Origin of the sequence: Pseudomonas paralactis (genome assembly GCF_001439735.1) — a bacterium.
GTDB classification, from domain to species: Bacteria; Pseudomonadota; Gammaproteobacteria; order Pseudomonadales; family Pseudomonadaceae; genus Aquipseudomonas; species Aquipseudomonas paralactis.
In genome coordinates this window covers 1-112,977 of sequence record NZ_JYLN01000008.1, presented here as the reverse complement: position 1 = coordinate 112,977, position 112,977 = coordinate 1, and the positions used below count along the sequence as shown (strand labels likewise).

General features: G+C 59.6%; 99 protein-coding genes, 8 tRNA genes and 5 pseudogenes. 57 read left to right on the top strand and 55 right to left on the bottom strand.

Annotated elements, in window-relative coordinates; genetic code table 11:
- Positions 1-36: 36 nt before the first annotated feature.
- Complete coding sequence (locus TX23_RS20090) at positions 37-777, top strand: DUF599 domain-containing protein (RefSeq protein ID WP_057703715.1); 741 nt, start codon at positions 37-39, stop codon at positions 775-777.
- 80 nt (positions 778-857) lie between these two features.
- Here TX23_RS20090 and TX23_RS20085 read toward each other — a convergent pair whose 3' ends face one another.
- The gene (locus TX23_RS20085; protein WP_057703714.1) at positions 858-4,619 is read right to left on the bottom strand and encodes a dermonecrotic toxin domain-containing protein; all 3,762 of its coding nucleotides are present in this window, start codon (positions 4,617-4,619) and stop codon (positions 858-860) included.
- Between the two features lie 221 nt (positions 4,620-4,840).
- Here TX23_RS20085 and TX23_RS27865 point away from each other — a divergent pair.
- A pseudogene (locus TX23_RS27865) lies at positions 4,841-5,015 on the top strand (DUF599 domain-containing protein); the annotation flags it as partial.
- Between the two features lie 83 nt (positions 5,016-5,098).
- Here TX23_RS27865 and TX23_RS20080 read toward each other — a convergent pair.
- Entirely contained in the window at positions 5,099-5,356 is a 258-nt protein-coding gene (locus TX23_RS20080; RefSeq protein ID WP_005786587.1) for a hypothetical protein, read from the bottom strand.
- A gap of 156 nt (positions 5,357-5,512) precedes the next feature.
- On the opposite strand from TX23_RS20080, the gene TX23_RS20075 reads away from it, so the two are divergent.
- The 4 genes from TX23_RS20075 to TX23_RS20060 all read left to right on the top strand — a co-directional run bounded on the left by TX23_RS20075 (position 5,513) and on the right by TX23_RS20060 (position 9,361).
- Positions 5,513-5,989: a PaaI family thioesterase gene (locus TX23_RS20075; RefSeq protein ID WP_057703713.1), complete on the top strand. Its 477-nt coding sequence runs from the start codon at positions 5,513-5,515 to the stop codon at positions 5,987-5,989.
- Complete coding sequence (locus TX23_RS20070; protein ID WP_057703712.1) at positions 5,986-6,438, top strand: PaaI family thioesterase; 453 nt, start codon at positions 5,986-5,988, stop codon at positions 6,436-6,438. The genes TX23_RS20075 and TX23_RS20070 overlap by 4 nt, the downstream gene beginning before the upstream one ends.
- Positions 6,439-6,527: 89 nt before the next feature.
- The gene (gene htpG, locus TX23_RS20065; RefSeq protein ID WP_057703846.1) at positions 6,528-8,432 is read left to right on the top strand and encodes a molecular chaperone HtpG; all 1,905 of its coding nucleotides are present in this window, start codon (positions 6,528-6,530) and stop codon (positions 8,430-8,432) included.
- Between the two features lie 200 nt (positions 8,433-8,632).
- Positions 8,633-9,361, top strand: coding sequence for a dienelactone hydrolase family protein (locus TX23_RS20060; RefSeq protein WP_057703711.1), 729 nt, complete (start codon positions 8,633-8,635; stop codon positions 9,359-9,361).
- A 66-nt stretch (positions 9,362-9,427) separates the two neighbouring features.
- Here TX23_RS20060 and TX23_RS20055 read toward each other — a convergent pair whose 3' ends face one another.
- Complete coding sequence (locus TX23_RS20055) at positions 9,428-10,294, bottom strand: pirin family protein (protein ID WP_057703710.1); 867 nt, start codon at positions 10,292-10,294, stop codon at positions 9,428-9,430.
- A gap of 62 nt (positions 10,295-10,356) precedes the next feature.
- Entirely contained in the window at positions 10,357-10,773 is a 417-nt protein-coding gene (locus TX23_RS20050) for an OsmC family protein (protein WP_057703709.1), read from the bottom strand.
- Between the two features lie 139 nt (positions 10,774-10,912).
- On the opposite strand from TX23_RS20050, the gene TX23_RS20045 reads away from it, so the two are divergent.
- From TX23_RS20045 to TX23_RS28820, 3 genes and pseudogenes are all read left to right on the top strand, one after another.
- Positions 10,913-11,935: an amidohydrolase family protein gene (locus tag TX23_RS20045; RefSeq protein WP_057703708.1), complete on the top strand. Its 1,023-nt coding sequence runs from the start codon at positions 10,913-10,915 to the stop codon at positions 11,933-11,935.
- Between the two features lie 96 nt (positions 11,936-12,031).
- A pseudogene (locus TX23_RS28825) lies at positions 12,032-12,802 on the top strand (MCP four helix bundle domain-containing protein); the annotation flags it as partial.
- Positions 12,794-13,657, top strand: a complete 864-nt coding sequence (locus tag TX23_RS28820; protein WP_407071390.1) for a methyl-accepting chemotaxis protein — start codon at positions 12,794-12,796, stop codon at positions 13,655-13,657. The pseudogene TX23_RS28825 and the gene TX23_RS28820, both read left to right, overlap by 9 nt.
- Positions 13,658-13,845: 188 nt before the next feature.
- Here the strand turns inward: TX23_RS28820 and TX23_RS20035 are convergent.
- The 6 genes and pseudogenes from TX23_RS20035 to TX23_RS20010 form a co-directional block, all read right to left on the bottom strand.
- Positions 13,846-14,034: pseudogene (locus tag TX23_RS20035) on the bottom strand (beta-ketoacyl-ACP synthase I); the annotation flags it as partial.
- A gap of 144 nt (positions 14,035-14,178) precedes the next feature.
- Positions 14,179-15,399, bottom strand: a complete 1,221-nt coding sequence (gene fabB / locus TX23_RS20030) for a beta-ketoacyl-ACP synthase I (protein ID WP_012723103.1) — start codon at positions 15,397-15,399, stop codon at positions 14,179-14,181.
- 11 nt (positions 15,400-15,410) lie between these two features.
- Positions 15,411-15,926: a 3-hydroxyacyl-[acyl-carrier-protein] dehydratase FabA gene (fabA, locus tag TX23_RS20025; RefSeq protein ID WP_003210552.1), complete on the bottom strand. Its 516-nt coding sequence runs from the start codon at positions 15,924-15,926 to the stop codon at positions 15,411-15,413.
- A 249-nt stretch (positions 15,927-16,175) separates the two neighbouring features.
- A pseudogene (locus TX23_RS20020) lies at positions 16,176-18,076 on the bottom strand (ATP-binding protein).
- Positions 18,073-19,002 (bottom strand): ABC transporter substrate-binding protein, encoded by a 930-nt coding sequence (locus TX23_RS20015; protein ID WP_057703705.1) that lies wholly within the window; start codon positions 19,000-19,002, stop codon positions 18,073-18,075. The pseudogene TX23_RS20020 and the gene TX23_RS20015 overlap by 4 nt, the downstream one beginning before the upstream one ends.
- Position 19,003: 1 nt before the next feature.
- Positions 19,004-21,127 carry a TonB-dependent receptor plug domain-containing protein gene (locus TX23_RS20010; RefSeq protein ID WP_332873424.1) on the bottom strand — a complete coding sequence of 708 codons (2,124 nt, stop codon included), beginning with the start codon at positions 21,125-21,127 and terminating at the stop codon, positions 19,004-19,006.
- Between the two features lie 195 nt (positions 21,128-21,322).
- Between TX23_RS20010 and TX23_RS20005 the strand changes: the two genes are divergently transcribed.
- From TX23_RS20005 to TX23_RS19965, 9 genes are all read left to right on the top strand, one after another.
- Entirely contained in the window at positions 21,323-22,348 is a 1,026-nt protein-coding gene (locus TX23_RS20005) for an NAD(P)H-dependent glycerol-3-phosphate dehydrogenase (RefSeq protein ID WP_057703703.1), read from the top strand.
- A gap of 10 nt (positions 22,349-22,358) precedes the next feature.
- A complete protein-coding gene (locus TX23_RS20000; RefSeq protein ID WP_057703702.1) occupies positions 22,359-22,706 on the top strand; it encodes a DUF4389 domain-containing protein in 348 nt (115 codons plus the stop codon).
- Entirely contained in the window at positions 22,703-23,158 is a 456-nt protein-coding gene (gene sixA / locus TX23_RS19995; protein ID WP_057703701.1) for a phosphohistidine phosphatase SixA, read from the top strand. The genes TX23_RS20000 and sixA overlap by 4 nt, the downstream gene beginning before the upstream one ends.
- 870 nt (positions 23,159-24,028) lie before the next feature.
- A complete protein-coding gene (locus tag TX23_RS19990) occupies positions 24,029-25,678 on the top strand; it encodes an AMP-binding protein (protein WP_057703700.1) in 1,650 nt (549 codons plus the stop codon).
- A 30-nt stretch (positions 25,679-25,708) separates the two neighbouring features.
- Entirely contained in the window at positions 25,709-26,152 is a 444-nt protein-coding gene (locus tag TX23_RS19985) for a hotdog fold thioesterase (RefSeq protein ID WP_057703699.1), read from the top strand.
- Positions 26,153-26,249: 97 nt separating this feature from the next.
- The gene (locus tag TX23_RS19980) at positions 26,250-27,053 is read left to right on the top strand and encodes an alpha/beta fold hydrolase (protein ID WP_057703698.1); all 804 of its coding nucleotides are present in this window, start codon (positions 26,250-26,252) and stop codon (positions 27,051-27,053) included.
- A complete protein-coding gene (locus TX23_RS19975; protein ID WP_057703697.1) occupies positions 27,050-27,904 on the top strand; it encodes an alpha/beta hydrolase in 855 nt (284 codons plus the stop codon). Before TX23_RS19980 ends, TX23_RS19975 begins: the two co-directional genes overlap by 4 nt.
- A 102-nt stretch (positions 27,905-28,006) precedes the next feature.
- Positions 28,007-28,825 carry a DUF4892 domain-containing protein gene (locus TX23_RS19970; RefSeq protein ID WP_057703696.1) on the top strand — a complete coding sequence of 273 codons (819 nt, stop codon included), beginning with the start codon at positions 28,007-28,009 and terminating at the stop codon, positions 28,823-28,825.
- Positions 28,826-28,897: 72 nt separating this feature from the next.
- Positions 28,898-29,962 carry an AI-2E family transporter gene (locus TX23_RS19965; RefSeq protein WP_005786630.1) on the top strand — a complete coding sequence of 355 codons (1,065 nt, stop codon included), beginning with the start codon at positions 28,898-28,900 and terminating at the stop codon, positions 29,960-29,962.
- Between the two features lie 440 nt (positions 29,963-30,402).
- Here the strand turns inward: TX23_RS19965 and TX23_RS19960 are convergent, their stop codons facing one another.
- The gene (locus TX23_RS19960; protein WP_057703695.1) at positions 30,403-31,437 is read right to left on the bottom strand and encodes a sensor histidine kinase; all 1,035 of its coding nucleotides are present in this window, start codon (positions 31,435-31,437) and stop codon (positions 30,403-30,405) included.
- The gene (locus tag TX23_RS19955) at positions 31,437-32,201 is read right to left on the bottom strand and encodes a response regulator (protein WP_032877075.1); all 765 of its coding nucleotides are present in this window, start codon (positions 32,199-32,201) and stop codon (positions 31,437-31,439) included. Before TX23_RS19955 ends, TX23_RS19960 begins: the two co-directional genes overlap by 1 nt.
- A gap of 259 nt (positions 32,202-32,460) precedes the next feature.
- Here TX23_RS19955 and pyrF point away from each other — a divergent pair, with 259 nt between their 5' ends.
- On the top strand, positions 32,461-33,159 hold the full coding sequence (gene pyrF / locus TX23_RS19950; RefSeq protein WP_057703694.1) for an orotidine-5'-phosphate decarboxylase: 699 nt from the start codon (positions 32,461-32,463) through the stop codon (positions 33,157-33,159).
- A gap of 145 nt (positions 33,160-33,304) precedes the next feature.
- Here the strand turns inward: pyrF and TX23_RS19945 are convergent, their stop codons facing one another.
- Positions 33,305-34,312 (bottom strand): NADP-dependent oxidoreductase, encoded by a 1,008-nt coding sequence (locus TX23_RS19945; RefSeq protein WP_057703693.1) that lies wholly within the window; start codon positions 34,310-34,312, stop codon positions 33,305-33,307.
- A 228-nt stretch (positions 34,313-34,540) separates the two neighbouring features.
- Here TX23_RS19945 and TX23_RS19940 point away from each other — a divergent pair, with 228 nt between their 5' ends.
- The 4 genes and pseudogenes from TX23_RS19940 to TX23_RS28810 all read left to right on the top strand — a co-directional run bounded on the left by TX23_RS19940 (position 34,541) and on the right by TX23_RS28810 (position 38,995).
- Positions 34,541-35,302, top strand: coding sequence for an SDR family oxidoreductase (locus TX23_RS19940; RefSeq protein ID WP_057703692.1), 762 nt, complete (start codon positions 34,541-34,543; stop codon positions 35,300-35,302).
- A 199-nt stretch (positions 35,303-35,501) separates the two neighbouring features.
- Positions 35,502-36,914, top strand: a complete 1,413-nt coding sequence (locus TX23_RS19935) for an aminotransferase-like domain-containing protein (RefSeq protein WP_057703691.1) — start codon at positions 35,502-35,504, stop codon at positions 36,912-36,914.
- Positions 36,915-36,994: 80 nt separating this feature from the next.
- Positions 36,995-38,137: pseudogene (locus tag TX23_RS28815) on the top strand (HAMP domain-containing protein); the annotation flags it as partial.
- Entirely contained in the window at positions 38,114-38,995 is an 882-nt protein-coding gene (locus TX23_RS28810) for a methyl-accepting chemotaxis protein (protein ID WP_407071389.1), read from the top strand. The pseudogene TX23_RS28815 and the gene TX23_RS28810, both read left to right, overlap by 24 nt.
- A 36-nt stretch (positions 38,996-39,031) precedes the next feature.
- On the opposite strand, the gene TX23_RS19925 is transcribed toward TX23_RS28810, so the two are convergent.
- Positions 39,032-39,844 (bottom strand): alpha/beta fold hydrolase, encoded by an 813-nt coding sequence (locus TX23_RS19925; RefSeq protein ID WP_057703689.1) that lies wholly within the window; start codon positions 39,842-39,844, stop codon positions 39,032-39,034.
- Between the two features lie 135 nt (positions 39,845-39,979).
- Complete coding sequence (locus tag TX23_RS19920; protein WP_032803393.1) at positions 39,980-40,750, bottom strand: hypothetical protein; 771 nt, start codon at positions 40,748-40,750, stop codon at positions 39,980-39,982.
- A gap of 360 nt (positions 40,751-41,110) precedes the next feature.
- On the opposite strand from TX23_RS19920, the gene TX23_RS19915 reads away from it, so the two are divergent.
- From TX23_RS19915 to TX23_RS19900, 4 genes are all read left to right on the top strand, one after another.
- Positions 41,111-41,186 (top strand) — tRNA-Glu (locus TX23_RS19915).
- 3 nt (positions 41,187-41,189) lie between these two features.
- Positions 41,190-41,265: transfer RNA gene (locus TX23_RS19910), tRNA-Gly, on the top strand.
- 105 nt (positions 41,266-41,370) lie between these two features.
- Positions 41,371-41,446: transfer RNA gene (locus tag TX23_RS19905), tRNA-Glu, on the top strand.
- A gap of 3 nt (positions 41,447-41,449) precedes the next feature.
- Positions 41,450-41,525: transfer RNA gene (locus tag TX23_RS19900), tRNA-Gly, on the top strand.
- A 77-nt stretch (positions 41,526-41,602) separates the two neighbouring features.
- Here TX23_RS19900 and TX23_RS19895 read toward each other — a convergent pair.
- The gene (locus tag TX23_RS19895; RefSeq protein ID WP_057703688.1) at positions 41,603-42,394 is read right to left on the bottom strand and encodes a helix-turn-helix transcriptional regulator; all 792 of its coding nucleotides are present in this window, start codon (positions 42,392-42,394) and stop codon (positions 41,603-41,605) included.
- Positions 42,395-42,531: 137 nt separating this feature from the next.
- Here TX23_RS19895 and TX23_RS19890 point away from each other — a divergent pair, with 137 nt between their 5' ends.
- Positions 42,532-43,635: a polyamine ABC transporter substrate-binding protein gene (locus TX23_RS19890; protein ID WP_057703687.1), complete on the top strand. Its 1,104-nt coding sequence runs from the start codon at positions 42,532-42,534 to the stop codon at positions 43,633-43,635.
- 48 nt (positions 43,636-43,683) lie between these two features.
- A complete protein-coding gene (locus TX23_RS19885) occupies positions 43,684-43,971 on the top strand; it encodes a hypothetical protein (protein ID WP_057703686.1) in 288 nt (95 codons plus the stop codon).
- Positions 43,972-44,218: 247 nt separating this feature from the next.
- Here the strand turns inward: TX23_RS19885 and pdxR are convergent, their stop codons facing one another.
- A complete protein-coding gene (gene pdxR / locus TX23_RS19880) occupies positions 44,219-45,709 on the bottom strand; it encodes a MocR-like pyridoxine biosynthesis transcription factor PdxR (RefSeq protein WP_057703685.1) in 1,491 nt (496 codons plus the stop codon).
- A 77-nt stretch (positions 45,710-45,786) separates the two neighbouring features.
- Between pdxR and TX23_RS19875 the strand changes: the two genes are divergently transcribed.
- Positions 45,787-47,448 (top strand): M24 family metallopeptidase, encoded by a 1,662-nt coding sequence (locus tag TX23_RS19875; RefSeq protein ID WP_057703684.1) that lies wholly within the window; start codon positions 45,787-45,789, stop codon positions 47,446-47,448.
- A 1,090-nt stretch (positions 47,449-48,538) separates the two neighbouring features.
- Here the strand turns inward: TX23_RS19875 and TX23_RS19870 are convergent.
- The 6 genes from TX23_RS19870 to TX23_RS19845 form a co-directional block, all read right to left on the bottom strand.
- Positions 48,539-50,278, bottom strand: a complete 1,740-nt coding sequence (locus TX23_RS19870; RefSeq protein WP_057703683.1) for a dipeptidase — start codon at positions 50,276-50,278, stop codon at positions 48,539-48,541.
- 95 nt (positions 50,279-50,373) lie between these two features.
- Positions 50,374-51,591 carry a phospholipase D-like domain-containing protein gene (locus tag TX23_RS19865; protein WP_057703682.1) on the bottom strand — a complete coding sequence of 406 codons (1,218 nt, stop codon included), beginning with the start codon at positions 51,589-51,591 and terminating at the stop codon, positions 50,374-50,376.
- Positions 51,592-51,647: 56 nt separating this feature from the next.
- Positions 51,648-52,295, bottom strand: a complete 648-nt coding sequence (locus TX23_RS19860) for a MotA/TolQ/ExbB proton channel family protein (protein ID WP_057703681.1) — start codon at positions 52,293-52,295, stop codon at positions 51,648-51,650.
- A gap of 24 nt (positions 52,296-52,319) precedes the next feature.
- The gene (locus tag TX23_RS19855) at positions 52,320-54,605 is read right to left on the bottom strand and encodes a TonB-dependent receptor (protein ID WP_057703680.1); all 2,286 of its coding nucleotides are present in this window, start codon (positions 54,603-54,605) and stop codon (positions 52,320-52,322) included.
- Between the two features lie 24 nt (positions 54,606-54,629).
- The gene (locus TX23_RS19850; protein WP_057703679.1) at positions 54,630-55,373 is read right to left on the bottom strand and encodes an energy transducer TonB family protein; all 744 of its coding nucleotides are present in this window, start codon (positions 55,371-55,373) and stop codon (positions 54,630-54,632) included.
- Positions 55,374-55,375: 2 nt separating this feature from the next.
- Positions 55,376-55,783, bottom strand: a complete 408-nt coding sequence (locus TX23_RS19845; protein WP_005786670.1) for an ExbD/TolR family protein — start codon at positions 55,781-55,783, stop codon at positions 55,376-55,378.
- 190 nt (positions 55,784-55,973) lie between these two features.
- Between TX23_RS19845 and TX23_RS19840 the strand changes: the two genes are divergently transcribed.
- Both TX23_RS19840 and TX23_RS19835 read left to right on the top strand, forming a co-directional pair.
- Positions 55,974-56,528 carry a GNAT family N-acetyltransferase gene (locus TX23_RS19840; RefSeq protein ID WP_057703678.1) on the top strand — a complete coding sequence of 185 codons (555 nt, stop codon included), beginning with the start codon at positions 55,974-55,976 and terminating at the stop codon, positions 56,526-56,528.
- Positions 56,525-58,096 carry an alkaline phosphatase D family protein gene (locus tag TX23_RS19835; RefSeq protein ID WP_057703677.1) on the top strand — a complete coding sequence of 524 codons (1,572 nt, stop codon included), beginning with the start codon at positions 56,525-56,527 and terminating at the stop codon, positions 58,094-58,096. The genes TX23_RS19840 and TX23_RS19835 overlap by 4 nt, the downstream gene beginning before the upstream one ends.
- A gap of 90 nt (positions 58,097-58,186) precedes the next feature.
- Here the strand turns inward: TX23_RS19835 and TX23_RS19830 are convergent, their stop codons facing one another.
- A complete protein-coding gene (locus TX23_RS19830; RefSeq protein WP_057703676.1) occupies positions 58,187-58,828 on the bottom strand; it encodes an alanyl-tRNA editing protein in 642 nt (213 codons plus the stop codon).
- Positions 58,829-58,918: 90 nt separating this feature from the next.
- On the opposite strand from TX23_RS19830, the gene TX23_RS19825 reads away from it, so the two are divergent.
- Positions 58,919-59,851, top strand: coding sequence for a LysR family transcriptional regulator (locus tag TX23_RS19825; protein ID WP_057703675.1), 933 nt, complete (start codon positions 58,919-58,921; stop codon positions 59,849-59,851).
- A gap of 149 nt (positions 59,852-60,000) precedes the next feature.
- Here the strand turns inward: TX23_RS19825 and TX23_RS19820 are convergent, their stop codons facing one another.
- Both TX23_RS19820 and TX23_RS19815 read right to left on the bottom strand, forming a co-directional pair.
- Complete coding sequence (locus tag TX23_RS19820; protein WP_003190109.1) at positions 60,001-60,408, bottom strand: PA2817 family protein; 408 nt, start codon at positions 60,406-60,408, stop codon at positions 60,001-60,003.
- Positions 60,409-60,483: 75 nt separating this feature from the next.
- Positions 60,484-62,931, bottom strand: a complete 2,448-nt coding sequence (locus tag TX23_RS19815) for an acyl-CoA dehydrogenase (protein WP_057703674.1) — start codon at positions 62,929-62,931, stop codon at positions 60,484-60,486.
- Positions 62,932-63,122: 191 nt separating this feature from the next.
- On the opposite strand from TX23_RS19815, the gene TX23_RS19810 reads away from it, so the two are divergent.
- The 4 genes from TX23_RS19810 (at position 63,123) to TX23_RS19795 (ending at position 66,300) form a co-directional block, all read left to right on the top strand.
- Positions 63,123-63,782, top strand: a complete 660-nt coding sequence (locus TX23_RS19810) for a transglutaminase-like domain-containing protein (RefSeq protein WP_057703673.1) — start codon at positions 63,123-63,125, stop codon at positions 63,780-63,782.
- 56 nt (positions 63,783-63,838) lie between these two features.
- Positions 63,839-64,456, top strand: a complete 618-nt coding sequence (locus TX23_RS19805; RefSeq protein WP_057703672.1) for a glutathione S-transferase family protein — start codon at positions 63,839-63,841, stop codon at positions 64,454-64,456.
- A gap of 135 nt (positions 64,457-64,591) precedes the next feature.
- Positions 64,592-65,524, top strand: a complete 933-nt coding sequence (locus TX23_RS19800; RefSeq protein ID WP_032877040.1) for an ABC transporter ATP-binding protein — start codon at positions 64,592-64,594, stop codon at positions 65,522-65,524.
- Positions 65,521-66,300 carry an ABC transporter permease gene (locus TX23_RS19795; protein ID WP_005786689.1) on the top strand — a complete coding sequence of 260 codons (780 nt, stop codon included), beginning with the start codon at positions 65,521-65,523 and terminating at the stop codon, positions 66,298-66,300. Before TX23_RS19800 ends, TX23_RS19795 begins: the two co-directional genes overlap by 4 nt.
- 174 nt (positions 66,301-66,474) lie before the next feature.
- Here TX23_RS19795 and TX23_RS19790 read toward each other — a convergent pair whose 3' ends face one another.
- Positions 66,475-67,014, bottom strand: coding sequence for a TetR/AcrR family transcriptional regulator (locus tag TX23_RS19790; protein ID WP_057703671.1), 540 nt, complete (start codon positions 67,012-67,014; stop codon positions 66,475-66,477).
- 91 nt (positions 67,015-67,105) lie between these two features.
- Here TX23_RS19790 and TX23_RS19785 point away from each other — a divergent pair, with 91 nt between their 5' ends.
- From TX23_RS19785 to TX23_RS19775, 3 genes are all read left to right on the top strand, one after another.
- A complete protein-coding gene (locus TX23_RS19785) occupies positions 67,106-68,293 on the top strand; it encodes an MFS transporter (RefSeq protein WP_057703670.1) in 1,188 nt (395 codons plus the stop codon).
- A 110-nt stretch (positions 68,294-68,403) separates the two neighbouring features.
- Positions 68,404-69,552, top strand: a complete 1,149-nt coding sequence (locus TX23_RS19780; RefSeq protein ID WP_057703669.1) for a TDT family transporter — start codon at positions 68,404-68,406, stop codon at positions 69,550-69,552.
- A 59-nt stretch (positions 69,553-69,611) separates the two neighbouring features.
- Complete coding sequence (locus TX23_RS19775) at positions 69,612-71,486, top strand: MFS transporter (RefSeq protein ID WP_057703668.1); 1,875 nt, start codon at positions 69,612-69,614, stop codon at positions 71,484-71,486.
- 108 nt (positions 71,487-71,594) lie between these two features.
- Here TX23_RS19775 and sugE read toward each other — a convergent pair whose 3' ends face one another.
- The 3 genes from sugE to rdgC all read right to left on the bottom strand — a co-directional run bounded on the left by sugE (position 71,595) and on the right by rdgC (position 74,066).
- Positions 71,595-71,909, bottom strand: coding sequence for a quaternary ammonium compound efflux SMR transporter SugE (gene sugE / locus TX23_RS19770; RefSeq protein ID WP_010211634.1), 315 nt, complete (start codon positions 71,907-71,909; stop codon positions 71,595-71,597).
- A 113-nt stretch (positions 71,910-72,022) separates the two neighbouring features.
- The gene (locus tag TX23_RS19765; protein ID WP_057703667.1) at positions 72,023-72,982 is read right to left on the bottom strand and encodes a bile acid:sodium symporter family protein; all 960 of its coding nucleotides are present in this window, start codon (positions 72,980-72,982) and stop codon (positions 72,023-72,025) included.
- Between the two features lie 163 nt (positions 72,983-73,145).
- Positions 73,146-74,066, bottom strand: a complete 921-nt coding sequence (rdgC, locus tag TX23_RS19760) for a recombination-associated protein RdgC (RefSeq protein ID WP_005786703.1) — start codon at positions 74,064-74,066, stop codon at positions 73,146-73,148.
- 159 nt (positions 74,067-74,225) lie between these two features.
- Here rdgC and TX23_RS19755 point away from each other — a divergent pair.
- The 4 genes from TX23_RS19755 to TX23_RS19740 all read left to right on the top strand — a co-directional run bounded on the left by TX23_RS19755 (position 74,226) and on the right by TX23_RS19740 (position 74,746).
- A tRNA-Val gene (locus tag TX23_RS19755) sits at positions 74,226-74,301 on the top strand.
- A 19-nt stretch (positions 74,302-74,320) separates the two neighbouring features.
- A tRNA-Asp gene (locus TX23_RS19750) sits at positions 74,321-74,397 on the top strand.
- Positions 74,398-74,574: 177 nt separating this feature from the next.
- A tRNA-Val gene (locus TX23_RS19745) sits at positions 74,575-74,650 on the top strand.
- 19 nt (positions 74,651-74,669) lie between these two features.
- A tRNA-Asp gene (locus TX23_RS19740) sits at positions 74,670-74,746 on the top strand.
- Positions 74,747-74,835: 89 nt separating this feature from the next.
- On the opposite strand, the gene TX23_RS19735 is transcribed toward TX23_RS19740, so the two are convergent.
- Together TX23_RS19735 and TX23_RS19730 are read right to left on the bottom strand one after the other, a co-directional pair.
- Positions 74,836-75,969, bottom strand: a complete 1,134-nt coding sequence (locus TX23_RS19735; RefSeq protein WP_057703845.1) for a catalase family protein — start codon at positions 75,967-75,969, stop codon at positions 74,836-74,838.
- 29 nt (positions 75,970-75,998) lie between these two features.
- On the bottom strand, positions 75,999-77,807 hold the full coding sequence (locus TX23_RS19730) for a di-heme-cytochrome C peroxidase (protein WP_057703666.1): 1,809 nt from the start codon (positions 77,805-77,807) through the stop codon (positions 75,999-76,001).
- A gap of 247 nt (positions 77,808-78,054) precedes the next feature.
- Between TX23_RS19730 and TX23_RS19725 the strand changes: the two genes are divergently transcribed.
- The 4 genes from TX23_RS19725 to TX23_RS19710 all read left to right on the top strand — a co-directional run bounded on the left by TX23_RS19725 (position 78,055) and on the right by TX23_RS19710 (position 80,884).
- Complete coding sequence (locus tag TX23_RS19725) at positions 78,055-78,795, top strand: FKBP-type peptidyl-prolyl cis-trans isomerase (protein WP_005786709.1); 741 nt, start codon at positions 78,055-78,057, stop codon at positions 78,793-78,795.
- 829 nt (positions 78,796-79,624) lie between these two features.
- Positions 79,625-80,080 (top strand): YkvA family protein, encoded by a 456-nt coding sequence (locus TX23_RS19720; RefSeq protein WP_057703665.1) that lies wholly within the window; start codon positions 79,625-79,627, stop codon positions 80,078-80,080.
- 97 nt (positions 80,081-80,177) lie between these two features.
- Positions 80,178-80,516, top strand: coding sequence for a helix-turn-helix domain-containing protein (locus TX23_RS19715; RefSeq protein ID WP_057703664.1), 339 nt, complete (start codon positions 80,178-80,180; stop codon positions 80,514-80,516).
- Positions 80,513-80,884, top strand: a complete 372-nt coding sequence (locus TX23_RS19710) for a hypothetical protein (protein ID WP_005786715.1) — start codon at positions 80,513-80,515, stop codon at positions 80,882-80,884. The genes TX23_RS19715 and TX23_RS19710 overlap by 4 nt, the downstream gene beginning before the upstream one ends.
- Here TX23_RS19710 and TX23_RS19705 read toward each other — a convergent pair.
- From TX23_RS19705 to TX23_RS19670, 8 genes are all read right to left on the bottom strand, one after another.
- A complete protein-coding gene (locus TX23_RS19705; protein WP_057703663.1) occupies positions 80,881-82,650 on the bottom strand; it encodes a bifunctional diguanylate cyclase/phosphodiesterase in 1,770 nt (589 codons plus the stop codon). The two genes, TX23_RS19710 and TX23_RS19705, sit on opposite strands and share 4 nt — an antisense overlap.
- A 119-nt stretch (positions 82,651-82,769) precedes the next feature.
- Complete coding sequence (locus TX23_RS19700; protein ID WP_224796967.1) at positions 82,770-84,851, bottom strand: carboxy terminal-processing peptidase; 2,082 nt, start codon at positions 84,849-84,851, stop codon at positions 82,770-82,772.
- 361 nt (positions 84,852-85,212) lie between these two features.
- Positions 85,213-85,866, bottom strand: coding sequence for an HAD family hydrolase (locus TX23_RS19695; RefSeq protein ID WP_057703662.1), 654 nt, complete (start codon positions 85,864-85,866; stop codon positions 85,213-85,215).
- Positions 85,867-85,899: 33 nt separating this feature from the next.
- The gene (locus TX23_RS19690; protein WP_057703661.1) at positions 85,900-86,889 is read right to left on the bottom strand and encodes an ABC transporter ATP-binding protein; all 990 of its coding nucleotides are present in this window, start codon (positions 86,887-86,889) and stop codon (positions 85,900-85,902) included.
- Positions 86,886-87,686: an ABC transporter permease gene (locus TX23_RS19685; protein WP_032876990.1), complete on the bottom strand. Its 801-nt coding sequence runs from the start codon at positions 87,684-87,686 to the stop codon at positions 86,886-86,888. The genes TX23_RS19690 and TX23_RS19685 overlap by 4 nt, the downstream gene beginning before the upstream one ends.
- Positions 87,673-88,509 (bottom strand): ABC transporter permease, encoded by an 837-nt coding sequence (locus tag TX23_RS19680; RefSeq protein WP_167346946.1) that lies wholly within the window; start codon positions 88,507-88,509, stop codon positions 87,673-87,675. The genes TX23_RS19685 and TX23_RS19680 overlap by 14 nt, the downstream gene beginning before the upstream one ends.
- A 5-nt stretch (positions 88,510-88,514) precedes the next feature.
- Positions 88,515-89,321, bottom strand: coding sequence for an alkaline phosphatase family protein (locus tag TX23_RS19675; protein ID WP_057703659.1), 807 nt, complete (start codon positions 89,319-89,321; stop codon positions 88,515-88,517).
- Positions 89,322-89,538: 217 nt separating this feature from the next.
- Positions 89,539-90,615, bottom strand: coding sequence for an ABC transporter substrate-binding protein (locus TX23_RS19670; RefSeq protein ID WP_057703658.1), 1,077 nt, complete (start codon positions 90,613-90,615; stop codon positions 89,539-89,541).
- A 351-nt stretch (positions 90,616-90,966) separates the two neighbouring features.
- Here TX23_RS19670 and TX23_RS19665 point away from each other — a divergent pair, with 351 nt between their 5' ends.
- Positions 90,967-91,680, top strand: a complete 714-nt coding sequence (locus TX23_RS19665) for a UTRA domain-containing protein (RefSeq protein ID WP_057703657.1) — start codon at positions 90,967-90,969, stop codon at positions 91,678-91,680.
- A gap of 146 nt (positions 91,681-91,826) precedes the next feature.
- On the opposite strand, the gene TX23_RS19660 is transcribed toward TX23_RS19665, so the two are convergent.
- Genes TX23_RS19660 through TX23_RS19625 form a run of 8 tightly spaced genes read right to left on the bottom strand, consistent with a single transcriptional unit; the run spans position 91,827 to position 97,980 of the window.
- Positions 91,827-92,789: a metal ABC transporter solute-binding protein, Zn/Mn family gene (locus tag TX23_RS19660; RefSeq protein WP_057703656.1), complete on the bottom strand. Its 963-nt coding sequence runs from the start codon at positions 92,787-92,789 to the stop codon at positions 91,827-91,829.
- Positions 92,789-93,688, bottom strand: coding sequence for a metal ABC transporter permease (locus TX23_RS19655; RefSeq protein ID WP_005786732.1), 900 nt, complete (start codon positions 93,686-93,688; stop codon positions 92,789-92,791). The genes TX23_RS19660 and TX23_RS19655 overlap by 1 nt, the downstream gene beginning before the upstream one ends.
- A complete protein-coding gene (locus TX23_RS19650; protein ID WP_057703655.1) occupies positions 93,685-94,431 on the bottom strand; it encodes a metal ABC transporter ATP-binding protein in 747 nt (248 codons plus the stop codon). The genes TX23_RS19655 and TX23_RS19650 overlap by 4 nt, the downstream gene beginning before the upstream one ends.
- Positions 94,428-95,348, bottom strand: a complete 921-nt coding sequence (locus TX23_RS19645) for a metal ABC transporter substrate-binding protein (protein WP_057703654.1) — start codon at positions 95,346-95,348, stop codon at positions 94,428-94,430. The genes TX23_RS19650 and TX23_RS19645 overlap by 4 nt, the downstream gene beginning before the upstream one ends.
- A 19-nt stretch (positions 95,349-95,367) precedes the next feature.
- Positions 95,368-95,928 carry a DUF6162 family protein gene (locus TX23_RS19640; RefSeq protein ID WP_057703653.1) on the bottom strand — a complete coding sequence of 187 codons (561 nt, stop codon included), beginning with the start codon at positions 95,926-95,928 and terminating at the stop codon, positions 95,368-95,370.
- The gene (locus TX23_RS19635) at positions 95,925-96,248 is read right to left on the bottom strand and encodes a hypothetical protein (protein WP_057703652.1); all 324 of its coding nucleotides are present in this window, start codon (positions 96,246-96,248) and stop codon (positions 95,925-95,927) included. The genes TX23_RS19640 and TX23_RS19635 overlap by 4 nt, the downstream gene beginning before the upstream one ends.
- The gene (locus tag TX23_RS19630) at positions 96,245-96,781 is read right to left on the bottom strand and encodes a hypothetical protein (protein WP_057703651.1); all 537 of its coding nucleotides are present in this window, start codon (positions 96,779-96,781) and stop codon (positions 96,245-96,247) included. The genes TX23_RS19635 and TX23_RS19630 overlap by 4 nt, the downstream gene beginning before the upstream one ends.
- Positions 96,778-97,980, bottom strand: a complete 1,203-nt coding sequence (locus TX23_RS19625; RefSeq protein WP_057703650.1) for a PepSY-associated TM helix domain-containing protein — start codon at positions 97,978-97,980, stop codon at positions 96,778-96,780. Before TX23_RS19625 ends, TX23_RS19630 begins: the two co-directional genes overlap by 4 nt.
- A gap of 734 nt (positions 97,981-98,714) precedes the next feature.
- On the opposite strand from TX23_RS19625, the gene TX23_RS19620 reads away from it, so the two are divergent.
- Genes TX23_RS19620 through TX23_RS19605 form a run of 4 tightly spaced genes read left to right on the top strand, consistent with a single transcriptional unit; the run spans position 98,715 to position 103,186 of the window.
- Positions 98,715-99,872: a KamA family radical SAM protein gene (locus tag TX23_RS19620; protein WP_057703649.1), complete on the top strand. Its 1,158-nt coding sequence runs from the start codon at positions 98,715-98,717 to the stop codon at positions 99,870-99,872.
- Positions 99,869-101,236, top strand: coding sequence for an ATP-grasp domain-containing protein (locus TX23_RS19615; RefSeq protein ID WP_057703648.1), 1,368 nt, complete (start codon positions 99,869-99,871; stop codon positions 101,234-101,236). Before TX23_RS19620 ends, TX23_RS19615 begins: the two co-directional genes overlap by 4 nt.
- A 4-nt stretch (positions 101,237-101,240) precedes the next feature.
- On the top strand, positions 101,241-101,957 hold the full coding sequence (locus TX23_RS19610; RefSeq protein WP_057703647.1) for a 2OG-Fe dioxygenase family protein: 717 nt from the start codon (positions 101,241-101,243) through the stop codon (positions 101,955-101,957).
- Positions 101,954-103,186, top strand: a complete 1,233-nt coding sequence (locus TX23_RS19605) for an MFS transporter (RefSeq protein ID WP_057703646.1) — start codon at positions 101,954-101,956, stop codon at positions 103,184-103,186. The genes TX23_RS19610 and TX23_RS19605 overlap by 4 nt, the downstream gene beginning before the upstream one ends.
- Positions 103,187-103,292: 106 nt before the next feature.
- Here the strand turns inward: TX23_RS19605 and TX23_RS19600 are convergent, their stop codons facing one another.
- Positions 103,293-103,751 carry a VOC family protein gene (locus tag TX23_RS19600; protein WP_032901927.1) on the bottom strand — a complete coding sequence of 153 codons (459 nt, stop codon included), beginning with the start codon at positions 103,749-103,751 and terminating at the stop codon, positions 103,293-103,295.
- A 74-nt stretch (positions 103,752-103,825) separates the two neighbouring features.
- Positions 103,826-104,281, bottom strand: a complete 456-nt coding sequence (gene soxR / locus TX23_RS19595) for a redox-sensitive transcriptional activator SoxR (protein WP_057703645.1) — start codon at positions 104,279-104,281, stop codon at positions 103,826-103,828.
- A 100-nt stretch (positions 104,282-104,381) separates the two neighbouring features.
- Here soxR and TX23_RS19590 point away from each other — a divergent pair, with 100 nt between their 5' ends.
- The gene (locus tag TX23_RS19590) at positions 104,382-104,747 is read left to right on the top strand and encodes an antibiotic biosynthesis monooxygenase (RefSeq protein ID WP_057703644.1); all 366 of its coding nucleotides are present in this window, start codon (positions 104,382-104,384) and stop codon (positions 104,745-104,747) included.
- Here TX23_RS19590 and TX23_RS19585 read toward each other — a convergent pair.
- Positions 104,736-105,839, bottom strand: a complete 1,104-nt coding sequence (locus TX23_RS19585; protein ID WP_057703643.1) for a sigma-54 interaction domain-containing protein — start codon at positions 105,837-105,839, stop codon at positions 104,736-104,738. The two genes, TX23_RS19590 and TX23_RS19585, sit on opposite strands and share 12 nt — an antisense overlap.
- Before the next feature lie 267 nt (positions 105,840-106,106).
- Here TX23_RS19585 and TX23_RS19580 point away from each other — a divergent pair, with 267 nt between their 5' ends.
- From TX23_RS19580 to TX23_RS19570, 3 genes are all read left to right on the top strand, one after another.
- Entirely contained in the window at positions 106,107-106,376 is a 270-nt protein-coding gene (locus TX23_RS19580; protein ID WP_057703642.1) for a hypothetical protein, read from the top strand.
- Between the two features lie 232 nt (positions 106,377-106,608).
- Complete coding sequence (locus TX23_RS19575) at positions 106,609-107,769, top strand: cysteine desulfurase family protein (protein ID WP_057703641.1); 1,161 nt, start codon at positions 106,609-106,611, stop codon at positions 107,767-107,769.
- 48 nt (positions 107,770-107,817) lie between these two features.
- A complete protein-coding gene (locus tag TX23_RS19570) occupies positions 107,818-109,626 on the top strand; it encodes an aminopeptidase P family protein (protein WP_057703640.1) in 1,809 nt (602 codons plus the stop codon).
- A 37-nt stretch (positions 109,627-109,663) separates the two neighbouring features.
- Here TX23_RS19570 and TX23_RS19565 read toward each other — a convergent pair whose 3' ends face one another.
- From TX23_RS19565 to rhtA, 4 genes are all read right to left on the bottom strand, one after another.
- Positions 109,664-110,254: a 2-hydroxychromene-2-carboxylate isomerase gene (locus TX23_RS19565; protein ID WP_057703639.1), complete on the bottom strand. Its 591-nt coding sequence runs from the start codon at positions 110,252-110,254 to the stop codon at positions 109,664-109,666.
- Positions 110,255-110,288: 34 nt separating this feature from the next.
- A complete protein-coding gene (locus tag TX23_RS19560) occupies positions 110,289-111,020 on the bottom strand; it encodes an SDR family oxidoreductase (protein WP_014717823.1) in 732 nt (243 codons plus the stop codon).
- Positions 111,021-111,117: 97 nt separating this feature from the next.
- Positions 111,118-111,399 (bottom strand): hypothetical protein, encoded by a 282-nt coding sequence (locus TX23_RS19555; RefSeq protein WP_003190182.1) that lies wholly within the window; start codon positions 111,397-111,399, stop codon positions 111,118-111,120.
- Between the two features lie 163 nt (positions 111,400-111,562).
- Positions 111,563-112,450, bottom strand: coding sequence for a threonine/homoserine exporter RhtA (gene rhtA, locus TX23_RS19550; protein WP_057703638.1), 888 nt, complete (start codon positions 112,448-112,450; stop codon positions 111,563-111,565).
- Between the last annotated feature and the right edge of the window lie 527 nt (positions 112,451-112,977).

Below are 112,977 nucleotides of genomic sequence, written 5' to 3'. Positions count from 1 at the left end.
CGTGTCGGCCCTATCATCCTGTGTACAAGGACCCGCATGTCGTTCGTCGAAACCAATCAAGTCCATCTGCTTGCCGCGCTCTGGTTCATCTTGTGCTGGGGTGGCTACACCCGTTACGCAACGTGGAAGGCCCGGGACACGGCGTGCCTGGCCAGTGTGTTGCACCTGTACCGGGAAGACTGGATGCGCCGCATGTTGTTGCGCGATAACCGCATCGCCGATGCCAGCGTGATCGGCAACCTGGAGCGTAATGCCTCGTTCTTTGCCTCCAGTACTTTGATCATCCTCGCCGGTATTCTCACTGTGCTCGGTGCTTCCGAGCGGGCGGTATCGTTGCTGGCGGACATTCCCATGGTGCAGCAGGCGTCCCAGGGCATGTCGGAGGTCAAGTTGCTGTGCCTGGCCCTGGTATTTGTTTATGCGTTTTTTACTTTCAGCTGGTGCATGCGTCAGTACAACTTCGCGGCGGTGCTGGTGGGCTCGGCGCCGATGATTGGTGAACGACATGTGTCGGAGCAGGAGCGCAATGCATTTGCCTTGCGGGCGGCGCGGGTGATTTCGATGGCGGCCAACCAGTTCAACTTCGGCCTGCGTGCTTATTACTTCGGCATGACCATGCTGGCCTGGTTTGTCAGCCCCTGGTTGTTCATGTTGATGAGCAGCGGGGTGGTGTTGGTGCTTTATCGCCGCGAGTTTCACTCCGACGTCTTGCAGGTGATGGTGTATACCCCGACCAATATGCTGGCAGTCGACGCTGTAAAAGAGGGCGCATCGTAGCGCTGGCAGCAAATTCCAGACAAAGAAAAGCCCGCTTAATCAGCGGGCTTTCTTTTTGCTGCCAAGCCAGGTTGGCTGTTTCAGGGTATCGGGAACTTGCTCTTTGTCGAATCCACTCCCATGTTCTTCAAATATTCCTGGGCGGGCCTCAAATCGCTTTTTTTGGGTAGATAGTGTCCAGAGACATTGGAAAGGTGGAATTTCCCGAAGGCGTCTTTCCTTATGTAGCCTGCGCTGACTACCTTTTCTGATTGGCCACTGCCGGCGCCGATTTCCGCGATGGCAGGATGTGATAACCATTTTGGCGGTGCATTTTTGTCGATAGTACCGATGATCAGTTGGTTGTCTTGAGTGAAGACGAACTTGCTGACTGTATCGGGTTTCAACACAACCTTCAGGTCGTCCGGCTTTGTGATGCGAACCAGTTCCGCTCGGGCCGCTCGGGGGTTCAATGCCGCTCCGGCCAGATGCATCTCGGCGTTCAGGTCACGAGCCCTGGTATTGACCAGCACTGCAAGTGGTTTTCGAATGGGCGGCTCTATTCGCCAACTGCCGGAGGTGGAAGAGCTGCTTGCAGGCACTAGGTTTTCCGCGGAGGAGGCAGAATGAGGCTGCGGTAGAGGTTCTAGCGTTTGAGGTAGTTTGGCGCCTCCCGGCAAACCGGTTAGCACCCATTCGCCGTTCCCTTTGTTCAAAAGCGTAGCCACCCGACGCTTTGTCTCGGGGTTTATAACGTTTACAAATCCTGATTCGAATTTGAACGCTGGGCTTATTTGGTAGACCCTGCTCACGTCTGAGTTATCGGTGTAACGGATCAACCATTTGTCACCGACTTGTTGTGGCCCGGTGGCGCTGAGCGGTTTTCCTGCCAGTAGCTGATTATCCAGTGCGTGCGCGGCGAGGTCGCCACGGTTCTGTACAGGGTGGGCCGGGTTTGGCAATTGGGTCGGGGTGCTTGAGGGGCGGCCCGCCGATATCGACGTACCCGGAACCGGTACGACGTGACCGCTTGGCGTACCCGTTGTACCTGCCGTGATTGCCAGTCGCTGTTGGAGCGTGCGCCCAGGGGTTCTGAACACCGGGCGCAACGGGGGCCTTTTGAGTAAAGGGATACCCGACGCAGCCATGGCGAAGTCGCTGTACACCGCCCCCCATTGTCCCGGTCGGGTGAGGAGCTTGGGCAGGCTTCGTCCGGATGTACGCAACGTTCTTAGCGCAGCCTTGGAGAGCCTTTGGGTGGCTGACATACCAGCGTTGACCGGGATGAGGCTTAGAACGAATTGGGCTATATCTGCGGCGAACATTAATTTGTTGGCTGTGGATCGGGCCGATACGTCTGCGCTGGGTGTCATCCCAACCAATGCTCTCCCTCTGAGTAACCCCACCTCCTGCATATACAGGTTTTCAGTGATGCTATCTTTGAACGGCTTCAGCCGGATGCCCGCTTCATGGTCGGCCGCGAATTTCTTGAGCCACGTGCCGAGCCCAGGCAAAAACAGGGTGTCGTGAATATTATCTCGATCAACAGGTGATACCCGCTGATCCATGTAGGTCATCCACTCGGGCGTGTTCAGCAGCGTGTTAAGTTGATCCTCGTCCACAATTTCTCTGAAGGGACGTCCGTCGGGAGCATCCGGACTGTACAGCACCAGCGAGGGATGGTTGGTCGGTTTGATGACCATCATGCCCTGGACGGGTTTGCCGTTCAGGACCACGCTATGCGAGACGATGGAGGCACCATTCACGATTGGCCAGGTGGTGGAGTCGCTATGCTCAAGTGTCGCTTCGATCCACTGCTCGGCGATTTTTTGCCTGTTCAGATAGGCATCGGGGTCCAGGCTGGTGATGAACGCGTCCTTGGCCATCCTTGCCTTCAGATGGTTTTTCCACGCGTCGGGCAGCACCCTGGCTTCGTCGGAGGTGGCAGTGGGGCTGAGTTTGTCATCCAGTAGTTTGAGGTATTTGCCGCCCACATCGGTTTGGCTGATCAGGTCCTCGAGAAACGGCTTATCCAGGGTAAGCAGGTATTGTCCGTTGGCACTTACGACGCGAGCGGCCCAGGTGCTGGTCGGCGAGTTTTCATGCCATGGCGTTGTGTTCATGAGCGCCAGGTCGGTCAGCGACCGGGTGTGGATCTGCGGCTTTGGTGCGTTTGCGGTACCTAAAAGGCCGCGATTGCTCGACTGCTGTGTGGTCATCTGAACCATCACGTGGTCAAGGTCTATTTCCTCGTGCCGGTAGCGGTCCGGCAGCTTGGCTTTCAACGCCTGGGCCAGCAACTGTTTGGCGAAAATGTTCGGGTCCGGGATGTTTGCCAATAGCCCTTGTAAGTGCGTAAGGCTTGTATCCTGTGCTTCCTCCAGCTCCCTATAGCTCGTTTCTTGTTGGGGAGTCAGTTCTTTAAGCCATTGGGGTTGCAGTTTGTTGTGCAGTTGTTCATTGCGTGCGAGCAGGGCATTACTGCCATCGAAATGCAGTGAAAGATCCGCTGCATCATTGATGGTTTCGACAGTTTGGGCGCAGAGCAACGACGGTGTGCGAGAGGAGCCAGTTTCGGCTTGCGCCTGGGCGAACCCGGCCTGCATGGTTTCATTGACCTCGTCAGCCTGTCGCTGCAACAACTGGGGAAAGGTTTGTGCCACGACGTCGCCGCAGACGGGGGCGAATCCCAGCATTAAATCATCACCCCACGGAGGGTTTCGACTGTGCTCTACCGACACCGGCAGACTTTTGAGTAGCAGGTTGGCCTTCTCGTCATCATTATCGATCCTCTGCATCAATGCCTCGCGGGCTTCGCCAGGGCTCGCGAATTCCTCGAAACCGTCCCCGGGGGTATAAAGCACTACAGGCCCGGTGGTGTCATCCAGCCCGATATTACGGGTGTCACTTGCGCTGTAAGGTGCCTCGGGTGACGAGCCGTCGCTGCGAGTGATAAGAAAACAACCGGCTAAAATTGCGCCATTGGCGGAGCTGTCATCTACCCGGACCGGATACACCCCCGGACGATCCCCAGCGGGAAGTTCGCGCTCGCGTGCTTCAAGGGTGGGGTACTGAAAGGCGGTGTCGATCAGCTTTTTGCCAGCCTCGCTGAGGGTTCCGTCTTCAACCCGCAGGGCTGCCTCGGTGGAAAGCATCTGCCGGTGCAGGGCAAGCAGTTGGGCTGAACGTGATGGCTGCTTGGGGGAGCCTCCGGGTGATCTTTTCCAGTAGCTACTGAGCGCCTCTGGAAAGCGGGTTGCGATATCGTGTGCAAGCGTCAGCAGGGACCCCTGATGCTCCAACCTGGTTTGGGGAGCACCCGCAGGCCCGTCAATGTAAAAGCCCGTTTGCATATCGGCACTGTGCTCTTGCGTGTTGGGCGTGCCAGTGACGGCGTTTATGTGGACTTGCGCGACCTTTTCGAGCAATGCCTGCGATAAGGTTTGCGTGGAAATCAACACGGGCTCTGCCGGCGGCTGTTTTCGATAGGTGTTGACGTGGATAATGTTCGGGTCGATTGATGTGAGCTGGGGAAAGGCTTTTTTCAACTGAGCCTGGGTAAAGCGTTGGAATGTCATCTGCTGACTGAGCAAATCAATAATTTTCTGGTTGTACGCCTGGTGCTGTTCAATCAATTGGGATTGCGCGGCGACTGCGTTCGGCCCTGTATCAGTGGCAACAACTGGTTTTATGCCAGCTACTTGGATTTTGATCCGATCATCCGGGTCTAGTCCCAACGGCTTGGGCTGAGGGTGGTGCGATAAAGGTGGCTGTTGCGTGGTCGATTCAGAGGCTGTGCCCACGGACAGTTGGATCGCTTGCGGCGCAGGTGTTTGGCTGACAGAGAGAGAAGTTGAGCGCATTTAACATCCTAAGGATAGATATGCAGTTCCTTCCGCCTGAGAAATGATCAAGGCTTCGTGCCTTGGGGCCAACTAAGTGAGTGGAGGCGTCCTATTGGTTCCAGGGCCGAACTTATGTACATCTGGAAACAGGAATTCTCATAAAAGACAGGTAGTACGGCCGGGGTTTTGATATTTGTTGCGCAACTCACCGGGCTCACATTTAGAAGGACCCGTATGTCGCGGCGGTGCTGGTGGGCTCGGCGACGATGATTGGTGAACGGCATGTGTCGGAGCAGGAGCGCAATGCATTTGCCCTGCGGGCGCCGCGAGTTTCACTCCGACGTCTTGCAGGTGATGGTGTATACCCCGACCAATATGCAAGCCTCGGAGGCTGCAAAAGAGAGTGTTTCTTGATCGCCGGATAAAACAGCAGGCAAAGAAAAGCCCGCTTTATAAGCGGGCTATCTTTTGCAGCACTACAGCTTCACACCCGGCAATTACTGCTTGGCAGGTTCTGCAGGGGCGGCAGGTGCAGCTTCTTTTGCAGCTTCGGCGTTCGATTCAGCCTGAGCTTTGGCAGCTTCGGCGTTTTCTTTCGCAGCGTCGTTCACTTTATCCTGTGCTTTAGCCATGTCTTGCTGTGCTTGCTCAGAGTGTGCAGCGGCATCTTGGGCTTTGTCTTCGGATTTCTTGTCGCAGGCAGCCAGACCGAGTGCAGCGGCCAGCATCATGGAAATAGCTAATGTCTTGCGCATGGGTGTTTCTCCTTATTGAAGATATCTACTGGCCTTTCGAACCCAAGGGGCCAGCATTAGTTCCTTATGTCCCACAGATATATAGCATGTTTCGTACAGATTTTTTTCCCGGTAGTTCGCATCCATCCGATTCCCACTAATAAGAGTCTAAAAACAATGACCGAAAACCCCTTGTTAGAGCGTGCCGCACGCTTTGTTTCGGCGCTGCGCCATTGCCAGGTGCTGGGTGTGGCCGTCCACGCCGCAAGCGAGGAGGGTATGACCCTGGTGTTGCCGTATGGGCCGCATCTAGTCGGTGATCCTTTGACGGGTGTGATTCACGGTGGCGCCTTGACCTCGTTGATGGACACCGCGTGCGGCATGGCCACCTTATGCGTATTACCCGAATTTGAAGTGTGCCCGACCCTGGACCTGCGCATCGACTACATGCGTGCGGCCGAACCGCACCAGCCGGTGTATGGCTTCGCGCAATGTTACCGGGTGACCACCGACGTGATCTTTACCCGCGGGTTCGCCTATCAGGACGACTCGCAACAACCCATCGCCCATGTGGTGGGCACGTTCATGCGGATGGGCAAACGTCTGAAAGGCACGCAAGGGCTGGGCAGCACGATCAAGGGAGAGCAGGCATGACGCATCGATTCAAGACCCGGCTGGAGCAGGCCCTCGACCGTGGCAACTACGACGCACTGCTGGGCTTGGTGCCCTATGCCAAGTTGATCGGCATCGAATGCACCCGCCTGGGGGATGAGCTGCTGTTTCGGCTGCCGGCCAACAAGGACAATATTGGTAACCCCATATTGCCGGCGCTTCACGGCGGCGTGATCGCAGGCTTCATGGAGCTGTCGGCGGCCCTGCATCTACTGGTTTTTACCGGGGCTCCAGGCCTGCCAAAAATCATCGATTTTTCCCTGGATTACCTGCGCGCCGGCCAGTTTCGCGACACTTACGCCAAATGCCAGGTGTGGCGTCAGGGCCGGCGTGTCGCCAATGTGGCGATTACCGCCTGGCAAACCACCGAGGCCGAGCCGATCGCCACTGCCCGCGCACATTTCAAGATTGAGGAATTGGCCCGCCCTTGAAATCCCGGTCTTAGCCCCCAACTTTGATGACAACCCGCCGCCAACCCTTTCGGGCGCGGCCACTGCCATCCAATTGGAGTTTGATGACCATGAGTGTGGAAACTCAAAAGGAAACCCTGGGCTTCCAGACCGAGGTGAAGCAACTGCTGCACCTCATGATCCATTCGCTGTATTCCAACAAGGAAATTTTCCTTCGCGAATTGATCTCGAACGCCTCTGACGCTGTCGACAAATTACGTTTCGAAGCACTGTCCAAGCCTGAGTTGCTGGAAGGTGGCGCGGAACTGAAAATCCGTGTGAGCTACGACAAGGACGCCAAGACCGTCACGCTCGAAGACAACGGTATCGGCATGAGCCGTGAAGACGCGATTACCCACTTGGGTACCATCGCCAAATCCGGCACCGCAGATTTCATGAAGAACCTGTCGGGCGACCAGAAAAAAGATTCTCATCTGATCGGCCAATTCGGCGTGGGCTTCTATTCGGCCTTCATCGTTGCCGACAAGGTTGAAGTATTCAGCCGCCGTGCCGGCCTCGACGCCAGCGAAGGCGTGCACTGGGCGTCCAAAGGCGAGGGCGAGTTTGAAATCGCCACTATCGACAAGGCAGATCGCGGTACCCGCATCGTGCTGCACCTGAAATCCGGTGAAGACGAATTCGCTGATGGCTGGCGCCTGCGCAACATCATCAAGAAATACTCCGACCACATCGCTTTGCCGATCGAGCTGCCGAAAGAACAGACGGCTGCCGAAGGCGAAGAGAAGCCTGCCGAGGAATGGGAAACCGTCAACCGCGCCAGCGCCCTGTGGACCCGTCCGCGTACCGAGATCAAGGACGAGGAATACCAAGAGTTCTACAAGCACATCGGCCACGACTACGAAAACCCGCTGAGCTGGAGCCACAACAAGGTTGAAGGCAAGCTGGAATACAGCTCGCTGCTCTACGTACCGGCTCGCGCTCCGTTCGACCTGTACCAGCGCGAAGCGCCGAAGGGCTTGAAGCTCTACGTGCAACGCGTATTCGTGATGGACCAGGCGGAATCCTTCCTGCCGCTGTACCTGCGCTTTATCAAGGGCGTGGTCGACTCCAACGATCTGTCGCTGAACGTGTCGCGGGAAATCCTGCAGAAAGACCCGATCATCGACTCGATGAAGTCGGCGCTGACCAAGCGCGTGCTCGACATGCTGGAAAAACTGGCGAAGAACGAGCCTGAGCAATACAAGAGTTTCTGGAAAAACTTCGGTCAGGTGATGAAGGAAGGCCCGGCCGAAGACTTCGCCAACAAGGAAAAAATCGCCGGCTTGCTGCGTTTTGCTTCGACTCAGGGCGAAGACGGCGAGCAGGTTGTGTCCCTGGCTGACTACCTGGCACGCGCCAAGGAAGGTCAGGACAAGGTCTACTACCTGACCGGCGAAACCTACGCACAGGTTAAAAACAGCCCGCACCTGGAAGTCTTCCGCAAGAAAGGCATCGAAGTGCTGCTGCTGACCGACCGTATCGATGAGTGGCTGATGAGCTACCTCACCGAGTTCGACGGCAAGTCCTTCGTTGACGTTGCTCGTGGCGACCTGGACCTGGGTAACCTGGATTCCGAGGAAGACAAGAAAGCTGCTGAAGAAGTCGCCAAGTCCAAAGAGGGCCTGGTTGAGCGGATCAAGGCATCCCTGGGCGAAGCGGTCAGCGAAGTGCGGGTTTCCCACCGCCTGACCGACTCCCCGGCGATCCTGGCCATTGGCGAGCAGGACCTGGGCATGCAGATGCGTCAGATCCTTGAAGCCAGCGGTCAGAAGGTTCCGGACTCCAAGCCGATTTTCGAATTCAACCCGGCTCACCCGCTGATCGAGAAACTCGATGGCGAGCAGAGCGAAGAGCGGTTTGGCGACCTGTCGCACATCCTCTTCGACCAGGCGGCTCTGGCCGCCGGCGACAGCCTCAAAGACCCGGCCGCCTATGTGCGCCGACTGAACAAGCTGTTGGTTGAATTGTCGGTTTAACACCGATGTAGAAAAACCCGCTTCGGCGGGTTTTTTCGTTCTGGCTCTACTGTAGGAGCGAGCTTGCTCGCGAAAAACGTCAACGATAACGCGCAAATGCTGAATGAACGCGGTGATCTCACGTTTTTCGCGAGCAAGAACTAGGCGTCCCCCTCGCTCCTACAGGGAGCATCGTCAATCCATCAGAATTGGAGAAAATGATGAGCCAAGTCACTGTACGTTCCGTGGTCTATCAGATTGATGGCCAGTCTTATGAAAGCCGTCTGGCATTCGATGCCAGCCACAAGGGCCCATTGCCGGGACTGCTGATGGCGCCGAACTGGATGGGCGTGAGTTCGGGGGCCGAAGAGATCGCGAAGGCCGTTGCCGGCAAAGGCTACGTGGTGTTGATTGCCGACCTCTACGGGCAAAACGTACGACCTTCAAATGGCGATGAAGCCGGCGCGGCGATGATGCCATTGAAGAATGATCGCCCGTTGCTGAACAAGCGTATGCAGGCGGCCTTCGAGCAACTGCAAGGCCAGACTGAAGCAGCAGTGGATACCTCGAAACTGGCCACCTTCGGCTTTTGCTTTGGCGGTTGCTGCTCCCTGGAACTGGCCCGTACTGGCGCGCCGGTAAAGGCTGCCGTGTCGTTCCACGGCACCCTGGATACACCGAACCCGGCGGATGCGAAGAACATCAAGGGGTCAGTGCTGGTGCTGCATGGCGCCTCGGACCCGTTGGTGCCCAAAGAGCAACTGCCGGCGTTCGAAGAGGAAATGAACGCGGCGGGTGTGGATTGGCAGTTGCTGAGCTACGGTGGTGCGGTGCATTCCTTCACCGATCCCCATGCCAATGTGCCAGGCAAGATGATGTACGACGCGAAGACTGCTGCGCGGGCTTTTCAGTCGATGCATAACTTGCTGGATGAAGTGTTCAAGGGCTGATGCCTCAGCTCCCACATTTGATAGGTATGCACCTTTAAAATGTGGGAGCCGGCTTGCCTGCGATAGCTATTTCACAGGCAACTCGATTCTTTCTGATTCCCCCGGCACAGTCGGCCAATCCCCAGCCGCCCAACGCTGTCTCGCCTGCTCGATCACCGCCGGATCACTCGCCACAAAATTCCAGTTGATCCGCCGTGGCCCATCCAGCGGCGCCCCGCCAAATACCATCAGGTGGCAATCACTCTCGGCATACAGGGTCATCTCCTGCCCAGTCGGCAATACTACCAAGCTGTTGACCTCCAGGCCTTCGCCGTCCAACTGCACCTCACCCTCCAGCACATACACCGCACGTTCCTCATGTTCATCAGGAATCAACAGGGTGGTGGCGGTTTGCATCTGTACCTCGGCATACAGCGTCGGCGACAGTACCGGCACCGGTGACCTGAGGCAAAAACCATCACCGGCGATCAAACGCACCTGCACGCCGAGGTTATCGCTTATCGGCAAGCTCGCCGCTGGGTGATGGCTGTAGTGTCCCGGCCCGGTCTCGTGGTCCTTGGGCGAGGCCAGCCATACCTGCAGGCCATGCAGGTTGAAGCCACTGGCCTTGACCGCTTCAGGTGTGCGCTCGACGTGTGCAATCGCGGTGCCGGCGGTCATCCAGCTGACATCGCCGGCTTGCACCACCTGGTCCGAGCCAAGGCTGTCCTTATGCTGCAAGACGCCTTCAAACAGGTAAGTAAGGGTGGACAGGCCGATGTGGGGATGCTGGCGGATATTCATGCCGTTACCCGGTGCGTAGCGGGTCGGCAGCATATGGTCGAAAAACACAAAGGGCCCGACGCTGCGGCATTCACGCGAGGGCAGGGGCCGCAGGATAGGCTGACCTTCTACATCTTCGGGGCGAGGGCGAATCACGGTGAGAGTGGTCATGGGCATCCCAGTCTGAGCGGGTTAGATGCTTTGAGCATAACCCGCTCGATGGGAAGGTGGGGCTATTGGCTGAAGGCACCTTCCGATAATTTCGTCTCGATAGTGACTTCGGCAGTGGTCATCAGCTTATGTACCGGGCATTTATCGGCGACGCGGTGCAGTTCATCGCGCTGGGCGTCGGTGAGTACGCCCTTGAGGGTGAGCTTGACGTTGAGCTTGTATTTACCCTTCTGCTCTTCGGCGCTGTCGTGAGTGACCTCCACGGTCACGCCGGTCAACGGGATATCTTTTTTCTGCGCGTAGAGTCTCACGGTCAAAGCTTTGCACGACGCCAGCGCAGCATCGAAATAATCGTGGGGGGAGGGCGCCGAATCGTCACCGCCCAGGCTCTTGGGCAGGTCGGTAAACAGCTCGTGATTATTGATATTCACGCTGTGACGAAAGTTTTCAGCGTTCAGCGTATTGACGGTAACAGGCATGGCAAACCTCGTAAGGGCGCAGGATGAAGGTCATGCAGTTATAGAGCATGCTGGCACTCCAGTGTTCCGGTTTTTTCCATGCTGAACCCTGAAGGCTGGCGCAAGGTCTACCCGTATCAACCCTTATTGAGGTTTTACCGTGTCTGGAACCCGCCTGAGTCTTGCCTTGTTGCTCGCCATCAGCAGCCTTGCCGCGCAGGCCCGTGACTATGCCTACAGCGACGCGCACCTGCATTACGTGGACTTCTTTCAGGAGAGCGCCGGCATGGACAAGCTGCTCAAGGCCATGGCGGACAACCGCATTGAGCACGTCATGATTTCCGGGATTCCCGTGGCCAAGAAATGGCACGAAGACGAGCCCAAGCGCCCGCGCTATTACGCCGGTGACGACGCCGATGCTTATTGGTACAGCGCCACGGATGTGATCGTCGCGGCGGCAGTGAATAAACTTTCTCCTGCGCAACGCCAGCACTTTCACCCGTTCCTCGCCGGTTTCAATCCCAACGACAAGAACTCCGCCGCCCACATCCAGCGTATGCTCGACCTCAACCCAGGGCTGTGGCAGGGCATCGGTGAAGTGTTTACCCGCCATGATGACCTCACCGCGCTGACTTCCGGCGACACGCCGCGTGCCAATAACGAAGCCATGACGCGCATCTACCACCTGGCGGCCGAAAACGACCTGCCGGTGATGCTGCATTCCAACATCACCTCCAAACGTGAGCGCAACCCACTGTATCTGGCGGAAGTCGAGCAGCCGTTACGCAATCACCCGCACACGCGTTTTATCTGGGCCCATGCCGGTACCAGCAAGGAAATTCACCGTCATCAGGTGCAGATGGACTTTTTGTTGCCTACCCTGACGCGCCTGCTTGAGGCGTACCCCAACCTGTATATCGACCTGTCCTGGAGCATGCTCACGCCGTATCTGCTGGACGACGCCGGTAAGCCACGGCCGCAATGGGTTGCGCTGGTGGAGCGCTTCCCGGATCGCTTCATGCTCGGCTCCGATGTTGTGGGGCGCTTCAATAAGTTGGGCAAAGAGATGCGCCGCTTCGATCCTTTCCTTGATGCGTTGCCCGAAGACGTTGCCCACAAGGTCGCGCGCGACAATTTCCTGGCCATCCTGCCCAAGCCGCCTCGCGATGGCGACGCGCGTTGATATCGCGTTTTGATCTTATGCCAATGACCTGAGGTGCCGATAACGTCCAAGAGACCCGCTGCAGGTGGATGCAGTACTTTTGGAAGGAACCCTGGCATGAATATCCGCAGTTTGAATATCGCCCCTCGCGCCGGCCTGGGCTTTGGTGTGCTGGCGTTGATGGTGTTCGTCTTGGGCGGCTTTGCCCTGTTGCAGATGGCTAATATGCGTCAGCAGTCGGACCAGGTGGAGACCAACTGGCTGCCCAGCGTAATGGCGGTGGGGGAGATGAATCAGGATGTGTTGCGCATTCGGGCGCTGACGTTGCGCTTGCTGGTCAACCGCGACCCCCAGGCGGTGGCGCAGAACGAGCAGAAAATCGCCGAGATCAAAACCGGCTTGCATCACGCTGAAGGCGTGTACGAGGCATTGATCGTCTTGCCTGAGGAGCGCGTGCTGTTTGATCGCTTCAAGCTCGAGGAGCAGCAGTACCTGCAACGCCAGGAGCAGGTGGTGGGCTTATCCAAGGCTAATCGGCTGGAGGACGCCATTGCGGTGGTCAATGGCGAAATGAATCAGATGGCCGACCAGATGGCCGTGACGCTGCGTGAGTTGGTCAATCTGAACAAGTCCAGCGCCAACGAGGCCGCCCGGCTGGCACAACACGTGTTCAGCCAGTCGCGGGTCTGGGTGATGGTCATGATTGGCGTCACGGCGTTGATCACGATCGGCCTGGCCGTGTGGCTGACGCGTAGCATCGTGCTACCGCTGGCGCAATCGTTGAAAGTCGCCCAGGGCGTTGCCAGCGGCGATTTAACTGGCGAGATCAAGCTCAGTGGCAGCGACGAGCCGGCGCGCTTGCAGCAGGCGCTCAAGCGCATGCAGGAGAGCTTGCGCGACACTATCCGGCGCATATCAGAATCGTCGCACCAATTGGCGTCGGCTTCCGAAGAGCTCAGTTGCGTCACCGAGGATGCGACCCGTGGTTTGCACCAGCAGAACCAGGAAATCGAACAGGCGGCCACGGCAGTCAATCAGATGACGGCGGCGGTGGAGGAGGTGGCGAGCAATGCCGTGGCCACGTCCCAGGCGTCTCGCGAATCCGACCGCATTGCCCAGCAAGGGCGTGAACAGGTGCAGCAGACGGTGGTGTCGATTGAAGCCCTCGCGACCGATGTGACCGCCAATGTGACCCAGGTCGAAGCGCTGGCGCAAAAGGTCTATGGCATCAGCACAGTGCTGGATGTGATTCGCTCGATTGCCGAGCAAACCAACTTGCTGGCATTGAACGCGGCGATTGAAGCAGCGCGAGCGGGTGACGCCGGGCGCGGGTTTGCGGTGGTCGCCGATGAAGTGCGTGCCCTGGCCCATCGCACGCAGCAATCGACCCAGGAAATCGAGCAGATGATCAGCGGGATTCAGCAGGGCACCGACCAGGCTGTCAGCTCGATGCAGCAGAGCAATACACGGGCGCGCTCTACACTGGAGATCGCCAAATCGGCGGGCATGGCCCTGGAAGAGATTGCCTCGGCGTTTACCTTGATCAACGAACGCAATCTTGTGATCGCCAGTGCCTCGGAGCAGCAGGCGGCGGTGGCGCGGGAGGTGGATCGTAACTTGATGAATATCCGCGACCTGGCGCATCAGACCTCTACCGGCGCTAATCAGACCAGCGCAGCGAGCCATGAGTTATCGCGGTTGGCGGTGGATCTGAATTCGATGGTGGCGCGGTTTTCGGTGTAGGGCGGGGAACCGGGTTGGCCCAATCGCAGGCAAGCCAGCTCCCACACTGGACCGTATTCCTTCAGGATGAACGCGGTCGAAGGTGGGAGCTGGCTTGCCTGCGATGAAGGCGACGCGGTCTCAAATCAAATCGCCACAAAAAAGCCCCGAACCAGTCGGGGCTTTTTCATGTGATCAACCTGCGGGGCTTACTTGCCCTGCCAGCGTTTCAGTACCAGGGTGGCATTGGTGCCGCCGAAGCCGAAGCTGTTGCTCATCACGGTGTCGATCTTGGCGTTTTCAACGGTCTTGGTCAGGATCGGCATATCGACCACAACCGGATCAATTTCGTCGATGTTGGCCGAGCCGTCCATCATCAGCAGGCAGTAGATCGCTCCCACACTGGACCGTATTCCTTCAGGATGAACGCGGTCGAAGGTGGGAGCTGGCTTGCCTGCGATGAAGGCGACGCGGTTTCAAATCAAACGCAAAAAAAAGCCCCGAACCAGTCGGGGCTTTTTCATGTGATCAACCTGCGGGGCTTACTTGCCCTGCCAGCGTTTCAGTACCAGGGTGGCATTGGTGCCACCGAAGCCGAAGCTGTTGCTCATCACGGTGTCGATCTTGGCGTTTTCAACGGTCTTGGTCAGGATCGGCATATCGGCCACAACCGGATCAATTTCGTCGATGTTGGCCGAGCCGGCCATGAAGTTGCCTTCCATCATCAGCAGGCAGTAGATCGCTTCGTGAACGCCGGCGGCGCCCAGGGAGTGACCCGACAGGCTCTTGGTCGAGCTGATGGCCGGCGCCTTGTCGCCGAATACCGCACGCACGCCTTCCATTTCCTTGGCGTCGCCGACCGGAGTCGAGGTGCCGTGGGTGTTCAGGTAGTCGATTGGGGTATCAACGGTGGACATGGCCATCTGCATGCAGCGGATCGCGCCTTCGCCGCTTGGGGCCACCATGTCGTAGCCGTCGGACGTCGCGCCGTAGCCGACGATTTCTGCGTAGATCTTGGCGCCACGGGCCAGAGCGTGTTCCAGCTCTTCAACCACGACCATGCCGCCACCGCCGGCGATGACGAAACCGTCACGCTTGGCGTCGTAGGCACGGGAGGCTTTTTCCGGGGTTTCGTTGTACTGAGTAGACAGTGCGCCCATGGCGTCGAACAGGAACGACTGGCTCCAATGCTCTTCTTCACCGCCGCCGGCGAAGACGATGTCCTGCTTGCCCAGCTGGATCTGCTCAACGGCAGTCCCGATGCAGTGGGCGCTGGTGGCGCACGCGGAAGAGATCGAGTAGTTCACGCCCTTGATGGCGAACGGCGTCGCCAGGCAGGCGGAAACGGTGCTGCCCATGGTCCGTGTTACACGGTACGGGCCAACGCGCTTCACGCCTTTTTCGCGCAGGATATCCAGCGCTTCCATCTGGTTGAGGGTCGATGCGCCGCCGGAGCCGGCAATCAGGCCGGTGCGTACGTTCGAAACCTGGTCTTCGCTCAGGCCCGAATCGGCGATCGCGTCTTTCATGGCCAGGTAGGCGTAGGCGGCAGCGTGGCCGACGAAGCGATAGATCTTGCGATCGATCAGTTCTTCGAGGGGCAGGTCGATGGAGCCGGAAACCTGGCTACGCAGACCCATTTCGGCATATTCCGGGTTGAAGCGGATGCCAGGGCGACTTGCACGCAGGTTAGCGGTGACGGTCTCTTTGTCATTGCCCAGGCAAGAAACGATGCCCAGACCAGTGATAACGACGCGGCGCATGCGGATAACCCTTAAAAGTTGTCAGTGGAAGTGAATACGCCGACCCGGAGGCCTTCGGCAGTATAGATCTCGCGACCGTCGACAGTTACCGAACCGTCGGCAATGGCCAGGTTCAGCTTGCCCTTGAGGACGCGCTTGATTTGAATGTTGTAGGTGACTTTCTTGGCGGTCGGCAGGACCTGGCCAAAGAACTTCACTTCGCCCGAACCCAGGGCGCGACCGCGGCCCGGCAGGCCTTGCCAGCCCAGGTAGAAGCCGACCAGTTGCCACATGGCGTCGAGGCCCAGGCAGCCTGGCATCACAGGATCGCCTTCGAAGTGGCAGGCGAAGAACCACAGGTCCGGGGTGATATCCAGCTCGGCGACCAATTCACCTTTGCCGTACTTGCCACCTTCTTCGCTGATATGGGTGATGCGATCCACCATCAGCATGTTCGGGGCGGGCAGTTGCGCGTTACCTGGGCCGAACAGCTCACCGCGACTGCAGCGCAGCAGGTCTTCCCGAGTAAAGGCGTTTTGTTTGGTCATGCGAGCTCCTCAATAATCCCATGCGGCTGGGTTGGGCAAATCTTCCCGAACCGAATGAAGCGTTCATGCCTCATAGCGGCAGCCTACACATAGACTATTGCGTTGTAGTGAAAGTCACAGCGGCAAGGCACTGAATGTACACTTGTTCACTGAAAATTTAAACCGGACCTGTTTATCGGCCCGTTCGGGTGCCTAAGACTGCCGCACTTTCGTCTTTCACGCCAGTCGCAGTTGGCTGATGGCGCGGCGCTATTGCACCCAGCGTTGCAGGATTTGCTGCAAATCCGTGCGTTTGAACGGCTTGGCCAGGTAATCGTTCATTCCGGCTGCCAGGCAGGCTTCGCGGTCGCCCTGCAAGGCATTGGCCGTCAGGGCGATGATCGGCAGATCGGCGCAGCCAGGCAGTTGGCGAATCTGGCGAGTGGCTTCGTAGCCGTCGATCAATGGCAGCCGGCAATCCATCAGGATAGCGGTAAAAATCAGGCTTTCGGCGCTGCGGATCGCCTCGGCGCCGTCGGTGGCCAGGCTGACTTCAAAGCCCAGGCTGCGCAGCATTGCTTCGACCACGGTGCGGTTGACCGGGTTGTCTTCGACCAGCAACACGTGGCGTCCATCGCCGGCACTGGCCTTGCCGAGGGCGTCGGGCGCAATGGCTTGTACTTGCTGCTGATCGATGGCCAGCGGAATTTCCAGGGTAAACACCGAGCCCCGGCCTTCTTCGCTTTGGGCCCGCAAGGTACCCCCCATGCGTTCGGCCAGCGTGCGGGCGATGGGCAGGCCCAGGCCAGTACCGCCGTAGCGCCTGGAAATGGAGCTGTCGGCCTGCTGAAACGCATCGAACATCATCTCCAGGCGCTCGGCGCAAATACCGATACCGCTGTCGCGCACGGTGCAGGTGAACCACACCAGTTCATGGTCCAGGGTTTGCCAATGGGGCTCGACGGTCACGCTGCCGCGTTCGGTAAATTTCAACGCATTGCCGATCAGGTTGACCAGGATCTGCCGGATCCGCGTCGGATCGCCTCGCACCCGCAGGGCCTCCATACCTGCCGGAATCGGCAGTTCCAGGCTCAGCCCGCGTTGCTGGGCACTGTGCTGGAAGGCTTGGGCGCAACTGTTGATCAGGTCCGCCAGATTGAACGCAATATGTTCAAGTTCCAGGGCGGCGCGCTCAATGCGTGAGAAGTCGAGAATATCGTTGATCACCTTGAGCAGGTGCTCGGTGGACTCGGAAGCCAGCGCCGCGTACTCGGTCTGTTCGGCAGTCATGTCGGTGGTTTCCAGCAGTTGCAGCATACCCAGCCACCATTCATGGGCGTGCGCAGTTCATGGCTCATCATCGCCAGGAAATCCGACTTGGCGTTGTTTGCGCGCTCGGCTTCTTCGCGGGTCTGGATCAACTGGGCCATGGCCTGTTGCTGCTCGCGACTGGCCTGGTTCAGGCCCTCGGCCAGGTTGTTGATATGCCGCGAGAGGTCTCCCAACTCCGAGTCATCGACAATCGGCAGCGGGGTTTTGTAATCGCCTTGCTGGATAGCCTTGACCGCATGGCCCATGGCACTGATCGGCTGCGACAGGCTTGCCGCCAGGCGGCGTGCCAGCAGGAAGGTAAACAGCAAGGCGAACAGTGCCAGGATCCCGGCCTTGAACAGGATTTCTTGCTGGCGCTGGCTGAACGCGTCGTTGGACATGCCGACAATCACCCGCCCCAGGTAGTCGGCTCGGGGAGCCTTGGGTTCGTTGAGGTTGTCCTGGAAAAAGTCATTGTTGAGCTGGATGTGTTGCAGGCGAATTGGCGCCTGAAACACCTTCACAGACAGCGAACGGTCGTGTCTTTCCGACGGCTGCTCGACATACACCAGGATGTTCTCGGCGCTGTTCTGAATCTCCAGGAAGCGCACGTGGGGCGTGGCCAAGGTCGCACGCAGCAGCGCTTCAAGCACATCGTTGTTGCCGGAAATCACGCCGTATTCAGTAGCGGGCGCCAGTTGGTTGGCGATCAATTGGCCGGTGTGGTCCAGTTCCTGGCGCAAGTCCTGGATCCGCACGAAAGTAAAGAAGCTGATCAACAGCAGGGTCAACAATAACGCAGGGCCCAAAGTAATGAGCTGGGTGCGAGTGTTGATATCCCAACGGCGACGCAAGGTCATGGGCGTTTCTCTCCTTGGGCCAAGCGGGCGGCGACGGCGCTTTCATCAACCTGTTCGATGCCCAGTGAGCGCGCGACTTGCGGGTTGCCCACGACTTTGAAGTGTTGCGGGTACAACGTATGCGGCCAATTGGCAGGCGGGTGATCCAGCAGGCGGTCGAGCACGGCGAGCCAATCGGGCTGATCGCTGTAGGTGCTGGCCAGGCTGCCGGCCCGGACAAACCCGGCATTGGGCCCGATCAGTGGCAGCTGTTGGGCGTAGCTGCTCAGCAACAGGTTTTTTACCGTTTTGGGGTTGTACAGTTGCGGATCGTCAAGGCCGAGCAGCACGTCGCTGTTCTTGAACAGGGTTTGCAGCGGGCGGCTGTCACTGGTGTTGTCCCAGAGCTGAGGCACGATTTCCAGGCCCAGGGGGGTGGCTAGCTCAATCAGCTCGTGCAGCAGGAATTCACTGTCGGCACCGTAAAGCACACCAATACGTCGTGCCTGCGGGAGGATGTTGGCGACCAGGCGCAGTTGACGCTCCAGCGGCGGATCGCTCCACAACAGGCTGATTTTGGACGGGTGCGTATTGCCCAGGCGTTGCTGCGCCTGCAGGCGGCTGATGCGCAGCACCAGGGTCGGCGGGCCCTGGGTGTCCAGCAGGCGCCAATCGAGGCTGGGCAGATCCAAGAGAATCAAGCGAGTGCCGGCGGGCAATTGGCTCGGTGCCGGCAAGTCCTTGAGTGGGGTGAAGCTGACCTGGTCGTCGGGGCGCTGCTGGGCAAGGGCCTGGGTGAAGGCTTGCACCCCGGCGCCGTCTTCGGCAGCTGTCAGCAGAATATCGGCACTCCACGCCGGCACCGCCAGCAGCAGGCACGCGAGCAGCACGCCACGGCGCCACAATCGTGAAGGCAGCAAGAGGGTCATCCGTGACTGATCGGCCATGTCAGAAGTCCAGCTCCGCGCTGAAGTAAAGAACGTGACGATGGTCGTAATTGTTTTCGGCCCAGGTGGTGGGCTGGTCGTCAAGGCGTTGCTGCAACATGCCGGCCAGCTCCACATTGGTTTTGCCCACGGCAATGCGCTTGGCTACGCGCAGGTCGACCCGTTGGAAGCGATACTGATTAAGGGCGTCGTCGCCATAGTAGAACACTGCGCTGGACCACCCCTGGCCCCACTCGCGCAGCCAACCGGCCGAGCCGCTGTTACGCGCAGTTTGCACCTTGTCCCGGGGGTTGCTGGAGGCCGCATCGACGTAAGCGTAGGTCAGGCGCAGGCGATCGGCGTTGCTCATGCGCCAGTCGAATTGTGATTCGGCACCGGTAAAACGCGAGCTGTTGGCGTTGCTGGCGATGTATTGGTTGTTGCGCAGCGGTGAGCTGATCATGTCGGTGATTTCGTCATAGAACAGCTTCACGTCGACATTCAGCCCCAGGTCGGCAAAGAACCCGTTGTAGCCCAGTTCCCGGGAGCGCATCAACTCTTTATCGAGGTCGCCAGGGCCGCGCGTCACGACAAAATATTGCCCGGAGTTTTGCCCATAGGCCGGGGAGCTGAGGTTGTTGACGCGGTAGCTCCAATTGACGTTGTTCTCGAACATGTCCGGCGAGCGGATCGCCTCGGAGTAAACCGCCCGCAACCCGTGACGCGGGTTGATCAGGTAATTGACCGCCACACGCGGCGTCAGAGAGTCGCCGCTCAGGTGACTGTCTTCGTACATGGCGCCGCCCTGCAGCAGCCAGTGTTCGCTGGCCCGCCATTCCAGGTGCCCGAACAGGCGCCAGGTGGTGTCGTCCAGGGTTCCATTGAAGTAGGTGTCCGAGTCGGCGCGGTCATAGCGATAATTCGCGCCGCTGACCAGGCGCAGGCTGTCGGAGAGGCTGAAGGTGTCCTGGATCTCCAGGTCGTAGCGGCTTTCGCGGGTGCTTTGGTCGATATCACCGCAGACGGTGTCCTTGCCGCCGTGGTTTTTCCATTGATCCAGCACCTGGTTGGCCAACGCCTGCTCGGCGGCGCTTCCGGGAGGCGGGGAACCCTGGCTGTAGCTATCCATGTGCCGCGCCAACAGTTCGGCATAGTTGGGGTTGAGTTGCCACAACTGGGTCAACTGCGGGCTGAACGAAACCTTGGCATCACAGGCTTTCCAGACCTGTCGGCGGTCCCATTGCTGGGCTGAACCCTGGATATACAGACTGTGATCGGGGTTGAAATCGAAATTCCAGCGCAAAGAGCCCGCGTAGTCCTTGGCCACGACATCGGAATTGCTGCCGCCTTCACTAATTCCGTCGAACACCGGAGTGTAGGTATAAGGGCGCTGATTGGTGCCTTCCTTGGCATTGAGTTGCCAGTCGATACTTTGTTGCGCGTTCAGCGTCTGGCTCACCGCCAGGCTGAAACGGTTGAGACGCCGACCGTCACGGCGGTCGGCGCCGACCGCGTCGCTGTCAAAACCATCGTCCTGCTGCCCGGACAGGGACAGGCGCAAATCGCCGGTTTCCCAACCCACGCCCTGGCTGGCATAGAAGTCGTTGATCCCACGTTCGCCGCGGGTGACCTTCACCCGTGAGCCCTGGCTGTTGGCGGGGGAACGGGTGAGGATGTTGACCACCGCCATCAGTGCGTTGGCGCCATAGCTGACGGTGTTGGGGCCGCGAAATACCTCGATGCGTTCGATATCTTCCATGGCTACCGGGATATCGCTCCAGTCCACCGTGGCCAGGCCGGCGCGGTACACCGAGCGGCCGTCGATCAGCACCTGCATCCGCCGCGCATCACTGGCGCTGGTGCCGTGGTAGTTCACCGACGCCTGGTTGCCGGTGGTGTAGCCGACCATCATCCCGGGCACCAGCCGCAGCAATTCCGCGATGTCTCGGGCGCCGCTGGCCTTGATCAGCTCACTGTCGATCACCGTCATGCTGCCGGGCACGGCGGCGGCCGATTGCTTGAGGCGCGTGGCGGTCAACACCTGCGGCAGCGGCTGGCTGTCGAGAAACAGATCGTCAGCCAGTGCAGGTACGCTGCACAACAGCATCAACCATAGAGATGAGCGAGGAGGAGGGCCCAGGTACACGGCACGGCCTTGTTAATGACGGATAGCCGCCCATGTTAACTGAGGTGGGGCTATTTGCCAGTCGTCGGACTTGCAATTACTTCGTACAAACGTGGCATTTTCCGACAAGTGCCCGAATTGATACGGGGGCTGGCCGCAAGCCGGGCGCCCCGTATAATGCCGCCATCGCCATTGGTATGGATTAACGGATTGCATATGACTCAACAGCGCCCTATTGCGGTCCTGGGAGGCGGAAGTTTTGGCACCGCCGTGGCTAACCTGCTGGCCGAGAACGGCCATGCCGTACGTCAGTGGATGCGTGACCCCGAGCAGGCTGAAGCCATCCGCGTGCACCGGGAAAACCCCCGTTACCTTAAAGGCATCAAGATTCATCCGGCCGTCGAGCCGGTCACCGACCTGCTGGAAACCCTCACCGCCTGCGACCTGTGCTTTGTCGCGCTGCCCTCCAGCGCCTTGCGCTCAGTGTTGGCGCCGCACGCCGAGCGCCTGGCCGGCAAGTTGCTGGTCAGCTTGACCAAAGGCATCGAGGCTCAGACGTTCAAGTTGATGAGTGAAATCCTCACCGAGATTGCCCCACGGGCGCGCATTGGCGTGCTGTCCGGGCCGAACCTGGCGCGGGAGGTGGCCGAACACGCCTTGACCGCCACGGTGGTCGCCAGTGAAGACGAAGCCTTGTGTGAGCGGGTACAGGCCGTGCTGCATGGCCGTACCTTCCGGGTTTACGCCAGCGCCGATCGCTTTGGCGTCGAGTTGGGCGGGGCGCTGAAAAACGTCTACGCCATCATTGCCGGCATGGCCGTTGCCCTGGGCATGGGGGAAAACACCAAAAGTATGCTGATCACCCGCGCGCTGGCCGAGATGACCCGCTTTGCGGTGAACCAGGGCGCCAACCCGATGACGTTCCTGGGCCTTGCGGGTGTGGGCGACTTGATCGTCACCTGCTCATCGCCCAAAAGCCGCAACTATCAGGTAGGTTTTGCCCTGGGCCAAGGGCTGAGCCTGGAAGACGCCGTGACCCGCCTTGGCGAAGTGGCCGAAGGGGTCAACACCCTCAAGGTACTGAAAGCCAAGGCCCAGGAAGTGGGCGTGTATATGCCGCTGGTCGCCGGTTTGCACGCGATCCTGTTCGAAGGGCGCACCTTGGAACAGGTCATCGAGTTGTTGATGCGGGCCGAACCCAAGACCGATGTCGACTTTATTTCCACCAGTGGTTTCAACTGAGGAACGCGCCATGAACGATCCGAAAGCAGCCCCCAAATATGAGTCGATTGCCTTGCGTATCCTGTGGATGCTGGTGTTTGCGCTGGTGTGGCAGGTGGCGCAATTCCTGCTCGGCGCGTTGGTGGTGGTGCAACTGATTTACCGGCTTGTCTACGGTGCGCCGAACCTGGGCCTGATGAATTTTGGCGACAGCCTCAGTCAGTTCCTGGCGCAGATCGGTCGCTTTGGCAGCTTCCACACCGACCAAAAGCCTTGGCCGTTTGCCGATTGGCCAACTCCGCGCGCACCCGAAGGCGAGGTCGCCCACAGCGTACCGCCGGCACCGCATCCGGTGCGTGATGAAGAGCCGAAGCTATGAAGTTGTGGGTTTTGCGCCACGGCGAGGCCCAAGGGCACGCTCGTACGGATGCCGAACGCAACCTCACCGAGCATGGCCGTGCCGAAGTATTGCGCAGTGCAGCGCACCTGATCGGGCAGCCGCTCAGTGCCATCATCGCCAGCCCTTACGTACGGGCGCAGCAGACGGCTCAATTGGTGCGCGAAGCGTTGGGGTTCGAGCCGGCCATTCGCACGGTGCCGTGGTTGACGCCCGATGGTGATGTTCAGCAGGTGCTGAGGGAACTTGATACTGATGACAACGTGTTGCTGGTCAGCCATCAGCCTTTGGTGGGCAGCTTGATCAGTTTTTTGCAGCATGGGCATCAGCGTCAGCCGCAGCCGATGTATACGGCGAGCCTGGCGGAGCTTGAGGGGGACTTTCCGTTGGCGGGGTTGATGAGCCTTGTGGGGGTGAAGAATCCCACGGCATAAGGGGCGAGGCTGAGCCTGTGGCGAGGGAGCTTGCTCCCATGACGGCGTGTAAGTCGCCGAATCTATATCTGATGTGCTGGGGTCCAAATGTGGGAGGGGGGCCCCCGATGGCCATGGGTATCTACACAACTTTTGTAGCCGCTGCCGACGCTAACCACGATGCGAAGCGAGCCGCTCTTGCTCTTGCTCTGCTTTTGATCTTGATCTTAGGCGCCCCGTCAAACCACGCTGGCCGGAATTCGACAGGGATTTGGGGGGTAAACCGGCAGGGATGCCGGTTTAGCCGCCCCGCGCCATGGATGGCGCGTGGCGGCGGCCCCCCAAATCACTGTCGGATTACGGGCACACCGAGCCTAAGCGAGGTGCCGAGTGGTGGGGCAAGAGCGTTTTGCTTACTTTTGCGCTTTTCAAAAGTGAGCCGCCGTAAGGGCGGAACCCATAGCAGCCGTTACCCAAATAACGGATATGTACTCGATTTGATCCAACATCCTGACCGGCTGCCAGGCCGCCATCGGGGGCAAGCCCCCTCCCACAAGTCCGGCGTCGCACCAAAGAGTTGTGTAGATACCTATGCCCCGATGGCGGCCTTAGGACCGGCCAGCATGTTGGATCAAATCGAGTACATATCCGTTATTTAGGCAAAGGCCACTTAGGGCTCTGCCCTGTCGGATTCTGGCCAGCGTGGTTTGACGGGGCGCCTAAGATCAAGATCAAAAGCAGATCAAGAGCAAGAGCGGCTCGCTTCGCATCGTGGTTACGGTTGGTCGCTGCTTTACTTCGCTTAGCAGGCCTTTGGCTTTGTGTGTGCTATACAGTCAACCAAGCAAGTGCTTGGTTGGCTGTATCTCGGATCACAAAGGAGCGCGTCCCATGCCTGTCGCTTTTCGTTTGCCGTTGCAGGTCTTCTTCGAGCGTGAAGCGCGGCATCCGCGTAAGGTTTTTCTGGTGCAGCCCATGGACGGTGGCGAGGTGCAGACGCTTACCTGGGGGGACGTCGGCCATCAGGCCCGTTGTGCCGCTCACTGGTTGCGCGCTCGGGAGTTGCCGCCGGGTTCGCACATTGCTCTGATTTCGAAAAACTGCGCGCACTGGATAATTGCCGATCTGGCGATCTGGATGGCCGGGCATGTGTCGGTGCCGCTTTATCCCAACCTTACCGCCGATTCTGTTGCTCATGTGCTGACCCATTCCGAGGCGGCGCTGGCGTTGATCGGCAAGCTGGATGACTGGCCGGCCATGGCGCCGGGCATTCCGGCGGGTGTGGCGACCATCAGCCTGCCGCTGTGCCCGGCAGGGCGTTTCGATTTTAGTTGGGCTGATCTGCAAGGCTGCTCACCGATCCAGGACAACCCCGAGTGCGTTGCCTCGACACTGGCCACCATCGTCTATACCTCCGGAACGACCGGCTTGCCGAAGGGTGTGATGCAAACGTTCGGGGCACTGGGCTTCGCCGCCACTCGCGGGACCGAGTTGTTTGGCTTGGGGGAGGGTGATCGGCTGCTGTCTTACCTGCCGCTGTGCCATGTGGCCGAACGCATGTTTGTGGAAATGGCGTCGATCTATACCGGACAAACCGTATTTTTCGCTGAAAGCCTGGAAACCTTCCTGACAGATTTGCGCAGGGCACGGCCGACGGCCTTGTTTGGCGTGCCGCGTATCTGGACCCGGTTTCAGTTGGGTGTCTACGCCAAGCTGCCGGAAAAACGCCTCGACACCCTGTTACGCCTGCCTTTTATCGGCAAGCGTGTCGGTCATAAGGTGCTGGCGGGCCTGGGGCTGGATGCGCTGCGTATTGCCCTGTCCGGCGCGGCACCGGTGCCCGAGGCCTTGCTGCGTTGGTATCAGCGCCTGGGCCTGGACGTGCTGGAAGTGTATGGCATGAGTGAAAACTGCGGCTATTCCCATGTGTGCCGCCCCGGCGCCCAGAAGCTGGGTTGGATCGGCCTGCCATGCCCAGGCGTGGAAGTGCGCATCGACCCATCAGGCGAAGTGCAGGTGCGCAGCGGCGCGACCATGCTGGGCTACTTCAAGGACCCGCAAAAAACCGCCGAGACGCTCACCGAAGATGGCTTCCTGCGTACCGGCGACAAGGGTGAGCAGGACGCAGAGGGCCGTCTGCGCTTGACCGGGCGCCTCAAGGAAATTTTCAAGACCAGCAAAGGCAAATACGTGGCTCCGGCGCCGATTGAAAATCGCCTGGCCGAACACGCAAGCATCGAACAGGTCTGTGTGGTCGGCGAAGGGCTTGGCGCACCGATCGGGCTATGCGTGTTATCCGCTCAGGGCCAGGACCGGCAAACGCTTGAAACCCACCTTGAACACTGGCTGGCACAGGTCAACGCCGGGTTGGATAAGCATGAGCGCTTGCGCCAATTAGTGGTGGTGAAAGACAGTTGGGCGGTGGAAAACGGCTTTCTCACGCCGACTTTGAAGATCAAGCGCAACGTGATCGAGTCGACGTACGGGGCACAATTGCACAGTTGGAGCGAGCGCGCCGAAGCCGTTCTGTGGCAGGATTAGGGCCGTAATAAAACCAACAAGGACAACCCTATGAGCCTGTGGCGCACCCAACCGAATATCGATCAACTCAACGCGATCCAGAAAAACACCATTGGTGAGTTGCTGGATATTCGTTTCGAAAGCTTCGACGAGCACTCCCTCACTGCCAGCATGGTGGTTGATCACCGCACTCATCAGCCCTACGGCCTGCTGCACGGTGGCGCCTCGGTGGTGCTGGCCGAGAGCGTCGGCTCCATGGCTGCTTACCTGTGCATCGATGCCAGCAAATTCTATTGCGTGGGCCTTGAGGTCAATGCCAATCATCTGCGTGGCGTGCGCAGCGGGCGGGTGACGGCGGTGGCCAAGGCTATCCATATCGGGCGCACAACCCAGGTATGGGACATCCGCCTGAGCAGCGATGATGGCAAGGCCAGTTGCGTCTCGCGCCTGACCATGGCCGTGGTGCCGCTGGGCGAAAATCCGCCGGCGCGATAGGCGTGGCGTGAGTGTCATCATTCCTGGCAGTTACAGTCATTGCTGTAGAGGACTGGCATGGTGACAATCAACCTCTGTTTTTATCGATGGAACCTGTATGTCGCAGCACGTGTTTTTTACCCACGCCAATGGCTTCCCTTCGGCCACTTACGGCAAGCTGTTCGCCGCGCTGGCCCCGGAATATGCGGTGGCGCATTTGCCGCAGCACGGTCACGACCCCAGGTTCCCGGTGGATGATAACTGGCAGAACCTGGTGGACGAGTTGATCCACCACCTTGAGCAACAGCCGGAGCCCGTGTGGGGCGTCGGCCATTCCCTCGGTGGCGTGCTGCACCTGCACGCGGCCATGCGTTGCCCGCAGTTGTACCGTGGCGTGGTGATGCTCGATTCGCCAGTGCTCACCCGTGCCGACCGCTGGGTGATCCGCGCCGCCAAGCGCTTTGGTTTTATCGATCGACTGACACCGGCCGGGCGCACCCTTGGCCGACGTGAAGAATTCACCGACCTGGACACCGCGCGCAGTTACTTCGCCGGCAAGACCCTGTTTCGTGGCTTCGACCCCGAATGTTTTGACGCGTATTTGCAGCATGGCCTGCAGCAAGTCGGCGACCGTCTGCGCCTGCGCTTCGACCCCGCTACTGAAATCAGCATCTACCGCGGCGTGCCGCACACCAGCCCGGGCCAGGTACGCCAGCTTAAAGTGCCGCTGGCCGTGGTACGTGGTCGTCAGAGCCGAGTGGTCATGCGTCACCATGCCAGCGGCGTCGACCGCTTGCCCATGGGCGAAATACTCACCATGCCGGGTGGTCATATGTTCCCTCTGGAACGCCCCCAGGACACGGCGGCCTTGATCAAGAACCTGTTCGCCCGCTGGCAAGCCCGCGAGCGCAATTGCGCATGAGTACGCCGGTCGAAGAAGTCCGCCTGAGCCTTGCGCATATCGAATTGGCCGCGCACCTGTTCGGGCCCGAGGACGGCCTGCCGGTGATTGCCCTGCATGGCTGGCTGGACAACGCCAACAGCTTTGCGCGCCTGGCGCCGAAGCTGCACGGGTTGCGCATTATCGCTCTGGATATGGCGGGGCACGGGCATTCGGCTCATCGTCCGGCAGGGGCCGGTTATGCCTTGTGGGATTACGTCTACGACGTACTGCAGGTGGCCGAACAACTGGAATTGAAACGTTTTGCATTACTTGGCCACTCCCTGGGCGCTATCGTCTCGCTGGTGTTGGCCGGGGCGCTGCCGGAGCGAGTGACGCACCTGGGTTTGATCGATGGTGTGATCCCTCCGACCGCCAGTGGCGAGAATGCAGCCGAGCGTCTGGGCATGGCCTTGCAGGCGCAACTGAACCTGCAGGACAAGCGCAAGCCGGTTTACAACACCCTCGAAAAAGCGGTTGAAGCACGCATGAAAGGCGTGGTGGCGGTCAGTCGTGAGGCGGCGCAACTGCTGGCCCAGCGCGGTTTGATGCCGGTGCCGGGTGGTTACACCTGGCGCAGCGACAGTCGCCTGACCCTGGCATCGCCGGTGCGTCTGACCGATGAACAGGCCATGGCTTTCGTGCGGCGCGTAAGTTGCCCAGCGCAGTTGGTGGTGGCGGCTGATGGTATGTTGGCGAAACATCCCGAATTGCTTTCTCAGCTACCCTTCAGCGTTACCACGCTGCCAGGTGGCCATCATTTGCACCTGAATGATGAGTCCGGCGCCGCTCTTGTTGCAGACTGTTTCAATCGGTTCTTCTCCACGCCTTGACTTGGCGGGGTCAACTGCCGAGGCTGGGCGGATTGAAAGGGAGTCAACCATGAACACACTCAATACTGCTGTGACCACCATTGGCCAGGGCTCATCAATCCGATGAGCCTGGGTAAAGGATGTATCCGTGCCCTTGGCCTTTGTTGTTTCAGCCCCCTGGTGTTTGCCGCCGATGTGCCGGGCAGCCAGGATTTACCTGCCGTGTCCCGCCAGGTAGACGCGCAAATCGTCGATTATCGCCCCGCTGAAGAAAAGGAACGCATCTACCCCATGGGCGCAATCCGCAAGATCAGCGGCCAGTTGCGTTATGAAGGCCAGGCCATCGCGCGTGGCCAAGCCACTGCCATCACCTATGAATTGCCCGCGGAGCACAGCTCCAGCGCCGCCTTTACCGCAACGCGCGAAGCCTTGCAGGCCAAGGGCGCGCAGCTGTTGTTCTGGTGCCAGGCCCGCGATTGCGGCGAGAGCAGCCTGTGGGCCAATGAAGTGTTCGGCAACGCCAAGTTAGTGGGGGCCGACGGCCAGCAGGAATACCTGCTGCTGCGCCTGGCCGCCCCGCAGGACAACTCGCTGGTCGCGCTGTACGGCATCACCCGCGGCAACCGACGCGCCTACCTGCATGTGGAACAACTCGACGCCAACGCGCCCTTGGGTCATTTGCTGCCCACCTCGGCCACCCTGTTGCGAGAGCTTAAAAGTACGGGCGAGCTGGACTTGCCTGCGTTGGCCGCCGAGCCTGATGATACGTGGCTGACCTTGATTTCCCGGGGATTGAACCTGGATACCACCCTGCGTGTAAGCCTGACCGGCCCGAAAGCCGAGGCCTGGCGCCAGGCCCTGGTCGACAGGGGCGTGCGCGCCGCACGCCTGGAAACCGGCAGCGGTGACGCTAAGGGTTTGCACCTGCATCTGATACGCTGACCGTTACAAGGCGAACGGACCCGTGCCGTTCGCCTAAGCTCTCTTCCTACAGCCTTATTCTCGAGATACCCGATGCTCAATAACGATCGCCTGCTGGTGCAAATCCTGCTGCTGGTGCTGTTCGGTGCCAGCTTCTGGGTCATGGCGCCGTTCTGGTCGGCGCTGTTCTGGGGCGCGGTGCTGGCATTTGCCAGTTGGCCGCTGATGCGTTTGCTCACTCGCTGGCTGGGCGGGCGGGAATCCCTGGCCGCCGGCATCCTGACGTTGGGCTGGATGTTATTGGTGGCGGTGCCGCTGGTGTGGCTGGGGTTCAACCTGGCCGACCATGTGCGTGATGCGGTGGCGCTGATCAAGGATATCCAGGTCGACGGCTTGCCCGAGGCGCCGACATGGTTGGGCTCGATCCCGTTTGTCGGCGAGCGCCTGGTGGCGATGTGGGACAGCATTGATCAACAGGGCGCAGCGTTGATGGTCAGCATCAAGCCGTACCTCGGCCAGGTCGGCAACTGGTTGCTGGCACGCAGTGCGCAAATTGGCGGCGGTATTCTTGAGCTGACCCTGAGCCTGGTCTTCGTGTTCTTTTTCTACCGCGATGGTCCGCGCCTGGCGATGTTTGTGCACCGTTTGCTGGAACGGCTGATCGGCGAACGTGCCGGCTATTACATTGAGCTGGTGGCCGGTACGGTGCAGCGGGTGGTCAACGGTGTGATCGGTACTGCGGCGGCCCAGGCCTTGCTGGCGTTGATCGGCTTCCTGATCGCCGGCGTGCCGGGCGCGCTGGTGCTGGGTATTGTTACTTTCCTGCTCAGCCTGATTCCCATGGGGCCGCCGTTGGTGTGGATTCCGGCCACGGCGTGGCTGGCGTGGAAGGGGGATTACACGTATGCGGTGTTCCTGGGGGTGTGGGGGACGTTTGTGATCAGCGGGGTAGACAACGTGCTCAAGCCATACCTGATCAGTCGTGGCGGTAATCTGCCGTTGGTGATTGTGTTGTTGGGGGTGTTTGGGGGGTTGATTGCCTTTGGCTTTATCGGGTTGTTTATTGGGCCGACTTTGTTGGCGGTGGCCTATAGCCTGCTGACGGACTGGAGTGCTACTCAGGCGCAAGTGCGTCGTGATGACAAGCCGTGTAATTGAGGGGTTGGGCATCATGTGGGAGGGGGCTTGCCCCCGATGGCGGCCTTGGGGCTGGCCAGGATGTTGGGCTTTGATCGAGTGCATATCCGTTATTTGGGTCACGGCTGCTATGGGTTCCGCCCTTACGGCGGCTCACTTTTGAAAAGCGCAAAAGTAAGCAAAACGCTCTTGCCCCACCACTCGGCACCTCGCTTAGGCTCGGTGTGCCCGTAATCCGCCAGTGATTTGGGGGGCCGCCGCCACGCGCCATCCATGGCGCGGGGCGGCTAAACCGGCATCCCTGCCGGTTTACCCCCCAAATCCCTGTCGAATTCCGGCCAGCGTGGTTTGACGGGGCGCCTGAGATCAAAAGCAGATCAAGAGCAAGATCAAGAGCGGCTCGCTTCGCATCGTGGTTACCGTTGAGCGGCATGCTACAGAGTCGTATAGAAGAGAGAAGCTCAGCCCCTCGGCAACCACATCACCGCAGTCAATCCACCCCCCGGTGTGTCCTCCAGGCTCAGGTGCCCGCCAAGCCGTTCGACTGCCTCTTTGGCTATGGTCATCCCCAAACCGACCCCTCCGGAATTGCGGTTGCGCGATCCCTCCAGGCGGAAGAAGGGTTCGAATACCGCTTCGCGTTTATCGGCGGCGATCCCCGGGCCGTTATCGATCACCCGGATTACCAATGCGCCACGGCTGTCGGCCAGTTCTACCCGGGCCATGCCGGCGTAGCGTAACGCGTTGTCGATCAGGTTGTTGAGGCATGAGCGCAGGGCCATGGGTTGCACTTGCAAGGGCGTGCAGGTACCTGAAAATTGTACGTCGCGGCCCTGGTCCTGGGCGTTCTCGCTGAGGGATTCCACCAGCGCCTGCACGTCGAGCCAATGCCGCGTTTCGCTGGTGCGTTGTTCGTGCAGGTAGCTCAGGGTGGCGTCGAGCATACCGATCATGTCGTCCAGGTCCTGGCGCATCTGGCCTTGCAGCTTGGTGTCTTCGATCTGTTCCAGGCGCAGTTTGAGGCGTGATAGCGGGGTGCGCAGGTCGTGAGAGACTGCGCCGAGCATACGCGCTCGCTGGCTGACTTGTTCGCGGATGCGCTTTTGCATCAGGTTGAAGGTTGAGGCCGCTTGTCTGGCCTCGCGCGGGCCCGACTCCACCAGCGGCGGGCTGTCGAGGTCGACGCTCAAGCGCTCGGCTGCGGCACTCAGGCGCTGGATCGGCCGGCTCAGCAGTTTGGCGCCGTACCAGGCAGCGATGATCAGCGAGATAAATTGAAACGTCAGCGGTACCAACGGGCCACTAAACCAGGGGCGAGGTTCCTTGTGCAGTGGTTTGAGGGTGCCGTCCGGTTGTTCGACGAACGCCTCGGGAGGCGGGGGCGGCGGCCTGCCGTAGTGGTGGAACCAGAAGATCGCTAGTACATGGGCGAGCACAATGGCGACCAGCAATAGGCCGAACAGTCGCCCGAACAGCGTATTGAAGGTGGCGCGCATCAACCGATATCCCGGGCGTCGAACAGGTAGCCTTCGCCGCGTACGGTCTTGATCAACTGCGGGGCCTTGGGGTCATCCCCCAGTTTCTGGCGCAGGCGTGATACCAGCAAATCGATGCTGCGATCAAAGGCTTCGATGGAGCGACCACGGGCCGCATCCAGCAGTTGCTCGCGGCTCAATACGCGGCGCGGGCGTTCGATGAACACCCACAGCAAGCGAAACTCGGCGTTGGACAGCGGCACCACCAGGCCGTCATCGGCCACCAACTGACGCAGTACGCTGTTGAGGCGCCAGGTGTCGAAGCGGATGTTGGCCCGTTGCTCGGTGCGGTCATCGCGCACCCGGCGCAGGATGGTCTGGATACGGGCCACCAGCTCTCGCGGTTCGAAGGGTTTGGACATGTAGTCATCGGCGCCCAGTTCCAGGCCGATGATGCGGTCGGTGGGTTCGCAGCGGGCGGTGAGCATCAGGATCGGAATGTCCGACTCGGCACGCAGCCAGCGGCACAGCGACAGCCCGTCCTCGCCCGGCAGCATCAGGTCCAGTACCACCACGTCAAAGGTTTCGGCCTGCATGGCTTGGCGCATGGCGGTGCCGTCGGTGACGCCCGAGGCCAGGATATTGAAGCGCGCCAGGTAGTCGATCAGCAGTTCGCGGATCGGCACGTCGTCGTCGACGATCAGCGCACGGGTGGTCCAGCGTTTGTCTTCGGCGATCGTCGTGCCTTTAGGCTCTTCGTTTACGGGGACGGAAGGGGTCTGCATAGTGCGATCATCTGCCTGAGTAGTGCTGTCAGCATAGGCGCCCAGCACCATGGCTGGAAATGCTGGGCGGGCGATTGTGTACGCGAGGCTAGCCGGGCGGCGTGTTGAGGGCGTGTCGTGAATGTATCGGCATTGAAACAAATGCTCCAAACAACGTGGATCGGGCACTTGATCAGTATTTACCGATCATCGGATCCCGCAACGGCGCTGCTTGCGCTACAATCCGCGCCGATTTCGACTTGCCTGAGAGCCTATTCCAATGTCCGTCTGCCAGACTCCTATCATCGTCGCCCTGGATTACCCCACTCGTGACGCCGCACTGAAGCTGGCTGACCAGTTGGACCCCAAGCTTTGCCGGGTCAAGGTCGGCAAGGAACTGTTCACCAGCTGCGCGGCGGAAATCGTCGGCACCCTGCGGGACAAAGGTTTTGAAGTGTTCCTGGACCTGAAATTCCATGACATCCCCAACACCACGGCAATGGCGGTGAAGGCTGCCGCCGAAATGGGCGTGTGGATGGTCAATGTGCATTGCTCCGGTGGCCTGCGCATGATGAGCGCGTGCCGCGAAGTGCTGGAACAGCGCAGCGGCCCCAAACCACTGCTGATCGGCGTGACTGTGCTGACCAGCATGGAGCGTGAAGATCTGGCCGGCATCGGCCTGGATATCGAGCCTCAGACGCAGGTGCTGCGCCTGGCGGCGCTGGCGCAGAAAGCCGGCCTCGACGGCCTGGTGTGCTCGGCCCTCGAAGCCCGGGCCCTGAAAAACGCCCACCCGACATTGCAATTGGTGACGCCGGGCATTCGCCCTGCCGGCAGCGCGCAGGATGACCAACGCCGTATCCTGACTCCGCGCCAGGCTCTGGATGCCGGTTCAGATTACCTCGTGATCGGCCGTCCGATCAGCCAGGCGGCGGATCCGGCCAAAGCACTGGCTGCAGTCGTTTCAGAAATCGCCTGATACCTGTAGGAGCGAGCTTGCTCGCGAAAAACGTCAACGATAACGCGTATTCCCTGAATGAGCGCGGCGTCTGTGAGCTTTTCGCGAGCAAGCTCGCTCCTACGCTGGCCCTGGGCTTGCCCCCTACATTTGGGGCTATGGCGTGTCAGCTGACTTTTAGCACCAGCTTTCCAAAGTTCTCACCGCTGAACAGCTTCATCAGTGTCTCCGGGAATGTCTCCAGCCCCTCGACAATATCTTCCTTGCTCTTGAGCTTGCCCTGGGCCATCCAGCCGGCCATTTCCTGCCCGGCCGCCGCGAAGTTTGCCGCGTGGTCCATCACCACAAACCCCTCCATGCGCGCGCGGTTGACCAGCAACGACAAGTAGTTGGCCGGGCCTTTGACGGCTTCCTTGTTGTTGTATTGGCTGATCGCACCACAAATCACCACACGGGCTTTGAGTGCCAGGCGGCTGAGCACGGCGTCGAGAATATCGCCGCCGACGTTATCGAAATAGACGTCCACGCCCTTGGGGCACTCGCGCTTGAGGGCGGCCGGTACGTCTTCGCTTTTGTAGTCGATGGCGGCGTCAAAGCCCAGCTCATCCAGCAAGAACTTGCATTTGTCGGCACCGCCGGCAATCCCCACCACTCGGCAGCCTTTGATTTTGGCGATCTGCCCGGCGATGCTGCCCACGGCACCCGCGGCGCCGGAAATGACCACGGTGTCACCGGCTTTCGGCGCACCGGTCTCCAGCAGGGCGAAGTAAGCCGTCATGCCGGTCATGCCCAAGGCTGAAAGGTAACGCGGCAGGGGCGCAAGCTTGGGATCGACCTTGTAAAAACCACGGGGCTCGCCGAGGAAATAATCCTGTACGCCCAGGGCGCCATTTACGTAGTCCCCCACTGCAAAGCTTGGATGGTTCGAGGCGATCACTTTGCCTACGCCCAGCGCCCGCATCACTTCGCCGATGCCCACCGGCGGGATGTAGGATTTGCCCTCATTCATCCAGCCACGCATGGCCGGGTCGAGGGACAGGTATTCATTGCGCACCAGCACCTGGCCGTCGGCAGGCGTACCCACCGGCACTTCCTGGTAGGTGAAGGTTTCTCGCGTGGCCGCACCGACCGGGCGTTTGGCGAGCAGGAATTGGCGGTTGGTCTGGGCGGTCATGGCAAGGACTCGTTGGAAATGAATCATGAGTGATAGCCCTTCAGTAACCGAAGGGCAAGGTTATCCGTGGGAGGCGAATGCCCGTCGATAGGCGTCGCTGATAATCTGCCGGGTAGGCTTATCACTGCGATTCATGCAGCGCCAACCGGCCTCCTGATAGTGATGACGCGTTACTCCCCGCGTTGACTAGACTCGCGCCACCGCTACTACTCCCACAGGACAATTCCCATGAGCATGACATTTTCTGGCCAGGTCGCCCTGGTAACCGGCGCCGCTGCGGGTATTGGTCGCGCCACTGCGCTGGCGTTCGCGGCCGAAGGCTTGAAGGTGGTCGTTGCCGACCTCGACGTGGCGGGGGGCGAGGGCACTGTCGCACTGATCCGGCAGGCCGGTGGCGAAGGGGTGTTTGTGCGGTGCAACGTCACGCTCGAAACGGACGTGCAGCAATTGATGGCGCAGACGGTCGCCACCTATGGACGACTGGACTATGCCTTCAACAACGCCGGGATTGAGATCGAGAAAGGCAAGCTGGCCGACGGCAGCCTGGATGAGTTCGATGCGATCATGGGGGTTAACGTCAAAGGCGTATGGTTGTGCATGAAGTATCAGTTGCCGTTGTTGTTGGCCCAGGGCGGCGGAGCGATCGTCAACACGGCATCGGTGGCCGGGCTGGGGGCGGCACCGAAGATGAGCATCTATGCGGCGTCCAAACACGCCGTGATCGGCCTGACCAAGTCGGCAGCCATCGAATATGCGAAAAAGAAGATCCGCGTGAACGCGGTTTGCCCGGCAGTGATCGATACCGACATGTTTCGCCGCGCCTACGAGGCCGACCCGCGCAAAGCCGAATTTGCGGCGGCCATGCATCCGGTCGGGCGCATCGGCAAGGTTGAGGAGGTCGCCAGCGCCGTGTTGTACCTGTGCAGTGATGGTGCCGCCTTTACCACTGGCCAGTCCCTGGCGGTGGATGGCGGCGCGACGGCGATCTAGGAAGGCGAGTGCCACAGTGTTCGAAACAGGGCGAGGTGCTGTGGGGCGTTTCCATAGCGGGCAGTGGGCCTTGCCCGAATATGTATCAGTAGGTAAATAATCTAATAAAATCAATACTTTAATAAATCTTGGTGGCCGGTTTTGGCGAGCTTCTGTGCTTAACTGTTTTGGGTTAACAGACAGTTCAAGTGAGTGGCTCATGGATTTAGGGATCGATCGACAGGCCCTGGTACCGGTTGTTCAGCAAATCGTCAGCGCGGTGGCGCATTGGATTCGCAAGGAAGGGGTGAGCCCCGGAACGCGCTTGCCGTCCATTCGGCAATTGGCCCTCGACAACCTGCTGAGCCAGTCCAGCGTGATTGAGGCGTTCGAGCGGTTGGTGGCCCAGGGGCTGCTGGCCACCAGGCACGGCTCGGGGTTCGTGGTGGCGCAACCTGCGGTTACCCATGAACGCCACTGGTATGAAGGCGCGGAGCAGGGATGGGGTTCTTTTACCGACAGTCCCATCGGCGAGTTGAAACTGGGGTGTGGCTGGCTGCCGGACGACTGGCGCGAAAGCGATGACATCAGCTATGCAATCCGCGAAATCAGTCGTACCGACACCGGGGCCTTGTTCAACTACAGTACGCCCCTGGGGCTGCCGGTCCTGCGCGAGCAACTGCTCAAGCGTCTGACCCAGATTCACGTAACCACCAGCCTGGACTGTATTCTCACCACCCACGGTGCCAGCCATGCCCAGGACTTGCTGATACGCACCTTGCTCAAGGCCGGTGATGAGGTGGTGGTCGAGACACCCGGGTATGGCAACCTCTATCGCCAGCTGGCCTTTCAAGGTGTCACGCTGCTGGAGGTCCCGCGCGCCCGTGGCGGCCCGGATCTTCCTGCCTTGGAAGGGCTGCTGCAAACCCATCGGCCCAAGTGCCTGTTCATCAATAGCCTGTATCACAACCCTACCGGCACCAGCCTGTGCCGTACGGTGGCGCAGCGGTTATTGGAACTGGCGCGCGAGCGGGATTTCCTGATCATCGAAGAGGATGTGTACGGCGACCTGCAACATGCCAGTTGTACGCGCTTGTCGGCGCTGGACCACGATGACCGAGTGATCTATGTGTCGAGTTTTTCCAAGACCCTGAGCAGCGCCCTGCGCGTGGGCTACCTCTGCGCCAGTGCCACGCTCATTGAACAATTGGCTCATCTCAAGACCCTGACCGGTATCGGAACCTCGCGCTTTGCCGAAGCCATGGTGGCAACGTTGTTGAGCAACGGCACTTACCGTAAGTGGGTGCAGCGCCTGCGCAAGCACCTGAATGCGCAGATGGCTGCAACTTTGCAGGTGCTGGAGGATGAAGAGTGGCAGGTCTTTGCCGTTCCGGCAGGGGGTATGTTCCTGTGGGCGCGACCGGGCATCCCGGATCCGTTGCGGCTGCAGGCCTGTGCGCGGCGGCTCGGCGTGCTGCTGTCGCCCGGGGCGCTGTTCAGCCCCACCGCAGAGCGTAGCGACTGGCTGCGCATCAATGTGGCCTATGCGGCGGATCAGCGTGCATTGGCGTTGTTCCGTGCTATGGGGCCGACCAGATCGACCTCGACCATTCTGAAAACGACGAGCATGTAGCTTTTTGCCATTATTGCAGCGCCAGCGGCTTGTGCTCAGTGCCCCGGGGTTGCCACTCTCGCTGCTGGTAAACCTGGCTTATGGCAGCTGCCATTGCAAGAGGATCAAGTGCAATGATTTGGGGCGTGCAACGACGATTCGCCAACCTTGGTATGGCAATAAAACTGGGCTTGGGTTTTACCCTGGTGCTCCTGCTGACGGCCCTGGTGGCGGCGATCGGTGTGGGGTCCCTGCACACCGTCGGCCAGCGTTTTGATGGCCTCAAGCAGATGTCTTCGCTCAATAGCGAGTTGCTCAATGTGCGCGTGATCGAACAGAACTACGCGTTGCACGCCGACCCCAAGGCCGTTGACGCCCTGCATGGCAGTGTTGAGGCGTTGCTGGCCCAGGCCATCAGCCTCAAGGCGCGGTCCGCCACCAACGAGCGGGTGATGAGCGATGTTGAGCAAGCGTTGATCGCCTATCGCAAAGCGTTCGATGAGTTCGTCGACTTGACCCAGGCTAAAGACCTGGCGCTGGAAATGGCCAGTTGGTCGGTGTCCAGCGTGGCGAATAACCTGGACGTGTTGCAGGCCGGCCTCGCCGACGACGGCGCTTATGGCCTCAAGGAAAGCCAGGGCAAGGAGGGCGCCGAGTTTATCGAGCAGGCGGGGCAGGTCAGCCAGGTGTCACGCTTGATGCTGCAAGCCATGAACGAGGCGCGGGTACGCCTGGATCAAAGCCGCAAGGCTGAGGCAGAGGATGTCGGCCAGGGCAAGATCGAGCAGGCCGACCAGGCCTTGGCCGAAGTCGAGAAGCTCAAAACCAGCGTCAAGGACGCGGGCTACCAGACTGTACTCAACGAAGTCGGCGGGCATATCGCCTCATTCAGTGAAAAACTCGGCGAATACACCGGGCTGCTGGCCCAGGAAAAGCTGGTTTACACGCAACTGCATGACCGCGCCGAGCAAGTGGTCAGCCGCGTCAATCAGGCGTACGCCGCCGAAGACCAGTCCATGCAGGCGCAGTTGCAGCACAGCACGTGGTTGATCATCGGTTCTTCGGCCTTGGCGTTGCTGGTGGGCTTGATTGCTGCGTGGCTGATTACCCGGTTAATCGTTGCGCCGTTGCGCAGCGTGATCGCCGTGGCCCAGCAGATTGCCTCGGGTGACCTGAGCGGGCGCATGGAGGTCAGCCGTCGTGATGAAATTGGCCAATTGATGCAAGCCATGCAGCAGATGAGCAGCGGTCTGAGCCAGATGGTCAGCGGGTTGCAGGCTGGCATCGAACAACTGGCCAGTTCCGCGCATTCGCTGTCCAGCGTTACCGAGCAGACCAACCACGAGGTCAGCAGCCAAAAGGAAGAAACCGAACAGGTCGCCACGGCGATGAATCAGATGACAGCCACCGTGCACGATGTGGCGCGCAATGCCGAGCAGGCCGCGCAAGCTGCACAGACGGCGGACGCCAAGGTCGACAGCGGCCAGCAGGTGGTGCGCATGAGTTTGCAGCGTATCGAGTTGCTGGCGACATCGAGCAACAGTGCCAGCGCGAGTATCGAAAGCCTCAGCGCAGAGATTCAGCACATAGGCACTGTGCTGAGCGTAATTAATAGCGTGGCCGAGCAGACCAATCTGCTGGCCTTGAACGCTGCCATCGAAGCGGCCCGTGCCGGTGAGCAAGGGCGTGGCTTTGCCGTGGTGGCCGACGAGGTACGGGCCCTGGCCAAGCGCACCCAGCAATCGACCGAGGAAATTGAACGGCTGGTCAGCACCTTGCGCAGTGCGGCGCAGTCATCGGTACAGCAGATCCAGCAAAGTGGCGAATTGGTGAAGCTGGCGGTCGGTGATGCCCTGCAAACCGAAAGTGCCTTGGGCAGCATTGCGGCCGCCGTGTCACTGATCCAGCAAATGAACCAACAGATCGCCGCCGCCGCCGAGCAACAAAGCTCGGTGGCCGAAGAGATCAACCGTAGCGTCACCAGTATTCGGGCGAGTGCCGATCATTCGGCCCTGAGTATGCAAGGCAATGCCGCATCCAGCGTTCAGCTGGCGCAGTTGGGCGTGGAACTTAAGGGGATGGTGGGGCATTTCCGCCTGTGATCGCCGCTGGGGTGCGGCGAGCAAGGCGAAGGTCGCTCAGGCGTTGTTGGCGAGGAATGTCAGCAGCGCTTCGTTGACGAAGTCCGGGTTTTCGCGGCTTGAGATATGCCCAGCCTCAGGGATCAGAATCAGGTCGCAACCAATCAGGCCGGCCATTTCCTCGGATTCGGCAGGGGGGCGGGGTTTGTCTTGCTCGCCGCACATTATCAGGGTGGTGTCGGCGTCCAGGTGCGGCAATTGCTCGAGGATATCTTCGCGGCTGAAGATCAAGCGGCCCAGCGGGACGATGCTGTCGAGCAGACGTTCGCGGGGGAAAACTTGCAGGGATCTGCGAAAATCCTGATACAGCGCCGATTCACGGTCGATGCCCGGGCGAAAGAAGATCGGTGCGATTACATCCAGCAATGGCTCAGGGATGGCGCCGGCGTCTTCAATCATCTTGAACAGCGAGAAGTAGTACTGACGCGTTGCTTCGGGTTCGGCACCGAGGTAGGTGTCCATCAGCACCATGCTGTTGATGCGCTCGGGCGCCAGCAGTGCCAGGCGCGCGCCCCACATGCCACCGACCGAAAGGCCCGCCAGGTTGATCTGCGCGATGTCCAGGTGATTCAGCAGCGCCAGGGCCTGGCGCGCCAGATCATCCAGGGACCGGGTTTGCGTGGGTAACGTGCCCGATTCGCCATGGCCCCACAGCTCGGGGACGATTACGCGGTATTGCTGCGACAGCGCTTCAATCTGCGGCGTCCACATGTCGTGGGCCCACAGGTAACTTGAGCCGAGCAATACGACCGGGCCACTGCCCTGGTCAAGGTAGTGCAGCGGTTGTCCATCAATCATGGCAACAGGCATAGCAGGCCTCTAACTTCACGGAGTGAGGGGCACTTTTTTACGCTAGTCGGGGGCGGGGGGATAGATGCAAAGTGATGGCATATGGTGTGAGGGTGCCATCCAACTGACACCCCTCCGACGTTATTATCTGGCCTGTCAGTCGTAGATAGCTTTCTTTTTCCACTCGGCATCGGCGTCGACGACCTTCAAGCCTTCAGTGAGCTCGTTGACTTCGTCTTCTGCCGGCTGGCTGTTGGTCAACACCGTGGAGTTGGCGCGGGCCAGTTGTGACTCCAGCAGTTGCAACTGTGCGCTGTAGAGCACCGGCTCCGGTTGTTTGCGCAAGTACTGCACGCCGCGTTCGAACGCCAGGCGTGCCTGGCCGGGTTGGCCTTGCAGCAGGGCGTGTTGGCCGAGGTTGTTGAAGAACTCGATATGCAGCAGCACCAGGATATGACGGATTTCCTTGATCCAGTGCTTGGCTTCATTGGTTGGCAGGAAACCGTCCTGGGCTGCGCGGGTGACTTGGCCGTGCAGGGCTTCGAGCAAAAAGCGTACATCCTTGGCCTTGGCTTCGGTCTGGATCGGTGCTGGTGGGTTGGCCACCGGGATCGATTCGCCTTGAGCAATCAGCGCATTCAGCTCGCTGATGCGTGCCTTGATTGGCGCACTGGACTTGTTAAGGTTCAACAGACGCTGGTTGACGTTCAGCTCAAGGCGGGCCAGCAACAGTTTGAGCGCCGGGGTCATCAGTTGGCCGGGGAAGGTCTCGGTGATTTCACCGCAGCGACGCAGCCGATCGTTAAGCTCGATCTCGGTGCGCTTCTTTTCCAGCTTGTTGTTTTCCACCACGTGGTTCATGTAGCCAATGGCGATCAGTATTACGATCCCGGCTATTACCAGCAGGGTGATCATGAGTGGTGTCACCGGTGTGACCTCTTTTATAGGGATTGCTGTGGAGTGTAGTGACTGGGGCACCCGGCGGATAGGACCGATCGACCAGTTGCCCAGGTAGTTGCTTCTATATAGGCAAGCGCATCCGTGAATGGATGCACATTGCCATCATTTACCCAGGCAGACTATAACGCCTTGTCGAACGCCAGAATATAGGCGCCAAGGCTCCAGCGGCGACAATGCCTGCACGGGCCGGTAAACCATGGCGAAGTCATTGATTTAAATAAATTTATCCTTGGGGGTTGACGACCTTTCAATCCATCCATAGAATGCGCGCCACTTACAGCGTAAAGCACACAGCGAAACGCGGTAGGGAGTGAATGTTGTACGTGTGTCCCCTTCGTCTAGTGGCCTAGGACACCGCCCTTTCACGGCGGTAACAGGGGTTCGAGTCCCCTAGGGGACGCCATATGCGGGAATAGCTCAGTTGGTAGAGCACGACCTTGCCAAGGTCGGGGTCGCGAGTTCGAGTCTCGTTTCCCGCTCCAATTTACAAGCAGTGTGGCCCTCGGGCGGCATTGAGTGAAACCAGGACCAAGTCTTCGGACAAGGCCTCTGGGCACTGAAATACACACCATGTGTTTCAGTAGCGTGTCCCCTTCGTCTAGTGGCCTAGGACACCGCCCTTTCACGGCGGTAACAGGGGTTCGAGTCCCCTAGGGGACGCCATTTGCGGGAATAGCTCAGTTGGTAGAGCACGACCTTGCCAAGGTCGGGGTCGCGAGTTCGAGTCTCGTTTCCCGCTCCATATTTAACGAAAACGCCGATCAGCAATGATCGGCGTTTTTGTGTGTGCTGAATTTATTCGGCTGGCGCACTTTCCATTCAAGTGGTCGCATGGGCCTCCTGTCTTTGCATAAAAAACCGCGCAAACAATTCGGACTGCGATTTGATATTGAGCTTGCTGTAGAGGTTGCGGCGGTGGACTTTAATGGTTTCCGTCGACAGCAACAGTTTCCCGGCGATTTCCTTGTTGGAGAAACCGCTGAGCAGCAACTTCAGTACGTCTTTCTCGCGTGCCGTTATGTGTGCCTCCAGCTGAGTAAGCGCCTCAGTCCACGGGGCCGGCTCGGCGATATTCTTTTGCGGGTCAATTTCAAAGCTCATGCGTTGATGCATCATTGCCGTCACCCACGGCTTGATCATGTCCAGTAGCGTGACTTGCGCCTGTGTGAAGCGCAGGTTACTGCCAAACGACATGCACAGCGTTCTGTCGGCATCGAGTTGCACGTTGTATTGCGCCTCATCAACCGAGATGTATTGCGCGAAATATTGCTGGTAGTACTCGGTTTCAAGAAAGTGCTCCGGCGCAATATCGAGCAGATGGAAGAACCCGCTCTGCGGGTTTTCCCGATTGGCGATATAAAACGGGTCCAGCAGATAAAGGCCCTTCACATACCGATGAATAAAAGCATCGACTTCTTCGCTGTCTGCCACCTCCGGCAGGCTGATCACCCGCACGGCGTGATCGCCGAAAACCAGTACAACCCAATTGTCGATCTGCACATATTCATTCAATACGCGAATCAATGAGCTCCAGAACTCTGGTCGATCAAGCTGCATGATCAGTTTGCCAACCGATCGGTGCCAGGCCAGGCTTTGAAGGTCAAGCGACATGTTCTACCCCTTTAGGGTTAGGGATTGACAGGCAGGGGCTAAGTACTTGTAGGTATTTACTATTCGACAACGCCCGGTATATTCACCCCGAGCTTACGATGGCCATGAAGGCGCTTCGGGTAGACAGGGATAGTCATATGAGTCGTTCACACTTGCGAGCTATTTTTTTAGCCTCGCTGCTTGGCGCCGCCATCAGCACGCCAGCCACCGCCGCGCAATCTTCGGTGTATCTGTATAACTGGTTCGGGTTTCTTGAACCGCAGACCCCGAAAGCGTTCCAGCAGGAAAGCGGCATCAAGCTGCATATGGATGCCTTTGACAGTGCTGAAACCATGCAGAGCAAAGTCATGGCCGGGCGCACCGGGTATGACTTGGTGGTGGCCACGTCCAATGTGCTGCCCGGCCTGATCAAGGCGGGTGTGCTGCAAGAGTTGGACCGCTCGCAACTGAGTAATCTGTCGCATATCGATCCCGATATCCTCTCACTGCTGGCGGTCAATGACCCGGGCAATCGCTACGCCGTACCCTACGTCTGGGGTACTACCGGGATTGGCTACGATGTGGACAAGGTCAAGGCTGCTCTGGGTGATGATGCCCCGGTAGACAGCTGGGACCTGATCTTCAAAGAAGAAAATATCAGCAAGCTCAAGGCCTGCGGCGTCGCCATGCTCGACTCGCCCAGCGAAATCATTTCGATCGCCTTGCACTATCTGGGACTGCCCAGCAACAGCACCAACCCTGAGGATTACCAGAAGGCCCAGGCTTTGCTGTTGAAAATTCGCCCTTACGTGCTCTATTTCGACTCTTCGCGAATCGACACCGACCTGGCCGACGGCAATATTTGCGCAGTTGTAGGCTGGGCCAATGGTGCACTGGCCGCGCAGGCGATCAATGAAAAATCCAACAGTGGACGCAAGATTGCCTACAGCCTGCCCCGGGAAGGCGCGTTGGTCTGGTCTGAAAACTGGGTATTGCTCAAAGACGCTCGTCATCCCAAGGCCGCGCTGGAATTCATTAATTACATGCTGCGGCCCCAGGTGATTGCCGAGACGTCCAACTACATGCTCTATCCCAACGCCAATAAAGACGCCACACAGTTCGTTGAGCAGAAATTGCGCGATAACCCGTGGATTTATCCTGATAAAAAGACCATGGCTACGCTGGTTCCGCTTGAGCCGTTGCCGTTGAAGGCGGAGCGTATCCGCACCCGGGTCTGGACCAAGGTCAAGAGCGGTACGTGAGGGTAAGCCTGTTGGGAGGTTGACCCAGGGCCCGGGGAGGGGAACAGCATGCGCCAGGGCAGTGATCAGTGCTACTTGGAGTCGGACGACTACAAGGCGTACAAGGAAATTGAAGAGCAGATCGGCCTCTGCACGCCGGAACAAGCCTGGGCCATGTATTACGTCTCGACAGGGATGGTACGGGAAAACATCACCCTGGCGGTGATGGAGCACATCGGCAGGGGCAATCGCGCATTGTTGCTTGAGTTCCCCGACCTGGTGCGGGTCGAAGGGCGGGACTACAAGCCCGGAGCGCTCGCCTCCAGTTGGCCTTTGTTGCGAAGGCATCGCGGATAACGCTCTGATCCAGGATCCCGGCGGGCTATAAGGCCGCCATCGGGGCATAGCTATCCACACAAGGTTGGTGCGACGTGGACCTGTGGCGAGGGAGTTTGCTCCCGTGACGATGCGTCATAGACTTTTGTAGGCGCGAGCTTGCTCGCGAAAAAACCACAGGCTCCGCGTTTATTCAGGAGACGCGCGTTACCGTTGAGGTTTTTCGCGAGCAAGCTCGCTCCTACAGAGGGCAAGCCCTGTCGTGTATTCAACGCGTACCCATGGCGTTCATCGCCTGGGCCAAGCGCTGTGTGGCCTGGTAGAGCTCATCCCGGTTCAGTGACGCAAAGCCCAGGCGCAGCGCATTTTGCGGTTGGTCGTCGGGTGAAAACTGACGACCGCTGCGCACCACCAGTCCATGGTCCAGAGCGGTGTGCACCAAGCGATCCACGTCCATGCCATCCTCGAAACGCACCCAGAGCGCCAAGCCACCTTCGGGTTCGCGCACCTGTATGCGCTCACCGAATGCCTGGTCCAGACAGTCGCGCAGCACGGTACGGCGCGCGCGGTACTCTTTCGAGACGCGGCGCAGGTGTTTTTTCAACTCACCGTCATTGATCAGGTCCGCCAGCATGGTCTGTGCCACCGCATCCGCATCGCCCAGCATCAGTGCGGCATTGCGCTGCAGGGCTTCAATCACCTGGGTCGGGGCTACGATGTAACTGCAACGAAACGTCGAGCCCAGCACCTTGGATAACGAACCGACGTAAATCACATGGCGCTGGGCGCGGTCACTGGCCAACGGCAGGTAAGGGCGGCCGCTGAAGTGATATTCGTGGTCGTAGTCTTCTTCGATCACGCAAAAGTCATGTTGCGCCGCCAACGCCAGCAAGTGTTGTCGGCGTGCCACATGCAGGCTCACCGTGGTGGGGAATTGGTGATGGGGCGTGAGGTATATCAGGCGCACAGTGTGCTCGCGGCACAAGCGGTCGATTTGGTCGGTGCGGCAGCCTTCGTCGTCGATGTCCACGGTGACCACTTGCGCGCCGAGTCTGCGGAAAATTTCCCACGCCGGCGGATAGCTCAAACGCTCCACCAGTACCACGTCGCCAGGCTTGATCAGCAGGCTGGCGCTCAGGTAAAGGGACATCTGCGTGCCCTGGGTCAGGCAGATATTGTCCGCAGTCACTGTCAGCCCGCGGTTATTGCGCAGCATCTCGGCCAGAGCGCAGCGCAGCTGATAGCCGGTGCCCTCACTGCCGTAGCGCACCGTGTTGGAGGCAAAACTGTTGCGCAGCGCATGGCGATAGTAGCGATGCAAAACGGCCTGGGGCAGCAAGCGGTGGTCGCTGGTGCCATTGTCGAAAAACAGCGCTCCGTGCCGATGCTGGAGCGCGACCACCTGGGCGTTATGGGTGAAATACGGTACCACCGGCTGGTCCAGCAATAGCGGGGCGAACGACGGCTGCGCAGGGCAGGGCAGGGGCTTGGGCGCCAGTTGCACATTGACGAATGTGCCACGGCGCGGCTCGCTGACCAGCCAGCCTTTGGTCATTGCCTCTTCATAGGCCAGGATCACCGTCTTGCGGTTGACGTCGAGCAGTTGTGCCATCTCCCGCGTGCCCGGCAGCAACGTCCCGGGCGGCAATCGGCCTTCGAGGATTGCACTGACGAGACCCTCGGCAATCTTGCGATAGGACGCCAGGCGGGTGTCGTCGTCAAGCTTGAGCAGGGGGCGCCATTTACGCAGCTGGACCATCTGAAGTATCCAAATCTGGAGGTTTTAATGGGCCTAGTCTAGCGCAACAATCAAGCCTCTCTCACCCCGAGGTCTTTATGAACACACGCCATGTCATCGAACTGTCTCCCTCGGGAAAAACCTTTGAGGCCGGCGACGAACTGTTGCTCGACGCCATGCTTGCCAGTGGCTTGGCCGTGCCGTTCTCATGCCGCCGTGGCGCGTGCGGTTCGTGCAAGGTGGTGGTGGCCGCAGGTGAGCACCGGGCCAAGCGTCTGGCGCCGGATGCGCCAGCGCCGTGTTACCCCCTGGCCGCCACTGAAATACTGCTTTGCCAGAGCCATGCCTGCACCGATATGCGCCTGGAAATCCCCGGCTGGTCCCTGGATACACCGGCGTTGGTCGTGGGGGCTCAGGTCATTGGCAAGCGCGCACTCGGGCCCGACGTCATTGAGTTGATACTCACGCCCGATACACCCTTGACGGTGCGAGCTGGCCAATACCTCAAGTTCCACCTGGCCGACGGCGACACGCGTTGCTTCTCGATTGCCAACCTGCCAGCCGAGGACGAGGGACGTTTGGTCTTCCAGATTCGTCGGGTGAGCGGCGGGTATTTTTCCGAGGGCGTTCTGGGTGGCTTGGTCGTGGGGGCGCGCATGCAATTGGAAGGGCCGTTTGGTGCCTGCACCTGGCAGGACGATGACGCCGCCCCGGTCGTACTGTTTGCCACGGGTACCGGTTACGCAGGCATCAAGCCGATCCTGTTGACCGCGCTCAAGCGCAATATCGAGGTGACGTTGTATTGGGGCGGCGCGCAATCCACGGACTTTTATGACCACGCTTTCCTGGACCAGGCGACACTCAAATATCTACGTTTTTGCTGGCATTCGGTGCGATCATCCGAGGGCAGGGTGCAGGAGGTGGCATTGAGTCACGGGCATCACTGGGAAGTGGCTCAGGTGTACGCCTGCGGTAACGGCGCTATGCTCAGCCAGGTACGCAGTCATTGCCTTGAGGCGGGGTTGCCGAGCCATCGATTTGTTGCGGAAGCGTTTGTTGCCAGTGGTCAGTCAAGCGCGCAAGCGGTCTCGCTGTTGTTCGACCCGATCTGGGAGAAAGTCGGCCCGCGTTATTCCCTGGACGGCATGTTAGCGGCGCGAGAAAAATCCATACGTGCCCTGGCGGCCATCGCCAGCCAGTTGACGGTCGGCATGACCACCGGCGAAGCCCTGGAGATGGCCGCCCAGCAACTCACGGCCATGGGCGCCTCGCACACCTGGCACCCGACTTACATTCGCTTTGGCCCCGACACCATCCGGCCCTCCCGCGAAGGTGTTGATCGTCAGCGCGAACTGCGCGCCAGCGATATTGTGGTGGTCGACCTTGGGCCGGTGTGGGATGGCTATGAAGGAGACTACGGCGACACGTTTATCTTCGGTGAGTTACCGCTGCATCTGGCGTGCAGGACTGCGCTGCATGAGGTGTTTGATGAAACCCGCCAAGCGTGGCTGGGTGGGCTGACCGGGCGCGAACTCTACGACTTCGCCGAACAGAGCGCCGAGGCAAAGGGCTGGAGGCTGGCACGCAACCTGGCGGGGCACCGCCTTGCGGATTTCCCCCATGCCTTGTTCGAAAGCAAAGAGTTGGCTGACCTGGAGATCCCACCGAGTGAAATGGCCTGGGTACTGGAGATCCAGCTGTGCCATCCCACGGAGCCGGTCGGGGGGTTCTTTGAAGACATGTTGATGTTGCAAGCCTGAAGAGCCTGCCATTGCTGCCGAGAATTGTGCTTGGCGCGATGGCCCTGCCAACCGAGATCAACCCAGCACTGCCGATCCCCTGTAGGAGCTGTCGAGCTTCAGCGAGGCTGCGAAAGCGGTGGTTCAGGCGCTGAAAATGTTGCCTGTGCCGCCGCCATCGCAGCCTCGCTGGGGCTCGACAGCTCCCACATTTGGGCGATGTTGTTGTCGGGAGTTGTGCTTGGCGCGATGGCCCTGCCAACCGAGATCAACCCAGCACTGCCGATCCCCGGTGGGAGCTGTCGAGCTTCAGCGAGGCTGCGAAAGCAGTGGTTCAGGCGATGAAAATGTTGCCTGTGCCGCCGCCATCGCAGCCTCGCCGGGGCTCGACAGCTCCCACATTTGGGCGATGTTGTTGTCGGGAGTTGTGTTTGGCGCGATGGCCCTGCCAACCGAGATCAACCCAGCACTGCCGATCCCCTGTGGGAGCTGTCGAGCTTCAGCGAGGCTGCGAAAGCGGTGGTTCAGGCGCTGAAGATTTTGCCTGTGCCGCCGCCATCGCAGCCTCGCCGGGGCTCGACAACTCCCACATTTGGGCGGTGTTGTTGTCGGGAGTTGTGCTTGGCGCGATGGCCCTGCCAACCGAGATCACCCCAACACCACCAATCCCCTGTGGGAGCTGTCGAGCTTCAGCGAGGCTGCGAAAGCGGTGGTTCAGGCGATGAAAATGTTGCCTGTGCCGCCGCCATCGCAGCCTCGCCGGGGCTCGACAGCTCCCACATTTGGGCGGTGTTGTTGTCGGGAGTTGTGCTTGGCGCGATGGCCCTGCCAACCTAGATCAACCCAACACCACCAATCCCCTGTGGGAGCTGTCGAGCTTTAGCGAGGCTGCGAAAGCGGTGGTTCAGGCGATGAAAATGTTGCCTGTGCCGCCGCCATCGCAGCCTCGCCGGGGCTCGACGGCTCCCACATTTGGGCGGTGTTGCTGTCGAGAGTTGGGTTGGCGCGATGGCCCTGCAAAGCGTGATTCCAAATACACAGCCGATCCCCTGTGGGAGCTGTCGAGCTTCAGCGAGGCTGCGATAGCGGTGGTTCAGGCGATGAGGATGGGTCAGAGCTTCGGCAACTGCCCGACGCGGCCCATCATTTCAGTGACGATCTGCAGGTCCAGCAGGAACTGCTCAACCGTTTTGAACTCACCGTCGGTGTGCCCGGTGTACTTCTCTTCCGGACGGGCCAGGCCGAATTGCACACCATTGGGCAAGTCATGCACGGAGGTGGCGCCGGCCGAAGTGCCGAACTTGTGCTGCATGTCCAGGTTTTCCGTGGCGACCGCCAGCAAGGCTTTGACCCACTCACCTTCAGGGTTGCGGTACATCGGTGTATCCAGCGAGTAGGCGAAGCTCACGTTGACCTTGGCTTGCTGGTTCCAGGCGTTCAGTTTTTGCTCGATCTGTGCCTTGAGTGCCTCCGGGGTTTTACCCTTCGGCGCCCGCAGGTTCACCGCCAGCTTGAAAGCTTTGTCATCCAGGCCGACAAAGGTCGGCGAGGTAGTCAGCGGCCCCATGAAGTCATCGGCAAAACCCACGCTCAATTTACCGCCCAGGTAATCCAGGCCCCAGTTGTCCGCTGCATAACGCGCCGCATCAGTGATGTGGTTGTGCTTGAGGGCAATCTTGCCGTCGAGGCCGTGAATCAACTCCAGCATACGAGCCACCGGGTTGACGCCGGTTTCGGGTTCGGAAGAGTGAGCAGACACGCCGGTAACGGTAAGTTTGACGTCCTTGCCGTCGACCTTGGCGCTGACCTGGAAATTGCCGCCGTTGCGCTTGGCATAGTCATTACCGGCCTGCTGCAGGCTGGCCGCCAATTCAGCAGGCTTATCGCTGACCAGCGTGGCAACCGACACCGATGGGATCTGGTTGGTGGCCTTGCCGCCGGTCATTGCAATGATTTCTGCGCCTGCGCCTTCACCCTTGCGCACCGGGAAGGTGGCCATAACGGTGCCCGAGCCTTTTTCGGCGATCACCACCGGGTAGCCGCCATCCAGCGCCAAGTTGTATTGCGGCACGGGATTGCGTTCGAAGTAATAGGGAATCGCGTCACCGGACGTTTCTTCGGTCGTGTCCACCAGCAGTTTAAACGTGCGCGCCAGCGGCAGTTTTTCTTCCTTGATCACCTTCATGGCATACATCGTCACGACGATGCCGTTCTTGTCATCCTCGGTACCGCGGCCATACATGCGGTCGCCGATCAGTGTGACCTTGAACGGGTCGAGCTTGGTACCGTCCTGCAGCACCCAGTTTTCCGGCGTGACCGGCACCACATCGGCGTGGGCGTGCACACCGACGACTTCCTCACCGCTGCCTTCCAGGGAGATTTCGTACACGCGGTTATCGACGTTACGGAAGTTCAGGTTGAAGGATTTGGCCAGGGCCTGGAGCTTGTCGGCGATCTTGAGAAATTCCGGGTTTTTGTACTGCGGCAGGCCGTCTACGTTGAAGGTCGGAATCTCCACCAGTTCGCGCAAGGTTTCCAGGGCAGCCTTGCCGTACTTCACACGGGTGTAGATACCGAGCAAGCGATTGATCTCGTTCTGCTGCTCGGTGTTCAGGCTTTTGCTGTCGAGAAAGGCGCTGATAGCCGGGCCGACGTCAGCCGATTTACCCAGCTCGCCCTTGGCCAGCGTGCCGAGGAAACTGCGGAAATCGGTGACCGATGTCTCGCTGAAACCCTTCACAATCGCCGCGCTTTGGTCGGCGCTGATGTTGGCGAAAGCGGGTGTGGAGAGTGCTGAAAGGCTAGCTGCGAACAGGGTGGCGACTGCCAATTGCTTGAGTGGAAAGTGCATTGTTGAAGGCATTCCTTTGCAGGTAGTGAGTAGGGAGTTTCTGACGGATAAGTCAGAAACATTTCCACACACTACCACTACTCAGGTGCCCAAGGTCAATGCTGGCCAGGGTGGGGCTCAGGGTATTCATCCGTCACGCTCAAGGCTCTGGCGTAGGGCCCGTCCCACAGTTGCTTATGCAATTGACCTACACGCCTGGCCATCGCTTCGCTGCGCATCACCACCTCCAGATTGCGCGAGTTATCCAGGTAGCCGCCCAACCAGTTGCTGGTGCCGATCCATGCCACTTGCCCGTCGATCTCCATGGTCTTGCTGTGGATCACTCGGGCATAAGGGATAAAGCCTTGCCTGGCCTCGGGCAGGGTGACGACCTTGATCTCGACGTTGGGCAATACCGCCAGGCTCTTGAGGTAGGGCAGCTCCAGCTTGTCGGTATTCCAGTTGGACACCATCAGCTTGATCGCCACTCCACGGGCAGCGGCGGCGCGCACGGCGTTGTCGATCACAGCGTAGTACGGCCGGGTTCGATCGGGTCCGTAGGACAGTGGCGCGTAATCGAGCAATTGCACGCGCACTTCTTTTTTGGCTTCGCTCAGCAGGCGTGGCAGTTCCATCTGTGAGTCGCCTACGCCTGGTGGGTTGTAGCGTTGCGGGCTGGCCACCAGATAGTTGCCGGTGCGTGCGGGCGCCTGGCCGGCGGCCGGCAGCGGTACCGGCTGTTTATCGGCGAGCGCGGCCTGGGCTTGCCAGTCTTGGTCGAAGATCGCCTGCACCTGGCTCACCACGCTTGCGTCACTGATGCGCAGCCCGGTTTCGTGGATATGTTCCAGGGAGCGCCAGTCGAAATTCTGGCTGCCGATAAACGCCTGCTTGCCATCTACCAGCAGGTATTTGGCGTGAATGATGCCGCCGCTCAATTGCCCGTAGGGCAGCACTCGCAAGGTCAGGTTGGGGATCGCACGCAAGCGTTCCAGGGTGGCAGCTTCCGACAGCCTGATGCCTTTTTCTTCCAGCAAAAAACGAATCTTCACGCCGCGCTTGCCGGCAGCCTCAAGGTGTTCGATGACCCTGTCCATCACCGAACCGGGATGGTCGACGGCGTAGAACTGGCCGATATCAATGCGGCTTTTTGCACTGTCGAACAGCTCGATCCATACCGGGCCGGTCTGGCGCAAATCGGCGGTGCCCAGGGTGGTCTCTACGGGCACGGTATGCACCAGCTCAAACCCCGGAATGGAAAAATCCGCCTGGGCCAGCGGACTGAGCAACACGCCGGCAAGGCCGGCGATACGCAACTTCATCGAAAGGGACATAGGCGTCTCATCGGACAAAACAAAGGGGCGGGCGCGTCATGCGCCCGCCCGGCAGGTCACGCTGTGCGGCTGTGCAGGGAAGTCGGTACGAGGTGCGGCACTTCACCTTGTACGCGGGCACCGCTGGCCGCGCGGATCAACAGGATTTTCAGTTGGTCGTTGATGCGCTCCAGGCTGTCCTGGAAGAAGTTGTGGAATACCACGCAGAACAGCGCGATGGCGATACCCAGGCCGGTGGCGAACAGGGCCGTACCGATACCACCGGAAATCTGCCCTGGGTCGGAAACGCCAGCCGTGGCCAGCGCCTTGAAGGTGTCGATGATGCCGAGGATGGTGCCCAGCAAGCCCAGCAGCGGGGCGGCCGTGGTAATGGTCTCGATGATCCACAGGCTGCGGGCCAGCGGGGCGCGTGTCTTGAGGTATTGGGTGTCGATTTCGTCGTCCAGGTCCTTGCGTGAACCGTTGGACGCTTTCTGGGCCAGCACCGGCAAAATCATGTTCAGCGCCAGGCTGTCGCGTCGGCTCAGGTTGTCCGGCAGGTCACGCTCGCTGTGCACATGGGCGCCGAGGGCGTCGATCAACGCACGCGCCTGGCGGCGCACGTAGGCGAAGTAGATACCGCGTTCGATGGCGATGAAGATCGCAATGGCCATCGCCGCGTACATCACATAGAAGGTGACGTCGTGGAGCAGGTTCATATCCATGCGGGTGTTCCTCTTGGGTCAGTCTTAGAAATTGGCTTCCAGCGAAACCGTTACGGTGCGGTCCAGGCCCACGATGTAGGCCGGGTCGCCATCGCGAAAGCCGCTGTAGCTGGCCGCGTTGGTCTTGGTGGTGTACACGCCGTCCAGGTATTTCTTGTCGAACAGGTTGTCGACGTTCAGGCGCAGGGTCGCGTCCTTGACGACTTTCTTGTCCACCGGCAGGTAGATACCGGCGCCGAGGTTGAACACAGTGCGCCCGGAAATGGCTTCGTCGTTGGTCAGGTCGCCGTAGAGCTTGCTGGTGTACTTGCCGCCGAAGGTGCCGTAGAAGCGTCCGTCGTCGTAACCAACGTTGGCCGCCAGCATGTTCTTGGGCACGTTGGCGAATTGCTTGCCGCTGGTGGGCAGCAGGATGGCTTTGCCGGCGTTGTAGACGGTCATGTCGTCTTGCTGCTCGGCCTTGGTGTAGGTGTAGGAGGTGTAGTAGTTGAAGTGATGGGGCAGTTGGCCGCTCCACTCCAGCTCCAGGCCTTTGTTGGTCACGGCACCGACGTTGATGTCGGCGGCGTCGCCGTTGATGTCTTTGGACGAGACCTGGCGATTCTTGAAGTCCATGTAAAACAGGGTGGCGGCCAGAGTCATGTCGTCGCCGCTGTAGCGCCAGCCCAGTTCGTGGTTCCAGCTGGTTTCCGGTTCAAGGTTGATCGAGTCGGCGCCCTTGTCGTAGAGCGCATAGTTCTGCGGCACGCGCATATTGCGCGACAGGCTGTAGAACAGTTGGTCGCGCTCGTCCAACTGATATTTGAGGCCGACGTTGGGCAACAGTTTGTTGTAGGTCTGGCTACGTTTTTCCGGTCGTTCAGTGAGGCTGCCATGGTTGGTACCGTCACGCTCGACGTTCATGTAGGCAAGGCCGGCGATGAAGGTCCAGTCCGGGTTGATGTACCAGGTGTCCTGGGCCCAGACCTTTTGCGCCGGGGTCACGGTGAAGCGGTCGCGGCCCTGTACGGTGTTGCCGTTGGCGTCGACGATGGCGCTGTTGGAGTCCGGCCAGGTGTCCACCGGCTTGCCGTTGCTCTTGAGTGGAATGAATGGCTGGGTCTGACTCTGGCGTGCGCGCTCGTACCAGTAGCCGAACTGCAGGCTGTGGTCGCCCAGGTCCCAGGTCAGTTTGGTGGTGATGCCCGGCCGCCAGGTTTGCGTGCGTGAAGGGCGGTAGTACACGCCGTTGTTCGGCGTGCCGTCGGCATTGTACTGGGCGGCGGTGGGCAGGTTGCCGAGGTCGAACACGCCACCCTGGTTGGAACCACGATTGAGTGCGTAGGCGGATGAACCCACGCCGCTGCCGTTGCCCCAGTAGTAATACGGGATCACCGACAGGGCCAGGTTGTCGGCCAGTTTGAACTGAGTGTTGAGCACGGCGGTGAAGGTCTGGAACGGGTTCTGCGCCAGAGCGTAGTAGCTGTTGTATTTGCCGTTGCTGCCCACGGTCGGCGTGGCCGGGTAGGGGTCGTACTTGCGACCGTTCTGCTGAAATTGCGCCTTGGTCAACTGGCTGTAGCTGTTGTTGTCCTGCTCGTGATACTTGAGGATCAGGTTGGCGGTGTTGCCGTTGCCAGCGTCGAAGAAGCTGTTCCACTCCACCTTGTCGGCACGTACGGCGCCCGAGCCGCGCCACATTTGCCCTTCTGTATGAGACACCGACAGCCAGTTGCTCAGGCCGTTGATTTCACCGGTATTGAGGCGGGCGAAGGTCTTGCGTGTGGCATTGCTGCCGACCACCTGCTTGACGAACGCACCGGTTTCCTTGGTGGGGCGAATGGTCACGATGCCGATGTTACCGCCACTGGAACCGATATGCGGCCCATCGGCCTCCGAGGCGCCTTGGGTGACGAAAATCTGGTCGATGTTTTCCGGGTCGCCCAACAGGTTGGAGTACAGCGCGTAGTTGCCGGAGTCGTTGATCGGCATACCGTCCACCGACATGCCCACCTGGTCGGAGTTCATGCCGCGCATGGTGAAGCGAAAACCCGAGAGTCCGGTGTTGTCTTCACTGGAGATGTTCAAGCCCGGGGTGTACTTGAGCTTGTCGATGGCATTGCCCGTTGCTGCCTGTTTGTCCAGCGCTTCCTTGGTCACCGTGGAGCGGCCCTTGATGCTCTCTTCCGGGACCATGTAGCCGCCCCCGGCGCTCGCCTTGCCTTGTACCCCAATGGTGCCGACATCGCTGTCGCTGGTCTCTGCCATGACCAGTCCCTGGCTCATGCTGGTCGCGGCAACGAGTGCCAGATGAATACGGGTGAACTTCATCACTGTCGTCCTGGTGTCGGGTGCTTATTGCACGCTGTAGTTGAAGGTGGCGGTGAAGCGCTGCTCATTGCGCCCCCCGAAGGCTTGTTCGGGGAACGGCTTGACTTGCTTGATGCGACGCAAGCTGTTGGTGGCGGCCCGGTTGAGCAACATGCTTGAGGCCTGGGTCTGCAAGCCGGAATCAAGCACCCGGCCCTGACGGTCCACCAGCAACCACACCACCACTTCGCCGCTGGGGCGTTCGAGCGACGCCTGGCGCCCGGTGGGGTACTGCTTGTAGGTGTCCAACTCGTTGCGCAGGCCTTTGAGGTAACCGCCTTCCAGGGCCTGACCGTTGACCTTCGGCGGCGCAGGTGGAGCGGGCGCCGCCACAGGTGCTGCCGGGGCCGGTACGGGCGGGATGGGTTTAGCGGCGGCGACCGGGGGCGGCGTGGGCGCTGTCTTGGCCACCATCGGCTTGGGCACGGGTTTTGGCCTGGGCTTGGGTTCCGGTTTGGGTTCCGGTTTGGGCTGCGGCTTGGGCGGTGGCGGTGGCGGAGCAGGCTCGGCCTCTTGCTCTTCGATGATCGGCGGTGGCGGCTCCTGTTCAACGACCGGTTCCGGGACGATTTCCGGCTCCGGCTCGACCAATGCCAACTCGACCGCCGACTCGTCATACACCGGCTCGACCTTCAAGGTCTGGGACTGGATACCCAGTGCAATCAGCACCAGGGCGATCAGGGCCGGGACACTGCCCAGCAGCTGACGCGCACGAAACAGAACGTACATGATCAGGACTTACGCGTAGCAATGGACACGGAGGTGAAGCCACCCAAGCGCAGGGTGTCCATCACTTCCACCAGGCGCGAAACCTCCACACCTTTGTCGCTGTTGACGATGATCGTCGACTTGGTGTCCGGCTTCTCGGCCGCTTTCAAGGCCGGCACCAGCGCATCCACCGTCAGGTCCTTGCCATCCAGTTGCAACTGGCCTTCCAGGCCCAGGGTGAGGATGAATTTGTTTTGCGGTTTGAGCTGCTGTGAGCTGCTGGCGCTGGGCAATTGAGTCTTCATGCCAAGCGCGGGTATCACGTTCAGGCTCACCAGTACGAAAAACACCAGCAGGAACATCATTACGTCGATCATCGGGATCAGTTCGATGTGCGCCTTGCGTTTTTTGGGTTCGTCCCAGGTTCTCATTCCGTTACCCCGTTATTGAATTAGGGGCAACACGCTAGCAAGCAAAAATGACCGAATGGTTAACTTTAATTGACGGTTTAGAGGCTCTAGGACGGGTCTTTCAGAAAACTTACCGGTCAGTTTTCGGGCGTAATGAAACTGACACTCGGGGCGTACATGCTTGAGAAATTTATCTTGAGAACCGGCTTTCATGGACACAGCATTGCCTCAATTGACTACCCTGCGGCTGCTCTTGCGAACACTGGAAATGCACCAGGCACAGGTGCTTTGTACGCTTGCCAACGGATCGAAAATTGCCGACAACACGGCGAATATTCCATCGCCCTACACCCTGGAAACCGCCCAGGATTTTATTGCCGGGATCGCCGACAAGTACCGCACTGGTGAACTGCTGAACCTGGGGATGCATGTGCTGGGCACAGGCGAATTGATCGGCATGGTCAGCCTGCGCATCAATGCTCGGCATCACTATGGGCACTTGGGTGGCTGGGTGGCGGCGCACTGCCGTAACCAGGGTTATGCCGCAGAAGCGGCGAGCGCGGTGATGGACTTCGGCTTCGACGAGCTAAAGTTGCAGCGCGTGGGCAGCCAGTGCTTTGGTCGCAACAAGGAATCGGCGCGGGTCATGGAAAAGATCGGCCTGCGCTATGAAGGCTGCGTGCGCCAGGCGTTTCTAAAGAACGGCGTGTATGAGGACTTACTTGGGTTCGCCACCGTGCGTGACGATTGGGAGCGCGGTCTGTGAGCGGCGGGGTAGACCACGACCGCCGCCGGGTACTCGCAGGGCTGGCAGTCGCCACGGCGTTTTCCATCCTCAGCCCGTTTGCGCGCAGTGCCGGGGTGGATTATCCGTTCACCCTCGGCGTAGCCTCCGGCGACCCGTTGCCGGATGGCTTTGTGATCTGGACGCGGCTGGCGCCCATGTTCAATGCCGCAGATGGCCGCGGTGGATTGAGCCGTGCGGTGCCGGTGCGTTGGCGGGTGGCCAGCGACGCGGCGATGACGCGCATTGTGCAGCAGGGCGAGGTGCTGGCCACGCAGCGTTTTGCCCATTCGGTGCATGTCGAAGTGGCAGGACTCGCGGCAGACCGACCCTATTGGTACCAGTTTGAAGGGCTCGGTGCGCAAAGCCCGGTGGGCCAGTCGCGCACGACACCAGCGCTGCATACCATGGCCTCGGCCCGACTGGGGTTTGTGTCTTGCTCGCACTGGGAGCGCGGCTATTTCAGCGCCTATCGTCACCTCGCCGCGGAGCAGCCCGACCTGGTGTTTTTCCTTGGCGACTATATTTACGACAGCTCATACGCGGCGGATTCGGGCAAGGTTTTCCGCTCGCACGGCAGTGGCAATGCGCAAAGCCTGAGCGACTATCGCAACCGCTATGCACTGTACAAGACCGATCCGGACCTGCAAGCCCTGCACGCCGCTGCCCCCAGCGTAGCGACCTGGGATGATCATGAAGTGCAGAATGACTATGCCAACCGCTGGTCCCAGGACCCCAAGGTTTCGGTGGCACAGTTTCTTCAGCAACGGGCGGCGGCTTATCAGGCGTTCTATGAACACATGCCCTTGCGCGCCAGTAGTGTGCCCAAGGGCGCCGATATGCTTATCTACCGGCGTCTGGACTACGGCCGGCTTGTACGTTTTCATGTGCTTGATGGGCGTCAGTACCGTTCCGAGCAACCGTGCATCGCAGCCAATGGCAGCCACCAGGGGCATATTGTCACCACCCCTTGCAGCAACTTGCGCGACCCCGCTCGCACTTTGCTCGGCTGGCAGCAAGAAGCCTGGCTGGACCAGGGGTTTGCCCAGTCGAAGGCGCAATGGAATGTGATCGCTCAGGATTTGCTGGTGGCGCCGCTGATCCAGCGCGATCTCACCAACCACAAGCCGGGCCGCTGGAGCGACGGCTGGGATGGCTACATGGCTAACCGTTCACGGATGCTGGCGTCGATTGTGCGCAATCGCGTGAAGAACCCGGTGTTCTGGGGCGGCGACATTCATTCGTTCTGGGCCACGGACCTGCATGTGAATGCCGACAACCCGGATTCGGCGGTGGTCGCCACCGAGTTCGTTGGCTCGTCGGTGACCTCCGACGGCCCGCCCTATGACGCGTTCATGAAGATCATGCCGCTCAACCCCCATGTGAAGTTCTTCGACAGCCGCCAGCGTGGGTACGTGTCGGTGGAGTTGGCGGCCAACAGCATGTTGACGAATTTTCGGGCGATCAGTGACCCGCGTGACCCGGCGGCGACGGTGTCGACGTTGAAGTCGTTCGTCAATGAATCGGGCCAGCCGAGCGTGGCCCTGTAGGCGCGAGCTTGCTCGCGAAAAACTCACAGGCACCGCGTGCAACCTGACTGCTCGCGTTATCGTTGACGTTCTTCGCGAGCAAGCTCGCTCCTACAGTGTCAGGGTGTCAGCGAGGCTGTAGCGCACCGACAGCGCGCCTTTTTTCTCGGACAACGCCAGGATCGTTACCTGGCCCAGTTCGCTCAACGCCTGAACATGAGTGCCACCACAGGCGTATGCCGGTAATTCACCAAAGCCGACTTCGCGGGTGCCATCTTCCAGGGTCATATGCCGAGGGTAGTCAGCAGCGATCCATTGGTTGACCCATTGCTGCAGCGTTTGCGCATCCATGTCTTGCGCGGTCTGGCCACGAATAAAGGTGATCTTGCCTTCGCCCGGCCAGTGGTGGGCCTTGATCGGCATCCAGCCCAGGCGTTCGCCGGCATTGCCGATCAAATGTCCCGCCGAATGCAGGCGGGTGTGCAAGGCGCGACGTTGTGCGTCGACTCGTGCAACGGCGGGTCCAGGTTCCAGGGGGCGGTCGACGTAGTGCACCACCTGTTCGGCTTCCTGCATGACTCGCAGTACCTGGCTGTCGCCGAGCCAGCCGGTGTCGAACGGCTGGCCGCCACCTTGGGGGTGAAAAATAGTCGACTGCACAATCACGGCAAATTGCTCTTCGTGCGGGGTGCAACTGAGCACTTCCAGCTCGGCCGTCAGATGGTCATGGGTAAAAAACAGGCGCTCGGTCATCGGTCTACATCCACATCAGGGGGCTGTGGGCAGTATAAATAGTGCGCAGATGAGTGATAATCCGCTCAATTATCAATGGACCTGTGCGTCATGAGCATCAATCTTCCTTTGCCATTGCTGGGTGAAATGGCGATTTTCGTCAAGGTCGTGGAAACCGGCAGTTTCTCCGAAGCAGCGCGGCAACTGAGTGTTTCACCCTCGGCGGTAAGCCGCAGCATCTCGCGCCTGGAGCAAGCCCTGGCCACGCGCTTGTTGCAGCGCACCACGCGCAAGCTGCGCCTGAGCGAGGGCGGCGAGGAGGTGTTCAAGCGTTGCCAGGAGATGGTCAATGCGGCGCGCTCGGTAATGGAAATCAGTGGCCAGTTCACCGATGAAGCCGAGGGCCTGGTACGTGTCAGCGTGCCCAAGGCGGTGGGGCGGTTTGTGGTGCATCCCCATATGCCTGAGTTTCTGCGGCGTTACCCCAAGGTGGATGTGCAATTGATCCTGGAGGATCGGCATGTGGACTTGATCGACGACAACGTCGACTTGAGTATCCGCATCACCGACAGCCCGCCGCCCGGCCTGGTCGGGCGCCAGCTATTGCCCATCGAACACCTGCTGTGCGCGACACCGCAGTACCTGGCCGAACATGGCGCACCGAGCCATCCCCATGATCTGCTCGGGCACAGTTGCATTTATCTGGGTGAAACACCGGGGGATTCACGCTGGAAGTTTCGCCAGGCTGGCAAGGCGGTCACGGTCGGCGTACGCGGGCGGTATGCGGCGAATCACACCGGTGTGCGGCTGGATGCGGTGCTTGAGCATGTAGGTATTGGCAGCTTGCCGTATTTCACCGCGCGCCATGCCTTGGAGGCTGGGCAGTTGGTGCAGGTGTTGCCGGCGTGGGACTTTATTGCTTCGTACCATGGCGAGGCGTGGTTGCTACATTCGCCCACACGTTACCTGCCGCCGAAGTTGCGGATGTTTATCGATTATCTGGTGGCATGCATGGCCAAGGAACCCACGCTGCGCCGACGGTAGGAGCGCGGTTAGGAGATGTGGGAGGGGCAAGCCTTAATGCCTGTAGGAGCGAGCTTGCTCGCGAAAAACTCACAGGCGCCGCGTTTATTCAGGAAGCACGCGTTATCGTTGACGTTTTTCGCGAGCAAGCTCGCTCCTACATATTGGCGTCAGTGTTTGCTCTGGTCCTGAGGCATCGCCAGCAGCTGTTTTTCCTGGTTCCAGTCGAACGGTTCGTCGTTCTGTTCGGCTTCATAGCGACGTTCTTCCAGGGCCTGGTACAGGTCCAGCTCTTCGTCGGGCATGAAGTGCAGGCAATCACCGCCAAAGAACCACAGCAGGTCGCGTGGCACCAGGTGGGCGATTTGCGGGTAGCGCAGAATGACCTGACTCATCAGGTCCTGGCCCAGGTACTGGCTTTCGATCGGGTCGATCGGCAACAGGGCGCGCAGTTCGTCGAAACGCTCCAGGAACAGCGAGTGGCTTTCCTCGGGTACCTGTTCGGCTTCGCCGACGGCAACCAGGATGCTGCGCAAGTGGTCGAGCAAGACGAGATGATCGGCAACGACGTTGGACACGAGATAAGTCCTCTAAAGCAAAAACGGGCGCGAGAGTATATGCCTCTCGCGCCCGTTTTTATATGACCGCCGGTATCAGCGGACTTTACCCTCGGCCTGCATCAGCTCCTCCTTGCTGAAATCATCCACGTCGATCACCTTGCGCCGAGCCGCTTCGGCATCGCGCAGGGTTTGCGCTTCTCCCGGTTGCAGCACGCCGGCGTGCAAGGCGGCATCGATGGCAGACTCACCGGCAGTCGGTTTGACCTGCCCGCTTTTAAGCGCGGTATGCAGTTTTTTCTGCAACGGATGGCTGGCGCCGAGCAAATCGTAGGCATGTTGCAGGGCACCCACTGGGTCTTCTGCCGATTGCGGGCGATAGCACCCGGCCAGCAGTTCTTCCAGGGTCGGGTCGCCCTTGGCGCGGCCGATCACCGCCGCGACTTCGGCATCCAGCGCATCGGACGGCCCGGTATGCCGACGCCCGAACGGGAACACGATCCCTCGCAACAGGCAACCCAGCACCTTGTTCGGGAAGTTGCTCAGCAGTTCATCCAGTGCGCGCTCTGACTGACCCAGGCTTTCTTCCATTGCCCAGGCAAACAGCGGCTCCAGGTGGTCTGGCGAATCCAGGTCGTGATAACGCTTGAGTGCTGCCGACGCCAGGTACATATGGCTTAGTACATCACCCAGGCGAGCGGACAGGCGTTCACGACGTTTCAGCTCGCCGCCCAGCAGCATCATGCTCAGGTCGGCCAGCAGGGCAAACGCAGCTGCCTGGCGGTTCAGGGCACGGAAGTAACCCTGGCTCAAACGGTTGCCGGGGGCTTTTTCGAAATGACCGAAGCCCAGGTTCAGCACCAGGGTGCTGGCGGCGTTGCTTACGGCAAAGCCGATATGTTGCATCAGCAGGCCGTCGAACTCCTTCAGCGCCTGGTCATGGTCTTCGCGACCGGCCAGAGCCATTTCCTTGAGCACGAACGGATGGCAGCGAATCGCGCCCTGGCCGAAGATCATCAGGTTGCGTGAGAGAATATTGGCGCCTTCCACGGTGATGAAAATCGGCGCGCCTTGCCAGTTGCGGCCCAGGTAGTTGTTCGGGCCCATGATGATGCCCTTGCCACCGTGCACGTCCATGGCGTGGCTGATGCACTCGCGGCCGCGCTCGGTCAGGTGATACTTGAGGATCGCCGACAGTACCGAAGGCTTCTCGCCCAGGTCTACGGCGTTGGCGGTGAGCATACGCGCGCTGTCCATCAGCCAGGCATTGCCGCCGATACGCGCCAGGGCTTCCTGAATACCTTCGAAGGCCGACAGGGGCACATTGAACTGCTCGCGCACCTGCGCATATTGCCCGGTCACCAGGCTGGTGAACTTGGCGGCGCCGGTGCCGACGGCGGGCAGGGAGATCGAACGGCCTACCGACAGGCAGTTCATCAGCATCATCCAGCCTTTGCCGAGCATCTCCTGGCCACCGATCAGGTATTCCAGGGGAATGAACACGTCCTTGCCGGAGTTGGGGCCGTTCATGAAGGCGGCGCCGAGCGGCAGGTGACGACGGCCGATTTCTACGCCGGGCGTATCGGTTGGAATCAACGCGAGGCTGATGCCCAGGTCTTCTTCTTCGCCCAGCAGGTGGTCCGGGTCATGGGCCTTGAATGCCAGGCCAAGCAGGGTCGCGACCGGGCCGAGGGTGATGTAGCGTTTTTCCCAGTTCAGGCGCAGGCCGAGGGTTTCCTTGCCTTGCCATTCGCCTTTGCAGATCACGCCGGTGTCGGGCATGGCGCCGGCATCGGAACCGGCCAGCGGGCCGGTGAGGGCGAAGCAGGGGATGTCGTCGCCACGCGCCAGGCGCGGCAGGTAGTGGTTGCGTTGTTCCTCGGTGCCGTAGTGCAGCAGCAATTCGGCCGGGCCCAGGGAATTGGGGACCATTACGGTGGACGCGAGGTCACCGCTGCGGGTCGCCAGCTTCATCGCGACCTGGGAGTGGGCATAGGCAGAGAAACCCTTGCCGCCGTATTCCTTGGGAATAATCAGGGCAAAGAAGCCGTGGGTCTTGATGTGCTCCCAGGCCGCAGGCGGCAGGTCCATGGCCTGACCGATCTCCCAGTCGCTGACCATGGCGCAGAGTTCTTCGGTGGGGCCGTCGATGAACGCCTGTTCTTCTTCGGTCAATTGCACCTTGGGGTAGGCCAGCAATTTATCCCAGTCCGGGCGCCCGCTGAACAGTTCGCCGTCCCACCAGACGGTGCCGGCATCGATCGCATCGCGTTCGGTCTCGGACATCGGCGGCAATACTTTCTGGAACCAGCTGAACAGCGGCTTGGTGAAGTATTGACGGCGCAGGTCGGGCAGCAGCAAAGGCACCGCCACCACAGCGATGAGCACCCAGAAGATCAGCAGCAGCCAGCCCGGTGCGTGGCTCCAGGCGCCCATCGCCAGCAGGTAGACGGCGACTACGCCCAGGGCGGGCAGGGGGGCAGTTCGGCGGTGTGCCAGGTAGGCAATGCCGACCACCAGCACCAGTATCCACAACAACAGCATATGCAATCCTCCGTGAAACCAGGGGCGAAACCACCAGGGAGCTTAGTCCGCATCCGAACAAGCCGGGTGATCAGGGTGTTACAAGTTGTACTGGGGATACCCATCAGCAGGCGCCGACATTTGGCGTAATCGTCGTTATCTCTGGGGCAGGCCTGTCGTTAAACTCCAGGCTCACTTCGGAGATCAAGCTTATGAATGCGTACTTGAGTCCCAGCCGCTTCATCGATAGTGACCACCCTGCGGTGGTGGAGTTCGCCGAAAAACATCGCGGAACCCACGCGGATTTAAGTGACCAGGCAGTCAGTCTTTATTACGCCGTGCGCGAGGCGATTCGCTACAACCCCTACACTTTCAGCCGCGACCCCGGCACCTTGAACGCCAGCTTCGCCCTGGCTGCCGGCGAAAGCTATTGCGTGCCCAAGGCCACCTTGTTGGCCGCCTGCGCTCGCCACTGCGGCATCCCCGCGCGCATTGGCCTGGCAGACGTGCGCAACCACCTGTCCACACCGCGGCTGCTCGCCTTGCTCAAAAGTGACGTGTTTGCCATGCACGGTTATACCGAGCTCTACCTGAACGGCCGCTGGGTCAAGGCGACGCCGGCGTTCAATCAGCAACTGTGCGACGTGTTCGATGTGCCGCCGCTGGAATTCGATGGCCTGCACGACAGTGTTTTCCATGCGTTCAATCGCCAGGGCCTGCGTTCGATGGAATACGTGGTGGATCACGGACAATTTGCTGACGTGCCCGAGGCGTTTTTCTTCGAGCATATCCGTCAGTGTTACCCGCACTTGTTTGTCGACAATGCACCGACCCAGTTGGGTGATCTGCAGGGCGATTTAAGCCGCGGCTGATCCGGCGTATGCTGCTGCCTTCATCCAGCCAAGTTCATCCACAAGAAGGCGCGGTCATGCTGAAAATCTGGGGTCGTAAAAATTCATCAAACGTCAGGAAAGCACTGTGGTGCGCCGAGGAACTCGGCCTGGACTATGAGGCAATTGATGCGGGCGGGGCTTTTGGTGTGGTCGACACCCCGCAATACCGGGCCATGAACCCCAATGGCCGGGTGCCGGTGATCGAAGATGGCGATTTTGTGCTGTGGGAATCCAACACCATCGTGCGTTACCTGTGCGCCAAACAGGCCTCGGATTTTTACCCCGGCGACCTGCAAGCCCGGGCCAATGCCGAAAAGTGGATGGACTGGACCACCTCCACACTCGCCGACCCGTTCAAGGCGGTGTTCTGGGGGATCGTGCGCACCCCGGCTGACAGGCAAAACTGGGACAGTATCAATGCCGGGCGCCAAGCCTGCATCGATGCGCTCAAAACCGTTGACCAGGCCCTCGCCGAGCAACCCTACCTGTCAGGCCAGGCGTTCGGCATGGGCGATATTCCCTTGGGCTGCTTCATTTATGCCTGGTTCGAGATGCCTATCGAGCGCCCGGCAATGCCCCATCTGGAGGCCTGGTACCAGCGCTTGCAACAGCGCCCGGCCTATCGCAAAGCCGTGATGACCGCGTTGACTTAATACACACTATTAATACGGGTGACTGTACTTGTGCGGCATGGGCAAGCACCATGCCCGCATTGCATCGCCGGTTGAACTACCTGCGCTGTGCCCTCATCTATTCTTTCTATTCCCTTCTTTGGTGCGTATTCCGATATGAGTTCCGCTCTGTCCATCCGGCAGCTAACCAAAACCTACGGCAACGGTTTCCAGGCCCTGAGTGGTATCGATCTGGATGTCGCCGAAGGTGACTTCTTCGCCTTGCTCGGCCCCAACGGCGCCGGCAAATCCACCACCATCGGCATTCTCTCGACCCTGGTCAACAAGACCAGCGGCACGGTGAACATCTTCGGCCACGACCTGGACAAGTCCCCGGCGGCGCTCAAACGTTCCATCGGTGTGGTGCCCCAGGAGTTCAATTTCAACCAGTTTGAAAAGACCTTCGACATCGTTGTGACCCAGGCCGGTTACTACGGCATCCCGGCGAAAATCGCCAAGGAGCGCGCCGAGCAGTACCTGACCCAACTGGGTCTGTGGGACAAGCGCGATGTGCCTTCGCGCTCGCTGTCCGGCGGCATGAAGCGGCGCCTGATGATCGCCCGTGCGCTGGTGCATGAACCGCGCCTGCTGATCCTCGACGAACCCACCGCAGGCGTGGACATTGAACTGCGTCGTTCGATGTGGACCTTCCTCACCGAGCTGAACGAGAAGGGCATCACCATCATCCTCACCACCCATTACCTGGAAGAGGCTGAGCAGCTGTGCCGCAACATCGGCATCATCGACCACGGCACCATTGTCGAGAACACCAGCATGCGTAACCTGCTGGGCCAGTTGCATGTGGAAACCTTCCTGCTTGATCTTAAGAACAATCTGTCGGTGGCGCCGCACCTGCTGGGTTACCCCAGCCGCCTGGTAGACAGCCATACCCTGGAAGTGCAGGTGGACAAAGCCATGGGCATCACCGCGCTGTTCACCCAGTTGGCGACCCAGAACATCGAAGTGTTGAGCCTGCGTAACAAAACCAATCGCCTTGAGGAGTTGTTTGTGTCCCTGGTGGAGAAAAATCTGGCGAAGGTGGCGGTATGAGTTCCGAACTGCAACCCAACCTCGTCGCGCTGCAAACCATCGTTTATCGAGAAGTGAAACGCTTTACCCGGATCTGGCCGCAGACCCTGCTGCCACCGGCGATCACCATGGTTCTGTACTTCGTGATCTTCGGTAACCTGATTGGCCGCCAGATTGGCGACATGGGCGGTTTCACCTACATGGAGTACATCGTGCCGGGCCTGATCATGATGTCGGTGATCACCAACTCCTACGGCAACGTGGTCTCCAGTTTCTTTGGCAGCAAGTTCCAGCGCTCCATTGAAGAACTGATGGTCTCGCCGGTGTCACCGCACACCATCCTGATCGGCTATACGCTGGGCGGTGTGCTGCGCGGCCTGATGGTCGGGGTGATCGTGACGCTGCTGTCGCTGTTCTTTACTCACCTGCAAGTGCATCACCTTGGGGTCACCATTCTGGTGGTGGTGCTGACGGCGACGATTTTCTCGCTGCTGGGTTTTATCAACGCCGTGTTTGCACGCAACTTCGATGATATTTCCATCATCCCGACGTTCGTGCTGACGCCGCTGACCTACCTGGGCGGAGTGTTCTACTCCATTACCTTGCTGCCGCCGTTCTGGCAGACGGTGTCCCTGGCCAACCCGGTGTTGCATATGGTCAACGCCTTCCGCTACGGCATCCTGGGCGTGTCGGATATCAAGATCAGCGTGGCGATCACTTTCATGATCGTCGCCACCGTCGTCTTGTATATCGGCTGTGCGCGGTTGCTGGTGAGTGGGCGTGGGATGCGCACATGATGTGGGATTGGAAATAACAAAACGGCCTCATCAGAGGCCGTTTTTTATTGGATGCACACCGAACAAGTGTGGGAGCTGGCTTGCCTGCGATGGTATCGACTTCGCTTGACGGGTGTACCGAGGTGTCTGCATCGCAGGCAAGCCAGCTCCCACATTTTGGTCGGTGCACGCGCTTTAGTTTTTCAGGGCCAGCTCTATCAGGGCATGCAGTTCTTCTACCGGCAAAGGCAGGGCCGAAAACAGAATACGAAACACCGTCGGCGCCGCAAGTAGGTTGATCAGATGGTCAACGCTCGGTGGCTGTTCCTGCGGGTAGCGGTCAACAATCACCTGCAACTGCCCGCTCAGGATGCTCACGCAATACCCTGGCGTCGGGCTGCTTTGCACGTCGCGCATCATATTGCGCCCAACGTCCGAACTCATCTCATCCAGATATTGCTCAGCCCAGGCTTGCAGGTCGCCGCGCAGGCTACCGGTGTTGGCTGGTTCGGTATCGGGACGCATACGTGCCAGGGCGACGTCGGCGAGCAGTACTGACAGTTCGCCCCAGCGCCGGTAAATGGTCGACGGCGTGACGCCGGCGCACGCCGCAATCATTGGCACGGTGACACCGGAACGCTCATGGGTCTCCAGCAATTGGCGCACCGCCCTGTGGACGGATTCTTGTACCCGGGCACTACGGCCCCCCGGGCGGAGGCCTTCTTTGATTGCCATGGGTAAAACCTTAACACAAAGAATTTGCTTTAAGCGCCAGCGAGTAGCACACTCCACAAAAGCAAAATATTAGCTTTAGCGGAGCGTGCCCATGATCAGCGTCATTTCCCAGCGGTCCAGCCTGACGTTCCTCGTGATCACAGTGTTGACCTTTCTCGCCGCCTCCAGCGCGCCGACGCCGTTGTACCAGGTGTATCAGGACAACCTGCATTTTTCGGCCGCGATGCTGACGGCTATCTTTGGCGTCTATGCCCTAAGCCTGTTGGCGGCGCTGCTGACGGTGGGCTCGCTGTCCGATTACCTGGGGCGCAAGCCGGTGATCTTTGCCGCGTTGCTGCTGAATATCGTGGCGATGCTGCTGTTTATCAACGCGGACAGTACGGTCTATCTACTCGCTGCACGTGCATTACAGGGTTTTGCAACTGGTACTGCCACAGCGGTGCTGAGTGCGACGCTGCTCGATACTGACCGGGTGCGCGGCCCGATGCTCAACAGCCTTGCGCCGATGCTGGGCATGGCCAGTGGCGGGCTGGGCAGCGGTTTGCTGGTTGAGTACGCGCCACGGCCGACGCAATTGATCTATTTCACCTTACTGGGCTTGATGGTGCTGCAGGCCGTGTATGTCTGGCGGTTGTCCGAGACGGTCAGTCGTATACCGGGGGCCTTGAAGTCCTTGGCGCCCACCCTGCATGTGCCACCGCAAGCGCGCCGGGCCTTGTGGTTGGCGATGCCGTTGAATGTGGCGGTATGGGCGCTGGGTGGGTTCTTTTCTTCTTTGGCGCCTTCGCTGGTGCGGGTCGCCACCGGGTCGACCTCGCATTTGATCGGCGGAGGGCTGGTCGCGGTGGTTACGTTAAGTGGCGCGGTTATGATCTACAGCCTGCGCAACCGTGCGGCTGACAAGGTCATGCGCCTGTCGGCGGTGCTGATGGCCATTGGCGTGAGCCTATTGTTGGTTGCCGTGCAGACGGCCAGCCTGTGGTTGTTCTTTGTCGCCAGTGTGATCGCCGGCTTTGGTTTCGGCGGCGGCTTTATGGGCAGCGTGCGCAGTATCGTCGGGTTGGCGTTGCCCCATGAGCGTGCGGGGTTGATGTCGGCATTCTATGTACTGAGCTACCTGGCATTCTGCGTACCGGCGTTGGTGGCGGGCAATCTGAGCCGGGTGTTTGGCCTTGTCGTCACTACCGATGGCTACGCTGCGGTCCTCATCCTGTTGGCGTTGGGCGCTCTAGGCGGGCAGTTATGGCAGGGCTCTGCGCGGAGCCGAGCAGCTGCATAGGCGAGGCTAATATCTATAAAGTAGATAACAGTTAGAGATATTACCCGTTATATAGATATTCGATCAGGTTCTACCATGGACTCAACCTCATGCGAGGAAGAGGATTGACCATGACCTGCTCGACCACCCACCGTTACAAACCTTTCAGCCATCTGACCCGTCCCCGGGAAGTGATTCGCCAGTTCACCCCGAACTGGTTTGCCGCCACCATGGGCACCGGCGTGCTGGCGCTGGCCCTGGCTCAGTTGCCGGTCACCTTGCCCGGCTTGCACGCTGTCGCTGAGGGCTTGTGGATATTCACCATCGGCCTGTTTGTGTTGTTCAGCGTGTTGTATGCCACCCGTTGGGTGATGTTTTTCCACGAGGCACGGAGAATCTTCGGACACTCCACGGTCTCGATGTTCTTCGGCACCATCCCGATGGGGCTGGCGACTATTCTCAATGGTCTGCTGCTGTTCGGCCTGCCACGCTGGGGCAGTGATGTGATCCCGTTGGCTGAAGCCCTGTGGTGGCTGGACGTGGCCATGTCCCTGGCCTGCGGCGTACTGATCCCGTTCATGATGTTCACCCGCCAGGAGCACAGCATCGACCAGATGACCGCTGTCTGGCTGTTGCCCGTGGTAGCTGCCGAAGTGGCCGCGGCCAGCGGCGGCTTGCTCGCGCCGCACCTGGCCGATGCCCATTCGCAACTGGTGATGCTGGTGACAAGCTACGTGCTGTGGGCGTTCTCCCTGCCGGTAGCGTTCAGCATCCTGACCATCCTGATGTTGCGCATGGCCTTGCATAAGTTGCCTCACGCCAATATGGCAGCGTCGAGCTGGTTGGCGCTGGGCCCCATCGGCACCGGTGCCCTGGGCATGTTGTTGCTGGGTACGGACGCCCCTGCGATCTTCGCCGCCAATGGTCTGGCCAGTGTCGGTGAAATGGCCCACGGCCTGGGCCTGATTGCGGGCATCACCCTATGGGGCTTCGGCTTGTGGTGGATGTTGATTGCGGTGTTGATCACCCTGCGTTACCTGCGCGCCGGTATCCCGTTCAACCTGGGTTGGTGGGGCTTCACCTTCCCACTGGGGGTGTATGCCCTGGCCACGCTTAAATTGGCGAGCCTGTTGCAGTTGGTGTTTTTCAGTGTGTTTGGCAGTGTGCTGGTGGTCGCGCTGGCGCTGATGTGGCTGATCGTGGCCAAGCGCACCGTGCAGGGCGCTTATAAAGGCGAGCTTTTTGTTTCGCCTTGTATTGCCGGGCTAGCGAATAAGTAAGCAGGATTAGGTAAAGTCGTGGCCTGATAAATACAGGCCACGCAGGAACACGGACGACGATGAGCCATCCTTCCCAATTCACCTTGCTGCGCACGCGGCGCTTCTTGCCGTTTTTCATCACCCAATTGCTGGGCGCGTTCAACGACAACATCTTCAAGCAGTCGCTGATCCTGGCCATCCTTTACAAGCTCACCATCGAGGGCGACCGCTCTATCTGGGTCAACCTGTGCGCCTTGTTGTTTATCCTGCCGTTCTTCCTGTTTTCGGCGTTGGCCGGGCAGTTTGGCGAGAAATTCAACAAGGACGCGTTGATCCGCGCGATCAAGATCGGCGAGATCGTGATCATGGCCGTCGGCGCGGCAGGCTTCCTGACTAATCATCTGGAATTGATGCTGTTGGCGCTGTTTGCCATGGGTACTCACTCGGCGCTGTTCGGCCCGGTGAAGTACTCGATCATGCCCCAGGCTTTGCACGACGATGAGCTGGTCGGCGGCAACGGCCTGGTGGAGATGGGCACCTTCCTGGCGATTCTGGCCGGCACCATTGGCGCCGGCATCATGATGTCGTCCACCCACTACGCGCCGGTGGTGGCGGTGGCGATTGTCGGTGTGGCGGTGCTGGGCTACCTGGCCAGCCGCAGCATCCCGCGTGCGGCGGCTTCAACACCGCAACTGCGCCTGGACTGGAATATCTTCACCCAGTCCTGGGCCACGTTGCGCATGGGCCTGGGGCAGACGCCGGCGGTGTCGCGCTCGATTGTCGGCAACTCGTGGTTCTGGTTTGTCGGCGCGATCTACCTCACGCAAATCCCGGCCTATGCCAAGGAGTGGTTGTACGGCGACGAAACCGTAGTGACCCTGATCCTCACCGTGTTCTCAGTGGGCATCGCCCTGGGCTCGATGCTCTGCGAAAAACTCTCCGGGCGTAAGGTGGAAATCGGCCTGGTGCCGTTCGGCTCTTTTGGCCTGACCGTGTTCGGCCTGCTGCTGTGGTGGCACTCCGGCGGTTTCCCGCAGAACGTGCAAGCCAACGATTGGCTCGCGGTGCTCAGCTACGGCCAGGCCTGGTGGGTGTTGCTCGATATTCTCGGCCTGGGTGTGTTCGGCGGCTTCTATATTGTGCCGCTGTATGCGCTGATCCAATCGCGCACCGCCGAGAACGAACGGGCACGGGTCATCGCGGCCAACAACATTCTCAACGCATTGTTCATGGTGGTTTCGGCCATTGTTTCGATCCTGTTGCTGAGCGTGGCCCAGCTGTCGATCCCCGAGTTGTTCCTGGTGGTGTCGCTGCTCAACATCGCCGTCAACACCTACATCTTCAGGATCGTCCCCGAATTCACCATGCGCTTCATGATCTGGCTGCTCAGCCATTCCATGTACCGCGTGGAGCATCGCAACCTGGAGGCCATCCCGGATGAAGGCGCGGCGTTGCTGGTGTGCAACCATGTGTCGTTTGTCGATGCGCTGTTGATTGGTGGCGCGGTGCGTCGGCCGATTCGCTTTGTCATGTACTACAAGATCTACCGTTTGCCGGTGCTCAACTTTATCTTCCGCACCGCTGGGGCGATTCCGATTGCCGGTCGCCATGAAGACATTCAAATCTACGAACAGGCGTTCGCGCGGATTGCCCAGTACCTCAAGGATGGCGAGTTGGTGTGCATCTTCCCGGAAGGCAAGCTGACCGCCGATGGCGAGATGAATGAGTTTCGCGGTGGGGTGACACGCATCCTGGAGGAGACGCCGGTGCCGGTGATCCCCATGGCGTTGCAGGGGTTGTGGGGGAGTTTCTTCAGCCGCGATCCGAACAAGGGCTTCTTCCATCGGATCTGGTCGCGGGTGGTGCTGGTGGCGGGTGAGCCGGTGGCTGTGGAGGCGGCGACGCCTGAGCAGTTGCAGGCTGTGGTGGGCGGTTTGCGGGGGAGTGCCAGGTAGTTTTCGTTGTTTGTCAGGGCCTCATCGCAGGCAAGCCAGCTCCCACATTTTGAATTGTGAATACAGTCAAATGTGGGGGCTGGCTTGCCTGCGATAGCGGTAGTGGCTTTATGTCGAGATCTTGAGGCCAATCAGCCCACAAATAATCAACGCCACACTCGCCAACCGAAACAACGCCATGGACTCCCCAAACAGGATAATCCCCGCAATTACGGTGCCCACGGCACCCACGCCGGTCCAGATGGCATAGGCGGTGCCCAGCGGCAGCTCCTTCATGGCCAGCCCCAGCAACCCAAGGCTGACGGCCATGGCGGCAATCGTCAGGGCGGTCGGCAGTGGCTTGCTGAAACCGTCGGTGTATTTCAGGCCGACGGCCCAGCCAACTTCAAACAACCCGGCAAAAAACAGAATGATCCAGGACATGATGACCTCGCTTCTATCAAAGTGGGGTCGTCCCCGGGTAAGCACTTGATAGCGTCGCGAGGTCGTCCCCGCGAAGCCAAGTAGAGTGCCGAAAACGGCTCAGACGATCAAGTTTACGGCGCGGTTTCCAGGGCGCGGCGGTCTTCCTTTTCGCTCATGCGGCGGAAATAGGTCGACAGCAATGCGCCGGAAATATTGTGCCAGACGCTGAAGAGCGCACTGGGCACCGCCGCCAGCGGCGAAAAATGCGCACTGGCCAGCGCGGCACCCAGCCCTGAGTTCTGCATACCGACTTCCAGCGCCAACGACTTGCGTTGCGCCAGGGGCAACTTGAACAGGCGCCCGGTGAAGTAGCCCAGCAGGTAACCGAAGCTGTTGTGCAGCATCACCACCGCCATGATCAGCAGGCCCGATTCGGCAATCTTCGCCTGGCTTGCGGCAACCACGGCCGCGACGATGATCACAATGCTGACCACCGACACCAGCGGCAGCACGTCCACCGCATGGCGAACCCGCTCGCCCAGCACCCGTTGCGCCACCACACCGAGCACAATCGGCAGCAGCACCACTTGCAGGATCGACCAGAACAGCTCCATGAACGATACCGGCAGCCAGGCCGAGGCCAGTAGCCAGATCAACGCCGGTGTGAGCAGCGGGGCGAGGAGGGTGGTGACGGCGGCAATCGCCACCGACAACGCCAGGTCGCCGCGGGCCAGCCAGGTCATCACGTTGGACGAGGTGCCGCTTGGGCAACAGCCGACCAGAATCACGCCGACGGCAATTTCCGCTGGCAGGTGAAAGGCCTGGCATAACAACCATGCCACGCCCGGCATGATCACAAAATGCGCGACCACGCCCAATGCCACGCGCCATGGGTGGCGAGCGACTTCGGCGAAGTCTTCGAGTTTCAAGGTCAGCCCCATGCCGAACATCACCAGGCCCAGCAGCGGGACGATGGCGCTTTTCAGGCCGATGAACCAGCTGGGTTCGAGGAAGGCGAGCACGGCAAATATCAACACCCAGTAAGCGAAGGTATTGCCGACGAAGCGGCTCAAGGCGGCGAGTGCACGCATGGGGATGTCCTTTTTTATTCGATTTCTGAGTTGTCGATGCAATCAAATGTGGGAGCTGGCTTGCCTGCGATAGCGGTGTATCAGTCGGCAGTACTCTGGCTGACACTCCGTTATCGCAGGCAAGCCAGCTCCCACACTGACCGTGCCCACATTGGATCGGTGTTTAGATGCCCTGTGGCGTCTCTTCGCCGCCCAGTGCTTCCACCAGCGCCGGCAGGAAGTCGCCGAAGGTCAGCATCATCAAGGTAAAGCTGGCATCCAGTTGGCCCAGGGCTTCGTCGCCGCCGTCCTGTTCCGCCTGGTCTTGCAGCAGGTCTTCGAATTTCAGGCGTTTGACGGTCATCTTGTCATCGAGCATGAAGGACAGCTTGTCCTGCCACGCCAGGGACAGTTGGGTTACGACCTTGCCGGTGGTCAGGTGCAGCTGGATCTCTTCGCCGGTCAGGTCCTGGCGTTTGCAGCGCACGATGCCGCCGTCTTCGTGGGTGTCGCGCAGTTCGCATTCGTCGAGGACGAAGAAGTCATCAGCCGGTTTCTGGGTGGTGACCCAGTCAGTCATGATTGCAGTCGGTGCGGTTTTTACCGTCAGAGGGCGGACGGGCAGGGTGCCGATCACTTCACGCAGGGTCGACAGCAGGTCTTCGGCACGCTTGGGGCTGGCCGAGTTGACCAGGATCAGGCCCTGTTTCGGCGCGATTGCAGCGAAGGTCGACGAGCGACGGATAAAGGCACGCGGCAGGAAGGCCTGGATGATTTCATCCTTGATCTGGTCGCGCTCCTTCTTATAGACCTTGCGCATTTGCTCGGCTTCGATCTCTTCGACTTTCTCTTTAAGTGCATCACGCACCACGCTACCCGGCAGGATGCGTTCTTCCTTGCGAGCGGCGATCAGCAGGAAATCGCCGCTGACGTGAACCAGGGGAGCATCTTCACCTTTACCGAAAGGCGCGACGAAACCGTAAGTGGTCAACTCCTGGCTTGCACAAGGGCGCGCCAGCTTGGTGGCCATGGCCGCTTCCAACGCCTCGGCATCAACAGGCAGATCTTGGGTCAGGCGATAGATAAGCAGGTTCTTGAACCACATGGGGTGAGTCTCTCCTCTATACAAAGGGGGGCATTATTCTCTTGATCACGCCGCAGGCCAACCCTGCCTAAGCCATTGGAAGGGCTGAAAAAAAAGATTTAAGAAAGTGCTTGCCAGACTTGGGGGCGCTCCGTAGAATGCGCGCCACACCGAAACGAAGGGTGATTAGCTCAGCTGGGAGAGCATCTGCCTTACAAGCAGAGGGTCGGCGGTTCGATCCCGTCATCACCCACCATTCGCTTCATGTGTTACGCGCAGCGGTAGTTCAGTCGGTTAGAATACCGGCCTGTCACGCCGGGGGTCGCGGGTTCGAGTCCCGTCCGCTGCGCCATATTCGGTCACCTGGAACGCTGAACGCCAGGTCACCACAGAAAGCCCGCTCATTGAGCGGGTTTTTTTCTGTCCGAAATATGGCAAAAAATCGTGCGATAAACTTTTTTTAAATAAATTGCATTTAAATCAAGACATTACGATTTTTTGGTGTATGATGCGCCCACACCGAAACGAAGGGTGATTAGCTCAGCTGGGAGAGCATCTGCCTTACAAGCAGAGGGTCGGCGGTTCGATCCCGTCATCACCCACCATTCGCTTCATGTGTTACGCGCAGCGGTAGTTCAGTCGGTTAGAATACCGGCCTGTCACGCCGGGGGTCGCGGGTTCGAGTCCCGTCCGCTGCGCCATATTCGGTCACCTGGAACACTGAACGCCAGGTAGCCATAAGAAACCCGCTCATTGAGCGGGTTTTTTTTCGCCTGCGATTTAACGCGCCTTACGGTGCGTTGCGGCTGTGGCGGTAATCGCTGACGGCCTCGTACACCGCTTTGCGCAGCCGGTTGATGCCACCGATGGGGCGGTGCGCTTCCAGCCCGAACCAGGGGTTGAACGACTGGTTATCGCACGCCAGGTTCTGCGCTGGCGTGTCGAAGTCCTGGGCGGGAATCCTGACCTTGGCCACGGTTTCATACGGCGCGTCGCTTTCCTTCCATTCGATGCTGGTGTCTTCGATGGGCATGAACGCCTGCGGGTTTTGCCGCTGGATCTGCAGCACAAAACACGCATCTACACGATCGGTGGACAGTTGCTGGTTGAGCGCGCTGCGCAGGAAGTTCGGCAGGGCCTGGTTCTGTTTGGGCAGTACATACTCCGGGCAGCTTTGCGGGTCGGGCGCGACGCGGAACTTGGCGTTGGCCGCACCAAACTTGTAGGGCGACACTGAAAAGTAAGTCGTCTGCGTCGGGCTGGCCGGGGCGGGCGCCAGGGTTGCCAGGGCGATAAACAGGTGACGCACTTGCCAACTGCGCGGATCGAGCTTGGGGAAGAACGCCAGGACCTTCTTGCCATCCGCTTGCGCACCGATGTTCTGCGCGTATTCCGCGACATCGCTGACAAAGAAGTTGGGGTGGCTGAACATCACGAAATCCTGCTCGGTGCGCGCTTGCTGATCGGCCATCAGTTGCTTGCCCGGCACATCCAGCAGCTTGATCGCCATGCCGCGGGCATCACGAATGCTGTCGAATTGCGGGTAAGCGTTACCATTGGACAATCGCATTGTCGCCTGCCAGACCTTGCCCGGCTCGGCGAATACGCCCTGGCGCAGGGCTGGGTCCAGATCTGCCAGTACGCTCACTTGCGCTTTTACGCAGCCATGGGCCTTGGCATGGGCATCGCGCAGGTAGCGAGTGCCTTCGCGATGCTGGTCAACGATGCGTACGGCGGTCTGAATAATGCCCTGGGTCATGGCCGCTTCACCTGGCGGGATCTGTTCATCCGCTGACACCGGGCCACTGTGCTGCCAGGCGAACCACAGTGTCGCCAGTAGCCACCCCAGTAGCCCGAGGCTCAACAGCCACAACAGCGTCTTGCCGAGAAAAGCGCCGAGACGCAGCCAGAGACGAGCGAGCATGGAACGGTCCTTGTTGTGCGATCGGATAATCATGGCAATTGTTGCTCCAGCGGTCCGCCCAGCACTTTGAGGTATTCGAGCAGCGCCCAGCGTTCCTGGGGCAGCAAGCCACGGCCAATGACGCCATTGCCCCGTGCGCCTGCGCGGAACTCGTGGCCGCTGTTGTGGTTGCCGGTGATCCGGGTATCGAACAGAAAGGCATTCTTGAACGCGGCGGTTTCAAAACCCAGATGGCGTGGATCGTAGTTGAACGTGCCTTTATAGAAGGTAGTGCTGCGCTCGTCCTGGGGCGAAAGCAGTTGGTAGATCGTCGGTACCGACCCGTTGTGCAGGAACGGTGGGGTAGCCCATACGCCTGCCAATGGCCGTGCCTTATAGGCGCGTAATTCGCGCACGCCAATCGGCAGGCCGAACCCGTCCAGGCTCGGGCGCTCTGCCGGGGTAACGCCGGCGGAGCGGTAGGCATGTTCTTCGACGAATGCGGTGACGTACGCCAACCCCTGGGCTACGGACATTTTTTTCAGGTCCAGTGGTGCGGTGGGGGCTGGGTGCAGTTCAACATTGAGCCGGGCCAGTTCGGCCGGGTCCCATTGCAGGGCGCTGAGGTCATAACGCTGATCGGCAATGTTGCTGGCGGTGCCGGGGTCGGTGCCGATGTAATCCACCGGCAGCATTTTCAACTGCTGTACAGGGCGACCATTTTCTTCGGTAACGGTCGGCAGGTGGCAGCCTGCACAGTTTTCGGCGAAGAGTGCGCGGCCCTGGGCGGCGAGGGGTTTGTCGATGGCGCCGAACAACGCCTCAGGCCAGGTCGGTGGTTTGAGACGTTGCAGGGTTTCTTCGATCAGGTGCAAGTCGCGCACCCGCACGCTGGAGGGGTAGCGTGCAGCGCCTTGCAGCGGTTGGCCGGCGCTGTCGAAGAAGGCCAGGGTTGCGCCTACGCCAAGCGCTTCACCGATATTGCGCGCCATGGGCTGCTGGGCCGATCCATTCCACTGCACCCAGTCGAAGGTCCAGATGTCCCACAGCTGCGGGTAGTCCACGGGAGCGTTGGCGACGCGATAATTATCTGGGGAAATGGCATCGCCAAAGCTGGCATTGGCGATGCGCCCGAAGGCGTCAGTACGGCCGGGGCCTTCCTCGGTGGGGTAGAGGCCGCGATGGGTATCATTCCAGGCGACTTTGAGGAACTGGTTGAGCGATTGCTTGAAGTCGCTGCGCAGTTGGTTGTGTTGGGCGTCGTACTGGTCACCCAGGACCTTGCGGGCGAAGCGCTCGAACTTCCACGGGTTGTAATAAGTGGCGGCGAGGCTGGCGACCAGTGCCTGGCCGAAACTGCCGCCCCGCAAGGTGGGGACGCTGGAGGGCAGTACATGTTGAGCCGAGCCGCCATCGATGCGCAGGGCCTGGCCTTTGAAATGCAACTCGCCGGTATGGCAGGCCGCGCAGGTGATGTCCAGGTACTGAACCTTGCTGTCGGCATTCTGGTGTCGGGCGAAACCCACCGGCAGGTTGCCAGGGTTTTGCGTGGTGGGCACCTGCCTGGGATCGACCAGGAAACCAAAGCGCGCCAGGTACTCCGGCGCGGCAAAGCGTTGCTCGGAGAACGGCAGCTCCAGAGCCGTGAACCAGTCGTAGTGCAAGCCCTTTACCTGGGTGCCCTGGGGCGTGAAGTAGAAGGTCTGACGGTCGGCGGCACTCCACTGGTCCTGGTAGTGCACCTGCTCCACGGGCATGTAGTCCGGCAGCTTGGGGTTGAGGGTGTAATGGAGCACCACGGCCAGGGTCAGGCCCAGTGCGATCAATATCAGGAGTAAAACACGGGAAAAAGTGCGCAAGATAACTATCCTTGTCGAATTGTCGCGTTGTTATGCCACTGCGCCACAGGTGCGGCAAGTAGCGATTAGCCTGCTGGCAGGCGGTCCCGCGATCCGTCGCGGTGGCCCATGATAAATGGAAATGCTTTTAAACACGTGAACTTATCAGAAGTTTCCTGCTCACATGCCGGTAGCCATTGGTCGGGGCCGCCTGATAAGCTCGCGACTTTATTCGAATGCCCTTTTGGCGCATGAACAAGGAAATAGCATGAAACAGCATCGGTTGGCGGCGGCGGTGGCCCTGGTTAGCCTGGTACTTGCGGGTTGTGATTCGCAAACCAGCGTAGAGCTGAAAACCCCGGCGCAAAAAGCTTCCTACGGCATCGGCCTGAACATGGGCAAGAGCCTTGCCCAAGAAGGCATGGATGACCTGGACTCCAAAGCGGTAGCCCAAGGCATTGAAGATGCTGTCGGCAAGAAAGAGCAGAAGCTCAAAGATGACGAACTGGTTGAAGCCTTCGCCGCGCTGCAAAAGCGTGCCGAAGAGCGCATGACCAAAATGAGCGAAGAGTCGGCAGCTGCCGGCAAGAAATTCCTCGAAGACAACGCCAAGAAAGACGGCGTCGTCACCACCGCTTCCGGTCTGCAGTACAAGATCGTGAAGAAGGCCGACGGCGCACAGCCAAAGCCGACCGACGTAGTGACTGTTCACTACACCGGCAAGCTCACCAACGGCACTACCTTTGACAGCTCCGTGGATCGCGGCAGCCCGATTGATCTGCCGGTCAGCGGCGTGATCCCGGGTTGGGTCGAAGGCCTGCAACTGATGCACGTTGGCGAGAAGGTCGAGCTGTACATCCCGTCCGACCTGGCCTACGGCGCCCAGAGCCCGAGCCCGGCGATTCCAGCCAACTCCGTGCTGGTATTTGACCTGGAACTGCTGGGCATCAAGGACCCAGCCAAGGCAGAAGCGGCTGACGCACCTGCTGCACCAGCCGCCAAGAAGTAATCGGCGCCTGAACACACAACGCCCCGTCTCGACGGGGCGTTGTTGTTTTCGGGGCTGTATCAAACGATGCAAAAAATTTCTGTGGGAGCTGGCTTGTCGGGTCGCCGCATCGCTGTGATGACGTCCCGCACTCCAAATGTGGGAGCTGGCTTGCCTGCGATTGCCATAAGTCTTTACACAACACTACAGGTTGTAGCAGCCAACGCTAACCACGATGCGAAGCGAGCCGCTCTTGATCTTGATCTGCTTGTGATCTTGATCTCAGGCGCCCCGTTAAACCACGCTGGCCGGAGTGAGGGCACACCGAGCCTAGGCGAGGTGCCGAGTGGTGGGGCTCTTTTCCAAAAGTGACCCGCTGTCAGAGCGCAACCCTAAGTGGCCGTTACCGCAGGAATGGATATGTACTCGGTATAACTGTGTCGACTGTGAGGCCGTTATCGCAGGCAAGCCAGCTCCCACATTTGGAGCCCAGGGTGTCTGAGAGATAGGCATCAGCTGGCAGGCTGCCACGGGGGGGGGCGGCGTGGTACCGGGGTCGTGTAGATGTCTATGACTATCGCACGCCAGCCAGCCCCTACGTTGAAGCCTCTGCAAATCCAAACGAACGTCCGCAATCGGACACAGTCTGATATAAGACTCGAGCACGGGTAGCCGCACATACATGCCAAGTCAATGAATTCTTGGGTTTTTTTTATGTGCGCAAAAAACGCCCGATCTGACTGTAAGCCTTATAAACCGTGGCTTTCAGCTGATAAAACAGGCTCTGTTCACAAGGTTATCCACAATTTGTGTGGATAACCTTTTACCTCGCCTGGAACTGGAGTGCCTGATGAAACCACCGTTCAATTTCACCCGCTTTCTGCCTATGGCTGCCCGTCTGCTGGGCCGTGGACGTTTGCCGACCTTGCTGTTTGCCGTCGCGGCCAAAGGCTCAAGCCAGGGCAATCGGCTGGGCCAGCTAAAGGACGATCTGAAATTGCTCCAGTCCCTTTGCCTGGCTTACTGGCGCGGCGAATACCGAGCGATCAGCCCCAAGGCGCTGATCTCGGTGGTGGCGGGGCTGATGTACTTTCTCAGCCCTATTGATGCGATCCCGGATTTTATCCCGATGTTCGGCATGTTCGACGACATCGCCGTGCTGGCGTGGGTCATGAAGACCCTGAGCGGCGAACTGAGCGCCTTTCGCGCCTGGCGCGATGCGCAACGCCCGGAAAAACTCGCGGTGGTTGAGCGCCTCCCCGCGACGCCTGAGCTGCTGGCTCGGGAAAACCCGCAAAAAAACTAATGATGCCGGGTATCCCCCGGCGACCTTCGTGGCTGTTAGGATTACACTTCTAAGGAAAGAACTTACTTAGTAAGTGTTTTTATCCTACGGGGCAGTCATGGATATTCAGATCATTTCACGCGATGGCGCACCCGAATACGCGGTGTTGCCATGGGACCAGTACCAGGCGCTGCTAAAAGCTGCCGGTCAGCAGCAACCTACACCCGCTTCTTCCCCTGCCGCCTCTACCGCCATCGACCAGGACCTGCGCCCGCTCGCAGACCTGCGCGGCTTGCGTGAGGCCAAGGGCCTGGCGATCGAGACTCTGGCACGCACGGTGGGGATCAGCCCCTCGTACCTTGGTTTGATTGAAAGTGGTGAACGCCAGCCGGATGCCGCCATTCGCCGCAGCCTGGCCTGGGAATTGGGCGTTGCAGGTTGGAGGGATGAGTCTTGAGTCTACGTATCAGCCGTCAGCACTGGGATGGGTTGCTCAACGAACTGGATCAGGCGCGCCGCCAGCGCCATCTCCTCACGTACCGTGCGCTGCTTGAGCGCCTGCAATTTCCGACGCCGGCCATGCAGACCCTGGCAGCTGCCCTGGAGCACCTGGCGGCGCTGGATGCCAAGGCTGAGCAGCCGTTGCGCAGTTCCCTGGTGATCAGCCAGGGTGCCAGCCGCCTGCCGCGTACCGGTTTCTTTGAATGTGTGGAGCGTCTCGGGCGTTTCAGCGGGCCTTCCGATGGCGTGGCTGCAGCGTCTTGGCACGCTTCGGAAGTGGTGCGGGTGTTCGAGTACGAATACCCGGAATCTGCCGAGGCTTAAATCGCCGGGGAGTACATGTCCAGGCTGTCGATCACATGGATGCTGTAGCCGGCCACGTCCTTGGCATGGTGCTTGGCTTGCGAAGCCAGTTCCGCCAACTGGCTGGCATCGAGCTGCGCGCAAGCCTGTGGGTACAAATGCACCACACCGATGGACAGCGATAGCAAGGCGAATTCCTGGCGCACGCCCTGGCGGTTGAGTGCCACGAAGCAGCCAGCGTCTATGTGCTCGGCGCGGTAAAAGCGTCGGCACTGGGTATGGAAGTCATCCAGCAACTGGTTGAGCCGCTTGCGCCAATCCTGCGGGCCCAGCACCAGCAAAAAATCATCGCCACCAATATGCCCGACAAAGTCGCGGCTGGGGTCTACCCGGTCGTTCATGCATTGCGCCAGGCACAGCAGCACTTCATCCCCACGCCCGTAGCCGTAGATGTCGTTGAACGGCTTGAAACTGTCGATATCCACATAGCAGATCACCGACTCGCGCTGTTGCTGCAACAGCCGGGTCAGGCATTGCTGGATCGGTACGTTGCCTGGCAGCAACGTCAGCGGGTTGGCGTAGCGTGCCTGCTGGATTTTCAGTTCGGTGATCAGCTTGAGCACGTCGATCACCCGGCCCAGGCCTAGATAGTCGCCATTTAAAGTGATGATGAAATCTTCTTCGATGCGCTGTCGTGCGCGGCTGGTCAACAAGCGGCTGACCTGTTGCAAGGACTGGCTCAACTCCACCGCCAGGAAATCATCGCTCATCAAGCGGCTGATCGGTTTGCGTGCGAACAGGTCGGTTGCGAACGGCTTGAGCAGCGCGTCCGACAGCGAGTGCCGATGCACAATACCGACCGGGCGACCGCGGCCATCCAGCACCGCCAGTGAATTGAGATTGGCCTGGCGGCGGAACGCTTCCAGCACTTGAGCCGTGGCGGTGTCTTGATCCACCGCCGGCTGTTCGTTCAGCAGGGCGCTGAGGTCACTGCCTTCGTCGCTGAGGGCCATCGTGGCGTTATCCGGTTTGGGCAACATCAGGCGCACTTGCTGCGGCGGGTGTTCCTGCGGGCGGCAGAGCAGGTAGCCCTGGACCAGGTCGACGCCCATCTCGGTCAGCACCGCCAGTTCTTCCGTCAGTTCGATCCCCTCGGCAATCACTTGGGCGCGGGAGGCCTTGGCGATCTGCAGGATCGATCCAACGAATTCGCGCTTGAGGGCGTCCTGGTGAATGCCGTCGATAAAGTGTCGGTCGATCTTTACGTAGTCCGGGCGCAGTTCCGACCATAACCGCAAACTGGAATAGCCGGCACCGAGGTCATCAAGGGCAATGGCAAAGCCCATGTCGCGATAATGATGCAGGGCGGTTTGCAACAAGGCGAAATCATCGGTGGGCGTTTGTTCGGTCAGTTCGATCACCACCTGGCTGGGTGGTATGCCGAAGTTGCGCAGCAGTTGCAGGGTGCGCCCCGGCTGATGGGATGTGTCCATCAAGGACTCCGGCGAGACATTGAGAAACAGCTTGCCGGGCAGTTTGTGCTCGCTGAAGCGTCGACACGCACTCTCCCGACATGCCATTTCCAGTTCGCTCAGGCGTCCGGCATGACGGGCGACAGAGAACAACGCGACGGGAGAATGCAGCGGGCTGTTGGACGGGCCGCGACTAAGCGCTTCGTAACCGAGAATACGCCGCTCCGATAGGCAAATGATCGGTTGGAACAGGCTGTGCAAACTGCCTTGAGCCAGGATTGAGCCCAGTGCATTCAGCTGTTCGGTCATGGTCATGGCGATCTCGATCGAAAAAAAAGGACCGCAGGCATTAAGCCTGCGGTCCTTTCATTTCACGACAGAATGATGTCTATATGATGACACTCTGTGGAGCGATCACATTAAATTGCCATCATTTACTGCTTGGCCACCTGCTTGGTGATCTTCAGGTAATCGAGCAGGATCCGGCCAGTCTCGGCCAGGTAGGCATCGTCTTCCGGTTTGGTTTTATCCGCTTCGGTCGGCAACGCATCTTCATCTTCTTTCTTCAGCTCTTTGAGCGGATCTTCACCCTTGGCCTTGCGGCGGGTGTTTTCCAGCACCAATTGCTGATTCTCGATGCTGGAGTGCTGTGCGCGGCGATCCGCTTCGTTGAGGCTGACGGTTTTCTCTTCCATCAGCTTCTTGGCCAAGGCCAGCTTGTCGCGGATAAACACGAACTCGGCATCCTTGGCGGAGCGGGTGTCGTGGTCTGCCTTCAACTGCGCCAGGAACGGCTTGAACGGATCCGACGCCGGCTTGATCGCAGGGCGGATAGTGTCCCATGGCATGGCTTCAGGCAGCGCGCTTTCGCCGATTTCCTTGGTGTCGATAATCGACGGGAAATCGATATCCGGCAGCACGCCCTGATGCTGGGTGCTCTGCCCGGAAACCCGGTAGAACTTGGCCAGCGTCAGTTTCAGCTCGCCATGGTTCAGCGGCTGAATAGTCTGCACGGTGCCCTTGCCGAAGGTCTGGCCGCCGATGATCAACGCACGGTGATAGTCCTGCATGGCGCCGGCGAAAATCTCTGAAGCCGAGGCCGAGAGGCGGTTGACCAGCAACGCCATCGGCCCTTTGTAGAAGGCCCCCGGGTTCTCGTCTTCCAACACGTCGACACGCCCATCGGCATTGCGGACCAACACGGTTGGGCCCTTGTCGATAAACAGGCTGGTCAGCTCGGTGGCTTCTTGCAGGGAACCGCCGCCGTTGTTGCGCAGGTCGATGACCACGCCGTCGACTTTTTCTTTCTGCAGTTCCGTCAGGATTTTCTTCACGTCGCGGGTGGTGGACTTGTAGTCCGGGTCACCGGCACGGAACGCCTTGAAGTCCAGGTAGAAGGCCGGGATTTCAATCACCCCCAGCTTGTAGTCCTTGCCATCCTGCTTGAGGTTGAGGACTTTCTTCTGCACGGCCTGGTCTTCGAGCTTCACCGCTTCACGGGTGATGGACACGATCTTGCTGGTCTGGTCGTTCGGTGCATTGGTGTGCGGAATCACTTCCAGGCGCACCACGCTGCCTTTAGGCCCACGGATCAGCTTGACCACTTCGTCCAGGCGCCAGCCGACCACATCGACCATCTCTTTGTCGGCCTGGGCCACGCCGATGATCTTGTCGGCCGGTGCCACTTGCTTGGTTTTGTCAGCCGGGCCTGCCGGCACCAAACGTACGATCTTGACCTGGTCATTGTCGCTTTGCAGGACGGCACCAATGCCTTCCAGGGACAGACTCATGTTGATATCAAAATTTTCCGCGTTATCCGGCGACAGATAATTGGTGTGCGGGTCGTAGGACATCGCGAAGGTGTTGATGTAGGCCTGGAAGATATCCTCGGCACGGGTCTGGTCCAGGCGCGCCAGCTGATTCTTGTAGCGCTTGGTCAACAGCTCTTGAATGGCCTTGGGCTCTTTGCCGGCGATCTTCAAGCGCAGTACTTCGTCCTTGACGCGTTTGCGCCACAGGTCGTCCAGGGCGGCGGTGCTGGTCAGCCAAGGAGCGTCCTTGCGATCCACCAGAAGGGTTTCCTTCTGGGTGAAATCGAGCTTGTCGATGCCTTTGTTCAGCTCACCCAGGGCGAAGTCCAGACGCGCTTTGACGCGGTCCAGGTAACGCTTGTAGATGGTGAAGCCAGGCTGCAGGTCGCCGCTCTTGAGGAAGTCGTCGAATTGCGTCTTCCACTTGTCGAACTCAGCGATATCGCTGGCCAGGAAGTAGCTGCGCGACGGGTCCAGCAGCTTGAGGTAGCTGTCGTAGATGATCACCGAGCGAGCGTCGTCCAGCGGCGGCTTGCTGTAGTGATGGCGCTTGAGCAACTCGACGACGTTAAGGCTGGCAATCACCTCATCGCGATCAGGCTGAAGGTTGTCCCAGCTATTGGCTGCGAACGTATTGGTCGACATCGACGCGAAGCCGAGACCAATGAAAAAAGCGAGGGCGGTGCTGGGGAACAGATGCTTCATGCTGATTCGACGCGGGGGCAATTGATAACGCATATTAGGCCGTCTTTGAGGGAGCCGGTTCCATATGGTCCGGTCGCATAATGCAAAAAGCCCGGCGCTACTGCTACGGGCTCAGTCCAGACTCACTATGGAGGCACTGTGAGAGCATTGCAAGGCGTTGACGGTGATGTGGAGGGCTAGAACAACCCCGTCCTACGTTCGGTGTAGTCCATATTGCCAATAGCCTGACCGAATCCTGGATTGAAATGCAGTCAATGTCGGAGCTGGCTTGCCTGCGATAGCGGTGCACCAGATGAAGAATTCTTCACTGTCGCATCGCTATCGCAGGTAAGCCAGCTCCCACAGGTTGATCTCTATTGATTCAGGTCCAGTGGTGGATCGGCCAGCCGGCCTGTTCGGCGTGGGTGCGCAATACGGGGTCCGGGTTCACCACCTGCGGGTGATCCACCTTGAGCAGCAGCGGCAAGTCATTGCGCGAATCTGAGTAAAAATACGCACCTTCAAGGGTTTCACCTTCCTGCTCCAGCCATTCCAGCAAGCGCGTGATCTTGCCTTCACGGTAAGTCAGTACACCCTCTGTCTTGCCGTCGTATACCCCATGGCTGACGCTCAAGTTAATCCCCAGCACTTCATCGATACCGATACGCGCCGCAATCGGCGTGACCAGGTGAGTGCCCGAGGCGGAAATCACCAGAATGCGGTCGCCGTTCGCGCGGTGGCGGGCGATGGTTTTAGTGGCGTCGCTGTAGATCAGCGGCTCGATCACGTCCTCGACCCACGGCTGCACCAGATGCTCGATTTCTTCCGGGGTGCGACCGATCATCGGCTCCAGGCTGAAGTCCATGAAGTCTTCCATCAGCAGCTTGCCCTGGCTGTAGGCATCCATCAGTTCATTGTTCCTGCGCATGAACGACTCGGGGTCGACCCAACCCAGGCGGCCCATCTGCTCGCTCCAGAGGGTGGCGCAGTCGCCGTGGATCAAGGTGTCGTCCAGATCAAAAATTACCAGTGCCATCGGTGATGCTCTCTCTCAATAGGTTGCTGCCTGTCAGGCTACTTCACACAGTGCGCTGGGGTCGATGGAAAGTGCCAGGCGCTGGCCGTCCGGGTGCAAGTCATCGGCCGAGCGATTGAGCACGTCGACCACCAATTCCACGCCCCGGGCCTCGATGCGGTAGCGAATCACGTTACCCAGCAAGCTGTGGCTGCGCACCAGCGCATCGAGCTCGCCGCTGCGGCTCAACTCGATGGCCTCGGGGCGAATGGCAATGCGCCCCTTGATTGGCCGTTGCAACAACTGGCTGGCCTTGTCTGCATCGAGCAAGTTGTAGTTGCCGATGAACCCGGCGGCAAATACATCCACCGGGGCGGTGTAGAGGGTTTCAGCATCGCCGCTCTGCACGATCTTGCCCTGGTTCATCAAAAAGATGCGGTCGGACATGGTCAGGGCTTCTTCCTGATCATGGGTCACGAAAATCGTGGTCAGCCCCAGTTCGCGCTGGATCTGGCGGATCTGCTCGCGCAAGTGCTTGCGAATACGGGCATCCAATGCCGACAGCGGTTCATCCAGCAACAGCAGGCGCGGGCGGGTCACCAGCGAGCGGGCGAGGGCGACGCGCTGGCACTGGCCGCCGGACATCTGGTGCGGATAGCGGCCGGCCAGCTCCTTTAGCTCAACCAATTGCAGCACGTCCTGCACGCGCTTGTGGCTCTCGTCGGCGTTGACCTTTTGCATGCGCAGGCCGAACGCGACGTTCTGCTCCACAGTCATGTTGGGGAACAGCGCGTAGCTTTGGAACACCATGCCGATCTGACGTTTCTGCGGGCTCAGGGGCACGATGTCTTGCCCATCCAGCAGGATTTTGCCGCTGTCTACCGAGGTTAACCCGGCGATACAACGCAGCAGGGTGGACTTGCCGCAACCGGACGGACCGAGCAGGGTGACGAACTCACCCTTGGCGATTTCACAGTTGATATCGCTGAACACTGGCGTGCCGGTGTAGCTTTTTTGCAGGTGTTGGACGCTGACGAAGCTCATTGGCTTTTGTCCTTGTTCAAGATATTGGCGGCCCAGGTCAGCACCAGCACAAAGAAGAAATAGGAGATCACTACGGCACTGGTGAAGTGGCCGCTGCTATTGCGCATGTTGTTGAGGTACACCTGAAGGGTCTCGTAGCGAGTACCGACGAGGATGTTGGCGAACACGAACTCACCGAACAGGAACGAGAACGACAGCAGCAGTGCCACCATCAGGCCTTTGCGCAGGTTCGGCAGCACCACCAGGATCGCCGCTTGCCAAGTGCTGGCGCCGAGTAGTTGGGAGGCGTCCATCAGGTCACGCAAGTTGATGGCTTGCAGGTTGTTGGTGATCGCCCGGTACATGAACGGCAGCGCCACGGTGAAGTAACAGCCGATCAGAATCCACGGCGTACCCACCATCGCCAGCGGCCCGGAACCGTAGAGTTGCAGCAAGCCCACCGACGACACCACCGGCGGCACCGCAAAGGGCAGCAGAATCAGAATGTTCATCAGCGCGTCGAGCTTCGGGAAGTGGTAGTGCACCACGAACAACAGCGGCAGGATCAACACCACCGAAAGGATCAATGCGCCCACACACACCAGCAGCGATTGCCCGAACGCCATCAGAAAGCGCGGGTCGCTCCACAGCTGTACGTACCATTTCACGCTAAAGCCGGCGGGCAGGATAGTCGCCGACCAACTGCTGGAGATCGAGTAGACAAAGGTGCCGATCAGCGGCAGCACCAGAATCAGGAACAACAGGTACACCACTACCCGATGGTAGAGGGAGGCCGGGCCGGCATCAGCGCGAGACATGGTAGCTCCTCTTGAGCAGCAGTTGATGGACCACCGTGACCACAGTCATCAGCGCCACCAGCACCACGGCCAGGGCGCTGGCCATGTTCGGGTCCAGCGACACATCGCCCGAGACCAGGCCCGCAATGCGGATCGGCAGCACGTTGAAGTTGCCGGTGGTCAGGGCGTAGACCGTGGCGTAGGCGCCAAGCGCATTGGCCAACAGGATGACGAAAGTGCCAAGCAGGGCGGGAGTGAGTACCGGCAAGCCGATATGGCGCCAGAACTGCCAGCCATTGGCACCGAGCAGCGCGGCCGACTCACGCCAGTCTTCGCGCAATGCGTCAAACGCCGGGTAGAGCAGCAGCACGCCGAGGGGAATCTGGAAGTAGGTGTAGAGGATGATCAAGCCGGTCTTGGAGTACAGGTTGAAGTCCTGAATGATCCCGGCCTGCTTGAGCATGATGGTGATGCTGCCGTTGAAGCCCAGCAGGATGATGAACGCGAAGGCCAGGGGCACACCGGCGAAGTTGCTGGTCATGTTGGCGAACGCGGTGACGAAGTTGCGCAGTGGCGAATCCACTCGGCGCAGCGAATAACTGCCCAGGGTGGCGATGATGATGCCGAAGATGCTGGAGTAGAAACTGATCTCCAGGCTGAACTGGATCGCTTGCCGGTAGAACTTCGAGCTGAATATCCGTGTGAAGTTATCCAGCCCCCAACCGGACTCTTCGGTCTGGAGGCTGTTGATCAACACCCACACCAGCGGCGCGATCTCGAACACGATAAAGAACAGTGCGAAGGGCACCAGGCACAGCAGGGCCAGCCATTTGCCGCGGGTCATCGAATTCACTTGAGCAGCTCCCGGCACACGGGTTTGTCGTGCGGCACGCCCAGCAGCTCGCAGACGGTACCGCACAGATCGGTTTGTTTCGGCGCGGCGTTGCCATCCAGGCTGAACGCGTCACCGAGGACAAACAGCGGCACTTCGCGCTCTTCCGGCAGCACGCCGTTGTGGGAACGGTCGTTGTTCATGCCGTGGTCAGCCGTCACCAATACCTGGTAGCCGGCGTCGAGCCAGCCTTGCAGGTAGTCGGCCAGGATAATGTCGGCCGAGCGCGCGCTGTTGCGGTATTGCGCGGTGTCGAGGCCATGTTTGTGGCCGGCGTCGTCGATATTCATCGGATGCACCAGCAAAAAGTTTGGCGCGTGCTTGAGCCGCAGGCTTTCGGCATCGGCGAACAGATGGGAATCCGGATAATGGTCATTCCAGTAGAAGTGCCCGTGCTGGATCGCCAGCGCCTTATCGTCGGTATGGCGATCGCGGGCGGCGAGAAAGGGTGTGCGGTTGTACAACTCGCTGACCCAATGGTAAGCCGCCGCCGCAGTGCTCAAGCCTGCATCGGTGGCGTAGTGGAAAATGCTGCGCTGGTTGGACAGGCGCGAGACGTTGTTATGGACGATGCCGCTGTCAATCGGCGGCACGCCGGTGAGGATGCATTCATACAGTGGGCGGGACAGGGCGGGCAGTTCGCATTCCAGTTTGTAGAGCGCTGCGCGTCCTGCGCCGACATAGGCCTGCAAGTGTCCCATGGCGTGCCGAGCGACCTCGAAGTTCAGGCCGTCGAGCACGACCAGGATGACAGTGTGCTTCATGGGGGCTGGGGCTCCGCAACAGAGGGTATGGCTCAGTATCAACTTGGAATGGGATCAAATGTGGGAGCTGGCTTGCTGTGGCGAGCAAGCTTGCTTGCGCTGGGGGGCGGAGCACCCCAAAAAAAGCCGGCTCCAGCTACGCTGTCGAGCGGGAGCAAGCTCCCTCGCCACAGCAAGCCAGCTCCCACACTGACCGCACTTCGATCAGAGAGACCGATTACTTCATTTCTACGATGACCTGCTCGTTCCACATCTGTGGCAGCTTCTTGGACGTGGCTTCCCAGGCATCGGCATCCTTGATCGGCTGCGGGTTGGCCTTGGTGTATTGCTCGCCCGGGATCAGGTTCTTGGCGATATCGGCCGGCAGCTTCAGGTCGGTTTCCGCACGGATCGGACGCGCATTACCTTTGGCCAGGTTGAGTTGGCCGGCATCGCTGAAGATGTATTCGCGAGTCAGCTTGGCGGCGTTCGGGTGCTTGGCGTATTTGTTGATGATGGTGGTGTAGCCGGATTTCACCGAACCGTCCGATGGGATCAGCACCACGTAGTCATCCGGGTTGGCCATCTTGGCTTTGTAGCTCAGGCCGTTGAAGTCCCAGACGATGCCCACTTCGACTTCGCCTTTTTCCATGGTGGCGATGGTCGGGTTGGACAGCGAGAGGCGACCTTGCTGGGCGATTTTGGTAAAAAATTGCAGGCCCGGCGCGATGTTTTTCTCGTCGCCCTTGTTGGCGATAGCGGCGGCGAGTACCGCGTTGGAGGCTTGGGCTGCGGTGCTTACATCACCCACCGACACCTTGTATTTACCGGTTTGCAGGTCGGCCCAACTGGTCGGAACTTCGGAGCCGTGCAGCAGTTTCTTGTTGACGATAAAGGCGATGGTGCCGGTGTAGGCCAGGGCCCAGTGACCGTCTTTGTCTTTTGCCCAATCCGGAACCTGCGCCCAGGTGGAGGGTTTGTATGGCTGGGTGACTTCCTGCTTCACCGCGATCGGGCCGAAGGCTGCGCCCACGTCACCGATATCGGCACTGGCGTTGTCTTTTTCGGCCTTGAACTTGGCGATTTCCTGGGCCGAACTCATGTCGGTGTCGATGTGCTTGAGGCCGTAGGTCTTGGCCAGGTCTTCCCAGGTGCCTTTCCAGTTGGCCCAGTCATCGGGCATGCCGACGCTGTTGACGGCGCCTTCCGCCTTGGCGGCGGCTTCCAAGGTTTTTAGATCGGTATCAGCGGCCATGGCGGCGGTGCACATGGCAATGGTCGAGCCTAACAGTGATGCCAGGAAAAGCTGTTTCATCCGAAGCTCCTTTGGGCGTTTTACACGCGGCGTTTTATACGAACGTTGGCGAGGGTGTGGTCTAGGTCAGCAATACCTGAGCCAATTTAGGCCCGATGGATGACAGTTTCATGTCGATGTCGTTTTTGAAGCACGAGTGTCGCTCAGCTCAGACTTAGCGTAGACCATGCCCAACAGCCCGCAGGCCATGGACTTGGCCGATGTATTGCAGGGTGTGGTACGGGCGGTGGATGCCTGCTGTCATCTGTCGGTCATCTGTAATGCCTAGGCTGGCTCGCAGTAGTAAAAGCCCAGATAGAGCGCGTTTTGTGCACCTGAACGGTGCTGGTCTAGTCCAGATAGGTAACGTTGATGCGTGATGAGGCAATCAAGGCGGTAACCTCCATCGGCCTGGCACTGCAAGAGCAGATCGATCACGGCCTGTTGCCGCCCGCCAGCAAACTGCCCGCCGAGCGCAAGCTCAGCGAGTTGTTTGGTACCACCCGCATTACCGTGCGGGAAGCCTTGTTACAACTGGAGGCCCAAGGGCAGATTTATCGCGAAGAGCGTCGGGGCTGGTTCGTCTCGCCGCCACGGCTGGCCTATAACCTGATGCAGCGCAGCCACTTTCACGCGATGGTCAGCGATCAGGGGCGCGTGCCCTCCACTGAAGTCATTTCAGCCAGGCTGCAACCGGCGTCGGCGGCGGTGTGTGCGTGGTTGCAGTTGCCAGCGTTGTCGAGCGTGATCCAGATTTGCCGTGGGCGCAGGATCGACGGGCGTCTGGTGTTGTACGTCGAGCATTACCTGAACCCTCTGTATTTTCCGGGGATCCTGGCGTGCGATTTGAATCAGTCGATGACCGAGCTGTATGCCAGCAAATATGACTTGCACTACGGGCGGGTGCGCTTCGAGATTGTGCCGACCTCACTGCCGGTGGAAGCGGCCGCTGCGCTGCGCGTCTCGGTGGGCAGCCCGGGCTTGCGCATCGCCCGGGTCAACTATGATCAGCATCAACGCCTGATCGACTGTGACCTGGAGTTCTGGCGCCATGATGCGATTCATGTGGGTGTGGATGTGGTGTAGCGGCTGGTGCACCGCGAACCCATGTGGGAGCTGGCTTGCCTGCGATGGCATCGACGCGGTAGGCCTGATAAACCGAGGCGCCCGCATCGCAGGCAAGCCAGCTCCCACATTGAACCGAGTTTATCCCTGACGGATCGGTGGTTTGCCTAGGGCGTAAGTGCCTTGATCACTTGGTCCACATTGGTTTCCAACTCCGTCACCGGGTCGGCGCCGTCCACATTGAACACCAACAGCCTGGAGCCGCCGGCAGTGACCGCCGCTTTCACCGCTTCACTTGGCTGACGATGGTGCAGCACCACCGCCACTTCGTTGTCCTTGAGCTGCGCAGTGAGTTTTTGCAGCGCTTCAGGCGTCCAGTCTGCATCCGGGCGTGCATCGGTGCTGACCAGTTCCAGGTTCAAACTGCTGACCAAATAGGCAAAGTGATCGCTCAAGCTGACCACGCTCAGGTTATCGGCCTTGGCCAGCCGCGCCTCGCTGTCGGCGGTGAGCTTGAGCAGGCGTTGCTTGAGTGCGGCCAGGTTGGTATCGATCTTGGGCTTGGCGCCTGGGGCGAGTCGGCTCAGGTCGGCGGCCAATACATCGGCCATGCGGCCCAGGTTGTTGCTCGATTGCCAGGGTTGGCTGTTCAGGCCATCGGTGACGCCCGGTTGTACCGCAATGCCCGGCAAGCCACCGTCCACCGGGCGTGCGGCGTCCACTTCAACGATGCGGATATTGCTGCGTCGTGCCACCGGGTACAGCGGATCGTCGGCCCACAGCGAGCGCAAGCCGATGGCGGCATCGGCGTCCTGCGCCAAGGTGTTGAGCGCCGCCGCGCCACGGCCGGTGAAGTAGGACACCTGCCGCGAGCCGGGGAGGTTGGCTGGCGCGGCACGTTCAAGTTGCACGTCGGTATCCTTGAGCAGTACTTCGGCCAAACCGTAGGTAATGGGCAGCGAGGCCAGCACCTTGATCGGTTTTACCGACTTGGCCTGGGCCAGCGCGGCATGGCCGAGGCCGTGATTGGCCTTGAATTCCTTCGGGTCAAAACCATCAACGGCAGCCAGTGCCGATGGACTGATCAAGCAAGCGATGGCCAGGGCCAGTGGGCGAAAGACAGGGCGCATTATCCAAGATTCCCTTTGAGGCTGGGCACGGTACCGCGGGCGATGGCGGCGAAGGCGAAGGCGATACCTGCAACCAGAATGATTGCGGCGCCGGACGGGATCGGCAGGTCGAAGATGATCGGCAGCAGGATGCCGCACAGGGTGCTGACGGTGGCGATCAGCACCGAGACCCAGAAGAAACCCTTGAGTGACTGGCTCAACAGGCGCGCCGCAGCGGCAGGTATCACCAGCAGCGCACCGACCAGGATTGCACCGATCACCTTGACCGCAGCCACGGTGATCAGCGTCACCAGGATCACGAACAGGTAGTCCAACGTCTTCACCGCCACACCACGCACCGCCGCCAATTGCGGGTTGAAGCTGGCCAGCATGATGCGGTTGTACAGCGGCAAGGCCAGGGCCATCACCAGCGAGCCGACGATTGCCAGCACCAGCAAGTCATTGCCGTTGACCGTCAGTACCGAGCCAAACAAAACGTTTTCGAGGATATGCACATTGATCTTGCCGGCCAGAATCAATAGCAGGCTGGCACCCAGCGCCAGGGACACCGACAGGAACACGCCGATCAAGGTATCCGGCGCCAGGCCGGTACGATTACGCAGGTAGTTGAGCAGGATGCCGAACAGCAGGCAGTAGCCGAACAGGCTGCCATAGGGCCCGGTGTAGGGTTCGCCCAGCAAAATGCCTACAGCCACGCCGGTCAGCGCAGCATGGCCGACTGCTTCGGAGAAAAACGCAAAGCGTTTGACCACCACCAGCGTGCCCAGGCCGCCCAGCACCGGGCCGATCAGCAAGCCGGCGAGCAGGGCGTTGACCACAAACCCGTAGGCAAGGGCTTCGGGCAGGTAACCGGAAGAGGCCCAGCCCTGGACCATCAAGCGAAAGGCTTCATAACTCATTGCGCCGGGCTCCGAGGGTGAGTGGAGAACAGGGTCAGCAGGCGGTCCGGGGTCAATGCCTCTTTTGGCGTGGCATCGAACAGCACGCGGCGGTTCAGGCCGGTGACACGGTCAGCCAGGCGGCCGACCGCTTCCAGGTCGTGCTCGATCCACAGCACGGTGATCCCGGCCAGGCGCCAATCATTGAGCAGCCGCTCGAACACCTGGATGCCGGCCTCATCAAGGGCCGACATGGGCTCATCCAGCACCAGCAATTGCGGTGCCGGGATCAGGCCCTGGGCCAGTAGCACGCGCTGGCGTTCACCGCCGGACAACGCGCCCATGCGACGTTTGCGTTTGTCGTGCATGCCGACGCGCTCAAGTGCATCACCGATCGCCGTTGCGTAATGCCTGGAAAGGCCAAGGAACGCAGGCCGCCGCTGGCACATGGCAGCCATGAAATCGTCGACGGTCATCGGCAGGCCGCGGTCGAACTCCAGCGCCTGAGGGACGTAACCGATGGTGCCGGGCGTGGCTGGCCACTCCAGGCTCAAACGGCCCCGATGGGGCGTTTGGCCGAGCAGGGTCTTGATCAGCGAGCTTTTGCCGCCGCCATTTGGGCCGACCAGCGCATGGATGCTGCCCGGCTGTACCTGGAAACTCACGCCGTCAAGGATCACGGTGCGGCCCAGTGTCAGCGAGACCTGGTCGAAGTTCAGGGTCGGGCCGACGCTGGCCACGTGCAGTTGTTGCGCCGCGGTCATGCCCCTGACTCCTGGATCGCGCGGACCACCGTGTTGAGGTTGCCGGTCATCTCCACTTCGTATTTTTCAGCGCTGTATTCGCCATAGGAGATATGCGACAGCGGGTACAGCTTGACCCCGGATTCACGCTGGATCGTATCGACGTAGGTGGACGGGAAATCCATCTCCGAGAAGATCACCTTCACATCCAGAGCGCGCAGTTCATCGATGGTTTTCTTCAACTGGCTGGGGCTTGGCTCGATACCGTGGGCCGGTTCCACCACTGCGGTCACTTCCAGGCCAAACTCGCGCAACAGATAGTCGTAGGCTGCGTGCACCGTGGCAACGCGCAGGTCCGGGTTGGGGGCGCTGGTCAGCTTGGCCAGGGCGTCGGCGCGCATCTGGCGCAGGCGCTTGCCGTAGGCCCGGGCGTTTTGGGTGTAGGTTTTGGCGTTGTCCGGGTCGAGCTTGCCCAACTCGCGGGCGATGTTGTTGACCTGGGCAATCGATGCACTGATCGACAGGAAGGTGTGCGGGTTGACCACCTTGCCCGCACCGCGCGCGGCATTGCCGGTGGCCGCCAGCAGCGGCACGTTGGCGTTGGCTTCGATCACCTTGATGTCGGGGCGCTCGCTGGTGGCGATCATGCGGTCGGCGAAGTCGTCATGGCCAACCCCGTTGAGCACGATCACGTCCAGGCTGCCGATGCGCTTGATGTCGTCGGCGCGTGGCTCGTAGGCGTGAGGGTTGAAGCCGGCCGGGATCAGCGGCACTACTTCAGCCTTGTCGCCGACGATGTTGGCCACGTAGCTGTAATAAGGGTGGAGGGTGATGCCGATACGCAGGCGTTTAGCGGCTTCGGCATTCGCCATGGGAGCTAGCATCAGGCTGAGAAAGCTGACCAGTAACAGACGCAACAGGGGCGATGAAATAGACATGGGCAATCGGTCTTCTCGTTCAGTGACGATGCTGGCGGGTGACGCCGGCATCGAATTGCGCAACCACTTGCTGCCAGCCGGCTGCGATCAGTGCCTGGTCAGTGAGGTCGGAGGGGGCGGCAGGATTGGCGCTGCGGTTGAGCCAGATATCCGGCTCGTTACCCTGCACGCGCATCAGTAGCGAGCCGCTGGTGGCCGGTGCCTGGCTCAAGCCCAGGTAGGCGGCCGACGTGAGCAACTGCCAGCGATGACCACCACGGCTGACCGAACTTGCATCCTGGGCAAAAGGTGCGAAGCCTTCGTCGGCCAGTTGCTCGGGTGTCGGCAAAGCGCTTTGCTCCTGCTGCAACAGGTGGATTTCATCCAGGGTCACTCGCAGGTCGGCGTAGATGCCTTGCTCGGCCGCGCTCAGGTCACGGCGGGCGTCCAACTGGTGGCTCGGCAGCGCCGCAATTTCCTGGGGTTCACCGTGCAGCGCCACGACCGAGCCCGCCACCGTCAGGATGATCAGGCACAGCAGCAGCACGTAGAGGGATTCATGGCCGGCACCGGCGGGGCGTACAACTTGTGTGGTACTCATTGCGCCTGGATATCCGCTTGGTCGATTTCCACCACGTGGCCGGGGCCGGCATCAAACAGCACATAAAACTCGGCGGCGGGCTTCTTGAAGGTCAGGGTCGAATCCTCGCCGAGCTTGCCGGGCACCAGAATGGTTTCGTCGTAGCCGATCACATCCAGGGTCACACCGGGTGCGCCACTGCCGTCGGAAAACCCGCCTTTGCACTGGATCTGCTCGCCGGGGATTTCCTTGCATTCGCACATCGGGTTGTGGGCAAAGGCGGTGGTACTCAAGCCGGTGCACAGCAACAGCGCGGCGCGCGTCAGGCGCTTGAAAGTCATGGTTTAACTCCTTGCTTGTTCAACCAGGCAATGGTGGCAGGCGAAGCCTGGCTCAGCGGGATGGAACCCTGGTGCATGCTGCCGTCCCAGCCTTCCATGGTCACCCAGACTTCGGCGTCTACCGGGGTGCGCTCCGGCACCGGCAGGCCAGCGCCCATGCGGTATGGTGTGCCGAAGAAGATCACCCCGGCGGCGCGCAGGCTGCGGGGCTTGCCGATACGCAGGTAGGTGGCCTTGACCTGATTGGCACAGGTGTCACACAGGGCCGCGTTGAAGAATTTCATCGGGCCGGCAGGGTCCGGGCGGGGGCCTTCATTACGGAACTCGGCCAGGGTCAGGCTCCAGGGGCCGACTTGCACTTGCCCGGCCACGCGTTCGCCGATGCCGGTATCCCCGCGAAACAACGCGGCGTCGGCGAAGTACTTGGGCATGAACCCCAGCGGTATCAGCAACAGCAGAATGTTGATGTGAAACCGCCATTTGAGCCAGAAGGTGCGCAGGGGAGATGGCGGTACGCTTACGACTTTGCTCATCGCTGGGCCTCCGAGGTTTCGGCGTGCATGGCCGGGATGCAAGCGGGTTTGCGTTGGGTCTTGGCTTCGCGCTTGAGTGCGTTAAGGGTCGCCAGTGCTGTGCGTTTGGTCCAGATCAGCAAGCCACTGAGTACCATCATGCTCATGATCAGCCCGAAGAACGCCCAGATCAGCTTGATCCACAAACCGCCGAAGTCGCCAGTGTGCAGCGGGCGCATGGACTCGGTGACAAACTCCAGCTTCGAACGGTCGGACAACAAGTGCGCGGCGGCAACCTCGCCGTCATAGGGGTTGATCTGCGCAGTCTGGTACATCAACGGGTACCAGCCCCGTCCGCCAATCTGCAAGTGGCTGTAAGCGTTGAGGGGCAGGCTGATGAAGCTTGGCTCCAGGCCTGGGATACGCTGCGCGGCGACCTTGATGGCTTCGTCCACGGGAATCATCGGCGCCGGTACGCCAGGCGCCGACATCGGCACCTTGTCCCGAGCAATCACCGGGATGACGGGCTCGGTGGAAATCGAAATATGGTTGTCGCCCAGGATGGCGCGGATCAGGAACCAGATGCCGGTGATGGAAATCACGGCAATGAACCAGATCGACCAAATCCCGCTCAAGCGGTGGAAGTCGCCCCAGAAGATCCGCGCACCGTGGCGCACCCGCAGAGTAGGGCGCAGGAAGCCTTTCCAGAACTTTTTGTACACCACCAGCCCCGTCACCAGTGACGCAAGCAGCGGTATGCCGAGGGCCGACACCAGGTACCAGCCCCAGCTGTAGCCGTTGGTGAATGGCACCAGCCACCAGCCGTGCAGGGCTCGGGTGAATGCCTGGAAGTTGAACGACGGGCTGATGCCCTGGATTGACCCGGTGTAGGGATTGACATAGACCTCCACGGAGCGCCCGTCCGGGTAGCTGAGGTCGACACTGAGCGCGAAGTGGGATTCATCTGGCCGATTGATCGACTGTACGAACACTTGCGGCTCTTCGCGCTTGATGGCGGCAATTATCTGGTCATAACTGAGCGGCTGGGCCTCATCCGACGGCTTGCTGGCGCGGATATCCGGGTTGGCCAGCCACACGATTTCCTGGCTCACCACGGCCAGGGTGCCGGTGACGCAGACGATCAGTACAAAGAACCAGATGGGCAATGCCAGCCAGCTATGTACGAGAAACCAGAGTTTGGAGCGTGACTTCTTCGACATATGAATGGAGGTCTTGATCGGAGGGGCAATGGAGGCCCGGAAAAGGCCAGTCGTAGCTTTTGCTGACGCGACGGGCTGTATCTAAATTAAGACGAATGAGAATGAGAAATCCCTAAGGCGCATATGAAAGAAAATGTTTCAGGGTCACATGCAGGCCGCATTTAAGCGCTGATCGAACATGCAATACACCAGCCGCAGGCGTTCAGCGGCTTGCGTTAGGCCGGGCCTGACCTCCATGCCGCTGTGTGACATCGTCAGCAGCCATGCAGTTGAGCGCCACTACCTCGCGGCCAACCCCTGGCTCAGCTGAAGTGCGACTACGTAGTTATATAAGTAGAAATAACGCGCTCTATAGTTGCTTTTAGTGTTATTTGTTTTTCAAATAGCTTGGCTTGAATGAAAGCGCCCCTTGTCATTACGGGGTGTTGGTGCGGGTGCAGGTTAATGCCAGAGGGATTGCAAGGTTATCGTATTGACACGTTGGCGGGCATCGGCTTTAGTGAGTGCGGACTTGGAAGTCGGAATTTTATAAAAAGGAAGTTAATCGCATGACCGTGCTAGTCGTTTACTCATGCCATCACGTGGTGAACTGTTATATCTCTCTGGTGCCGGTGATCAAGTTAGTTACTTGATCGTGATCTGTCGCCTGCCCGTCGATTGTCATTGCTGCGAATAATACTTTTCCTGCGCTGGAAAAGTACGCGTCCCTATGCCTTAACAGAGAGTTCAAACTCATGTCGATTTTTGATCAAGCCATGCATCGTTCAGTCCAATGGCAAGACTGGCGTTGGCAGCAAAAGAACGCCATCCGCGATGAACCTGCACTGCGCAATGCCTGCGGTGGATGGGACGAGGCCACAACGGCGCATATCGAGCACAACTTGCAAGATCGCAAGATGCAGATCACGCCTTACTATATTGATTTGATCAAGCGTTCACTCACCACCGCAGAGGTGATGGACCACCCCCTGTGGCGCCAGGTAGTACCGTATTGGAGCGAACAGGTGCAGGGCGACTACGACGGCAGTTCCGAAAATTGGGAACTCAATCATGAGATGAAGACGCCCATCTGCCAGCACAAGTACGACAACCGCGTGATCCTGCGCACCACCAACACCTGCAATGCCTATTGCCAGTTTTGTTTCGAGGCGCTGCGCACGCTGCAGGTGGGCACCGATAAAGCTAACGCCAACACCGACTCGTTCAAGGATTCGGTGGAATACATCCGCGGGAACCCGGCGATTGAAGAGGTGATTCTCAGCGGCGGTGACCCACTGATGCTGGCCGACCGCAAGCTTGAGGAGATGTTGGCCGCCTTGCGCGGCATTCGTGATGATCTGCTGATACGCATTCATTCGCGGGCCTTGAGTTTCAACCCGTTTCGCGTGACTGATGAGTTGGTGGCGATGCTGGAGAAGTACAAGGTCAATGCATTTGGTGTGCATGTCTGCCACCCGCTTGAGCTCAGTGCTGATTTTGCCGTCGCGGTTAAACGGATTCAGGGCGTGGTACCGATTGTATTCTCTAACATGCCGCTGTTGCGTGGCGTGAATGATGATGAAGCGACGTTGCATAAATTATTCATTGATCTTTATCGTCTGGGCGTAAAGCCATATTACTTATATCACTTCATGCCGTTTTCACCCGGTGCTTCAGAGTATAAGGCCTCGATCAGCCAAGCCATCGCCATAATGGATCGGCTCAAACGGCGCGTATCGAATATTGCCCTGCCCGAATATGTATTACCTCACGCACAAGGCAAGTTCACCGTGCCGCTGTTGGACTTTGAAAAACCTGAGGACTTACCGCATTTCGAAGTGCGCGATGGGCAACGTACTTACCGTTTTCGCAACTGGGAGGGCCAATGGTGCAGTTGGCAGGATGCGGTATGAAACAGGATGCGATTCTGTTTATTGATGTAGATGACAGCGCTTGCGCTCGCTACCGCTACCGGGAACCGCATTTCACGGTGGCCCGCGCCCGCGGATTGGCGTGTTTGACGGCCGCCGTGGCGGGACGCAAGCACCTGCAACGACTCAGGGACGACAGTGATGAAGTGTTCCTGCTCGAAACGCTCAGTGAGCAGTCCATCCTGGCGTTGGTCGGACAGTTGGACGGGCGTTGTCAGGTGCGGGGGATTTTCTGCCAGGCCGGGCACCCGTCCGCACAAGGGGAGGTGGGCTGTATCGTTGCGCGGGCGTGTCAGCGGTTGGGCTTGGTCTACAGCCACCCAGAGGCGATTGCCGCGTGCAATAACAAGTTCTTGATGCGCCGCGTGTTGAAACAGCATGAGTTGCGTTCGGTACCGTTCGCGCTGTGCAACAACGAACAGGAACTCCAGCAAGGCGCCGAGCGCGTGGGTTATCCAATGATCGCCAAACCGCCCTTTGGCGGGGCTTCGGCGTTTATCAAAAAATGCTCGAACTGGGAGGAACTACGCAGCCACTATCGGCATTTCGTGAGTGATCATGGAGCCGCCGCGTATGCGGACTTCTACGGCTGTGCGCACGCCCTGCCGCTTGAGGATGGGCTGCAGCGTGAATACCTGCCAGGGCGCAGCATTCTGCTGGAGGGTTATATTCCTGGCATCGAAGGCAGTGTGGAATGTGTGATTGCCGGCGAGCGCGTCCATCCGCTGCTGATCAATGAAAAACTGCTGCTGACCGAGCGCCGCGGCACGGTCCTTGAGAACCTGCTGATTTCCCCGCCGACGTCGTTCAACCAGGCTCAGTGCGAGCAGATCCGCCAGTACGCGGTGGACTGCCTGCACGCGGTGGGCCTGACCAATGCCGTGGTGCATTTCGAGTTTCGCATGACGGACGCAGGGCCGGTGGTCATCGAGATCAACCCGCGCCTGGGCGGACTGTATGTGAACTCGGCGTTCCGCGACCTGGCCGGTATCGATCCTTATCAGTTGTACATGGGATTGTTGTTGGGCGAAAAGGGCATCAATGCACAGGTGGAGGCCGGCGCACATAAGGTTGCCGATTCGGAGCAACACTACGCGATGCTGGCGATTTATCCGCAGCACAGTGGCCTTTTCAGGGGCATTGACGGCCTGCAGTTCCTGGATCAACACCGCTCGGTGCTGGAATATGCCCCGCAGGACCCCGGCCACTACATTGACGCGGATATCGAGGAGCATTATTTGCTCAAATGCTGGGCCCAGGTTGGCAATGCCGTCGACGCCCATGCCTTGCACGATGCGTTGCAGCAACAGCTGCGCATCCTCATCGATCCACCGGTTGCAGGATAGCGATATGGACATCCCTCAGATTTCGGCGCTTTTGCGCGAACATCACTTCTGTCATCGCCCGGACTTTCGCGAACTGGTCAACGTTGAACCCGGTGAGGAGCAAAGCTTTCGCGCGTATTGGGACAACCTGGTGCGCGACGAGGCGTTCAAGACTTATACCCACCGCGAACGGCGTATCTTGCGCTACCGTCTGTTACCGTCACGGCAATTGCAGATCGACAGGAATACGGCGTTCAAATCGCCGGTCACCTACGCGGTGAACTATCGCCAGGGCGTGAACCACCTGAGCTATAGCGAGGAAGGCTTTATCGAGCACCCACTCATGCACAAGCTGCTGGCGACGGACCTTGCGGTGATCGCCCCGCACCTGGGCGAACAGACCTATACGATCGATATCCATCAGTTCCGGGTGCGGGCGGATGTGTCGTCGAGCAGCCCGACCACATCGGGGATTCACCAGGACGGCCTGGATTGGGTGTTCATGCACTTTATTGGCGAATGCAACACGGTGCCGGTGGTGTCGGAGGTGTTTGCCGACGAGACGGAGCACAGCCGGCTGCTGAAACTGCCGATGGAGAAATTTCTGGAGACTATCGTGATCAACGACCGTGGGTTCTACCATCGGGCCGGGGAGGTGCGACCGCGGGTGGAGACGGCACCGGCCTGGCGCGATGTGCTCTTGGTAAGCCTGCGCAGTGTCGAGGAGGCACAGTCTGCATGAGCCACGATCAACAACTGAACCTGTCGACCCGCAACGCTCGCCTGATCATCTTCGCCCGCGGTGTGTCGGATTTTGGCGCGTTCCTCAACATGGTGGCGTTGTCCACTTATGTGTACTGGCTCAGCCAGAGCGTAGTGTTTGTCAGCATCTTCCTGGCGTGCCGGGTCACCGGCGGGATTGTCGCCAGCCTGTTCGGCATCCCGTTTTTCCGGCGGTTTGCCGGGCGTGGGACGTTGGCGGGGCTGGACCTGGCCCGGGCGCTGTTGCTGACGCCGCTGCTGGTGTTGTTACCGGCTCATCAACTCACCCTTCTTCCCTTTATCGCCTTCGGTATCGGCCTGTGCAATTCGCTGTTTGCCATTGGCCTCAACAGTCAGTTGCCCACCTGGGTCGCGCTTGAGCAGCGGGTGAATACCAACGCTTGGATCACCTCGGCGGCCGCCACCGGCGCGGTCTTCGGCAGTTTGCTCTCCGGTTTGCTGATCGCCACGGGCGGATTTGAAGCGGTGTTTGCCGTCAACATCGGCACCTATGTGATTGCCGCTTGCCTGGTCTTGCCCTTGCGCGCGTTATATAGCGTTGCTGTTGCCGCCCATCGCGGGCTCGCCGCCGAATGGCACGAGCTGACCAAGGGGTTGCGCGGTGCGCCGGTGCTGGCAGCGATGTTGCTGATCAGTATGCTCGACACCCTCGGCAGCGCGGCCCATAACGTCGGCTGGCCAGTGCTGTCGCAGTACATTTCACCGGACACGGCCAAGACAGTCATGGGCTATCTGCTGGCCGTGTGGGCCTGTGGCAAGTTTGTTGGCGCGCGCATCGCCAGTGCAGTGTTGAAAGGTCGTGGCACCCAAGGTATGGAGCGCTTGTTCATGCTCGGTGTGGCGTTGATGTCCAGCGGCTTTATTCTGACATTCCAGCAGACCGAACTGTGGCTGGCGCTGTTGCTGGTGGTGTGGGCGGGGCTGGGCGATGGGTTGTCCGAGGTGGCGCTGATCTCCCGTGCGCAAAGCGAGCCCGACAGCTTGCGCTTGCCGCTGTTCAGCCTCTTGACCCTGATCCAGATGGCCGGTTTTGGCGTGGGCATGCTGGTGGTCGGGCCGTTCTATGTGACGTGGACGCCGGCCCAGGTGATCGTGTTGTTCCATGGGCTGCCATTGACCGCCTTGTTGGTCATGACGATATGGCTGGGGCGCAACGCTTACCGGAGTGTCAGATCGACAAACCCTTGACGTGTTCCAAACGCCACAGAGGCCTTTAGCTTGCCGGAGCAGGCCGGTTGGGAACTGGGGCAAGGCGTGGCGTGTTGCAGGCGCGAGTAAGCTCACGCCCGCAGGGTTAATGTTGCTTGAACATCTCCATGGCACGCTGGCGGATTTGCTCCTCGGTCAGGTCCTCCTTATGGGTGGCGAGGAACCACAGGTGCCCGAACGGATCCTTCACACTCGCCGAGCGATCCCCATAGAACTGATCCTGCGGCTCGGACACTGCGCTGGCGCCGGCATCAACCGCTTGTTTGAATTGTGCGTCCACATCATTCACATACAGGTGCAAACCGACACTGGGATGTGCGTCCGGATTGCGCAGGGCCGTTTCATCGCAGGGCGTGCCCAGCATGATCACCGCTTCGCCAATACGCAGCTCCGCATGGCCGACCCTGCCGTCGGGCATGTCCAGGCGCATGAATACAGAGGCGCCAAAGGCCTTTTTATAGAATTCGATCGCCTTCGCGGCCTCGTTGATGCCCAGGTAGGGAGTAATGCCGTGGTAACCCTCGGGAATAGGTTTAACGCTCATAACGTTCTCCTTGGATTGTGTTTATGGAGTTACAGCCTTTTCACTATAGGTCACGTTACATTGCGCAATTGGCTTTACCGATGGGAGTCAAGCGTGGGCTCCAGCAGCTGCGCACCGGGGCCCCGCTCGCCAAGTTGGTCATCGTGATTGCGCAACGGGCACGCCTCCATCGACAGGCACCCGCACCCGATACAACCACTGAGCTTGTCACGCAGCAGCATCAGCTTGTTGATGCGCTCATCCAGATCTTCACGCCACAACGCCGACAGCCGCTCCCAGTCGTGGGCGTTCGGTGTGCGCCCATTGGGCAGGGCCCGCAATGCTTCGCCAATGGTCGCCAGCGGAATGCCCAGGCGTTGGGCGATTTTGATCAGCACCACCCGTCGCAATACGTCCCGTGGATAACGCCGTTGGTTACCGGCATTGCGGTTGCTCTTGATCAGGCCTTTGGATTCGTAGAAGTGCAGGGCGGTGACTGCCACGCCGCTGCGAGCGGCCAACTGACCGACGCTGAGTTCGTTGCTGAGCATATAAGACTCCCAAACAATGCTTGACCTCGACTTAACTAGAGGTTTTACCCTGCGTGGCATCGAATCACAAGATTCTGCCTACAGAGAAAGGTGAGTGCTCATGCAGGTGTCAGAGAAAAATCGCAGCTTCACTCAATTGATCGAATTTCAGATCGAGCCCCGCCAGCAATCTGCTTTGGTGGCGGCCTTGACCACCCAGAGCGAGCGCCTGGCCGCAAGCCACGGCGGCTTTTTGAGTGCCAGTGTGCAGGTCAGCGATGATGGCCGGCGGGTGCTCAATTACCTGCAATGGCAATCTCGCGAGGAGGGTGAAGCAGCCTTCAAGCGTTTTGAGCACGGCGACGAAGATTTCTGGACGCTGATCCGCGCGCACCAGGCGACGGCCGTGACCTTCGGTTCCTTCCAGGTGTTGCGCAGCTTTGAGCGCAGCCAGGACGATGCTTTGCACTGCCGCCTAAATGGATAGATGAAGCATCCGTTCGCCCTGCAGCGTTCCCCCGGGCCTGCGTTTATTGACCGCCAGTTCGCCGATCTTGATCAGGCGTGTACGCGTGACGTTGCGGCTCAGGCCCAGCAGGTTGGCGGTGTGCACCTGGTTGTAATGGCTGAAGCGGTAAGCGGCGCGCAATAAAGCGTCCTCGACCTTTTCATGCAGGGCGCCGGCCTGTTCCTCGAAGAGCTTTTGAAACGCTCGTGCAAGCAAGGCTTCGGCGCTGTTGTCGGTGCCGTGCTGGCTGTCGTCCTGGCGTTCGATGCGCATGTTTGACAGGCGCAAGTCGTCGCGCTCGATCACGCCGTTGCGGCAGATCAGCAAGGTGTGGTGAATCACGTTTTCCAGTTCACGGATATTGCCCGGCCAACTGTAGCGTTTGAGTTTGTGCTCGGCTTCGTCGCTGATGGTGATCGGGCCGTAGCCCAGGCGCTGGCTGTAGGTTTGGATAAAGTGACGGGTCAGCGGCAGGATGTCGCCGGGTCGCTCGCGCAACGGGCTGAGTTCCAGGCTGACTACATTGAGGCGGTAGTAGAGGTCTTCACGGAAATGCCCGGCGTTGATCGCCTTTTCCAGTTGTACATTGGTGGCGGCCAGGACTCGCACATCGATTGCAATGCTTTTGCGCGAACCCAGGCGCACCACCTCACGCTCCTGTAGCACCCGCAGCAGCTTGACCTGGATGGCCATCGGTAAATCGCCGATCTCATCCAGAAACAAGGTGCCGCCGTCAGCCTCTTCGAACCAGCCGGCCTTGGCGTTGAGGGCACCGGTAAAGGCGCCTTTCTCATGGCCGAACAACTCGGCTTCCACTAGCGCCTCCGAAAAGGCCCCACAGTTCACCGCCACGAAGGGCAGGTTTCGCCGTGTACTGAGGTGATGGATATGCCGTGCGACAAGTTCTTTGCCGGTGCCGGTTTCGCCGATGATCAGCACGCTGGCCTCGCTGGGGGCCACTTGCTGGATATGGTCGAGCAGGGCCTGGGACTTTGGGTCTTCGAAGACCTGGGCTGTGGCGCGGATCGAGGTCGCGAGGACAGGCGAGGGCGGCAGGGTGAACAGCTGCATGGTGACCTCTCATGGGAATTCGGGCTTTGTTGAAGGGCTGTTGCCGGGTGGACAGTGGGCTGCGCGCAAGGTCTTTATAGAGGTATCGTCTTAATTCGTAAATGAAGGTGTTTCTATATTTATAGAACTTAAATGAATATAAGGATGTTCCCGCTGCGGACGCCGATACGCGTGATAGCGACTATCACGGACGATGATTTTTCAGCGAGAAGGGGCGGGAGTAGCCTGTGTTCATTGACTCGAAACCTTCTTCGCAGGGCCTTCTCCATGAACCGTTTCCTCGCTGTTTCCCTTTTACTTGTCACCTCTGTCCTCGCGGGGTGTGCGACCCAACCCTCCCCGGAAATGCGCCCTTATACGGCCGAGGAAACCAAGCAGTTGGCTTTGGAGGCTCTGGGCCGTCGCGGCTTGTCGTTTGACGACTATCAACGCCAACGCGCCGCGTTGCTTGGCCAGCCACAAAAGCCCTTCGGCTTTGATCACCAGGGTGAAATGAACGCCGAGCGCAGCGTGGTTTTGCATGGTCGGCCCAGTTGAGCGCGCTTCATGCAGCAAAAAGCCCGAGGTTTCCCACAAGGAACCTCGGGCTTTTTGTTTGCCATGGGGCTACTTCAGCCTGTTAAGCTCAATTCTAGGAGCGTTCCTACGCACATTTAAATAAAGTTACCTTCTTTAATGGCATTCGATCGGTTAAACCTGACGACCTCTGTTCTGGTCGATGCCCCCCGAGACGCTGTTCTTGGGAATACGCTCTGCGAGTTTTAACCTCATGAATAAACGTCCGCTGTATTTCGACTACGCCGCCACCACTCCGGTGGATGAGCGAGTTATCCAGGTGATGGTCGAGTGTCTGGGTTTCAACGCCCACTTCGGCAACCCTGCGTCCAGTTCCCATGCATTCGGCCAAGCGGCCCGGCAGAAGGTTGAACAGGCGCGTCGCCAGGTGGCCGAGTTGGTGGGGGCCGAGCCCGAGCAGATAGTCTGGACCTCCGGTGCCACGGAATCCAACAACCTTGCGCTCAAGGGCGTGGCCCAGGCCCGTGGTGTGGCGGGTGGGCATATCATCACCAGCCAGATCGAACACAAGGCCACGCTGGACACCGCGCGGCAACTGCAGGAAGCCGGAGTGGCGGTGACCTACCTGGTGCCGGATGCGGACGGCTTGATCAGCGTCGAAGCGGTCAGCGAAGCCTTGCGCGAGGATACCTTTCTTGTCTCGCTGATGCTGGTCAACAACGAACTGGGCACCCTCAACGATATACCGGCCATTGGCGCGCGGGTGCGTGAGCACGGCGCGTTGTTCCATGTGGATGCGGCGCAAGGAGCAGGCAAAGTGGCTATCGACCTGGCCCGGTGGCCGGTGGACTTGATGTCGTTCTCTGCTCACAAGCTGTATGGGCCCAAGGGTATCGGCGCGTTATATGTGGGGCCTCGGGCGCAGCAGAAGGTACTGGCGCAGATTCACGGGGGTGGCCACGAAGGCGGTTTGCGCTCCGGCACCCTGGCGACTCATCAGATTGCCGGCATGGGCGCGGCGTTTGCTCTGGCGGCGGCGTCTTTCGCGGATGAGAAGGCCACGATTGTCGCGCTGCGCCAGCGCTTGCTGGATCAATTGGCGTCGGTTGCCGGCTTGCGTCTTAATGGCAGCCCAACCCAGCGTATTCCGCACACATTGAGCCTTACCTTCAGCGAAGGCGAGTTCAATTCAGCCGCATTGAGTGCAGGCATTGCCTTTTCCGCGACTTCAGCGTGCAATTCGGCCAGCAATGCGCCGTCCCATGTGCTTCTGGCCTTGGGGCATGACGCTCGCAGTGCCGCTCGCACTATTCGCTTGAGCCTGGGTAGGTTTACCACCGAACAGGATATCGACCAGGCCGCGCAGTTGATCAAGGCCGCACTGGCGAGTGCGCCAGCGTTCTGGGCGGTCTGATTTATCATCGCAACACATAACAATTATTAGTGGTTAGCAGGAGACACAATGAGTACGCAGCCTTTGACCCATGGAACGGTTCCCCAGCGCCTGGCGCACACCCGTGAACTGATGCTCCGCGAAGGCATTCATGCCTTGCTGGTGCCATCGGCGGACCCGCATTTGTCCGAATATTTGCCGGGTTACTGGCAAGGGCGCCAGTGGTTGTCCGGTTTTCATGGCTCGGTGGGCACCCTGATCGTCACGGCGGAGTTCGCCGGGGTCTGGGCGGATAGCCGTTATTGGGAACAGGCGACCAAGGAGCTCAAGGGCAGCGGTATCGAGTTGGTGAAGCTGCAACCGGGTCAGCCCGGACCGCTGGAGTGGCTGGCCGAGCAAACTCCTGAGGGGGGCGTAGTGGCGGTGGACGGTGCGGTCATGGCCGTGGCCTCGGCACGTACCCTGGGTGGCAAGTTGGCCGAGCGCGGCGCGCGTCTGCGTACCGATATCGATGTGCTTGATGAAGTCTGGCAAGACCGCCCGGCGTTGCCGAACCAGCCGATCTATCAGCATCTGCCGCCCCAAGCCACCGTCAGTCGTGGCGAGAAACTGGCCGCCTTGCGTGCCAGTTTGAAAGACAAGGGCGCCGATTGGCATTTCATCGCGACGCTGGATGACATCGCCTGGCTATTCAACCTGCGCGGCGGTGACGTGTCGTTCAACCCGGTGTTTGTGTCCTTTGCCTTGATCAATCAGCAACAGGCCACTTTATTTGTAGCGTTGGGCAAGGTCGATGCGCAACTGCGGGCGGTGCTTGAGCAGGATGGCGTGACCCTGCGTGATTACAGCGAGGTGGCGCAAGCACTGCGAGCGGTACCGGCGGGCGAAAGCTTGCAAGTAGACCCCGCCCGCGTCACCGCCGGCTTGCTGGAAAACCTCGACGCGGGCGTCAAGCTGGTTGAAGGCCTCAACCCCACCACACTGGCTAAATCCCGCAAGAGCCTGGCGGATGCGGAACATATCCGCCAAGCCATGGAGCAGGATGGTGCGGCGCTGTGCGAATTCTTTGCCTGGCTCGACAGCGCCCTGGGTCGCGAGCGCATTACCGAACTGACGATTGACGAACACCTGACCGCTGCACGTACCCGCCGCCCAGGCTATGTATCGCTGAGTTTCAACACCATTGCCGCCTTCAACGCCAACGGCGCGATGCCGCATTACCACGCCACTGAAGAAGAGCATGCGCTGATCGAAGGTGATGGCTTGCTGTTGATCGATTCCGGTGGCCAGTACCTGGGCGGCACCACGGACATCACGCGGATGGTGCCCATCGGTAAACCGAGTGAGGAGCAAAAGCGCGATTGCACGCGGGTGCTCAAGGGCGTAATCGCTCTGTCCCGTGCACAATTTCCCAAAGGTATTCTCTCACCGTTGCTGGATGCGATTGCCCGTGCGCCGATCTGGGCCGAAGGGGTGGACTACGGTCATGGTACAGGCCATGGCGTAGGTTACTTCCTCAATGTGCATGAAGGCCCGCAGGTTATTGCCTACCAGGCCGCTGCCGCGCCACAAACAGCGATGCAACCCGGGATGATTACTTCCATCGAGCCGGGGACTTATCGCCCTGGTCGTTGGGGCGTGCGCATTGAAAACCTGGTGTTGAACCGTGAAGCGGGCAAGACGGAGTTTGGCGAATTCCTCAAATTCGAAACCCTGACCTTGTGCCCGATTGATACCCGCTGCCTGGAGCCGTCGTTGCTGACGGCGGATGAGCGTGAATGGTTCAACGCCTATCACACCGAGGTGCGTGAGCGCTTGAGCCCATTGCTCAGTGGTGCGGCGCTTGAGTGGTTGCAGGTGCGTACCGCGGCTATTTGATCGGTTGCAGCCGGCCTGCGCCGGCTGCAAGCGAGATCTAGCTGAGTGCTTCGCGCACGAAATCCAGACGGTCCTGACCAAAGAACAGCTGATTGCCTACAAAAAAGCTGGGGGCACCGAACACGCCGCGTTTAACGGCGTGTTCGGTTTTGTCTTTGAGCGCGTTCTTGACAGCCTCATCATTGGACAGGGCCAGTACTTGTTCCGGGTCGAACCCATCTTCAGTGAGCACACTGGCCACGACCTCGGGGTCGCCCAGGTGACGCCCCTCTACCCAGAGCGCTTTGAACAGGCTGTCGATAAAGTCGGGAAAGCGCTCAGGCTGATGGATTTGCATGCCGGTGATTGCGCGCATCAGTACAAGGGTATTGATGGGGAAGTGCGGGTTGAATCTGAGCGGTACGTTGTAGCGTTTGGCGTAGCGTGCCAGGTCATCCAGCATGTAGCGTCCCTTGGCTGGCACTGTGATCGGTGAGGCATTGCCTGTGGCCTTGAACACGCCGCCCAATAGCATCGGCTGATAGACCAGATGCGCACCGGTTTCGGCGCAAAGTGCCGGTAGTTGGGTGTAAGCCAGATAAGTGGCGGGGCTGCCGAGATCAAAGAAGAACTCCAGGGTTTTACTCATGGTCTGTACTCACTGCTTATTGTTATAGAGGGAGTCACCAGGTTTCGTTCCAGGGGCGCAGGTCCAGTTCGAACGTCCAGGCGTCGCGTGGCTGGCGATGCAGGAACCAGTAGTTGTCGGCAATATGGTCAGGGTTGAGGAGGGCGTCCTGATCCTTGAGGGCGTATTTTTGCGGGAAGTTCTCGCGAATGAAGTCGGTATCGATGGCACCGTCGACCACCACATGGGCGACATGGATGTTCATCGGGCCTAACTCCCGCGCCATGCTTTGTGCCAGGGCGCGTATCCCATGTTTGGCTCCAGCGAAAGCGGCAAACCCCGCGCTTCCGCGCAAGCCGGCGGTGGCGCCGGTGAACAGGATAGTGCCGCGGTTACGTGTGACCATGCGCTTGGCGACTTCCCGTGCGTTCAGGAAACCGGAGAAGCACGCCATCTCCCAAATCTTGAAGTACTTGCGTGCGGTCTCTTCCAGAATGCTGCAAGGCACATTGGCGCCGATGTTGAAGACGAACGCTTCAATAGGCCCCAGCTCGGTTTCGATTTGCTCGACCAGTGCGATCACGTCCTCTTCTTTACGTGCATCACAGGCAAAACCATGGGCTTCACCGCCCGCCAATTGAATGCTGTCCACCAGGGGCTGCAGCTTGTCGGCGCTGCGACGGGTGACGCAGGCGATGTAGCCTTCACGGGCAAAGCGTTTGGCTATGGCGCCGCCGGTCGCGTCACCGGCACCCACTACTAATACGATCTTTTTGTTGTGCGGCATGGGAACTCCATTGGCTCGATGGTCGAGCAGGAGTTTAGCCTTCGTGCCGCAATTGGCCGGAATTTAAGATGAGCAGTCAGGAAGACTGCTCGGGCAGCTATTTGCAGATGACGATCATACTGCGGCTGGTATAGCCGGCAGGGTTGAGGCCGAAGGGATAGTCCCCAGGCTCCTCGGAGTTGTCGCCGGATTTGGCTATCACCCGGTAGCCCTTGGCACCGCATGAGTTGGCTGCGCTGGTGTAGCACTGGTCCCAGGAAGAGGACAGGCCCGAACAGTTGATATGCAGCCCTTTTTTACCCCGTTTCACTTCTGTTTTTGTGGTTGCAGCACAGCCAGCGATGCCCACAACCAGCAACAGTATCAAAATTCGTTTCATTCCCATCCTTAATAGCCGCCCTGCAAAAGAACAGAGCCGCTTTACTCGCTCTCGAGCGAAGCGTTCATGCTGTCCGTGTCGAAATTCTCCATGAATGACATTCGGTTACGGCCTAAACATGGCCTAAATGAGCGGCAAATACCAGAGCTGGTGTTAAAGATGATCAGTCGGCGGGCACCAGTGGTTTGGATTCGTTGCGCATCGTCAACGTGGCACCGACCGAAGCCAGGATAATGCAGGTAATGGCCAGCCACTGGGCGAGCGAGAGATGCTCGTGCAGAAAGAGCAGGCCGGAGAGGGCGCCGAACGCCGGCTCGATACTCATCAATGTGCCGAAAGTACGAGCGGGGAGGCGCGTCAGCGCGACCATCTCCAGGGTGTAGGGTAGGGCAGTGGACAGAATCGCCACGCCGATGGCGACAGGGATCAGCGCGGGCGTGAGCAGCGCGGCGCCAGCATGCACGATGCCGATCGGTGCAACGAACAGGGCGGCAATCATTACCCCGAGCGCGGCGGTCTGGACACCGTTGTCATTTCCCGCCTTTTGGCCAAACAAAATATAGAGTGCCCAACATACGCCTGCGCCGAGCGCGTAGGCGGCTCCTGTCAAATCAATACCGCTAGTGGCCTCGCCCATCGGAATCAATAGAAGCAGGCCGATGATCGCCAGAGCAATCCACACGAAGTCGATCGCTCGGCGCGAGGCATAGATAGCGACGGCAAGCGGGCCTGTGAATTCGAGCGCTACGGCAATGCCCAGGGGCACGGTGCGCAGTGACATATAGAAGAGGAAGTTCATGCCACCCAGCGCCATCCCGTAGATGATCACTGTGCGCAGTGACTTGGTCGTCAGCTTGGCACGCCATGGTCGCAATATGAGCAGCATGATCACGCTGGCAAAAATCAAACGCAGGGCAGTGGTGCCTTGTGCGCCAACAATGGGAAACATGCTTTTGGCCAATGACGCACCGGATTGGATGGACGCCATGGCGATCAATAGCAGGCCGATCGGAAACAATGCGGATGCCAGGCTGCGAGGAGGGGTGGTCATTGCGGGAGTTCTTCCGAAGTCATGATCGATAAATACGTGGCGCTATGATGCTTAACTGTCAGCGGATGAGCAATATATTGCTCAAATACTCGCTCATAGCTATCTATATAGTAAAAAAATTGGGTTTTTGAGGTTTTTGATAGAAAAACCGAATGATGGGGTTGACGGCAGATTCTGGAAGCCTATAATTCGCCCCACTTCCGGCGCAGTCGAAACGGAAAACTCCTTGGTAAACAATGAGTTACGCGGTTTTCGGCAGTGGGTTGCTTCAGTTCATCGAAGCCAAAAGGAAGTTGAAAAAGAGGTGTTGACAGCAGCGTGTAACGCTGTAGAATTCGCCTCCCGCTTCGGAGAGATCTTAAGCGCAAGTGGTTGAAGTTGTTGAAGAAATCTTCGAAAACTTCTGAAAATAATCACTTGACAGCAAATGAGGCTGCTGTAGAATGCGCGCCTCGGTTGAGACGAAAGATCTTAACCAACCGCTCTTTAACAACTGAATCAAGCAATTCGTGTGGGTGCTTGTGGAG

What these genes read in the sequence shown, in the direction of transcription:
- TX23_RS19585 (WP_057703643.1), bottom strand. Translation starts at nt 105,839, where the DNA reads ATGCAGCTGTTCACCCTGCCGCCCTCGCCTGTCCTCGCGACCTCGATC.
- TX23_RS19970 (WP_057703696.1), top strand. Translation starts at nt 28,007, where the DNA reads ATGAGCCTGGGTAAAGGATGTATCCGTGCCCTTGGCCTTTGTTGTTTC.
- TX23_RS19940 (WP_057703692.1), top strand. Translation starts at nt 34,541, where the DNA reads ATGAGCATGACATTTTCTGGCCAGGTCGCCCTGGTAACCGGCGCCGCT.
- TX23_RS20085 (WP_057703714.1), bottom strand. Translation starts at nt 4,619, where the DNA reads ATGCGCTCAACTTCTCTCTCTGTCAGCCAAACACCTGCGCCGCAAGCG.
- TX23_RS19890 (WP_057703687.1), top strand. Translation starts at nt 42,532, where the DNA reads ATGAGTCGTTCACACTTGCGAGCTATTTTTTTAGCCTCGCTGCTTGGC.
- sixA (WP_057703701.1), top strand. Translation starts at nt 22,703, where the DNA reads ATGAAGTTGTGGGTTTTGCGCCACGGCGAGGCCCAAGGGCACGCTCGT.
- TX23_RS19590 (WP_057703644.1), top strand. Translation starts at nt 104,382, where the DNA reads ATGCAGGTGTCAGAGAAAAATCGCAGCTTCACTCAATTGATCGAATTT.
- TX23_RS19875 (WP_057703684.1), top strand. Translation starts at nt 45,787, where the DNA reads ATGAACACACGCCATGTCATCGAACTGTCTCCCTCGGGAAAAACCTTT.
- sugE (WP_010211634.1), bottom strand. Translation starts at nt 71,909, where the DNA reads ATGTCCTGGATCATTCTGTTTTTTGCCGGGTTGTTTGAAGTTGGCTGG.
- TX23_RS19780 (WP_057703669.1), top strand. Translation starts at nt 68,404, where the DNA reads ATGACCTGCTCGACCACCCACCGTTACAAACCTTTCAGCCATCTGACC.
- TX23_RS19885 (WP_057703686.1), top strand. Translation starts at nt 43,684, where the DNA reads ATGCGCCAGGGCAGTGATCAGTGCTACTTGGAGTCGGACGACTACAAG.
- fabA (WP_003210552.1), bottom strand. Translation starts at nt 15,926, where the DNA reads ATGACCAAACAAAACGCCTTTACTCGGGAAGACCTGCTGCGCTGCAGT.
- TX23_RS19850 (WP_057703679.1), bottom strand. Translation starts at nt 55,373, where the DNA reads ATGTACGTTCTGTTTCGTGCGCGTCAGCTGCTGGGCAGTGTCCCGGCC.
- TX23_RS20075 (WP_057703713.1), top strand. Translation starts at nt 5,513, where the DNA reads ATGACCGAAAACCCCTTGTTAGAGCGTGCCGCACGCTTTGTTTCGGCG.
- TX23_RS19655 (WP_005786732.1), bottom strand. Translation starts at nt 93,688, where the DNA reads ATGAGTTATGAAGCCTTTCGCTTGATGGTCCAGGGCTGGGCCTCTTCC.
- TX23_RS20005 (WP_057703703.1), top strand. Translation starts at nt 21,323, where the DNA reads ATGACTCAACAGCGCCCTATTGCGGTCCTGGGAGGCGGAAGTTTTGGC.
- soxR (WP_057703645.1), bottom strand. Translation starts at nt 104,281, where the DNA reads ATGCTCAGCAACGAACTCAGCGTCGGTCAGTTGGCCGCTCGCAGCGGC.
- TX23_RS20055 (WP_057703710.1), bottom strand. Translation starts at nt 10,294, where the DNA reads ATGACCACTCTCACCGTGATTCGCCCTCGCCCCGAAGATGTAGAAGGT.
- TX23_RS19665 (WP_057703657.1), top strand. Translation starts at nt 90,967, where the DNA reads ATGCGTGATGAGGCAATCAAGGCGGTAACCTCCATCGGCCTGGCACTG.
- TX23_RS19810 (WP_057703673.1), top strand. Translation starts at nt 63,123, where the DNA reads ATGAATGCGTACTTGAGTCCCAGCCGCTTCATCGATAGTGACCACCCT.
- TX23_RS19840 (WP_057703678.1), top strand. Translation starts at nt 55,974, where the DNA reads ATGGACACAGCATTGCCTCAATTGACTACCCTGCGGCTGCTCTTGCGA.
- TX23_RS19790 (WP_057703671.1), bottom strand. Translation starts at nt 67,014, where the DNA reads ATGGCAATCAAAGAAGGCCTCCGCCCGGGGGGCCGTAGTGCCCGGGTA.
- TX23_RS19620 (WP_057703649.1), top strand. Translation starts at nt 98,715, where the DNA reads ATGTCGATTTTTGATCAAGCCATGCATCGTTCAGTCCAATGGCAAGAC.
- TX23_RS19960 (WP_057703695.1), bottom strand. Translation starts at nt 31,437, where the DNA reads ATGCGCGCCACCTTCAATACGCTGTTCGGGCGACTGTTCGGCCTATTG.
- TX23_RS20090 (WP_057703715.1), top strand. Translation starts at nt 37, where the DNA reads ATGTCGTTCGTCGAAACCAATCAAGTCCATCTGCTTGCCGCGCTCTGG.
- TX23_RS19945 (WP_057703693.1), bottom strand. Translation starts at nt 34,312, where the DNA reads ATGACCGCCCAGACCAACCGCCAATTCCTGCTCGCCAAACGCCCGGTC.
- TX23_RS19990 (WP_057703700.1), top strand. Translation starts at nt 24,029, where the DNA reads ATGCCTGTCGCTTTTCGTTTGCCGTTGCAGGTCTTCTTCGAGCGTGAA.
- TX23_RS19895 (WP_057703688.1), bottom strand. Translation starts at nt 42,394, where the DNA reads ATGTCGCTTGACCTTCAAAGCCTGGCCTGGCACCGATCGGTTGGCAAA.
- TX23_RS19955 (WP_032877075.1), bottom strand. Translation starts at nt 32,201, where the DNA reads ATGCAGACCCCTTCCGTCCCCGTAAACGAAGAGCCTAAAGGCACGACG.
- TX23_RS19555 (WP_003190182.1), bottom strand. Translation starts at nt 111,399, where the DNA reads ATGAAACGAATTTTGATACTGTTGCTGGTTGTGGGCATCGCTGGCTGT.
- TX23_RS19625 (WP_057703650.1), bottom strand. Translation starts at nt 97,980, where the DNA reads ATGTCGAAGAAGTCACGCTCCAAACTCTGGTTTCTCGTACATAGCTGG.
- TX23_RS19855 (WP_057703680.1), bottom strand. Translation starts at nt 54,605, where the DNA reads ATGAAGTTCACCCGTATTCATCTGGCACTCGTTGCCGCGACCAGCATG.
- TX23_RS19660 (WP_057703656.1), bottom strand. Translation starts at nt 92,789, where the DNA reads ATGCGCCCTGTCTTTCGCCCACTGGCCCTGGCCATCGCTTGCTTGATC.
- TX23_RS19580 (WP_057703642.1), top strand. Translation starts at nt 106,107, where the DNA reads ATGAACCGTTTCCTCGCTGTTTCCCTTTTACTTGTCACCTCTGTCCTC.
- TX23_RS19705 (WP_057703663.1), bottom strand. Translation starts at nt 82,650, where the DNA reads ATGACCATGACCGAACAGCTGAATGCACTGGGCTCAATCCTGGCTCAA.
- TX23_RS28810 (WP_407071389.1), top strand. Translation starts at nt 38,114, where the DNA reads ATGCAAGCCATGCAGCAGATGAGCAGCGGTCTGAGCCAGATGGTCAGC.
- TX23_RS19830 (WP_057703676.1), bottom strand. Translation starts at nt 58,828, where the DNA reads ATGACCGAGCGCCTGTTTTTTACCCATGACCATCTGACGGCCGAGCTG.
- TX23_RS20000 (WP_057703702.1), top strand. Translation starts at nt 22,359, where the DNA reads ATGAACGATCCGAAAGCAGCCCCCAAATATGAGTCGATTGCCTTGCGT.
- TX23_RS19985 (WP_057703699.1), top strand. Translation starts at nt 25,709, where the DNA reads ATGAGCCTGTGGCGCACCCAACCGAATATCGATCAACTCAACGCGATC.
- TX23_RS19795 (WP_005786689.1), top strand. Translation starts at nt 65,521, where the DNA reads ATGAGTTCCGAACTGCAACCCAACCTCGTCGCGCTGCAAACCATCGTT.
- TX23_RS19575 (WP_057703641.1), top strand. Translation starts at nt 106,609, where the DNA reads ATGAATAAACGTCCGCTGTATTTCGACTACGCCGCCACCACTCCGGTG.
- TX23_RS19860 (WP_057703681.1), bottom strand. Translation starts at nt 52,295, where the DNA reads ATGGATATGAACCTGCTCCACGACGTCACCTTCTATGTGATGTACGCG.
- TX23_RS20050 (WP_057703709.1), bottom strand. Translation starts at nt 10,773, where the DNA reads ATGCCTGTTACCGTCAATACGCTGAACGCTGAAAACTTTCGTCACAGC.
- TX23_RS28820 (WP_407071390.1), top strand. Translation starts at nt 12,794, where the DNA reads ATGCAGGAGAGCTTGCGCGACACTATCCGGCGCATATCAGAATCGTCG.
- TX23_RS19965 (WP_005786630.1), top strand. Translation starts at nt 28,898, where the DNA reads ATGCTCAATAACGATCGCCTGCTGGTGCAAATCCTGCTGCTGGTGCTG.
- TX23_RS19635 (WP_057703652.1), bottom strand. Translation starts at nt 96,248, where the DNA reads ATGACTTTCAAGCGCCTGACGCGCGCCGCGCTGTTGCTGTGCACCGGC.
- TX23_RS20070 (WP_057703712.1), top strand. Translation starts at nt 5,986, where the DNA reads ATGACGCATCGATTCAAGACCCGGCTGGAGCAGGCCCTCGACCGTGGC.
- TX23_RS19690 (WP_057703661.1), bottom strand. Translation starts at nt 86,889, where the DNA reads ATGAGCTTCGTCAGCGTCCAACACCTGCAAAAAAGCTACACCGGCACG.
- TX23_RS19715 (WP_057703664.1), top strand. Translation starts at nt 80,178, where the DNA reads ATGGATATTCAGATCATTTCACGCGATGGCGCACCCGAATACGCGGTG.
- fabB (WP_012723103.1), bottom strand. Translation starts at nt 15,399, where the DNA reads ATGCGCCGCGTCGTTATCACTGGTCTGGGCATCGTTTCTTGCCTGGGC.
- TX23_RS20015 (WP_057703705.1), bottom strand. Translation starts at nt 19,002, where the DNA reads ATGGCCGATCAGTCACGGATGACCCTCTTGCTGCCTTCACGATTGTGG.
- TX23_RS19675 (WP_057703659.1), bottom strand. Translation starts at nt 89,321, where the DNA reads ATGAAGCACACTGTCATCCTGGTCGTGCTCGACGGCCTGAACTTCGAG.
- TX23_RS19650 (WP_057703655.1), bottom strand. Translation starts at nt 94,431, where the DNA reads ATGACCGCGGCGCAACAACTGCACGTGGCCAGCGTCGGCCCGACCCTG.
- pyrF (WP_057703694.1), top strand. Translation starts at nt 32,461, where the DNA reads ATGTCCGTCTGCCAGACTCCTATCATCGTCGCCCTGGATTACCCCACT.
- TX23_RS19815 (WP_057703674.1), bottom strand. Translation starts at nt 62,931, where the DNA reads ATGCTGTTGTTGTGGATACTGGTGCTGGTGGTCGGCATTGCCTACCTG.
- TX23_RS19805 (WP_057703672.1), top strand. Translation starts at nt 63,839, where the DNA reads ATGCTGAAAATCTGGGGTCGTAAAAATTCATCAAACGTCAGGAAAGCA.
- TX23_RS19870 (WP_057703683.1), bottom strand. Translation starts at nt 50,278, where the DNA reads ATGCACTTTCCACTCAAGCAATTGGCAGTCGCCACCCTGTTCGCAGCT.
- TX23_RS19560 (WP_014717823.1), bottom strand. Translation starts at nt 111,020, where the DNA reads ATGCCGCACAACAAAAAGATCGTATTAGTAGTGGGTGCCGGTGACGCG.
- TX23_RS19565 (WP_057703639.1), bottom strand. Translation starts at nt 110,254, where the DNA reads ATGAGTAAAACCCTGGAGTTCTTCTTTGATCTCGGCAGCCCCGCCACT.
- TX23_RS19615 (WP_057703648.1), top strand. Translation starts at nt 99,869, where the DNA reads ATGAAACAGGATGCGATTCTGTTTATTGATGTAGATGACAGCGCTTGC.
- TX23_RS19630 (WP_057703651.1), bottom strand. Translation starts at nt 96,781, where the DNA reads ATGAGCAAAGTCGTAAGCGTACCGCCATCTCCCCTGCGCACCTTCTGG.
- TX23_RS19765 (WP_057703667.1), bottom strand. Translation starts at nt 72,982, where the DNA reads ATGCGTGCACTCGCCGCCTTGAGCCGCTTCGTCGGCAATACCTTCGCT.
- TX23_RS19720 (WP_057703665.1), top strand. Translation starts at nt 79,625, where the DNA reads ATGAAACCACCGTTCAATTTCACCCGCTTTCTGCCTATGGCTGCCCGT.
- TX23_RS19700 (WP_224796967.1), bottom strand. Translation starts at nt 84,851, where the DNA reads ATGAAGCATCTGTTCCCCAGCACCGCCCTCGCTTTTTTCATTGGTCTC.
- TX23_RS19785 (WP_057703670.1), top strand. Translation starts at nt 67,106, where the DNA reads ATGATCAGCGTCATTTCCCAGCGGTCCAGCCTGACGTTCCTCGTGATC.
- TX23_RS19800 (WP_032877040.1), top strand. Translation starts at nt 64,592, where the DNA reads ATGAGTTCCGCTCTGTCCATCCGGCAGCTAACCAAAACCTACGGCAAC.
- TX23_RS20080 (WP_005786587.1), bottom strand. Translation starts at nt 5,356, where the DNA reads ATGCGCAAGACATTAGCTATTTCCATGATGCTGGCCGCTGCACTCGGT.
- TX23_RS19600 (WP_032901927.1), bottom strand. Translation starts at nt 103,751, where the DNA reads ATGAGCGTTAAACCTATTCCCGAGGGTTACCACGGCATTACTCCCTAC.
- TX23_RS19685 (WP_032876990.1), bottom strand. Translation starts at nt 87,686, where the DNA reads ATGTCTCGCGCTGATGCCGGCCCGGCCTCCCTCTACCATCGGGTAGTG.
- htpG (WP_057703846.1), top strand. Translation starts at nt 6,528, where the DNA reads ATGAGTGTGGAAACTCAAAAGGAAACCCTGGGCTTCCAGACCGAGGTG.
- TX23_RS19975 (WP_057703697.1), top strand. Translation starts at nt 27,050, where the DNA reads ATGAGTACGCCGGTCGAAGAAGTCCGCCTGAGCCTTGCGCATATCGAA.
- TX23_RS19680 (WP_167346946.1), bottom strand. Translation starts at nt 88,509, where the DNA reads ATGACCCGCGGCAAATGGCTGGCCCTGCTGTGCCTGGTGCCCTTCGCA.
- TX23_RS19605 (WP_057703646.1), top strand. Translation starts at nt 101,954, where the DNA reads ATGAGCCACGATCAACAACTGAACCTGTCGACCCGCAACGCTCGCCTG.
- TX23_RS19925 (WP_057703689.1), bottom strand. Translation starts at nt 39,844, where the DNA reads ATGCCTGTTGCCATGATTGATGGACAACCGCTGCACTACCTTGACCAG.
- TX23_RS20060 (WP_057703711.1), top strand. Translation starts at nt 8,633, where the DNA reads ATGAGCCAAGTCACTGTACGTTCCGTGGTCTATCAGATTGATGGCCAG.
- TX23_RS19825 (WP_057703675.1), top strand. Translation starts at nt 58,919, where the DNA reads ATGAGCATCAATCTTCCTTTGCCATTGCTGGGTGAAATGGCGATTTTC.
- TX23_RS19670 (WP_057703658.1), bottom strand. Translation starts at nt 90,615, where the DNA reads ATGAAACAGCTTTTCCTGGCATCACTGTTAGGCTCGACCATTGCCATG.
- TX23_RS19640 (WP_057703653.1), bottom strand. Translation starts at nt 95,928, where the DNA reads ATGAGTACCACACAAGTTGTACGCCCCGCCGGTGCCGGCCATGAATCC.
- TX23_RS19845 (WP_005786670.1), bottom strand. Translation starts at nt 55,783, where the DNA reads ATGAGAACCTGGGACGAACCCAAAAAACGCAAGGCGCACATCGAACTG.
- TX23_RS19725 (WP_005786709.1), top strand. Translation starts at nt 78,055, where the DNA reads ATGAAACAGCATCGGTTGGCGGCGGCGGTGGCCCTGGTTAGCCTGGTA.
- rdgC (WP_005786703.1), bottom strand. Translation starts at nt 74,066, where the DNA reads ATGTGGTTCAAGAACCTGCTTATCTATCGCCTGACCCAAGATCTGCCT.
- TX23_RS19980 (WP_057703698.1), top strand. Translation starts at nt 26,250, where the DNA reads ATGTCGCAGCACGTGTTTTTTACCCACGCCAATGGCTTCCCTTCGGCC.
- rhtA (WP_057703638.1), bottom strand. Translation starts at nt 112,450, where the DNA reads ATGACCACCCCTCCTCGCAGCCTGGCATCCGCATTGTTTCCGATCGGC.
- TX23_RS19775 (WP_057703668.1), top strand. Translation starts at nt 69,612, where the DNA reads ATGAGCCATCCTTCCCAATTCACCTTGCTGCGCACGCGGCGCTTCTTG.
- TX23_RS19695 (WP_057703662.1), bottom strand. Translation starts at nt 85,866, where the DNA reads ATGGCACTGGTAATTTTTGATCTGGACGACACCTTGATCCACGGCGAC.
- TX23_RS19865 (WP_057703682.1), bottom strand. Translation starts at nt 51,591, where the DNA reads ATGTCCCTTTCGATGAAGTTGCGTATCGCCGGCCTTGCCGGCGTGTTG.
- TX23_RS19735 (WP_057703845.1), bottom strand. Translation starts at nt 75,969, where the DNA reads ATGCTCGCTCGTCTCTGGCTGCGTCTCGGCGCTTTTCTCGGCAAGACG.
- TX23_RS19610 (WP_057703647.1), top strand. Translation starts at nt 101,241, where the DNA reads ATGGACATCCCTCAGATTTCGGCGCTTTTGCGCGAACATCACTTCTGT.
- TX23_RS19935 (WP_057703691.1), top strand. Translation starts at nt 35,502, where the DNA reads ATGGATTTAGGGATCGATCGACAGGCCCTGGTACCGGTTGTTCAGCAA.
- pdxR (WP_057703685.1), bottom strand. Translation starts at nt 45,709, where the DNA reads ATGGTCCAGCTGCGTAAATGGCGCCCCCTGCTCAAGCTTGACGACGAC.
- TX23_RS19645 (WP_057703654.1), bottom strand. Translation starts at nt 95,348, where the DNA reads ATGTCTATTTCATCGCCCCTGTTGCGTCTGTTACTGGTCAGCTTTCTC.
- TX23_RS19570 (WP_057703640.1), top strand. Translation starts at nt 107,818, where the DNA reads ATGAGTACGCAGCCTTTGACCCATGGAACGGTTCCCCAGCGCCTGGCG.